The organism is Pseudomonas sp. S3E12 (assembly GCF_001702295.1).
GTDB classification, from domain to species: Bacteria; Pseudomonadota; Gammaproteobacteria; order Pseudomonadales; family Pseudomonadaceae; genus Aquipseudomonas; species Aquipseudomonas marginalis.
Genome location: NZ_MBDT01000005.1, coordinates 679506 through 792632 on the forward strand (window position 1 = coordinate 679506; position 113127 = coordinate 792632).

At 61.4% G+C, this 113127-nt stretch carries 105 protein-coding genes and 2 pseudogenes (2 of these 107 running past the window's edge); 48 read left to right on the top strand and 59 right to left on the bottom strand.

What is annotated here, in order from left to right; all coding sequences use genetic code 11:
* The 5 genes from truD to rpoS all read left to right on the top strand — a co-directional run.
* Positions 1 to 633: the 3' portion of a tRNA pseudouridine(13) synthase TruD gene (gene truD / locus BB029_RS07925; RefSeq protein WP_027604460.1), read on the top strand. Its footprint begins 426 nt before the window's first position; the window shows 633 of its 1059 coding nt (coding positions 427–1059); its start codon lies beyond the left edge, outside the window; its stop codon occupies positions 631 to 633.
* On the top strand, positions 621 to 1370 hold the full coding sequence (gene surE, locus BB029_RS07930) for a 5'/3'-nucleotidase SurE (protein WP_027604459.1): 750 nt from the start codon (positions 621 to 623) through the stop codon (positions 1368 to 1370). The genes truD and surE overlap by 13 nt, the downstream gene beginning before the upstream one ends.
* A 41-nt stretch (positions 1371 to 1411) precedes the next feature.
* The gene (locus BB029_RS07935; RefSeq protein ID WP_169899534.1) at positions 1412 to 2047 is read left to right on the top strand and encodes a protein-L-isoaspartate(D-aspartate) O-methyltransferase; all 636 of its coding nucleotides are present in this window, start codon (positions 1412 to 1414) and stop codon (positions 2045 to 2047) included.
* Between the two features lie 207 nt (positions 2048 to 2254).
* Positions 2255 to 3091, top strand: coding sequence for a peptidoglycan DD-metalloendopeptidase family protein (locus tag BB029_RS07940; RefSeq protein ID WP_065938784.1), 837 nt, complete (start codon positions 2255 to 2257; stop codon positions 3089 to 3091).
* Positions 3092 to 3196: 105 nt separating this feature from the next.
* Positions 3197 to 4201 carry an RNA polymerase sigma factor RpoS gene (gene rpoS, locus BB029_RS07945; protein WP_065938785.1) on the top strand — a complete coding sequence of 335 codons (1005 nt, stop codon included), beginning with the start codon at positions 3197 to 3199 and terminating at the stop codon, positions 4199 to 4201.
* 207 nt (positions 4202 to 4408) lie between these two features.
* On the opposite strand, the gene BB029_RS07950 is transcribed toward rpoS, so the two are convergent.
* Positions 4409 to 4618: a cold-shock protein gene (locus tag BB029_RS07950; protein WP_002554837.1), complete on the bottom strand. Its 210-nt coding sequence runs from the start codon at positions 4616 to 4618 to the stop codon at positions 4409 to 4411.
* 389 nt (positions 4619 to 5007) lie between these two features.
* On the opposite strand from BB029_RS07950, the gene dcd reads away from it, so the two are divergent.
* On the top strand, positions 5008 to 5574 hold the full coding sequence (gene dcd / locus BB029_RS07955; RefSeq protein ID WP_003172320.1) for a dCTP deaminase: 567 nt from the start codon (positions 5008 to 5010) through the stop codon (positions 5572 to 5574).
* Positions 5575 to 5681: 107 nt separating this feature from the next.
* A complete protein-coding gene (locus BB029_RS07960) occupies positions 5682 to 5882 on the top strand; it encodes a hypothetical protein (protein ID WP_027604457.1) in 201 nt (66 codons plus the stop codon).
* 15 nt (positions 5883 to 5897) lie between these two features.
* Here BB029_RS07960 and pdeM read toward each other — a convergent pair whose 3' ends face one another.
* From pdeM to BB029_RS08020, 13 genes are all read right to left on the bottom strand, one after another.
* Positions 5898 to 6548 (bottom strand): ligase-associated DNA damage response endonuclease PdeM, encoded by a 651-nt coding sequence (gene pdeM / locus BB029_RS07965; protein ID WP_065938786.1) that lies wholly within the window; start codon positions 6546 to 6548, stop codon positions 5898 to 5900.
* Positions 6548 to 9028 (bottom strand): ligase-associated DNA damage response DEXH box helicase, encoded by a 2481-nt coding sequence (locus tag BB029_RS07970; RefSeq protein ID WP_065938787.1) that lies wholly within the window; start codon positions 9026 to 9028, stop codon positions 6548 to 6550. The genes pdeM and BB029_RS07970 overlap by 1 nt, the downstream gene beginning before the upstream one ends.
* Positions 9029 to 9085: 57 nt before the next feature.
* Positions 9086 to 9850, bottom strand: a complete 765-nt coding sequence (locus BB029_RS07975) for an ABC transporter ATP-binding protein (RefSeq protein WP_016973168.1) — start codon at positions 9848 to 9850, stop codon at positions 9086 to 9088.
* A gap of 13 nt (positions 9851 to 9863) precedes the next feature.
* Positions 9864 to 10982: a succinylglutamate desuccinylase/aspartoacylase family protein gene (locus tag BB029_RS07980; protein WP_065938788.1), complete on the bottom strand. Its 1119-nt coding sequence runs from the start codon at positions 10980 to 10982 to the stop codon at positions 9864 to 9866.
* A gap of 9 nt (positions 10983 to 10991) precedes the next feature.
* Positions 10992 to 11702 (bottom strand): ABC transporter permease, encoded by a 711-nt coding sequence (locus BB029_RS07985; RefSeq protein WP_065938789.1) that lies wholly within the window; start codon positions 11700 to 11702, stop codon positions 10992 to 10994.
* Entirely contained in the window at positions 11699 to 12427 is a 729-nt protein-coding gene (locus BB029_RS07990; RefSeq protein ID WP_065926441.1) for an ABC transporter permease, read from the bottom strand. Before BB029_RS07990 ends, BB029_RS07985 begins: the two co-directional genes overlap by 4 nt.
* A 57-nt stretch (positions 12428 to 12484) precedes the next feature.
* The gene (locus BB029_RS07995; RefSeq protein ID WP_027604451.1) at positions 12485 to 13264 is read right to left on the bottom strand and encodes a transporter substrate-binding domain-containing protein; all 780 of its coding nucleotides are present in this window, start codon (positions 13262 to 13264) and stop codon (positions 12485 to 12487) included.
* Between the two features lie 233 nt (positions 13265 to 13497).
* A complete protein-coding gene (locus BB029_RS08000) occupies positions 13498 to 15132 on the bottom strand; it encodes an ATP-dependent DNA ligase (RefSeq protein WP_065938790.1) in 1635 nt (544 codons plus the stop codon).
* Entirely contained in the window at positions 15129 to 16133 is a 1005-nt protein-coding gene (locus BB029_RS08005; RefSeq protein ID WP_065938791.1) for a ligase-associated DNA damage response exonuclease, read from the bottom strand. The genes BB029_RS08000 and BB029_RS08005 overlap by 4 nt, the downstream gene beginning before the upstream one ends.
* A gap of 201 nt (positions 16134 to 16334) precedes the next feature.
* Entirely contained in the window at positions 16335 to 18776 is a 2442-nt protein-coding gene (locus BB029_RS08010; RefSeq protein WP_065938792.1) for a penicillin acylase family protein, read from the bottom strand.
* Positions 18777 to 18942: 166 nt separating this feature from the next.
* The gene (locus BB029_RS31880) at positions 18943 to 19143 is read right to left on the bottom strand and encodes an SEC-C metal-binding domain-containing protein (protein ID WP_003189235.1); all 201 of its coding nucleotides are present in this window, start codon (positions 19141 to 19143) and stop codon (positions 18943 to 18945) included.
* A complete protein-coding gene (locus BB029_RS08015; RefSeq protein ID WP_065938793.1) occupies positions 19140 to 19622 on the bottom strand; it encodes an LEA type 2 family protein in 483 nt (160 codons plus the stop codon). The genes BB029_RS31880 and BB029_RS08015 overlap by 4 nt, the downstream gene beginning before the upstream one ends.
* Before the next feature lie 19 nt (positions 19623 to 19641).
* Positions 19642 to 20112: a YchJ family protein gene (locus BB029_RS08020; RefSeq protein ID WP_027604445.1), complete on the bottom strand. Its 471-nt coding sequence runs from the start codon at positions 20110 to 20112 to the stop codon at positions 19642 to 19644.
* 277 nt (positions 20113 to 20389) lie between these two features.
* Here BB029_RS08020 and BB029_RS31885 point away from each other — a divergent pair.
* Positions 20390 to 20682: pseudogene (locus BB029_RS31885) on the top strand (type II toxin-antitoxin system MqsR family toxin).
* Between the two features lie 2 nt (positions 20683 to 20684).
* Positions 20685 to 21086, top strand: coding sequence for a type II toxin-antitoxin system MqsA family antitoxin (locus BB029_RS08025; protein WP_065938794.1), 402 nt, complete (start codon positions 20685 to 20687; stop codon positions 21084 to 21086).
* Positions 21087 to 21115: 29 nt separating this feature from the next.
* Here the strand turns inward: BB029_RS08025 and BB029_RS08030 are convergent, their stop codons facing one another.
* Positions 21116 to 21613 (bottom strand): DUF6231 family protein, encoded by a 498-nt coding sequence (locus tag BB029_RS08030; protein ID WP_065938795.1) that lies wholly within the window; start codon positions 21611 to 21613, stop codon positions 21116 to 21118.
* A 191-nt stretch (positions 21614 to 21804) separates the two neighbouring features.
* Here BB029_RS08030 and BB029_RS08035 point away from each other — a divergent pair, with 191 nt between their 5' ends.
* On the top strand, positions 21805 to 22500 hold the full coding sequence (locus tag BB029_RS08035; protein ID WP_065938796.1) for an OmpA family protein: 696 nt from the start codon (positions 21805 to 21807) through the stop codon (positions 22498 to 22500).
* A 155-nt stretch (positions 22501 to 22655) separates the two neighbouring features.
* A complete protein-coding gene (locus tag BB029_RS08040; protein ID WP_065938797.1) occupies positions 22656 to 23414 on the top strand; it encodes a collagen-like triple helix repeat-containing protein in 759 nt (252 codons plus the stop codon).
* A 45-nt stretch (positions 23415 to 23459) separates the two neighbouring features.
* On the opposite strand, the gene BB029_RS08045 is transcribed toward BB029_RS08040, so the two are convergent.
* Positions 23460 to 23924, bottom strand: a complete 465-nt coding sequence (locus BB029_RS08045) for a CopD family protein (RefSeq protein WP_065938798.1) — start codon at positions 23922 to 23924, stop codon at positions 23460 to 23462.
* A gap of 99 nt (positions 23925 to 24023) precedes the next feature.
* On the opposite strand from BB029_RS08045, the gene dinG reads away from it, so the two are divergent.
* From dinG to pdxH, 5 genes are all read left to right on the top strand, one after another.
* Positions 24024 to 26168: an ATP-dependent DNA helicase DinG gene (dinG, locus tag BB029_RS08050; protein WP_027604440.1), complete on the top strand. Its 2145-nt coding sequence runs from the start codon at positions 24024 to 24026 to the stop codon at positions 26166 to 26168.
* 98 nt (positions 26169 to 26266) lie between these two features.
* Positions 26267 to 28564: a beta-galactosidase gene (locus BB029_RS08055; protein ID WP_065938799.1), complete on the top strand. Its 2298-nt coding sequence runs from the start codon at positions 26267 to 26269 to the stop codon at positions 28562 to 28564.
* A gap of 82 nt (positions 28565 to 28646) precedes the next feature.
* Positions 28647 to 29792: a serine hydrolase domain-containing protein gene (locus BB029_RS08060; protein WP_065938800.1), complete on the top strand. Its 1146-nt coding sequence runs from the start codon at positions 28647 to 28649 to the stop codon at positions 29790 to 29792.
* A 143-nt stretch (positions 29793 to 29935) separates the two neighbouring features.
* Positions 29936 to 31096 (top strand): OmpA family protein, encoded by a 1161-nt coding sequence (locus BB029_RS08065; protein ID WP_083236351.1) that lies wholly within the window; start codon positions 29936 to 29938, stop codon positions 31094 to 31096.
* Positions 31097 to 31123: 27 nt separating this feature from the next.
* Positions 31124 to 31771, top strand: coding sequence for a pyridoxamine 5'-phosphate oxidase (gene pdxH, locus BB029_RS08070; RefSeq protein ID WP_065938802.1), 648 nt, complete (start codon positions 31124 to 31126; stop codon positions 31769 to 31771).
* 36 nt (positions 31772 to 31807) lie between these two features.
* Here pdxH and BB029_RS08075 read toward each other — a convergent pair whose 3' ends face one another.
* Positions 31808 to 32068: a hypothetical protein gene (locus BB029_RS08075; protein ID WP_065938803.1), complete on the bottom strand. Its 261-nt coding sequence runs from the start codon at positions 32066 to 32068 to the stop codon at positions 31808 to 31810.
* Between the two features lie 157 nt (positions 32069 to 32225).
* Here BB029_RS08075 and BB029_RS08080 point away from each other — a divergent pair, with 157 nt between their 5' ends.
* Positions 32226 to 32690 carry a glycine zipper 2TM domain-containing protein gene (locus tag BB029_RS08080; protein WP_003189251.1) on the top strand — a complete coding sequence of 155 codons (465 nt, stop codon included), beginning with the start codon at positions 32226 to 32228 and terminating at the stop codon, positions 32688 to 32690.
* A gap of 76 nt (positions 32691 to 32766) precedes the next feature.
* On the opposite strand, the gene nhaA is transcribed toward BB029_RS08080, so the two are convergent.
* Positions 32767 to 33942 carry a Na+/H+ antiporter NhaA gene (nhaA, locus tag BB029_RS08085; RefSeq protein ID WP_065938804.1) on the bottom strand — a complete coding sequence of 392 codons (1176 nt, stop codon included), beginning with the start codon at positions 33940 to 33942 and terminating at the stop codon, positions 32767 to 32769.
* A gap of 216 nt (positions 33943 to 34158) precedes the next feature.
* On the opposite strand from nhaA, the gene BB029_RS08090 reads away from it, so the two are divergent.
* A complete protein-coding gene (locus tag BB029_RS08090) occupies positions 34159 to 35253 on the top strand; it encodes a PLP-dependent cysteine synthase family protein (protein WP_065938805.1) in 1095 nt (364 codons plus the stop codon).
* A 61-nt stretch (positions 35254 to 35314) separates the two neighbouring features.
* Here the strand turns inward: BB029_RS08090 and BB029_RS08095 are convergent, their stop codons facing one another.
* The 3 genes from BB029_RS08095 to BB029_RS08105 form a co-directional block, all read right to left on the bottom strand.
* Positions 35315 to 36928 (bottom strand): NAD(P)/FAD-dependent oxidoreductase, encoded by a 1614-nt coding sequence (locus BB029_RS08095; RefSeq protein WP_065938806.1) that lies wholly within the window; start codon positions 36926 to 36928, stop codon positions 35315 to 35317.
* Positions 36929 to 37034: 106 nt separating this feature from the next.
* Entirely contained in the window at positions 37035 to 37706 is a 672-nt protein-coding gene (locus BB029_RS08100; protein WP_065938807.1) for a COG3650 family protein, read from the bottom strand.
* A 96-nt stretch (positions 37707 to 37802) separates the two neighbouring features.
* Positions 37803 to 38402 (bottom strand): short chain dehydrogenase, encoded by a 600-nt coding sequence (locus BB029_RS08105; RefSeq protein ID WP_065938808.1) that lies wholly within the window; start codon positions 38400 to 38402, stop codon positions 37803 to 37805.
* A gap of 212 nt (positions 38403 to 38614) precedes the next feature.
* Here BB029_RS08105 and BB029_RS08110 point away from each other — a divergent pair, with 212 nt between their 5' ends.
* Entirely contained in the window at positions 38615 to 39523 is a 909-nt protein-coding gene (locus BB029_RS08110) for a LysR family transcriptional regulator (protein WP_065938809.1), read from the top strand.
* Here BB029_RS08110 and BB029_RS08115 read toward each other — a convergent pair.
* The 9 genes from BB029_RS08115 to BB029_RS08155 form a co-directional block, all read right to left on the bottom strand.
* On the bottom strand, positions 39520 to 40005 hold the full coding sequence (locus BB029_RS08115; protein ID WP_065938810.1) for a DoxX family protein: 486 nt from the start codon (positions 40003 to 40005) through the stop codon (positions 39520 to 39522). The genes BB029_RS08110 and BB029_RS08115 overlap by 4 nt on opposite strands.
* Complete coding sequence (locus BB029_RS08120) at positions 40002 to 40778, bottom strand: DNA-binding domain-containing protein (RefSeq protein ID WP_065938811.1); 777 nt, start codon at positions 40776 to 40778, stop codon at positions 40002 to 40004. The genes BB029_RS08115 and BB029_RS08120 overlap by 4 nt, the downstream gene beginning before the upstream one ends.
* Entirely contained in the window at positions 40775 to 41653 is an 879-nt protein-coding gene (locus BB029_RS08125) for a DUF692 domain-containing protein (RefSeq protein ID WP_065938812.1), read from the bottom strand. The genes BB029_RS08120 and BB029_RS08125 overlap by 4 nt, the downstream gene beginning before the upstream one ends.
* A 22-nt stretch (positions 41654 to 41675) precedes the next feature.
* Positions 41676 to 41972 (bottom strand): DUF2282 domain-containing protein, encoded by a 297-nt coding sequence (locus tag BB029_RS08130; RefSeq protein WP_027604425.1) that lies wholly within the window; start codon positions 41970 to 41972, stop codon positions 41676 to 41678.
* Positions 41973 to 42147: 175 nt separating this feature from the next.
* Entirely contained in the window at positions 42148 to 42849 is a 702-nt protein-coding gene (locus BB029_RS34115) for an ABC transporter ATP-binding protein (protein ID WP_065938813.1), read from the bottom strand.
* Between the two features lies 1 nt (position 42850).
* Complete coding sequence (gene livG, locus BB029_RS08140) at positions 42851 to 43618, bottom strand: high-affinity branched-chain amino acid ABC transporter ATP-binding protein LivG (protein WP_027604424.1); 768 nt, start codon at positions 43616 to 43618, stop codon at positions 42851 to 42853.
* On the bottom strand, positions 43615 to 44868 hold the full coding sequence (locus BB029_RS08145; RefSeq protein WP_065938814.1) for a high-affinity branched-chain amino acid ABC transporter permease LivM: 1254 nt from the start codon (positions 44866 to 44868) through the stop codon (positions 43615 to 43617). The genes livG and BB029_RS08145 overlap by 4 nt, the downstream gene beginning before the upstream one ends.
* A complete protein-coding gene (gene livH, locus BB029_RS08150; protein ID WP_003172375.1) occupies positions 44865 to 45788 on the bottom strand; it encodes a high-affinity branched-chain amino acid ABC transporter permease LivH in 924 nt (307 codons plus the stop codon). Before livH ends, BB029_RS08145 begins: the two co-directional genes overlap by 4 nt.
* Before the next feature lie 229 nt (positions 45789 to 46017).
* Complete coding sequence (locus BB029_RS08155; RefSeq protein ID WP_065938815.1) at positions 46018 to 47145, bottom strand: branched-chain amino acid ABC transporter substrate-binding protein; 1128 nt, start codon at positions 47143 to 47145, stop codon at positions 46018 to 46020.
* A 340-nt stretch (positions 47146 to 47485) separates the two neighbouring features.
* Here BB029_RS08155 and BB029_RS08160 point away from each other — a divergent pair, with 340 nt between their 5' ends.
* Together BB029_RS08160 and BB029_RS08165 are read left to right on the top strand one after the other, a co-directional pair.
* Positions 47486 to 47788 carry a DUF2288 domain-containing protein gene (locus BB029_RS08160; RefSeq protein ID WP_065938816.1) on the top strand — a complete coding sequence of 101 codons (303 nt, stop codon included), beginning with the start codon at positions 47486 to 47488 and terminating at the stop codon, positions 47786 to 47788.
* Between the two features lie 260 nt (positions 47789 to 48048).
* A complete protein-coding gene (locus BB029_RS08165) occupies positions 48049 to 49140 on the top strand; it encodes a hypothetical protein (RefSeq protein ID WP_065938817.1) in 1092 nt (363 codons plus the stop codon).
* A gap of 36 nt (positions 49141 to 49176) precedes the next feature.
* Here BB029_RS08165 and BB029_RS08170 read toward each other — a convergent pair whose 3' ends face one another.
* From BB029_RS08170 to BB029_RS08180, 3 genes are all read right to left on the bottom strand, one after another.
* A complete protein-coding gene (locus BB029_RS08170) occupies positions 49177 to 51354 on the bottom strand; it encodes a hypothetical protein (RefSeq protein ID WP_065938818.1) in 2178 nt (725 codons plus the stop codon).
* A 201-nt stretch (positions 51355 to 51555) separates the two neighbouring features.
* Positions 51556 to 53820, bottom strand: a complete 2265-nt coding sequence (locus BB029_RS08175; protein WP_065938819.1) for a bifunctional diguanylate cyclase/phosphodiesterase — start codon at positions 53818 to 53820, stop codon at positions 51556 to 51558.
* A 138-nt stretch (positions 53821 to 53958) separates the two neighbouring features.
* Positions 53959 to 54324: a YkgJ family cysteine cluster protein gene (locus BB029_RS08180; RefSeq protein WP_027604417.1), complete on the bottom strand. Its 366-nt coding sequence runs from the start codon at positions 54322 to 54324 to the stop codon at positions 53959 to 53961.
* 251 nt (positions 54325 to 54575) lie between these two features.
* Between BB029_RS08180 and BB029_RS08185 the strand changes: the two genes are divergently transcribed.
* Entirely contained in the window at positions 54576 to 55922 is a 1347-nt protein-coding gene (locus BB029_RS08185; RefSeq protein WP_065938820.1) for an MFS transporter, read from the top strand.
* 179 nt (positions 55923 to 56101) lie between these two features.
* Here the strand turns inward: BB029_RS08185 and rapA are convergent, their stop codons facing one another.
* Entirely contained in the window at positions 56102 to 58948 is a 2847-nt protein-coding gene (gene rapA, locus BB029_RS08190; RefSeq protein WP_065938821.1) for an RNA polymerase-associated protein RapA, read from the bottom strand.
* 218 nt (positions 58949 to 59166) lie between these two features.
* On the opposite strand from rapA, the gene BB029_RS08195 reads away from it, so the two are divergent.
* The gene (locus tag BB029_RS08195) at positions 59167 to 59508 is read left to right on the top strand and encodes an aspartate-semialdehyde dehydrogenase (RefSeq protein ID WP_065926412.1); all 342 of its coding nucleotides are present in this window, start codon (positions 59167 to 59169) and stop codon (positions 59506 to 59508) included.
* On the opposite strand, the gene BB029_RS08200 is transcribed toward BB029_RS08195, so the two are convergent.
* From BB029_RS08200 to BB029_RS08210, 3 genes are all read right to left on the bottom strand, one after another.
* Entirely contained in the window at positions 59505 to 60686 is a 1182-nt protein-coding gene (locus tag BB029_RS08200) for an aminotransferase class V-fold PLP-dependent enzyme (protein WP_065938822.1), read from the bottom strand. The two genes, BB029_RS08195 and BB029_RS08200, sit on opposite strands and share 4 nt — an antisense overlap.
* Positions 60683 to 61153, bottom strand: coding sequence for a RidA family protein (locus BB029_RS08205; protein ID WP_065938823.1), 471 nt, complete (start codon positions 61151 to 61153; stop codon positions 60683 to 60685). The genes BB029_RS08200 and BB029_RS08205 overlap by 4 nt, the downstream gene beginning before the upstream one ends.
* 90 nt (positions 61154 to 61243) lie before the next feature.
* Positions 61244 to 62116 carry a LysR substrate-binding domain-containing protein gene (locus BB029_RS08210; protein WP_065938824.1) on the bottom strand — a complete coding sequence of 291 codons (873 nt, stop codon included), beginning with the start codon at positions 62114 to 62116 and terminating at the stop codon, positions 61244 to 61246.
* A 4-nt stretch (positions 62117 to 62120) separates the two neighbouring features.
* On the opposite strand from BB029_RS08210, the gene BB029_RS32775 reads away from it, so the two are divergent.
* On the top strand, positions 62121 to 62411 hold the full coding sequence (locus tag BB029_RS32775; protein WP_218188798.1) for a hypothetical protein: 291 nt from the start codon (positions 62121 to 62123) through the stop codon (positions 62409 to 62411).
* A gap of 143 nt (positions 62412 to 62554) precedes the next feature.
* A complete protein-coding gene (gene ccoM, locus BB029_RS34020; RefSeq protein ID WP_017530457.1) occupies positions 62555 to 62671 on the top strand; it encodes a cytochrome c oxidase subunit CcoM in 117 nt (38 codons plus the stop codon).
* A 135-nt stretch (positions 62672 to 62806) separates the two neighbouring features.
* Here ccoM and BB029_RS08215 read toward each other — a convergent pair whose 3' ends face one another.
* Both BB029_RS08215 and BB029_RS08220 read right to left on the bottom strand, forming a co-directional pair.
* A complete protein-coding gene (locus tag BB029_RS08215; protein ID WP_027604410.1) occupies positions 62807 to 64282 on the bottom strand; it encodes an inorganic phosphate transporter in 1476 nt (491 codons plus the stop codon).
* A 311-nt stretch (positions 64283 to 64593) separates the two neighbouring features.
* Positions 64594 to 64794, bottom strand: a complete 201-nt coding sequence (locus BB029_RS08220) for a hypothetical protein (protein ID WP_003172389.1) — start codon at positions 64792 to 64794, stop codon at positions 64594 to 64596.
* 559 nt (positions 64795 to 65353) lie between these two features.
* Between BB029_RS08220 and pcaR the strand changes: the two genes are divergently transcribed.
* The 11 genes from pcaR to pcaC all read left to right on the top strand — a co-directional run bounded on the left by pcaR (position 65354) and on the right by pcaC (position 76229).
* Positions 65354 to 66196 carry a pca regulon transcriptional regulator PcaR gene (gene pcaR / locus BB029_RS08225; RefSeq protein ID WP_025855315.1) on the top strand — a complete coding sequence of 281 codons (843 nt, stop codon included), beginning with the start codon at positions 65354 to 65356 and terminating at the stop codon, positions 66194 to 66196.
* 145 nt (positions 66197 to 66341) lie between these two features.
* Positions 66342 to 67682, top strand: coding sequence for an MFS transporter (locus BB029_RS08230; protein WP_065938825.1), 1341 nt, complete (start codon positions 66342 to 66344; stop codon positions 67680 to 67682).
* 146 nt (positions 67683 to 67828) lie between these two features.
* Positions 67829 to 68686: a CoA transferase subunit A gene (locus BB029_RS08235; RefSeq protein WP_027604408.1), complete on the top strand. Its 858-nt coding sequence runs from the start codon at positions 67829 to 67831 to the stop codon at positions 68684 to 68686.
* Positions 68686 to 69465, top strand: a complete 780-nt coding sequence (locus tag BB029_RS08240; RefSeq protein WP_027604407.1) for a CoA-transferase subunit beta — start codon at positions 68686 to 68688, stop codon at positions 69463 to 69465. The genes BB029_RS08235 and BB029_RS08240 overlap by 1 nt, the downstream gene beginning before the upstream one ends.
* Positions 69462 to 70664 (top strand): 3-oxoadipyl-CoA thiolase, encoded by a 1203-nt coding sequence (pcaF, locus tag BB029_RS08245; RefSeq protein WP_174556995.1) that lies wholly within the window; start codon positions 69462 to 69464, stop codon positions 70662 to 70664. The genes BB029_RS08240 and pcaF overlap by 4 nt, the downstream gene beginning before the upstream one ends.
* 17 nt (positions 70665 to 70681) lie before the next feature.
* Positions 70682 to 71386, top strand: coding sequence for a protocatechuate 3,4-dioxygenase subunit beta (gene pcaH, locus BB029_RS08250; RefSeq protein WP_027604405.1), 705 nt, complete (start codon positions 70682 to 70684; stop codon positions 71384 to 71386).
* A 1-nt stretch (position 71387) separates the two neighbouring features.
* Positions 71388 to 71954, top strand: coding sequence for a protocatechuate 3,4-dioxygenase subunit alpha (gene pcaG, locus BB029_RS08255; RefSeq protein ID WP_027604404.1), 567 nt, complete (start codon positions 71388 to 71390; stop codon positions 71952 to 71954).
* Positions 71955 to 72112: 158 nt separating this feature from the next.
* Positions 72113 to 73408, top strand: a complete 1296-nt coding sequence (locus BB029_RS08260) for an MFS family transporter (RefSeq protein WP_065938827.1) — start codon at positions 72113 to 72115, stop codon at positions 73406 to 73408.
* A gap of 10 nt (positions 73409 to 73418) precedes the next feature.
* Positions 73419 to 74783: a 3-carboxy-cis,cis-muconate cycloisomerase gene (locus BB029_RS08265; RefSeq protein WP_065938828.1), complete on the top strand. Its 1365-nt coding sequence runs from the start codon at positions 73419 to 73421 to the stop codon at positions 74781 to 74783.
* A 10-nt stretch (positions 74784 to 74793) separates the two neighbouring features.
* Positions 74794 to 75585, top strand: a complete 792-nt coding sequence (gene pcaD / locus BB029_RS08270; protein ID WP_065938829.1) for a 3-oxoadipate enol-lactonase — start codon at positions 74794 to 74796, stop codon at positions 75583 to 75585.
* Positions 75586 to 75836: 251 nt separating this feature from the next.
* Positions 75837 to 76229, top strand: coding sequence for a 4-carboxymuconolactone decarboxylase (pcaC, locus tag BB029_RS08275; protein ID WP_027604400.1), 393 nt, complete (start codon positions 75837 to 75839; stop codon positions 76227 to 76229).
* Here the strand turns inward: pcaC and BB029_RS08280 are convergent, their stop codons facing one another.
* From BB029_RS08280 to BB029_RS08310, 7 genes are all read right to left on the bottom strand, one after another.
* Positions 76230 to 77129, bottom strand: coding sequence for a polysaccharide deacetylase family protein (locus BB029_RS08280; protein WP_065938830.1), 900 nt, complete (start codon positions 77127 to 77129; stop codon positions 76230 to 76232).
* A gap of 84 nt (positions 77130 to 77213) precedes the next feature.
* A complete protein-coding gene (locus tag BB029_RS08285) occupies positions 77214 to 78464 on the bottom strand; it encodes an OprD family porin (protein ID WP_065938968.1) in 1251 nt (416 codons plus the stop codon).
* A gap of 142 nt (positions 78465 to 78606) precedes the next feature.
* Complete coding sequence (locus BB029_RS08290; RefSeq protein WP_065938831.1) at positions 78607 to 80220, bottom strand: J domain-containing protein; 1614 nt, start codon at positions 80218 to 80220, stop codon at positions 78607 to 78609.
* A 10-nt stretch (positions 80221 to 80230) separates the two neighbouring features.
* A complete protein-coding gene (locus BB029_RS08295; RefSeq protein WP_065938832.1) occupies positions 80231 to 81928 on the bottom strand; it encodes a molecular chaperone HscC in 1698 nt (565 codons plus the stop codon).
* A 188-nt stretch (positions 81929 to 82116) separates the two neighbouring features.
* Positions 82117 to 83574: an AdeC/AdeK/OprM family multidrug efflux complex outer membrane factor gene (gene adeC / locus BB029_RS08300; protein WP_027604394.1), complete on the bottom strand. Its 1458-nt coding sequence runs from the start codon at positions 83572 to 83574 to the stop codon at positions 82117 to 82119.
* Positions 83571 to 86732 carry an efflux RND transporter permease subunit gene (locus tag BB029_RS08305; protein ID WP_065928270.1) on the bottom strand — a complete coding sequence of 1054 codons (3162 nt, stop codon included), beginning with the start codon at positions 86730 to 86732 and terminating at the stop codon, positions 83571 to 83573. Before BB029_RS08305 ends, adeC begins: the two co-directional genes overlap by 4 nt.
* Positions 86733 to 86735: 3 nt before the next feature.
* Complete coding sequence (locus BB029_RS08310; RefSeq protein WP_065938833.1) at positions 86736 to 87884, bottom strand: efflux RND transporter periplasmic adaptor subunit; 1149 nt, start codon at positions 87882 to 87884, stop codon at positions 86736 to 86738.
* Positions 87885 to 88169: 285 nt separating this feature from the next.
* Between BB029_RS08310 and BB029_RS08315 the strand changes: the two genes are divergently transcribed.
* Complete coding sequence (locus BB029_RS08315; RefSeq protein WP_027604391.1) at positions 88170 to 88802, top strand: TetR family transcriptional regulator; 633 nt, start codon at positions 88170 to 88172, stop codon at positions 88800 to 88802.
* Positions 88803 to 89108: 306 nt separating this feature from the next.
* On the opposite strand, the gene BB029_RS08320 is transcribed toward BB029_RS08315, so the two are convergent.
* The 3 genes from BB029_RS08320 to BB029_RS08330 are packed head-to-tail and all read right to left on the bottom strand — an operon-like array spanning position 89109 to position 91700.
* The gene (locus BB029_RS08320; protein ID WP_065938834.1) at positions 89109 to 90164 is read right to left on the bottom strand and encodes an alkene reductase; all 1056 of its coding nucleotides are present in this window, start codon (positions 90162 to 90164) and stop codon (positions 89109 to 89111) included.
* A 29-nt stretch (positions 90165 to 90193) separates the two neighbouring features.
* Positions 90194 to 91360, bottom strand: a complete 1167-nt coding sequence (locus BB029_RS08325; RefSeq protein ID WP_065938835.1) for an MFS transporter — start codon at positions 91358 to 91360, stop codon at positions 90194 to 90196.
* A gap of 13 nt (positions 91361 to 91373) precedes the next feature.
* Positions 91374 to 91700 (bottom strand): helix-turn-helix transcriptional regulator, encoded by a 327-nt coding sequence (locus tag BB029_RS08330; protein ID WP_065938836.1) that lies wholly within the window; start codon positions 91698 to 91700, stop codon positions 91374 to 91376.
* 154 nt (positions 91701 to 91854) lie between these two features.
* On the opposite strand from BB029_RS08330, the gene BB029_RS08335 reads away from it, so the two are divergent.
* Entirely contained in the window at positions 91855 to 92439 is a 585-nt protein-coding gene (locus tag BB029_RS08335; protein ID WP_065938837.1) for an ACP phosphodiesterase, read from the top strand.
* 113 nt (positions 92440 to 92552) lie between these two features.
* Here the strand turns inward: BB029_RS08335 and BB029_RS08340 are convergent, their stop codons facing one another.
* Positions 92553 to 93344 (bottom strand): lysophospholipid acyltransferase family protein, encoded by a 792-nt coding sequence (locus BB029_RS08340; RefSeq protein WP_065938838.1) that lies wholly within the window; start codon positions 93342 to 93344, stop codon positions 92553 to 92555.
* Positions 93344 to 94099 carry an L-ornithine N(alpha)-acyltransferase gene (gene olsB, locus BB029_RS08345; RefSeq protein WP_027604385.1) on the bottom strand — a complete coding sequence of 252 codons (756 nt, stop codon included), beginning with the start codon at positions 94097 to 94099 and terminating at the stop codon, positions 93344 to 93346. The genes BB029_RS08340 and olsB overlap by 1 nt, the downstream gene beginning before the upstream one ends.
* Positions 94100 to 94398: 299 nt before the next feature.
* Between olsB and BB029_RS08350 the strand changes: the two genes are divergently transcribed.
* From BB029_RS08350 to BB029_RS08370, 5 genes are all read left to right on the top strand, one after another.
* A complete protein-coding gene (locus tag BB029_RS08350) occupies positions 94399 to 95208 on the top strand; it encodes a hypothetical protein (protein ID WP_065938839.1) in 810 nt (269 codons plus the stop codon).
* A 90-nt stretch (positions 95209 to 95298) separates the two neighbouring features.
* Positions 95299 to 96372 carry a serine hydrolase gene (locus BB029_RS08355; RefSeq protein ID WP_065938840.1) on the top strand — a complete coding sequence of 358 codons (1074 nt, stop codon included), beginning with the start codon at positions 95299 to 95301 and terminating at the stop codon, positions 96370 to 96372.
* The gene (locus BB029_RS08360; protein WP_065938841.1) at positions 96369 to 96683 is read left to right on the top strand and encodes an amidase; all 315 of its coding nucleotides are present in this window, start codon (positions 96369 to 96371) and stop codon (positions 96681 to 96683) included. Before BB029_RS08355 ends, BB029_RS08360 begins: the two co-directional genes overlap by 4 nt.
* 90 nt (positions 96684 to 96773) lie before the next feature.
* Positions 96774 to 97364 (top strand): YceI family protein, encoded by a 591-nt coding sequence (locus tag BB029_RS08365; RefSeq protein ID WP_065938842.1) that lies wholly within the window; start codon positions 96774 to 96776, stop codon positions 97362 to 97364.
* A 1-nt stretch (position 97365) separates the two neighbouring features.
* Positions 97366 to 98523 (top strand): phosphatidylserine/phosphatidylglycerophosphate/cardiolipin synthase family protein, encoded by a 1158-nt coding sequence (locus BB029_RS08370; protein WP_065938843.1) that lies wholly within the window; start codon positions 97366 to 97368, stop codon positions 98521 to 98523.
* Positions 98524 to 98589: 66 nt separating this feature from the next.
* On the opposite strand, the gene bglX is transcribed toward BB029_RS08370, so the two are convergent.
* The gene (gene bglX, locus BB029_RS08375) at positions 98590 to 100881 is read right to left on the bottom strand and encodes a beta-glucosidase BglX (protein ID WP_065938844.1); all 2292 of its coding nucleotides are present in this window, start codon (positions 100879 to 100881) and stop codon (positions 98590 to 98592) included.
* Positions 100882 to 101119: 238 nt separating this feature from the next.
* On the opposite strand from bglX, the pseudogene BB029_RS08380 reads away from it, so the two are divergent.
* The 4 genes and pseudogenes from BB029_RS08380 to BB029_RS08395 all read left to right on the top strand — a co-directional run bounded on the left by BB029_RS08380 (position 101120) and on the right by BB029_RS08395 (position 104462).
* Positions 101120 to 101730, top strand: a pseudogene (locus tag BB029_RS08380) (LemA family protein).
* 18 nt (positions 101731 to 101748) lie between these two features.
* A complete protein-coding gene (locus BB029_RS34025; RefSeq protein ID WP_065938845.1) occupies positions 101749 to 102477 on the top strand; it encodes a YgcG family protein in 729 nt (242 codons plus the stop codon).
* A gap of 28 nt (positions 102478 to 102505) precedes the next feature.
* Positions 102506 to 103123, top strand: coding sequence for a TPM domain-containing protein (locus BB029_RS08390; RefSeq protein WP_065938846.1), 618 nt, complete (start codon positions 102506 to 102508; stop codon positions 103121 to 103123).
* Positions 103124 to 103244: 121 nt separating this feature from the next.
* Positions 103245 to 104462: an SAM-dependent methyltransferase gene (locus tag BB029_RS08395; protein ID WP_065938847.1), complete on the top strand. Its 1218-nt coding sequence runs from the start codon at positions 103245 to 103247 to the stop codon at positions 104460 to 104462.
* Between the two features lie 78 nt (positions 104463 to 104540).
* Here the strand turns inward: BB029_RS08395 and BB029_RS08400 are convergent, their stop codons facing one another.
* From BB029_RS08400 to BB029_RS08425, 6 genes are all read right to left on the bottom strand, one after another.
* Positions 104541 to 105455, bottom strand: coding sequence for a DMT family transporter (locus BB029_RS08400; protein WP_065938848.1), 915 nt, complete (start codon positions 105453 to 105455; stop codon positions 104541 to 104543).
* 102 nt (positions 105456 to 105557) lie between these two features.
* Positions 105558 to 108116, bottom strand: coding sequence for a TonB-dependent receptor (locus BB029_RS08405; protein ID WP_065938849.1), 2559 nt, complete (start codon positions 108114 to 108116; stop codon positions 105558 to 105560).
* Positions 108117 to 108243: 127 nt separating this feature from the next.
* Positions 108244 to 109212, bottom strand: coding sequence for a FecR domain-containing protein (locus BB029_RS08410; RefSeq protein ID WP_065938850.1), 969 nt, complete (start codon positions 109210 to 109212; stop codon positions 108244 to 108246).
* Positions 109209 to 109748: an RNA polymerase sigma factor gene (locus tag BB029_RS08415; protein WP_065938851.1), complete on the bottom strand. Its 540-nt coding sequence runs from the start codon at positions 109746 to 109748 to the stop codon at positions 109209 to 109211. Before BB029_RS08415 ends, BB029_RS08410 begins: the two co-directional genes overlap by 4 nt.
* Positions 109749 to 109885: 137 nt before the next feature.
* Complete coding sequence (locus BB029_RS08420; RefSeq protein ID WP_065938852.1) at positions 109886 to 110758, bottom strand: dihydrodipicolinate synthase family protein; 873 nt, start codon at positions 110756 to 110758, stop codon at positions 109886 to 109888.
* 28 nt (positions 110759 to 110786) lie between these two features.
* A complete protein-coding gene (locus BB029_RS08425; protein ID WP_065928252.1) occupies positions 110787 to 111569 on the bottom strand; it encodes an aldolase in 783 nt (260 codons plus the stop codon).
* Positions 111570 to 111727: 158 nt separating this feature from the next.
* Here BB029_RS08425 and BB029_RS08430 point away from each other — a divergent pair, with 158 nt between their 5' ends.
* The gene (locus tag BB029_RS08430; RefSeq protein WP_027604369.1) at positions 111728 to 112255 is read left to right on the top strand and encodes a helix-turn-helix domain-containing protein; all 528 of its coding nucleotides are present in this window, start codon (positions 111728 to 111730) and stop codon (positions 112253 to 112255) included.
* 60 nt (positions 112256 to 112315) lie between these two features.
* On the opposite strand, the gene BB029_RS08435 is transcribed toward BB029_RS08430, so the two are convergent.
* A protein-coding gene (locus tag BB029_RS08435) for a DUF4917 family protein (RefSeq protein ID WP_065938853.1) crosses the window boundary here: on the bottom strand, positions 112316 to 113127 show its 3' portion. 205 nt of this gene lie beyond the right edge of the window; 812 of the gene's 1017 nt are visible here — the last part of the coding sequence; its start codon lies off the right edge, out of view; it ends in the stop codon at positions 112316 to 112318.

Below are 113127 nucleotides of genomic sequence, written 5' to 3' on the forward strand. Positions count from 1 at the left end.
ACCGCCGCCATCGACGCGCGACTGCAATTGATTGCCCAGTACGGCATCCCCAACTATTTCGGCACCCAGCGCTTTGGCCACAACGGTGGCAATGTCGTCGACGCCCGCGAATGGGCCGCGCGCAAGGCCTTGCCGGAGCAGCGCAATGTGCGTTCGCGGTTGTTGTCCACCGCGCGTAGCTTCCTCTTCAACAAAGTGTTGGCGGCACGTGTCGCCGACGGTTCCTGGCAGCGCGCGCAAGTGGGTGATCTGCTGGCGTTTACCGACAGCCGCAGCTTTTTTCCGGCGGGGGAGGCAGAGTGCAGCGACCCGCGCCTGGCTATCCTGGACCTGCACCCCACCGGCCCGCAGTGGGGCGAGGGTGATTCTCCGGCGACAGGCGCCACGTTTGAGTTGGAGCAGGCGGTTGCCGCCGGTGAAGCCGACCTGCGTGATTGGCTGGTGAGTGCCGGCATGAGCCAGGAACGTCGCATTCTGCGACTGCCCATTGGCGGGTTGACGTGGCATTATCCCGGGCCTGACATTCTGCAATTGGAATTCGTCCTGCCGGCCGGATGCTTCGCCACTGTCTTGGTGCGCGAGCTTGTTGATCTGGTGCCGGTGGGGCAGACGGACAGCCCATGCGTATTCTGATATCAAACGATGATGGTGCCACCGCACCCGGCCTTGCCGCGCTCTATGCTGCGCTGCAGGATTACGCCGAGTGCGTGGTGGTTGCCCCCGACCAGGACAAGAGCGGCGCCAGCAGTTCGCTGACGCTCGACCGTCCGCTGCACCCGCAGGTTCTGGCCAATGGCTTTATCAGTGTGAACGGCACCCCCACCGACTGCGTGCACCTGGCGATCAACAGTTTGTTGGACCAGGAGCCGGACCTGGTGGTGTCAGGCATCAACCTCGGCGCCAACCTGGGCGACGACGTGCTGTATTCCGGCACGGTGGCGGCGGCGCTTGAAGGACGCTTCCTCGGCCGCACCTCGTTTGCGTTTTCGTTGGCATCGCGTCAACTGGACAACCTGCCCACCGCGGCCTATTTCGCGCGCAAGCTGGTGGAGGCCCATGGCGCCCTGGACCTGCCGCCGCGCACGGTGCTCAACGTCAACATTCCCAATTTGCCCCTCGACCACATTCGCGGTATCCAGCTTACGCGTCTGGGCCATCGCGCCCGCGCGGCAGCGCCGTTGAAGGTCGTCGACCCGCGTGGCAAGGAAGGCTACTGGATCGCGGCAGCGGGCGATGCCGAAGACGGTGGCCCAGGCACGGACTTTCACGCGGTGATGCAAGGCTATGTGTCGATTACCCCGTTGCAACTTGATCGCACCTTCAGTGATGCCTTCAGTAGTCTCGATGGCTGGCTGGAGGGGCTGCGCTGATGGCTCGTGAACAAGACGACCTGCTGCGCCGGGGCATCGGGATGACCTCCCAGCGCACCCGTGAGCGTTTGATCCAGCGCCTGTACGAAGAGGGGCTTTCCAACGCCCAGGTGTTGGAAGTGATCCGGCGTACGCCTCGGCACCTCTTTGTCGATGAAGCCTTGGCCCATCGTGCCTACGAAGACACGGCATTGCCCATCGGCCATAACCAGACCATCTCCCAGCCTTATATGGTTGCGCGCATGAGCGAGCTGCTGCTGGCGGCGGGGCCGTTGGACAAGGTGCTGGAGATTGGCACCGGTTCCGGCTACCAGACGGCGGTGTTGTCGCAACTGGTGGAGCGGGTGTTCTCGGTGGAACGCATCAAGGTGCTGCAGGATCGCGCCAAGGAACGCCTGGTGGAGCTGAACCTGCGCAACGTGGTATTCCGCTGGGGCGATGGTTGGGAAGGCTGGCCGGCGCTGGCGCCCTACAACGGGATTATCGTCACTGCCGTGGCCACGGATGTGCCGCAGGCGCTGCTCGATCAACTGGCCCCGGGAGGGCGGCTGGTCATTCCGGTGGGTTCCGGTGAAGTGCAACAATTGATGCTTATTGTCCGTGAAGACGATGGTTTTTCCCGGCATGTACTCGGCGCCGTGCGTTTTGTGCCGTTGCTCAATGGCCCACTGGCCTGATCATTTTTCGCGGGCAGTGAATTCTGTTGGTGAGGATGTGTCTTACGGCGGGGTCTATCAAGTCAACATGATGGGCGGGGCGATTCAACGCGCTGAATGATTCGTTTCAGTCGCGTGACGGTAAAACTTCAATGCCCAGTTATACTTGCGTCATATTTCAAGCCTGATACAGGCATTCATGTTCAGCCACCACAAAGGGAGCGGCGGGTGAGTCTCACAGGTCTTGCGCAGCGTATGAGTAAAACAAGTTTTCAGCGACTGGTGCTTGGCCTTGTCTTTGGTTCCCTTCTGGTAGGGTGTTCCAGCTCGCCAAGCAGCGGTGCACGGGTCGTTGACCGCAATAACGCTGCACCACAAAAGCCGACGGTGACCACCGGGCAATATGTCGTGCGCAAGGGCGACACCTTGTTCTCGATTGCCTTCCGTTATGGCTGGGACTACAAGGCCCTCGCAGCCCGTAACAATATTCCTGTGCCCTACACGATACATCCGGGTCAGACGATTCGCTTTGACGGTCGCACCGGTTCTACCCCTACGGCAGTTGTGACAAACACCGGATCTTCGCCGTCGTCTTCGAGCAAAACCACCATCATTACGCGGCCTGCGGGTACCGCTTCGCCGAGTGCTGCGAACAAGCCGGCACCCGCGCCGTTGCCCCCCGCAGGGCCTGCGCCGACCGGTTGGGGATGGCCCTCAAATGGAGTGTTAATTGGAAAATTCTCTTCAAACGGCAGTTTGAATAAAGGCATTGATATTGCCGGGGATTTGGGACAGCCTGTTTTAGCTGCGTCTGATGGGACGGTGGTGTACGCCGGGAGTGGTTTGCGGGGCTACGGCGAGCTGGTCATCATCAAACACAGCGATACCTACGTCAGTGCTTACGGCCACAACCGTAGGCTGTTGGTTCGGGAGGGGCAGCAGGTCAAAGTCGGACAGACAATTGCCGAAATGGGATCAACTGGTACAGACCGGGTGAAACTGCACTTTGAGATTCGCCGTCAAGGGAAGCCTGTAGATCCACTGCAATTCCTACCCCGTCGTTGATATGTTGCACAGCCTGTTCCTCACGTAGAAGGAACAGGCTCCAGCGTTGCCAAGGATAAAGGCGTCGCTTGAGCTTGAGGTCGAACTCACCAAAGGACTATAACAATGGCTCTCAGTAAAGAAGCGCCGGAGTTTGACATCGACGATGAGGTTCTCCTTATGGAGACCGGCATCGCTACGGAATCGATGTCGAATGAGGGACCTGCTGTACCTTCAGTTCGCACCAAATCCAAGAACTCCACCGTGTTAAAGCAACACAAATACATTGATTACACGCGGGCGCTCGATGCAACCCAGCTGTACCTCAATGAAATCGGCTTTTCCCCTCTGCTGACTCCCGAAGAAGAAGTCCATTTTGCGCGCTTGTCGCAAAAGGGTGATCCGGCTGGGCGCAAGCGCATGATTGAAAGCAACCTGCGCCTGGTGGTGAAAATCGCCCGACGCTACGTCAATCGTGGGCTGTCCTTGTTGGACCTGATCGAGGAGGGCAACCTGGGCTTGATCCGGGCGGTGGAGAAGTTCGATCCTGAGCGGGGCTTCCGCTTCTCGACCTATGCCACCTGGTGGATTCGCCAGACCATCGAACGGGCGATCATGAATCAGACCCGCACGATCCGGTTGCCGATCCATGTGGTCAAGGAACTCAACGTCTACCTGCGGGCGGCACGTGAGCTCACTCAAAAACTCGATCATGAACCCTCGCCCGAAGAAATCGCCAACCTGCTGGAAAAACCGGTAGGAGAGGTCAAGCGCATGCTGGGTCTTAACGAGCGTGTGTCTTCGGTCGACGTCTCGCTGGGTCCGGATTCGGATAAAACCCTGCTGGACACCCTGACGGATGATCGTCCTACGGATCCCTGCGAGTTGCTGCAGGACGATGATCTTTCCCAAAGCATTGACCAGTGGCTGTCGGAGCTCACGGACAAGCAGCGTGAGGTGGTGATACGCCGCTTCGGCCTGCGTGGCCATGAGAGCAGCACGCTGGAGGACGTAGGCCTGGAGATTGGCCTGACCCGTGAGCGGGTGCGGCAGATCCAGGTGGAAGGGCTCAAGCGCTTGCGCGAGATCCTGGAGAAGAATGGCTTGTCGAGTGAGTCGTTGTTTCAATAACGACGCCGCTTGAGTGCTTGAATGTGGGAGGGGGCTTGCCCCGATAGTGGTCTGTCAGTCAATGCAAGTATCGACTGCTAAACCGCCATCGGGGGCAAGCCCCCTCCCACATTTTTTGCGCACGACATTTATTCATGTATGCCAAATCCCAGGCATAAAAAAACCCCGCTTTTAAGGGCGGGGTCTTTTCGACTGAGTCAGTACAAGTTAGATAACTTGAACTTCTTCAGCTTGCATGCCTTTCTGACCGCGGGTAGCGATGAAAGAAACCTGTTGGCCTTCTTTCAGGCTTTTGAAGCCGTCGGATTGGATAGCTTTGAAGTGAACGAACAGGTCGTCACCGGATTGTGGAGTGATGAAGCCGAAGCCTTTTTCATCGTTGAACCACTTAACGGTACCAGTTTGGCGATTAGACATGGTGTATCTCCTTGGACAAAGTTAACTGCGACTCAGGAAAAGCCCTGGCCGAGACTGAGTGCAAAGAGCAGGAAAAATTCTTGGAGATGGTTGGATCGAAATTCAACATATCGTGTAGAGATTCTCAGTGACACAAGCAGCACAGTGGCGCCACCTTAACCCTTTTTCCGGAACGTGCCAATGGTATTTCCGAAGGTTTCTCTATTTTCGTGACTGGCGGTGGTATTTACACACACCGGTTGCGGCAACGCGGGTCCCGGCCCCGCTGGCTGCGCCTTATAGCAGCGGGTGCGTTCATCAAGAAAAGCCCGACGCCCTTTGAACCCCAACGCCGGCCCCGGTAAGATGCCCCACAGAATTTTTCCACCTCGCTATTCAGGACACCCGCCATGAGCATCAAATCGGACAAGTGGATTCGCCGCATGGCGCAAGAGCACGGCATGATCGAACCGTTCGTCGAGCGCCAGATTCGTGGCGAAGGCGATGACCGTGTGATCTCGTACGGCGTTTCCAGCTACGGCTACGATGTGCGCTGCGCCGACGAGTTCAAGGTGTTCACCAACATCAACTCGGCGATCGTCGATCCGAAGAACTTCGACGAAAAGAGCTTCGTCGATGTGAAAAGCGACGTGTGCATTATCCCGCCGAACTCCTTTGCCCTGGCACGCACCGTGGAATTCTTCCGTATTCCCCGCGACGTGCTGACCATCTGCCTGGGTAAAAGCACCTACGCGCGCTGCGGCATTATCGTCAACGTGACCCCACTTGAGCCTGAGTGGGAAGGCCACGTGACCCTGGAGTTCTCCAACACCACCACTCTGCCGGCGAAGATCTACGCCAATGAAGGCGTGGCGCAGATGCTGTTCCTGCAGTCTGACGAGGCCTGTGAAGTGTCCTACAAAGACCGCGCCGGCAAGTACCAGGGCCAGCGTGGCGTCACCCTGCCACGCGCTTGATCGAAAGGTCCTACGCGTAAAGGGAATTAGTCCGCAGAAAGTGACTCTATTGGGTGTACTGCCTCGGTGCGTGCAAAACGCACCGAGCCACGCTTGAGGAGTGCCTTATGAAGATTGACCCGCGAATCAGCGCAGAACTTGCCCGGCTTGAACCCAACCAGATTGGCGTTCTGGCCTGGTCCCTGATGGCTGATCCCGCCTATGCAGGCGGCATCCCCGGCCAACCCGATGAAGATTGGCCACAGCAGCCCACCGAGCCCGGTGAGCCGACCCTTCCGGACGAGCCGCCTCCCGCACCGGTCGCCTGATACCCGCAAGGCCGGTCAGCGAACCTGCCACACCTGGTGATCGCCGATGACAAAGATTCGGCGGTCATTGTCCTGCTCCACCGTATGCCCCCCGGTAAACGCCCCAAACGCCGGCAGCAGGCTGACGCGTGTGCCGAATTGGAAACACGGCAGGCGCAGGCTCTGCCGGCCCTTGCCGCGCAAGCGATAGACCGGGTGCACATGCCCCGCCAGCACATGGTGGCTGGCATGGGCGTGCGGTTCGTGTTGCAGGGCGAAAGGGCCCATCAATAGGGGCTCCGGGACCACTTCGATGTTCAAGTCAGCCGGTGGGTCGCCTGCGCGTTTATCGTGATTACCGCGAATCAAGGTCATCGACAGTTCGCAATGACGTGCTCGCCAGGCTCTCAAGGCGCTGAGGGTGCCGCTGGCGTGGGAGCCGGGCCCGTGGAGGAAATCGCCGAGAAAGATCACCTGGGCGCACGGCACAGCCGCCAACAGCCGATCCAGGCGCTGCAGGTTCTCGGTGGTGGTGCCTTGCGGTACCGGCTGGCCCAGGCTGCGATAGGCCGATGCCTTGCCAAAGTGTGCATCGGCGATCAGCAGGCACTGGCGCGCTGGCCAGTAGAGCGCCTTATCCGCCAACAGCCACAGCTCTTCGCCCTCCAGCGTCACTGAGCACACCATCAGCGTTTGCCGTTATCGGCGACTTTTTCCAAGTCCTTGACCATCCGCGCAATGCGCTCCGAGAGTTTTTCCGAACTCATGCTTTCGCGCATCCGTTCTACCAGCAGTGGGAAGGCCAGGGGCGTAGGACGTTCGATCCTATGCACGTCCAGTGTCAGCGCCGAGAGGCGAAGCAAGGTCTCTTCCAACCGACGAATATCCAATTCGTCGCGCAGGACTTCTTCCCCCGCCTGGGCCAGCAACAGGTTTTGCGGGTCATATTGCTTGAACACTTCAAAGAACAACCCGCTGGATGCCTGCACCTGCCGCGTGCTTTTCGGCGCGCCGGGGTAACCGGCAAACACCAGCCCGGCGATACGCGCAATCTCGCGAAAGCGGCGCAGGGCGAGTTCCCCGGCGTTCAGGCTGGCTGCTACGTCTGCCAGCAACTGCTTCGGGCTCAGCAGCGCCCCATTCAGCAAGCGTGGCCAATCCACCTCGGTGGCGCTGAGCAACTCCAAACCATAATCGTTGACGGCAATCGAGAAGGTCACAGGCTGCTGCTGGCTGATCCGCCAGGCCAGCAGACTCGCCAGCCCCAGGTGCACCTGGCGGCCGGCAAACGGGTAGAGGAACAGGTGCCAGCCCTCCCGCGATTTCAATGCTTCGGCCAGCAAGTGTTCGCGTGTCGGCAAGCCGGACCAGCGCAACTGTGTCTGCAGCAGGGTTTGCACAGCCCGCATTTCCGGCCCCTCGTAGACCCCGTGCGCGGCCGCATCGAAGCGCTCCACCACGGCTTGGGCCAGCTCGTTGGAAAGGGGCATGCGCCCGCCATTCCAGCGGGGTACGGCAGCTTTTTTGGCGCTGCTGCGGCGCACATAGGCGGTCATGTTTTCCACCCGCACCAGTTCCAGCAGGCGACCGGCAAACAGGAAACCATCACCCGGCTTGAGGCGTGCGATAAAACCTTCCTCGACACTGCCCAGGTTCTTGCCACCGCCGCCTTTGCTCCAGAATTTCAGCTGGATGCTGGCGTCACTGACAATGGTGCCCACGCTCATGCGATGGCGGCGCGCAAGCCGGGCATCCGGGACGCGCCAGATGCCGTGCTCGTCCGGCTCAACGCGGCGGTAATCCGGGTAAGCGGTCAGCGATAAGCCGCCATGCCGTACAAAACCCAGGGCCCAGGCCCAATCGGCCTCGCTGAGGTCACGATAGGCCCAAGCGCCACGGACCTCCGCCAGCAGCGCCTGCGGCGTAAAGCCACCGCCGAGGGCCATGCTCACCAAATGTTGTACGAGCACATCCAACGGCTTGTGGGGCGATTCGCGGGCTTCGATGCGCCGCGCTGCAATGGCGTCCTGGGCCGCAGCGGCTTCCACCAGTTCCAGGCTGTGGGTCGGCACCAGGGTCACCCGCGACGGCCGTCCGGGTGCATGGCCGGAGCGCCCGGCGCGTTGCATCAGGCGCGCCACGCCTTTGGCCGAGCCGATTTGCAGCACGCGCTCCACCGGCAAAAAATCCACCCCCAGGTCCAGGCTGGATGTGCACACCACCGCCTTGAGCTGACCGTCTTTCAACGCCCGCTCCACCCAGTCGCGGGTCTCGCGGGCCAGCGAACCATGGTGCAGGGCAATCACCCCGGCCCAATCCGGGCGTGCATCGAGCAGCGCCTGATACCAGATTTCCGACTGCGCCCGCGTGTTGGTAAACACCAGGCAACTGCTGCTGGCGTCGACCTCGGCCACCACCTGCGGCAGCATCTTCAAGCCGATATGCCCAGCCCACGGAAACCGCTCGGCGATGGGCGGCAGCAAGGTGTCGACGTGCAACTGCTTGGCCGTTTGTCCCTGCACATTAATCCCGTCCCCTTGTGGGACCAGCACTTCCAGGGCGTGGGACTGGTTACCGAGGGTGGCCGAAATGCCCCACACCATCAGTTCGGGATGCCAACGCCGCAGCCGCGCCAACGCCAGCTGCAACTGCACGCCGCGTTTGTTGCCGATCAGCTCATGCCATTCATCCACCACCACCATGCGCAGGTGCGCCAGGCTCGTTTCGCTGTCGGCGCGGGCGAGCATCAGGGTCAGGCTTTCCGGGGTGGTGACCAGGGCGGTGGGCTGGCGTCGGGTTTGCCGGGCACGCTCGCTGCTGCTGGTATCGCCGGTGCGCAGGCCGACGCTCCAGGGAATCTGCAAGGCCTCGAGCGGCGCTTCGAGGGCGCGTGCGGTGTCGGCGGCCAACGCACGCATGGGCGTGATCCACAGCACGGTCAGTGGCTCAGCCAGCGGTTTGCGTTTACCGGTGGGAGGCGGCCGGGTGATCGCGAAACGGTTGAGGGCGGCAAACCACAGGGCGTAGGTTTTGCCGGCGCCGGTGCTGGCGTGCAGCAAGCCCGAGCGGCCGTCCTTGACCGCCGTCCATACGTCTTTCTGGAAAGCGAACGGCTTCCAGCCTTTGGCGGCAAACCACGTTTTGGCGAAGTCGAGGGGTTTTGCCATGGGGCCGCGAACGCTCTGGAGGGTCTATTCCACAGACCCTCCAGGCGTCGCAAAGGTTTACTTCAAATTGCCGCTCAGGAACTGTTGCAGGCGCTCGCTCTTCGGATTGCCCAGCACATCCTCCGGCGCGCCTTGCTCTTCCACCAGGCCCTTGTGCAGGAACAGCACCTGGCTGGATACCTTGCGCGCAAAGCTCATTTCGTGGGTCACCATGATCATGGTGCGGCCTTCCTCGGCCAGGCCCTGGATCACCTTCAACACTTCACCCACCAGCTCCGGGTCGAGGGCCGAGGTGGGTTCGTCGAACAGCATCACTTCCGGCTCCATGGCCAGGGCGCGGGCGATGGCCACCCGTTGTTGCTGGCCACCGGACAGGAACGCCGGGTATTGGTCCGCCACCCGTGCCGGTAAACCCACCTTGTCCAGGTAGCGACGGGCACGGTCTTCAGCGTCCTTTTTGCTGCAACCCAGCACCCGGCGCGGGGCCATGGTGATGTTTTCCAGCACGCTCATATGGCTCCACAGGTTGAAATGCTGGAACACCATCGCCAGTCGCGTGCGCAGGCGCTGCAGTTCGGCATCGTCGGCCACGCGCATGCCGTGGCGGTCGCTGACCATGCGGATCGGCTGGCCGTCGAGGGTCATGGCGCCGTCGTTGGGGGTTTCCAGGAAGTTGATGCAACGCAAAAAGGTGCTTTTGCCCGAGCCGCTGGCGCCGATCAGGCTGATCACATCACCGGTCCTGGCCTTGAGCGAGACACCTTTGAGCACCTCATTGTCGCCATAGCTTTTATGCAGGCCTTCAACGGTCAATTTGTACATGGGGCGTGCATCCTCAAGGCGAAAGTAGATAGCCGCTGCGGTAGGCCTCGGTGCCGGCGACATGGCCGATGACCATCCCGGCAGTGGCCATGCGGCGCAGCGAACGGGCGTAAAGCAGGCCGGCCTTCTGGCAGTGCACGGGCGTTACGCGATCGGTAATGGGGTCGATGATTTCGGCGATCAGTTGCCCGGCTTCCAGGTATTCGCCGGGAAGGGCGCTGAACACCAGCAGGCCGCCCACCGGCGTTGCCACGGGTTCGACGCCCGCCAGCGGCGTGGCGGGGTAGGGCAGCTCGGGCAGCGGTGCGGCGTCGCCGGCAATCGCGCCGAAGTGAATCAGGTAGTCGATGATTGCCTGGCAGTCGAGGGCGGCCAACCCATGGTTGACGTCGCCCTGGCCACGCAGTTCGACGGTCACCGAAAAGCTGCCCATGGGGATCGGGAAGCGCGCGCCAAAGCGTTGCTGCAACTGCCACCACACCAGGGTGAAACACTCATCGAAGGATTGTCCGCCGGAGTCCGTGGCCAGCAAGTTGGCCTCGGAGCCGATATAGCGCGCCAGCGGTTCCACCTGCGGCCAGGCCTCGGGCGTGGTGTAGAGGTGCGCCACGGCTTCGAAGTCGCAATGCAGGTCCAGCACCATGTCGGCATCGCAGGCCAGGCGTTGCAGCACCAGCCGCTGGGCGTGCAATTGGGTCGCGGCGGTTTGCCCGGCGAGGGCGGTGCTCAACGCGGCACGGATCAGCTCGACGTTGTGCCGGGGATCATCCCCGAGCAACGCTTCGACCTGGTCGCCCACTTCTTCGCTGAGGTCGACAAATAGGCGATTGAAGTTCTGTCCGCTTTCCAACTCGTAGCGGCCCAGCGGGGTGTCCATCAACACCTGCTCCAGGCCTGCCGGATTGGCGATGGGCACCAGCACGATCTCGCTCAGTAACCGCCCGGCTGCCGCCAACTCGGCCAGGCGCACTTTCAGGTGCCAGGCCACCAGCATGCCCGGCAGTTCATCGGCATGCAGCGATGACTGGATATAGACCTTGCCTTCGGCATGTTCGGGGCCGAAGTGGAAACTGTGAATCTGCCGCGCCGTGCCTGGCACCGGCGCGACCAGATCGTGTACCTGATGACGCATGAAGGCTCCTTAATGGCTGGGCCCGAGAAACGCCAGCCAGCGGCGCTCCGCCAGACGAAACAGACCGACCAGGGCGAAGGTCACGGTCAGGTAGATCAGCGCGGCGACGCCGAATGATTGGAACGTCATGAACGTGGCCGAGTTGGCGTCCCGCGCCACCTTGAGGATGTCCGGGATCGTCGCGGTAAACGCTACCGTGGTCGAGTGCAGCATCAAGATCACTTCGTTGCTGTAGTAGGGCAACGAACGGCGCAACGCCGAGGGCATGATGACGTAGGCGTACAACTTCCAGCCGCTTAAACCGTAGGCCTTGGCCGCCTCGACTTCGCCGTGGGCCATGCTGCGGATGGCCCCGGCGAAAATCTCCGTGGTGTAGGCGCAGGTGTTGAGGGCGAAGGCCAGGATCGTGCAGTTCATCGCATCGCGAAAGAACGCATCCAGCAGCGGTTGTTCGCGTACGGCGGCGATGCTGTAGATGCCGGTGTAGCAGATCAGCAACTGGATATAGAGCGGCGTGCCACGGAACAGGTAGGTGTAGAACTGCACCGGCCAGCGTACCAGCGGGTTGCGCGATACACGGGCGATGGACAGCGGGATCGACACCACAAAGCCGATGACCAGGGCGGCGCTGAGCAACCACAGGGTCATGGCCAGGCCGGTGATGTGCTGGCCGTCGCTATAGAGGAAGGGACGCCAGTATTCCTGCAAGAGTTCGATCATCGCACCGCCTCCCGTGAGCCTGCGGAGTAGCGACGTTCAAGACGACGCAGGACGAAGTTGGACGCGCTGGTGATCAACAGGTAGATCAGCGCGGCGAGCACCAGGAAGTAGAACAGTTGGTAGGTGCTTTTGCCCGCATCCTGGGCGGCCTTGACCAGGTCCGCCAGACCGATGATCGACACCAGGGCCGTGGCCTTGAGCATTACCATCCAGTTGTTGCCGATACCCGGCAGGGCAAAGCGCATCATCTGCGGGAAGGTCACGTAGCGAAAGCGTTGCCCGCGCTTGAGGCCATAGGCCGTGGCGGCTTCGAGCTGGCCACGGGGCACGGCGAGGATCGCGCCGCGAAACGTCTCGGTGAAATAAGCACCGTAGATAAAGCCCAGGGTAATCACCCCGGCGCTGAATGGGTCGATCTCGATGTATTCCCATTCCATGAAGTCAGTCAGGCCGGTGAGCCAGGTTTGCAGGCTGTAGAAAATCAGCAGCATCAGCACCAGGTCGGGGACACCGCGAATCAGGGTGGTGTAGAGCTGGGCGGGGATGCGCAGGAAGGGCAGGCTGGAAAGTTTGGCGCTGGCGCCGAGCAGGCCCAGCAATACGCTGACGACCAGGGACAGCACCGATAACTTGATGGTCATCCAGGTGCCTTGCAGCAACAACGGGCCGAAACCCTTCAGGCTGAGTGCGCTCAGCCCGAGGGTTTGCAACAGTTCTTCGAACATAAATCAGGACCTATGGCGATAAAAAAGCGCCCCTCCACAGGAGGGGCGCCCCAGGCATTATTTGCCGCTGTATAGGTTCAGATCGCCAAAGTGTTTCTTCTGGATGGTGGCGTAGGTGCCATCATCGTGTAACGCTTTGATACCTTTATCCAAAAGGGCCTTCAGTTCAGTGTTACCTTTTTTGATACCGATGGCGGTTTTCGATGGCAGCAATGGGTCATCGATGGCGGCGCTGACTTCATAGCCGGCACCGGCCGGAGACTTCAGGAAGCCCAGTTCGGCCTGCAGCATGTCCTGCACGGAAGCGTCGAGACGACCGGAGGTCAGGTCGGCGTAAACCTGGTCCTGGTTGGCGTAGGCCTTGGTGGTCACGCCGGCTTTATCCAGTACCGCCTTGGCGTAGGCTTCCTGGATGGTGCCTTGCTCGTAGCCTACGGATTTGCCCTTGAGGGACTCTGGTGTCGAGTACCCCGCGCCTTTCTTGAACACCAGCGAGGTCGGGCCGGAGAACAGTTCGCTGGAGAAATCGATGGCCTTCTCGCGCACCGGGGTCACGGTCATGGACGAGATCACACCGTCGAACTTGTTGGCTTTGAGGCCTGGAATCATGCCGTCAAAGTCACTTTCGACCCACTTGCACTTCACTTTCAGTTCGGCGCAGATCGCATTGCCCAGGTCGATATCGAAGCCCACGAGGCTGCCATCGGCCGCCTTGGATTCGAACGGTGCGTAGGACGGATCGACACCAAAACGCAGTTCCTTGTATTCCTTGGCCAGCGCGGTACCGGCGGCCATGCACAGAGCCAGTGCAGAAAGGGTCAGCAATGCTTTTTTCATTATTTAATCCCTGGAAACCAAGATAAGCGCTTGTGGCGCGTTTTAGGACTGTTACTGAACGGTATCAGACGGATCACGAGTAGCAATTTCTGCACCATAGTTCCGAATGAGCGTTTTAAAAGGTGGGACAAGGGAGTCATGAGTGTAGGAGATGCCCGAAAATGGGCATTGAAAATCGAGCGCACTATTTCGGAACATTTGGCGATCCAATTGTGGAGGGGCGGTGTTCTGGGTCAGGCCAGTAAGTCCTGCAGGGTGGCAAGGCTATCCGCCTCATCCACCGCCTTGTCCTGGCGCCAACGCAACATCCGCGGAAAGCGCACCGCAATCCCGCTCTTGTGCCGTTTGGACAGGGCAATGCCTTCAAACCCCAGCTCGAACACCATGCTGGGCGTCACGCTGCTGACCGGGCCGAACTTCTCCACGGTGGTCTTGCGCACGATGGCGTCGACCTTGCGCATTTCTTCGTCGGTCAGCCCTGAATAGGCCTTGGCGAAGGGCACCAGCGTGCGTTCACTGCCGGGCGGGCCATCCCATACGGCGAAGGTGTAGTCGCTGTAGAGGCTGGCGCGCCGGCCATGGCCGCGTTGGGCGTAGATCAACACCGCATCGACACTGAAGGGGTCGACTTTCCACTTCCACCACAGGCCCATGTCCTTGGTGCGGCCCACGCCGTACAGGCCGTCGCGAGCCTTGAGCATCATGCCTTCCACGCTGAGGCTACGGGAGGCTTCGCGTTGCAGTGCCAGGTCCTGCCATGTGGCGCCCGTCAGCAGGGGCGAGGGCTGCAACACGGGTTGGTTGCACTGGGCAATCACCTGTTCCAGCTGGGCGCGACGTTCGGCCTGGGGGTGGTTGCGCCAGTCGTCGCCCTGATGTTCCAGCAGGTCATAGGCGAGGAGCGCAACCGGGGCATCGTCGAGCACTTTTTTGCTCAGGGTCTTGCGACCAATGCGCTGCTGCAAAAGGGCAAAGGGTTGTACCGAGTCCTTCCACACCACGATCTCGCCATCAATCACCGTGCCATCGGGCAAACCACTGACCAGGCTGTGCAGTTCGGGGAAGCGCTCGGTCACCAGCTCTTCGCCCCGCGACCAGATCCACAGCCGGCCTTCGCGCTTGACCAGCTGCGCGCGAATGCCGTCCCACTTCCATTCCACCTGCCAGTCGGCGGGGGAACCGAGCAAGGCGTCGAATTGCTCCACCGGTTGCGCCAGCCCGTGAGCGAGAAAAAACGGATAAGGCTGTCCGCCCCGTTGCGCATGCTCGTCGGATGATTCGGCGGCGATCAGCTTGAGGTAGCCTTCGGCTGTCGGTCGGTTGGATAAATCGGTGTAGCCCACCAATCGCTGCGCGACGCGCTTGCTGTCGAGGTCGGCCATGGCCGCGAGCGCGCGGGTGACCAGCAATTTGGACACGCCGACGCGAAAGCTGCCGGTGATCAACTTGATACACACCATGAGACTCGGCTGGTCCAGTTGCGCCCATAACGCCGGTAACCGTTCGGCCAGGTCCAGGGGCGACAGGCCACGCAGCGGCAGGAGTTTTTCTTCCAGCCACACGGCGAGGCCGTCCTCCGAGGTGTAGGTGGATTCCGGCAGGAGCAGGGAAATCGTCTCGGCCAGGTCGCCTACCGATTGGTAGCTTTCTTCAAACAGCCACGGCTCGATGCCGGATGCTTCGGTGGCCATGTCCCGCAGCAGACGCGTCGGTACCAATTGTCGCGGTCGTCCGCCGGACAGGAAATACACCGCCCACGCAGCGTCTTCAGGCGGCGCTTGCAGGAAGTAGGCTTGCAGGGCCGTGAGCTTGGCATTGCTGGAGGTGGTGGCGTCGAGGTTGGCGTACAGCTCGGCGAAGGCTTTCATGCCGTGGCCTCCTCTTCGTCATCACCGTATTCGGTGGTGAAGCCCTGGGCATCCAGGCCTTTTTCCCGCAGGTGGCGTACCAATACCCCGACGGAGCCGTGGGTGACCATCACCCGTTCGGCCCCGGTTTGTTCGATCGCCCACAGCAGCCCGGGCCAGTCGGCGTGGTCCGACAGCACGAACCCCCGGTCCACCCCGCGCCGCCGCCGGGTACCGCGCAGGCGCATCCAGCCGCTGGCGAAGGCATCGCTGTAGTCGCCGAAGCGCTTGATCCAACTGCTGCCACCGGCGGAAGGCGGCGCGATGATCAGGGCCTGGCGCAGCAATGGGTCGGTCTTTTTGAATTCGCCGGCGTAGAGGGTTTCGGGAATATAAATGCCGGCCTCGCGATAAACCCGGTTCAGCGGCTCGACCGCGCCATGGCTGAGGATCGGGCCGATGCTGGCGTCGATGCCATGCAGGATGCGTTGGGCTTTGCCGAAGGAATAACAGAACAACACACTGGCTTTGCCGGCGGCAATATTGCCCTGCCACCAGTCGTTGATCCCGGCGAAGATCTGCGCCTGGGGCTGCCAGCGGTAGATCGGCAGGCCGAAGGTGGATTCGGTGATAAAGGTATGGCAACGCACCGGTTCGAAGGGCGCGCAGGTGCCGTCCGGCTCCACTTTGTAATCGCCGGACGCCACCCAGACTTCGCCCTGGTACTCGAGGCGCACCTGGGCCGAGCCAAGTACATGCCCGGCCGGATGGAAGCTCAGGGTCACGCCGTGGTGGACGAGTTTTTCGCCATAGGCCAGGGTTTGCAGGTTGATGTCCTGGCCCAGGCGCGAGCGCAGGATGCCTTCGCCAGGGGCGGCAGCCAAATAGTGTTGATTGCCCGTGCGGGCGTGGTCGCCGTGGGCGTGGGTGATGACGGAGCGTTCCACGGGGCGCCAGGGATCGATGTAGAAATCTCCGGCGGGGCAGTAGAGGCCTTCGGGCCGGGCGATGACAAGGTCCATGGGGTGACCGGGGCGATGGGCTTATCAGGTATGAGGCGGGGGCGAGCGCAGAAGTTCTATCGGAATGCATGCCGTCCAAATGTGGGAGGGGGCTTTCCCCCGATAGCAGTGGTTCAGTCAAAACATCGGTGACTGACACACCGCTATCGGGGGCAAGCCCCCTCCCACATTTGGATCAGGTTTTGTCAGGTAGAAGTCAGGTCACTTGCCTGGGGTCAGGGTCAACCTGGCCTTCCCATACACCTTCTCGAAGTTCTGCGGCTGCATCGGGAAGCTCAGGTATTGCGCCTTGAGCGACGGGTCGATGCCATTGGCGTAGTTCGGGCTGGCCGGGTTGCCGGACTGGCCGATGCCACCCTGGCCCATCATCGGCTCCACCTGGCCGAAGTCGACGATCATGCGCAGCGCCGGCACCTGGGTGGTGTTGAAGTCCTGGCCCCAGCTGTACGGTGCCGGGTTCAAGGTGTTGTGGTCGCCACCGGACGCCAGCGGGCCGCGAATCACTTGGCCACTGGTGTTTTTCCAGGTGGTGCTGTGCAGCTTGCCCCACTGCCAGGCCTTGTGGTCAGCACCCAGTTGGCTCTCGCCAGCGCTGATCGCGGCGGCCAGGCTGCGGGCGAGGATGGCGGGTTTGTCTTCTTTCTGCGCGGTGCGCACGTCGTCCCAGAACGGGCTGTCTTCGCGGCCCAGCAGGTGGTCGGCCTGGGCGGCATAGGACAGGTTGGCGTTGCTGACAAAGGCTTTCCAGCTGGCACTGTTTTCCGGCCCCAGTTCGTCGAGGAAGATCTGCCGGGTGCTTTCCTGCAGGAACAGTTCGTAGAGCGCCGCGTCGGCGGACGTCGACACCAGGCGACCGTCGAACGCCATCAGGCGCTTCAGTGCTTCCCGAGCCTTGGCCTGCTCGGGGGCTGGCAACGCATCAATCGCCTGCTTCAAGGGCTGGGCCATGCCCGGCGCCTGGAACATGGTCTTGAGCTTGGCGGCGAAGGTGGTGGTCTGGTCGTATTGCATGGCGATCATGCTGCGGCTGTCGTGCTTGCCTGCATTGGCCAGTTGCGCCAGGCGCTCGCTGCGCTCCGGCGCATCCCAGGAGTTGGATAACTGCATGCCGTAGCCGCGCGGCGCGGTGCGTTGGTTGGCGGTGCCGATCCAGCCTTGGGCCGGGTCCTGGTCATAGGGGTGCAGCATCGCGTCGGCGTAACCGTCCCAGTCAAAGCGCGTATCCCAACCGGGCGAGGGCAGCAGGCCTTCGCCTTCGCGGCGGTTGGGGAAACGGCCGGTGACCTGCCAGCCAATGCTGCCGGCGTCGGCGAAGACCATGTTCAAGGCAATGGCGCGGATGTTGCGGGTCGCGTCCGAGGCCTTGCCGGCGTTTTGCGCGCGGGACAGGTCGAAGAACGCGTCGAGGCTCTTGTCATCCTTGAAGTCGGCGGTTTGCAGGGCCAGGCCAAAACCGCTGGTCAGGGCCTGGCTGCTGTTGAGCAAGGCGCCGTGGCGGGTTTCGTACACCACTTCGCGAATCGAGCGTTGACCCTTGACGAAGAAGGTTTCATTACGCACCGCTGCCGGCAGCCATTTTCCGTTGTTCTCGTAGTACAACGCGCTGCCCTGGCGTTTGACCTTCTCCAGGAACAGGTCCTGGGTATCGCCCTTGACCGTGCTCATACTCCACGCCACATTGCCGTTGAAACCGGACAACAGGGTCGGCAGGCCGGCAATCGAGGCGCCGACGGCCTGGTATTTCGGTGCGCGAATCTGCACGTAGTTCCACGGTGACGGCGCCTGCGGCTGGGCGGCGAGGTCGCCTGCCAGCAGGCTCTTGCCGCTGCGACTGCGTTGCGGGCCGATGGCCCAGTTGCTCGACGTGGTAACCGCCAGCGAGTTGAGGCTGCTCAATTGCTGGCTGACCGCGTCCAGCCCGGCCAGGCCGGTGATCTGGCTGAGGTTCACGCCCTTGAGTTTTTCGGCTTCGGCCAGGGGGATCGGCTCATCCGGCGCGCTCGGTGTCAGCCAGGCGAGTTTGTCCACGCCGACCTTTTGCGCCAGCAGCAACGACGCCAGCTCTTCCTGCAGGTTGGCCGACTCGCTGAAATTCAGCAGGCAGAACAGCAGCGCCGAATCTTCCGGCTTCCAGTACTCAGGCTTGTAGCCCGTCTGGGCCAGGTCCGGCGGCAGCTTGTCGCGGTAGCGGAAAAGGTAGGCGTTGACGCCACGGGCATACACTTCGAAGAAGCGCTTGAGGCGCGGCGACGAGGCGTTATACAGCTCGCCCGCGCTTTTCTTCAGGTTGACCGCACGCATGAAGCGGTCAACATCCAGCACCTCAGGCCCGGACATTTCAGCCAGGCGGCCCTGGGCCAGCAGGCGCAGGGTGACCATCTGGGTGATACGGTCACTGGCGTGTACATAACCGAGGCTGAACAGCGCGTCGTGGAAAGTGTTGCTTTCGATCAGCGGCATGCCCTGGGCGTTGCGGCGTATCGAAACATTCTGTGCGAGGCCCTTGATCGGCTGCACGCCGGCCACTGGCGGCAGGGTGTCCTGGGTGCTCTGGAGCTGGCAACCGGCCAGGCTTAATGCACTGGCCACTGCCGCGGCAACGCCGAACCGGGGAAGAAAATGTGAGAGGGCTGGCGAGGCCATGGCAAAGCTCCTGCGGGGGGTAGCGTCAGTAAAGGCGCTACGTTAGTGAGCGCGGTGAAACGACGCAAGCAGGAGTTGTGTAAACACATGAGTGCTTGAACTTAAGCCTGGCGAAAATCAGTGTGGGAGGGGGCTTGTGCCCTCCCACCTTGCCCTTCTGCGCGCCTTACGCGCCGTGGCACTTCTTGAATTTTTTCTCACTGCCGCACGGGCAAGGATCGTTACGGCCAACGTCCTTCAACGCATTGCGCACCGGCTCCTGGTGAGCGTGGCCGCAGTTCGGGCCGTGGACATGGCCGTGGTCGTGATCATGGTGATCATGATCGTGGTTGCAGTCAGGACCATGGACATGGGGTTGCTGAGTCATCGATGTCGCTCCGGAATAAAATCGCCCGGGATTATCTCGCCATTGTGGTTCACCTGCACGTCATAACCGATGAATAATCCGGTTTTCAGTTCACCCTCCAGACGATACGGCACAGGCTGGTCGGGTTTTTTCAGCAGTTGCACCACGTCGCGTATCTGCGGCCAGAGGTTGGTGCGCACCGACACCTTGAAAAATGCATGGCCCTTGGGCGGTACCGTCAGCCATTCATTGGACTCGCCTTCGGTGAGCACAAAATCATTCAGGGTGACCTTGTAGATCAGCCCGCGCACGGTCAGGTCAGAGTCGTCGCGGTTATCCACGCGAAAGTACAGCTTGAATTTCTGCTCCAGCAGCTTGGCCCGCACCACTTCGACTTTCACCAGGGAAACGTGGGGCGGGGGCGAATCGTCTTCGAACCAGGAGGCGCAACCGCTCAGGCCGAAGGTTAACGCCAGCATCAAGCTGTAGATCCGAAGCATGGCGTGAATCCTGTGGTAGTTAGAGATAGCTGGAACAACACTTCTTGAATTTTTGCCCACTGCCGCACAGGCACGCATCGTTGCGTCCGGTTTTCACTTCCACCGTGGGGTCGATGAAGTACCAGCGCCCTTCATTCTGTACGAAAGAAGACTGCTCGCGGTGGCTATGTTCGCCGGTGCTGTCATGCCAGCGTGCGGTGAAGGTCACGAAGGCGTGTTCCGGCTGGCCGCCGAACACCTCGGAACTTTCAACCTCCAGGCCGAGCCAGGTGCTCTGGGCGCTCCAGGCACCGATGGCCTCACGGTCCAGGCCAGCCTGTTGCGCGGGCAAAGTGGTGGCGACCAGATAGTCCACCAGGCCCAGCACATAGGCACTGTAGCGTGAACGCATCAGGGCGCTGGCGCAGGGTGCCGGGTGCCCGGCGTGATAATGGCCGCAGCAGGCATCCAGCAGGTTGCCACTGCCGCAGGGGCAAATGGATGTACTCATCGGGTTACCACCAATACACGTTCTGTTAGACGTAACAATAGCTAAGCCTTGGTATTACCGCAGACACAGCCGTTGACAGCTTATGACCCGATACTACAGAGGATCGCAGGGGAACTCGACGGCCAGCGGGTGCGAGGGACGGCCGAGCGAGCATTCATTCGTTGAGACACTTCCTGGCTGGCTCGCGCAGAGCCGCTTGAGGTTCCATTGGGCTCTACTGCAAGAACAGGTGGATTAACCTACTTGCTAAATAAAAACCCATTAGGTTAATTTCTGCATGGAGAAGAACGCGCCTCACTGCAAGTTGACCAACGTCAAGGCCCTGATCAAATCTGGGAGGGTGCGTACCACGAATACTGCACGACTCGGCGCGGATGCTCTTAACCTCGACCTCTCCGAGATGCTGGCCGTGATACTGGCCCTTAAACCAACGGACTTTTACAAAAGACTACCTACGCCGACCACACGCTATGGCAAGACGTGTACCGGCCACACACGAAGGCGGGGAAGGTCTATCTGAAACTCACGGTTATCGAAGACGTACTGATCGTGTCCTTCAAGGAGCTATGAACATGAAATGCCCTGTTTGCGGCGCTGCGGACTTGGTCCATGACATCCGCGACAGACCCTATTCCTACAAAGGTGAAACCACTGTGGTTGCGAATGTGACGGGTGAGTTCTGCCCGTCCTGCTCCGAGTCGATCCTGGATTTGGTTGAATCGGATCGTGTCATGAAAGCGATGCGCGCCTTCTCAAAACGGGTCAATGCGGATTTGGTAGACCCTGGCTTCATCGCTAAGGTGCGTAAGAAACTTTCGTTGGACCAGCGGGAAGCCGCCGAGATATTCGGTGGCGGGGTCAACGCCTTTTCTCGCTATGAGAATGGAAAAACCAAGCCTCCGCTGGCACTCATAAAGCTTCTCAAGTTGCTCGATCGTCACCCTGAGTTACTTAACGAAGTCCGAACGGCGTAGGGGCGCCTGGAATCGATGTACTCATCCGGTTACCACCAATACTTTCCGAAGTTTTCCGGGTTAGCCCAGAAACGGGCGTTGAGCCAGTCCGGCACCTGTTTATAGTCAAGCAGATCGTAGGTAAACAGCGTCAGCACCTGCTCGTCGCGCTGGAAACGCTCGCCGGCCTGGAGGGCCAGGGAGAAGAAGTCGGTTTCCTTCCAGCCGCAGGCGCCCAGGTCCACCAGCACCGCAATGCGGCTGGCGTTGAGGTTGCGGATGCCGCCGAGCAAGGTCAGGCCCTGGGGTTTTGACAGGTGCTCGAGGCAATCGACCACCAGCGCCAGGTCAAACCGCTGGGCCGCCAGTGCTTGCGGCAATGGTCCTGGGTCGGCGCAAAACACCTGGGTCTCCGGGTGTGCGGCTTTAAATGCGTCCAGCGCCGGGAACTGGCTGGCACCCAACAGCAACAGGCGTTTGGGCTGGTGCAGATCGAGCAAGGCGGCCAGCGCTTGCTGGGGAGTACGGGCAGAAATACCAGCGGTCATCAGAGATCCTCACATCAGGACCCTAGAGACTAGCGCGGCTGAGCGTGCGGGCCTAGAGCGGGTGGCTGCGAAAAGTCCTGCGTGGGCGGCGATCCCCAATGAATACGGGGGCGTGGCGTAGTGGCGCAGTTGAAAAGAGCGGTCTTTACTCCACCCATCGGCCCCCGCCGATCCCCTCAGGAGAAAGTCAGATGAGCATCATGCGGACAGCTCTACCCTTGGTTCTGCTAACCGGAGTATTGACAGGTTGCGCAGGCTTGCAAAAAACCGATTGGCCTACCTGCGCCGCTGTCGGCGGTGTGACCGGTGCGGCGATCGGTGCGACTGAAAGCTCGGCCTACGCAGGCTATGGCGCGTTGCTGGTCGGCGGCATGGCCGGCGCCTATTGCTGGGTGCACGGCGATGGCGACGAAGATGGCGATGGCGTGCCGGACAGCCGCGACAAGTGCCCGGGCACCCCGAAAGGCGTGCAGGTCGACGCCAATGGTTGCCCACCGGCACCGCCGGCGGCGGTGGTCGAGGAGGTGGTCGTGGTCAAGGAAGAAACCATCGTGATCCGCGATGTGCACTTCCAGTTCGACTCGGCCAAATTGACGGCAGCGGATAAAACCAAACTCGACACCATTGCCACGCGCCTGAAACAGGAAGCCCCGAGCGCCCAGCTACGGGTCAGTGGTCACACCGACAGCGTCGGTAAAGACGCCTACAACCAGAAACTCTCGGAAAAACGTGCCCATTCGGTCACCGATTACCTGATCGGCGCCGGGGTGCCCCGCAGTGCCTTTGTATCTGTCACCGGGGCGGGCGAAAGCCGTCCGGTCGCCGACAACAAGACCGCTGAAGGCCGCGCCCTGAACCGCCGCACGGAAATCCAGATCAACCGCTGACAGCCCTTGCCCCTGTGGGATCCACAGGGGCATTGCCGGCCACCCTCGCTTGAACCGCTCCTGCTCAAGTTTTTTGAACCTTCACTGGCAAATCGCCTGTAGAAGTCGTTACTGTGCGTCCAAAGAAAAATTTGAAAACATTCAGGAGCCCCATGATGCGTAAGGTTTTTCTGTTGGCCCTGTTGGTCAGCCCCGTTGCCCTGGCCCAGAGCGTCAGTGTCGAAACCAACTCATTGATGCGCCTTCCCTCCAGCACCAGCGTGTTGCAACTGGAGCGCCTGGATGTGGCGGACTACGGCACGTTGCTGATTCCGGCCACCATCAGCCAGGTCACGGTGGATGAACTGCACCTGGGCCGCGACGCACGCATCGCAATTGTGCCTGGCAATACCGCGCTGCAATTGCAGGTGCGGCATGCACAACTTGAGCAGGGCAGCCAGATCACCTCGCGCGGTGCCCCCGGCACCCATGAAAAACCGGCCAAGGCCGGGCGTGACCTGACTTTGCGCATCAACTCGCTGACGGCTGAAGCGCTGTCGGTGGATGCCCGTGGCGGCGCCGGTGCCCAAGGGTATGCCGGGCTGGATGGCGCCAATGGCGTGGATCCTGGGTGCACCTGGGGCTCGGCGGGGCGAGGTTTTAATGGCGATAACGGCGGCGATGGCTTGCCGGGTGGGGCGGGTGCACAGGTGCGCGTGGAGTTGCCGAAGGACTTCCCGGCTGAACACATCAAGGTCTGGGTGGATGGCGGTGCTGGCGGTTTGGCCGGCACGGCCGGCAAGCCGGGCAAGGGCGGGGAGTCCAAAGGTTGCCTGGTGTACCGCGCCGACGGTGGCGAGAAGGGGCGCCCAGGGTTGGAAGGGCAGCCGGGGCCAGCTGGGCCTGCGGGTACCGTGACTATTCAGCGGCTCTAAGTTCTAAACAGCTGCAAGCTTCGAGCTTGCAGCTTGCGGCTGTACTCAGAACATCGGCCGAGCCGATGCAATCGCAACCACCGCGAACCCCACGATCAGGTTGATCCCCACCAGCTTGCGAATCTGCCCCAGTGCAGCCGCACCCGCCGGCCAATCCTCAGCCGCCACCGCCGCCTTCAGTTGCGGAAACTTCAGCGCCTGGATGCGGATAAACAACGCCGTCATCACCAGATACAAACCCATCATCACCTGCACATAGCGCGGTGCGCTTTCAAACCCGCTGAAGCGCAGGTGCAGCAGGCCGACGCCGCTGATCGGCAAAACCAGCACTGCCACCCATACCCACACGAAAAAACGTTGAAACACATTGGCCCACAGCTTGAGTCGGGCAGGGCCCTCAAGGGCCGCCACAGCGGCGGGGCGCAGGATCATCCAGGCGAAAAACATGCCGCCGACCCAGATCAGGGCGGCCAATACATGCAGGGTGTAAACGAGGCTAAACGCGGTCATTGTGGTACTCCGTTCTGCGCGGGATTAATTAGCGGGGTATGATAGCTGCCGATCCGAACCACTGAAAATTTATCCAGCGTTTTTTGCGCCCGACTATTCATGATCAGCACTGAACTCAAAACCACGATCCAGGGCGCCTATACGCGTTTTCTCGAAGCCAAGAGCTTGAAACCGCGCTACGGCCAACGCCTGATGATCGCCGAAGTGGCCAAGGTCCTCGGGGATATCGACACCGATGACGAAGGCCGCCGCGAAGGTGAGCCCGCCGTCGTGGCTGTCGAAGCCGGTACCGGTACCGGCAAGACCGTGGCCTACAGCCTGGCTGCGATCCCGACCGCCAAGGCCGCCGGCAAGCGTCTGGTGATCGCCACCGCCACCGTCGCCCTGCAGGAGCAGATCGTCTACAAAGACCTGCCCGACCTGATGCGCAACAGCGGCCTGAACTTCACCTTCGCCCTGGCCAAGGGCCGTGGCCGCTACATGTGCCTGTCCAAGCTCGACGTGCTGCTGCAGGAAGGCCATGCGCAAACCGCCACGGCGTCGCTGTTCGAGGAAGAAGGCTTCAAGATCGAAGTGGATGAGGTCAGCCAGAAGCTGTTTACCAGCATGATCGAGAAACTGGCCGGCAATAAATGGGACGGCGACCGCGACAGCTGGCCCACCGCCCTCGAAGATGCCGACTGGGCACGCCTGACCACCGACCACAGCCAGTGCACCAACCGCCATTGCCCCAACTTCGGCCAGTGCGCCTTCTACAAGGCTCGCGAAGGCATGGGCAAGGTCGACGTGATCGTTACCAACCACGATATGGTCCTGGCCGACCTGGCCCTGGGCGGCGGTGCCGTGCTGCCGGACCCGCGTGACACCCTTTACGTGTTCGACGAAGGCCATCACCTGCCTGACAAGGCTATCGGCCACTTCGCCCATTACACGCGCCTGCGCTCCACCGCCGACTGGCTGGAAACCACCGCGAAGAATCTGACCAAATTGCTCGCCCAGCACCCGCTGCCCGGCGATCTGGGCAAGTTGATCGAGCAGGTGCCGGAGCTGGCGCGGGAGATCAAGACCCAGCAACAGTTCATGTTCAGCGCCTGCGAACAGGTGGCCGACTTCAAGCCCGGTGAAGATGTGGAAGGCCGTGAGCGCCCGCGCCACCGCTTTGTCGGTGGGATGATCCCCGAGCATATGCGCGAAATGGGCATCGAGCTGAAGAAAGGCTTTTCCCGTCTTACCGACCTGTTCACCCGCCTGACTGACTTGCTCAAGGAAGGCATGGACGGTGAGGTCAACATCGGCATCGCCAGCAACCAGGCCGAGGAATGGTACCCTCTGTTCGGCAGCCTGTTGTCCCGTTCCCAGGGCAACTGGGAGCTGTGGACGGCCTTTACCGTCGAAGACCCCGAAGACAACCCGCCCATGGCCCGCTGGCTGACCCTGTCGGAAAGCGGTGCGTTGTTTGATATCGAGGTCAACGCCAGCCCGATCCTCGCCGCCGAAATGCTGCGCCGCAACCTGTGGAACGTGGCGTACGGCTGCCTGGTGACCTCCGCCACGCTGACCGCCCTGGGCACCTTCGACCGCTTCCGCATGCGCGCGGGCTTGCCGAAAAAAGCCGTCACGGCGGTGGTGCCAAGCCCGTTCCATCATGCCGACGCCGGCGTGCTGCGGGTACCCGATCTCAAGGCCGACCCACGGGATGCACCGGCGCACACCGCGGCGATCATCCGCGACCTGCCCTCCCTGGTGGAAGGTTCGCGCGGCACCCTGGTGTTGTTCTCGTCGCGCAAACAGATGCAGGACGTGTTCGACGGCCTCGACCGCGACTGGCGCAAGCAGGTGTTTATCCAGGGCAACCTGTCCAAACAGGAAACCCTGAACAAGCACAAGGCGCGGGTCGATGGCGGGGATTCCAGCGTGCTGTTCGGCCTGGCGAGTTTCGCCGAAGGCGTGGACTTGCCCGGTGCCTACTGCGAACACGTGGTGATCGCCAAGATCCCGTTCTCCGTGCCGGATGATCCGGTCGAGGCCGCGCTGGCCGAATGGATCGAAGCGCGGGGCGGTAACCCGTTCATGGAGATTTCGGTGCCGGATGCTTCCTTGAAGCTGGTGCAGGCCTGCGGTCGCTTGCTGCGTACCGAGGAAGACCGGGGCACCATCACCTTGCTCGACCGCCGCCTGGTGACCCAGCGCTACGGCAAGGCGATCCTGAATGCGTTGCCGCCGTTCCGGCGCGAAATTTCTTAAGCCATCGTGGGCGAATTCGCCCACTTCGTGGTCTATCTCACTGCTATCGATTTATGTCATCAGGCTATTTACCGGCCGTTTGGGAGAATTTTGTTCGTATGATTCGCACGCTGCCCGCCCTTTTTGCCCTGCTGTTCACTGCGCCCTTGATGGCCGCGCCCGCGGGGCAACAGACATTGTTCAACTTCGTCCGGCCTGCCGATGTGGTCAAGGTGGCGACCCAGGACGCCAGCCTGCCGCAATACAACGCCGAACAAACCCCCGAAGGCGAGGTGTTGCGTCGCATCACCTTCAACCCGGCCGCCGAGCCGAGCCTGGTGCTCAGCCCACAGGCCGGTGCCTGGGACTGGTCGCAGTCCGGCGCCATGAGCCTGCGTATCCAGAGTGCCATGGACTGGGCGCTGACCCTCTACGTCAAGGTGCAGAGCAGCGATGGCAAGACCCTGCTCAGCCGCATCGACCTGCCGGCCGGCCCGGCCCAGACCTTGCTGGTCCCGCTGCAAGCCAACTCGCCGTTGAGCCAGGGCATGAAGGCCGGCCCGCCGATGCCGATCACCGTGGATGGCCAGCGTGTGTTGCTGGCCAGCAGCGCCGGCGAGATCGACCGTAGCCAGGTGGTCTCGGTGACCCTGTCGATGATCAAGCCCAACGCCGCGCAAAGCATCCTGCTGGAACGCTTTGGTGTGCAGGACAGTGAGCCGGTGCTGAAGGCGGCCTACAGCGAACTGGTGGATACCTATGGTCAGTCCACCCGTGCGCGCTGGCCGGAAAAGGTCAGCAGCGACGAACAGCTCAAGGCGGCTGCGGCAAAGGAACACACCCAACTGCAGGGCTGGCTGGCCGCGCGTGATAAATCCGCATTGGACACGTTCGGCGGCTGGAACAAAGGGCCGGCGTTCAAGGCCAGTGGCTTTTTCCGCACCGAAAAGCGCGACGGTCGCTGGTACCTGGTGACTCCGGAAGGCCATCCGTTCTATTCCCTGGGTGTCAATACCGTGGCCCCGGACAACAGCCAGACCTACGTGGCCGGTCGTGAGTGGATGTTCGCGGCGCTGCCAAAGGCCGGTGAACCCTTCGACAAGTACTACGGCAGCGGCGATAACCGCACCGGCAATGGTGCGGGTGAAGGTCGTGGCTTCGCTGCCGGGCGTTGGTACGATTTCTACGGCGCCAACCTGCAGCGCACTTATGGCGGCGAAGGGTTTGACCAGAAACGCTGGGTGACCCATACCCTTGATCGCCTGCAAGCCTGGGGGTTCAACACCGTCGGCAACTGGAGCGACGACGCGTTGGCCACTGCCGACCGTGTGCCGTACACCTTGCCGTTGTCGATTGTCGGCGACTACGCCAGCATCAGCACCGGCACCGACTGGTGGGGCGGCATGCCCGATCCGTTCGATCCGCGTTTCGCCATGGCGACCGAGCGCGCGGTGGCCATTGCCGCCCGCGACCACCGCGACGACCCGTGGCTGATCGGCTTCTTTGCCGATAACGAACTGGCCTGGGCCGGCCCCGGCGATGATCCGAAATCCCGCTACGCCCTGGCCTACGGCACCTTGCGCATGACCACCGACGTACCGGCCAAGCGCGCGTTTCTCAAGCAATTGCGTGACAAGTACCGCAACGAACAAGGCCTGTCGAAAGCCTGGGGCATCGAGTTGGCGGGGTGGGAACTGATGGAAGACCCGGGCTTCGAGCCGCCGGTGCCCAACCCTGAGCACCCGGAAATCGAAGCTGACTTCAAATACTTCCAGAAGACCTTCGCCGATGCCTACTTCAAGACCATCTCCGACTCGCTGAAATGGCACGCCCCCAACCAACTGCTGCTGGGCGGGCGTTATGCGGTAAGTACGCCGGAGGCCGTGGCGTCGTGCGCGCAGTATTGCGATGTGCTGAGCTTCAACATGTACACGCTCAAACCCCAGGACGGCTATGACTTTGCCGCGCTTCGTGCACTGGACAAGCCGGTGTTGATCACTGAATTCAACTTCGGCTCCGCGGACCGTGGCCCGTTCTGGGGCGGCGTGACCCAGTTGGCCAGGGAAGAAGAGCGTGGCGCGGCATATGCCAACTTCCTCAAGCAAGCCATGGCTGAGCCGTCCATTGTCGGCGTGCATTGGTTCCAGTACCTGGACCAGCCGGTGACCGGCCGTTTGCTGGACGGTGAAAACGGCCACTTCGGCCTGGTGGGTATCACTGACGTACCATTCCAGGGGTTTGTCGACAGTGTGCGTAGAAGCAACCTGGCGGCGGTGGATCAACTGGGCAAGGAAGCGGAAAAGGCCAAGGCCGCCAGCACCGCGCGTGAAAGCGAAGGCAGCAAGCCTGGGCGCGAGGGCAAAGGCCCGGGGCAGGGCGCTGGACACGCCGGTGGGCATTCGGGAAATGGTCATTGATTCCTTGTTGACGGGTTCACAAATCCAACAATGGCTGGAACAATGTCGGCCACTTTTTACGGTGTTTTCCGAGGGGGCTTAGGTGCAGGTTCAGGGTCATTACGAGCTCCGGTTCGAAGCGGTACGTGAAGCGTTTGCCGCGTTGTTCGATGACCCGCAGGAGCGTGGCGCCGGGCTCTGCATCCAGGTCGGCGGCGAAACCGTCGTTGACCTGTGGGCCGGTACCGCCGACAAGGACGGTACCGAGGCCTGGCACAGCGACACCATCGTCAACCTGTTTTCCTGCACCAAAACCTTCACCGCTGTCACGGCCCTGCAACTGGTGGCCGAGGGCAAGTTGCAATTGGACGCGCCAGTGGCCAGGTACTGGCCTGAGTTCGCTGCTGCCGGCAAGGAAACCATTACGCTGCGCCAATTGCTCTGCCATCAGGCCGGGTTGCCGGCCATCCGCGAGATGCTGCCCACCGAAGCCTTGTATGACTGGCAATTGATGGTCGACACCCTGGCAGCCGAAGCCCCCTGGTGGACGCCGGGACAGGGCCATGGCTACGAGGCGATCACCTACGGTTGGCTGGTCGGCGAATTGCTGCGCCGCGCCGATGGGCGTGGGCCGGGTGAGTCCATTGTGGCGCGGGTGGCACGGCCGCTGGGGCTGGACTTCCACGTGGGCCTGGCCGACGAAGAGTTTTATCGTGTTGCACATATCGCGCGCAGCAAAGGCAATATGGGCGATGAAGCCGCGCAGCGTTTACTGCAAGTAATGATGCGCGAGCCCACCGCCATGACGACGCGGGCATTTGCCAACCCGCCGTCTATTCTCACCAGTACTAATAAACCTGAATGGCGACGCATGCAGCAGCCGGCGGCAAATGGTCACGGTAATGCGCGTAGTCTGGCGGGTTTTTATAGTGGTTTGTTGGACGGTAGTTTGTTGGAAGCCGACATGCTCGAAGAATTGACCCGTGAACACAGTATCGGGCCGGATAAAACATTATTGACACAAACCCGCTTCGGGCTGGGCTGCATGTTGGACCAGCCGCAATTGCCCAATGCCACGTTCGGCCTTGGCGCCCGTGCGTTCGGGCATCCAGGCGCGGGCGGCTCGGTAGGTTTTGCCGACCCAGAGCATGATGTAGCGTTTGGTTTCGTGACTAATACATTGGGGCCTTATGTACTTATGGACCCACGGGCACAGAAGTTGGTCGGAATATTGGCCGGTTGTCTGTAAACCCCTTGCTGTTTCACATTTTTTTGTTACAAAGGCAACTATAAGAAGACGCTGAACGAAATGATGTAACTTTAATGTTCTGTAAGCGTCTGTTTAACGGGTCATCGAGACCCCCGTTTCTTTTCTCATTTTGTGGATATCTCATGTTATCGAACAAGTCCTTGGCACTGGCGCTTTGCCTCACTATTACCGGTTGCGCACAAACTCCACAAAATGATGCCGAGGGTGGGCATTGGTGGTCATTTGGGTCGGATAAGGCCACGACCAAGGACGCAGTGACCCAAACCGACGCCAAGCCGGATGCCAAACCCGCTGCCGGCGCCAAGCCTGCCGCACCTGTAGCTGCTGCTGCGCCTGTCGCCTCCGCGCCAGCGCCGGCCGCCAAGGCTGAGACCGGTTCCAGCTGGTGGCCGTTCTCCTCCAAGAGCGCCGACGAGAAGGCCGCTGATGCCAAGGCTGACCTGAAAGCCGACCTCAAGGCCGCGACCCCGGCTCCAGACGCCGCGCCTGCCGTCGCCAAGACCGACAGCGAAACCCACTGGTGGTGGCCGTTCGAAAGCAAACCCAAGCCATTGGCCAAGGTCGACGTGACCAATGTGCCAATGCCTGACCCGAAAATCACCCAGGCCTGGTTGGACGACTACGAGCCGCGCCTGCGCGCCGCCATCAAGGACAGCAACCTGCAACTGGAACGTCGCGATAACGTACTCGTGGTGATTGCTCCGGTAGACGGCTCCTACAACCCGAAACGCCCGGCGATGCTGCTGCCGGTTACCCTGGGGCCGTTCACTCGTGTCGCCAAGGCGGTTGAAGCCGATCCAAAAACCGCTGTGCTGGTGCTGGGCCACGTGGATGCCACCGGTACCGCGCCTGCCAGCCAGGCGTTGACCAAGGAGCGCGCGCAGTCCATCGCCTCGATCTTCAGCCTCAGCGGCCTGAAACAGGACCGCCTGATGCTGCGTGGCATGGGTGACCTGATGCCACGTGCCGCCAACGACAGCACCCAGGGCCGCGCGCTGAACCGCCGCATGGAAATCATGTTCACCCAGCGCACTACCATGCTGGCGCTGTTGAGCAAGTATCAATCGGGCAAGACCCCGCCTGTAGCCGAAATGGTTGCGGTGCAGAACGTTCCAGCCCCGGCCCCGGCCGCCAAGACGCCGGCTAAAAAGGCACCCGCGGCTAAAAAGGCGGCTGCCAAGCCCGCGGCTAAAAAAGCCCCGGCCAAGCCCGCTGCGAAGAAACCGGCCCCGGCCAAAGCCAAGGCTGCTGCACCGGCTGCAAATGACCAGGCGAAAAACTGATCCGCTGAACCAGAAGGATAAAGCCGCATGACCCAGGCACTGGCCGATATGCGCCGTGACTACACACGGGACGGTTTGAGCGAGGCCCAGGCCCCGAATGAACCGTTTGCGTTGTTCCACCAGTGGTTTGCCGATGCGCTGAAAACCGAGCAACCACCGGTGGAAGCCAATGCCATGACCCTGGCTACGGTCGACCAGGACGGTCGCCCGCACTGCCGCATCCTGCTGCTCAAGGGCCTGGATGCGCAGGGCTTTACCTTCTTCACCAACTATCAGAGCGCCAAGGGCGAACAGCTCGCGGCGCGGCCGTTTGCGGCCATGACCTTCTTCTGGCCGACCCTGGAGCGCCAAGTGCGTATTGAAGGACGGGTGGTCAAGGTGACGCCTGAGGAATCCGACGCTTATTATCAGGTCCGCCCCCTGGGCAGTCGTTTAGGCGCCTGGGCTTCCCCGCAGAGCCAGGTCATTCGTGACCGTGAAGAACTGCAGGACCTGCTCAAGGCTACCGAACAGCGTTTCAGCGATACCCAGCCCGACTGCCCCGAGCATTGGGGTGGCTATCGCCTGCTGCCGGAGCGTATCGAGTTCTGGCAAGGCCGCGCCAGCCGCCTGCATGATCGCCTGAACTACCGTCTGCAAGGGGCCGAATGGACCCGCGAGCGCCTGGCGCCCTGAGCGGCACCTTTCGTCACCCCACTGGAATGATATCGATCACACCGAAGTCTCTGTTGAAGAGACTTCGGCTGTGTACTGTTGTGCGGCGTTCGTCAGCCACTGCGGCAACTCGTTTCGCTTGATCTTCGAGATCCGCGCCTGCTCCAGTTGTTGCAGCATAAAGGCACGCTTGTGCAGGTCGTCTCCCGCCAGGGACAGTGCCAGGTCGTGGTCTATCCAGCGTCTGATCCGCAGGTACAGCCAGCCATGGAAGTACAGGCCGGCGACTGTAGTGACTACAATGATGAAATAGTCCATGAAGTTCCTGGTTACGATGAGAGTGCTACCGTTGGTCGGTATTTTGGCTACGGGCAGTCTGTACTGAGGCTGAATGAAAGCAATTTCCTGCCGGGCTTGTCGTGACAGGCGTCAAGCTGCAGCGTCTAATGAATACCTGTCCTTTGGAGTTGATGCTATGCGTAAGTCCGTTTTACTGGTTGCCTGCTTTACCACGCTGTCGTTGCTGCTGGGTGGCTGCGCCTCGAGTCTGACCGGCGACTCGTACTCCCGTGACGAAGCGCGTCGTGTACAGACCGTTCGCATGGGCACCATTGAATCCCTGCGTCCGGTAAAAATCGAAGGCACCAAGACCCCAATCGGCGGCGCTGCCGGCGCGGTCATCGGTGGTGTTGGCGGCAGCGCTATCGGCGGTGGCCGTGGCAGTATCGTGACTGCCGTGATCGGCGCCGTTGCCGGCGGCCTGCTGGGTTCGGCCACCGAAGAAGGCCTGACCCGCACCCAGGGCGTGGAAATCACCGTTCGCGAAGACGACGGCAGCATGCGTGCCTACGTGCAAGCCGTGCAGGAAAATGAAATCTTCCGCATCGGTGATCGCGTCCGCATCATGACCGTTGATGGCACCAGCCGCGTTACTCGCTGACCGGTAAGCAGCAGGCAAAAGAAAACCCCAACCGGGTGACCGGTTGGGGTTTTTTATGGGCTGTGTTTCAGTCGGCTCAGGCTTTTTTGCGACTCGCCATCGCCGTCACCCCATACCCAATACACGCCGCGAGTATCGACCCGGTCAGGATCCCCATTCGATCCTCCCCGGCAAACTCACTGGCACCCGGCACAAACGCCAGGGAGCCGACGAACAGGCTCATGGTGAAGCCGATACCGCACAGGATCGCCACGCCGAAGACCTGGCCCCAGTTGGCGCCGCTGGGCAGCGCGGCAAGGCCGGTCTTGATGGCCAGCCAGGTGAGGCCGAACACGCCGACGGTCTTGCCGATCAGCAGGCCGGCGGCAATGCCCATGGGCACGTGGTGGGTGAAGCTTTCCAGGCTGACCCCGGTGAGTGACACCCCGGCGTTGGCGAAGGCGAACAGCGGCAGGATGCCGTAGGCCACCCACGGATGCAGGGCGTGTTCCAGTGTAAGCAGCGGCGAGGGCTCGGCATTCCTGGTGCGCATCGGGATGCAGAACGCCAGGGTCACGCCGGCCAGGGTGGCGTGCACGCCGCTCTTGAGTACGCACACCCACAGGATCAGGCCGATGATCAGGTAGGGACCGAGCTTGATCACGCCCAGGCGGTTCATTGCAATCAAGGCGACCAGGCAGGCGCCCGCGCCGGCCAGGGCTGCACCGGACAGGTCGGCGGAATAGAACACTGCAATAACAATGATCGCGCCCAGGTCGTCGATGATGGCCAGGGTCATCAGGAACAGCTTCAACGACACCGGCACCCGCTTGCCCAGCAGTGCCAGGACGCCCAACGCGAAGGCGATGTCGGTGGCCATCGGGATTGCCCAGCCGGAGAGGGCGGCGGGGTAGTCCTTGTTGATAGCCCAGTAGATCAGCGCCGGCACTACCATGCCGCCGATGGCGGCTGCGCCGGGCAGCACCACTTGCGAAGGCTTGGACAGGTGGCCGTCAAGCAGCTCGCGCTTGACCTCCAGGCCGATCAACAGGAAGAACAGGGCCATCAGGCCATCGTTGATCCACAGCAGCGCGGGCTTGGCGATTTGCAGCGCGCCAATCTGGGCCACCACCGGCACGTCGAGAAACGCGCCATACAGGTGCGACAACGGAGAGTTGTTGATGATCAGCGCCAAGGCGGCAGCGGCGATCAACAACAGGCCGCTGGCGGCTTCCAGCTGGAAAAAACGGGTGAAAGTGCTACGCAGAGGCAAGGGATGCTCTCCAATCCAGGTTCAATAGGTGGGTACCCTAACCCGTACCGTTAGTTGTTAAAACAAAAGTTATATTCTTATTTGTTATAAGAGATGGGGTAGGGTGGCGTAGCGCCAAAGCCTAGCAATTGTGTGTCCAATTGAGTCGTCACTGTATCTGTGTGCAGTGTAGGAAACATCCTAAGATTGGTACTGAAATCCTTAGAGTTCTTCCTTATGAGCGACCACCGTCCCTGGGCCCGCGAAGCCATTCGCATCATCGAAGCGGACTTCCAACGCAGTGCTGACACGCATCTGATTCCGTTACCGCTGCCGGGCCTGCCGGGCATCGAGTTGTACTTCAAGGATGAATCCAGCCACCCCACCGGCAGCCTGAAACATCGGCTGGCCCGTTCGCTGTTCCTGTACGCGCTGTGCAATGGCTGGCTCAAGCCAGGCGCGCCGGTCATTGAAGCATCCAGCGGCTCGACGGCGATTTCCGAAGCGTACTTTGCCCGGCTGCTCGGGGTGCCGTTCATTGCGGTGATGCCCGCCACGACATCCCAGGAAAAGATCGCGCAGATTGCCTTCTACGGCGGCAAAAGCCATCTGGTACAGGATCCCACGCAGATCTACGCCGAGTCCGAACGCCTGGCCCAGGAAAGCGGCGGTCATTTCATGGATCAGTTCACTTATGCCGAGCGTGCCACCGACTGGCGGGCGAACAACAACATCGCCGAGTCGATCTTCCAACAGATGCGCTTTGAGCGGCACCCGGAACCGAGCTGGTTGATTTCCAGCCCCGGTACCGGCGGCACCACCGCCACGCTGGGCCGTTATGTGCGTTATCGCCAGCACTGCACCCGCGTGTTGTGCGCCGACGCCGAGCGCTCGGTGTTTTTCGATTTCTACCAGAGCGGTGACGCCAGCCTGCGCCTGGACTGTGGTTCGCGGATCGAAGGCATTGGCCGGCCACGGGTCGAGGCATCGTTTCTGCCCAAGGTGATTGATGCGATGGTCAAGGTGCCGGATGCGCTGTCGCTGGCGGCCATGCATTACCTGGCTGAGCGCCTGGGGCGGCGAGTCGGCGGTTCCAGCGGGACCAACCTGATTGGCGCATTAATGGCGGCGCAGCAGATGAAAGCGGCAGGGGAGTCAGGTTCGATCGTGGCGATCTTGTGTGATGGGGGCGAGCGGTATGCAACGACCTATTACGATCAGGCGTGGTTGGCGGGGCAGGGCTATGCGCTCGAGGGGTTGATCGCGGCCGTTGCGGCCAGTGTGGAGCAGGGCGAGCCATTACCCTCCAGCATCCTGCGCGCAAATATCTGACCCGACGTAAACCAAATGTGGGAGTGGGCAAGCCGCCTCCCACATTTAATTTGCGCTGTTCTCAGGCCTCGATACCCAACATATCCCGCGCCAACGCCTCGGCAATCCGAATCCCGTCAACACCGGCCGACAGAATCCCGCCCGCATAGCCAGCGCCTTCACCGGCGGGGAACAGGCCTTTCACGTTCAAGCTCTGCATCGATTCGTCACGGGTAATTCGCAGCGGCGACGAGGTGCGCGTCTCGATACCGGTCAACACGGCATCGTGCAGCGAGTAGCCCTTGATCTGCTTCTCGAACGCCGGCAGTGCTTCGCGGATCGCTTCGATGGCGAAGTCCGGCAAGGCCAAGGCCAGGTCGCCCAGGGCCACACCTGGCTTGTAGGACGGTTCCACAGTGCCGATGGCCGTGGACGGCTTACCGGCGATAAAGTCGCCGACCAACTGTGCCGGGGCCTCGTAGTTGCTGCCGCCGAGGATGTAGGCGTGGGACTCCAGGCGCTCCTGCAACTCGATACCCGCCAGCGGGCCACCTGGGTAATCCACTTCCGGCGTGATGCCGACCACGATGCCGGAGTTGGCATTGCGCTCGTTACGCGAGTACTGGCTCATGCCGTTGGTCACCACACGGTTCGGCTCGGAGGTCGCTGCTACCACAGTGCCCCCCGGGCACATGCAGAAGCTGTAGACCGAACGGCCGTTCTTGGCGTGGTGCACCAGCTTGTAGTCGGCGGCGCCCAGCTTCGGGTGCCCGGCATATTTGCCCAGGCGCGCGGCGTCAATCAGCGATTGCGGGTGTTCGATCCGGAACCCCACCGAGAACGGTTTGGCTTCCATGTAGACGCCGCGGCCATGGAGCATGCGGAAGGTGTCGCGGGCGCTGTGGCCGAGGGCCAGGATCACATGTTTGGAGAGGATCTGTTCCCCACCGTCGATGATCACGCCATTCAACTGGCCGTCTTCGATCAGCACGTCGGTCACCCGTTGCTCGAAGCGCACTTCACCGCCCAGGGCGATGATCTGCTCGCGCATGTTTTCCACCACGCCGGTCAGGCGGAAGGTACCGATGTGGGGTTTGCTGACGTAGAGGATTTCTTCCGGCGCGCCGGCCTTGACGAACTCGTGCAGGACTTTGCGACCGTGGAATTTCGGGTCCTTGATCTGGCTGTAGAGCTTGCCGTCGGAGAAGGTCCCGGCGCCGCCTTCACCGAACTGCACGTTGGACTCGGGGTTGAGCACGCTTTTGCGCCACAGGCCCCAGGTGTCCTTGGTGCGCTGGCGTACTTCCTTGCCGCGTTCGAGGATGATCGGCCTGAAACCCATCTGCGCCAGCAACAGCCCGGCGAAGATACCGCACGGGCCAAAACCGACGACCACAGGCCGTTCGACCAAACCTTCCGGGGCCTGGCCCACGACCTTGTAGCTGACGTCCGGCGCCGGGTTGACGTTGCGGTCATCGGCGAACTTGAGCAGCAGGGCGGCCTCACCCTTCACATTGAGGTCGATGGTGTAGATGAAGCATAGCTCCGACGACTTCTTGCGCGCGTCGTAGCTGCGTTTGAACAGGGTGAAATCGAGCAGGTCATCACTGGCGATGCCCAGGCGCTGCACGATGGCAGGCCGCAGGTCTTCTTCGGGATGGTCGATGGGCAGCTTGAGTTCAGTGATTCGTAACATGACGGGATCCGGTAGGCGGCGGGCAAAGAGGCCGGCTGTTTTGCAAACCGGCGATTATAAGCCTCAATGGCGGTTTTCCGTCAGGTTAAAACAGCGCTGCGCTGAATCAGTCGTCCCGGGAACCACCAAACGCCGCGCAACCGCGCTGTACCTGGCCGTTGACGCGTAATTCCGCCGTCATGTGTTGCAGGCTGCCGCTGACGCTGTCGATGCAACGTTGCGGCGCGACCCACAGTTCGATGTGCTGGTTGTTGGCTTCGGTCATCAGGTTGAAGCGGCCGTCGCCGATCTGCTCTTCGACATAAGGCACCGCCAGTGGCGGCTGGCCTTCACGCTCAAGCACCATGCCCTTGGCGGTGACGTTCATGGCCCAGGCCGGTTTGTGGCCGTTGGCCCGCAGGGTCATGCGCTTGAAGTCCGGGTCGGTGCAGGCAGCGGTCGAGCGCTCTACGCGGTAGAGTTGTTGCAGGTCGACGCTGCCCTGGGTGCCGCTGGCGACACCCGAGAACTTGCCGCGCAAATCGGCAAATAATGCCCCTTGCTGGCCAGCCAGGGAGGCCGCTTCCTGCAGGATACTGGTGCCGCTGGTGTCGTTGACGACATAGTTGCGTTTATCGTCGCACGGCTGGAACAACAGCTTGCCACCTACTGCCGTGAGTTCGCCCTGCATGCGGGTCAACCCGGCGGTAGACGGCTTGGTCGGCTCGTTTTCGAACATCTGGCAAGCGGCGAATACAGGAAGCAAGGCAAACAGGGCGAGGGTACGGGCGGCACGCATGATCGGGTCTCCAGACAAGTGCCGCCACGTTACGCAGGCTGGCGTTGCATCACAACCCCGTCCGCCCGCTTCAGGCATTTCTTACCGACTTCAAATTCAGCCGACAGTAAAGGTTTGACCGGTCTGTAGGCCCTCTACACTTTTGGCGTAGGCCAGCGCTACGTCGGCGCCAGCAGCCGGCTTGTAGCCACGGAAGTACGGCGCGTAGCTGCCCATGGCTTCCAGTAGGACCGTGGGGCTCACGGAGTTGATGCGCAGCCCTCGTGGCAATTCAATTGCCGCAGCTTTGATAAAAGCGTCGAGTGCACCATTGACCAGCGCAGCCGACGCGCCTGTACGAATCGGGTCACGGTTGAGAATGCCGCTGGTGAAGGTGAAGGAGGCGCCGTCGTTGGCATACTCGCGGCCGATCAACAGCAGGTTGACCTGGCCCATCAGCTTGTCACGCAGGCCCAGCTCAAAATCGCTTTCGCTCATATCACCCAGCGCTACGAAGTTCACGTTGCCAGCAGCGCAGATGAGTGCGTCGAATTTGCCGGTCTGCTCGAACAGGTTGCGGATCGAAGTGCTGTCGCTGATATCCACTTGGAAGTCACCGCTGCTGCGGCCAATGCTGACCACCTCATGACGCTGGGCCAGTTCGGCCTTGACTGCCGAGCCGACGGTGCCGCTGGCGCCAATCAATAGGATTTTCATGGGGTTGTTCCTCTGGGTTTGTCAGGAACTGTAGGAGCGGGCTTGCCCGCGAAAAACTCGAGCGCGCCGCTGTGTACTCGCTGACCGCGTTATCGTTGACGATTTTCGCGAGCAAGCTCGCTCCTACAGTAGGAGACATCAAGTCTAGGGTGGCTTTTCAGACGGATAAACGTGCTAATAGGCAACCTTTGGTTTTCAATTGGAAACAATCCATGAGCGAGATGGATGACCTGGCGGCCTTTGCCGTACTGATCGAAGCCGGCAGTTTTACGGTGGCGGCCGAGCAACTGGGTTGCAGCAAGGGCCAGCTGTCCAAGCGCATCAGCCATTTGGAAGCACAGTTCAGCGTGGTCTTGCTGCACCGCACCACACGTAGGCTCAGCCTGACCGCCGCCGGTGCGGCGCTGTTGCCCCAGGCGCAAGCGCTGGTGGTGCAGGTGGATCGCGCCCGTCAGGCATTGGCGCGTCTCAAGGACGATTTGGCCGGGCCCGTTCGTATGACGGTTCCGGTTTCATTAGGGGAAACCTTCTTCGATGGTTTATTGCTGGAGTTTTCCAAGCAGTACCCTCAGGTGCAGATCGAGCTGGAGCTCAACAACAGTTACCGAGACCTGGCGCGGGACGGCTTTGACTTGGGGGTGCGTTCGGGGGCGATTGAAAACGAGCGTCTGGTGGCCAGGCCGCTGTTGGCCTGGCATGAGATGACTTGTGCCAGTCCGGCCTATCTGGAGCAACATGGCGAACCACTGACACCTGGGGATCTTGCGGCGCACACTTGTTTACTCAACAGCCACTACAGCGGTCGCGAAGAATGGCTTTATCACCAGCAACACGAGTTGTTGCGGGTGAGGGTGAGCGGCACCTTTGCCTCCAACCATTACAACTTGCTGAAGAAGGCTGCCCTGGTCGGTGCCGGTATCGCCCGCTTGCCGTCCTACGTGCTGCCGACGGAATTGGCTGACGGCCGATTGCGTTGGCTCCTGCGTGATTACCAGACGCGGAGTCTGCCGATGTACCTGGTCCATCCTTATCAAGGCGGCCTGCCGAGACGGACCCAGGTACTGGCCGACTACCTGGTGGACTGGTTCAAGCGCAGCGGTGAGGCACTGGATCGGCTTTAACGGTAGCGGCGCGCAATCAGGTGGTCGATGGACAGGCGGCCCGGCCCTTTGGCGAGCAACAGCAACAGCAGCGCAATCCAGGTGCCGTGGGTGGGGTAGGCGTCCGGGTAGACGAACAACTGAATGACCAGGGTCATGCCAATCAAGGCCAGGGCTGAGAAGCGCGTGGCCAGGCCCACCAGGATCAGCACCGGGAAAAAGTGCTCGGCAAACGCCGCCATGTGCGCGGCCACTTCCGGTGACAGCAATGGCACGTGGTATTCACTGCGAAACAGCGGCAATGTCGAGGCGGCGAGTTTGGGGGTACCGAGTTCGAACGTGCCGTTGATCAGGTCAATGGCAATGCCTTCGACCTTGGTTTGCCCGGATTTCCAGAACACTGCCGCAATGGAGAAGCGCGCGACAAACGCCAGCAGGCTGTAGGGGATTTTTTCGAAAAGTGCGATGGCCTGTCTGATCAGGCACGAAGAGGACGTGTTCATGGCGATACCTGTTGTTCTGGGAGCAGATGAGTGAGGGCGTCGTGGTTGATCAGCAGCGCGAGGCATTGGTGCAGGTCGAACTCGGCGCTGGCCTCAAGGGCATTGGCGACGGCCATTTCCAGCGCCGAGCCGCGTTTCAGACTATTGATAAAGGCGACCGAGCCGCCGTCGATGGCGAAGACCTTGACATTCAACCCTTCGCGCAGTACCAGCGCGCCTTGGGCATGCCAGGGATCCAGGGTGGCCAGGGCGCCCTCGGTCTGGTGTGCCGCCCACACCGCCACCACGGCGTAGGCGGAGTTCAATGTGCCAACGGATGGGTGCAGTTGCAGATGCAGCGCCCCCGGCTTCGTGTGGGCCTGCAGTTGCTGCAGAACGGCTTGCGGATCCACCACGGCTGTATCAGCTGCGTGATAAGCGCGAACCCGCAAGCGTTCCAACCGGGCGACATCGGCCAGGTAGGGCACGCTGGCGGCCGGTTCAAAACCTTGGATAAAGTCGGCGAATGTGCCGCCGTACTCGCTGATCAGCGGGCTGGCGGGCGGGTAGGCCTGGACGAAAATGCCGGCCATGGCGCGGAAAAATTCATCGCCGACCAATTGCGCGGTTACGGGGTATGCGGTTGCCAGCGCAGTGATCAACGAGCTATGAACATTGTTGCGATACACCGCAAAACGACTGGCCGGGTCGGCCCCGTTGCTGCTGAACAGGCCGTCGGGGCAAGGTAGGCCGGGCGCCAGCAAGGCGCTGGAAAAGGCGTCGTGAAGGCTCATGGGCGGACCTGCGATAAGCACCGTTCAGCGTGCTGGGCTTCCGCGCATAGCACGCTGAAGGCCGGCACTTGGTTGTCGCGCTCGATCAGGGTCGCGACCGGGCCCGTCAGCGCGAGCACGTGTTCATACAGCAGCCACACCGCGTTATCGATGGGCGCGCCGTGGTCATCGATCAGCAGGCGATCGCCCAGGCTGTCGGTGTCTTCGGCGAAGCCGGCCAGATGAATCTCACCCACGGCGCGCAACGGTAGGGCGTTGAGATAGGCCAGTGGGTCGCGCTGGTGGTTGATGCACGACACGTAGACGTTGTTCACATCCAACAGCAGGCCGCAGCCGGTGCGACGGATGATCTCGCCGATGAAGTCGGTCTCGTCCAGGGTCGAGCGCTGGAACTGCAGGTAGGTCGAGGGGTTCTCCAGCAGCATCGGCCGCTTGAGGGTGCACTGTACCTGGTCGACGTGCTCGCAAACTCGACTCAAGGTGGTGGTGTCATAAGCCAGGGGCAGCAGGTCGTTGAGAAACGCCGGGCCGTGGCTGGACCAGGCCAGGTGTTCGGAAAAGAAGTGGGGTTGGTAGCGTTCGATCAGTGCGGCCAAGCGCCCCAGGTGTTCACGGTTGAGCGGGCCTTCGCCGCCGATGGACAGGCCCACGCCGTGCAACGACAGGGGGTAACGTTCGCGTATCAACCCCAGGTAGTGATGAAACGGGCCGCCGGCCACCATGTAGTTTTCGGCGTGCACTTCAAAAAAACCGATATCGGGCGAAGTATCGAGCACTTCCTTGAAGTGCTCGTTCTTCAGGCCCAGCCCGGCCCGATAGGGGAGCCTTGGCACCTGAACCGGTGAGACTGTGGACAGGCGTGAAAGCGTCATCATCCGTACTCCGGCCGGGGAGGGGTCAGGACTTGGCGGTGAAGGCGGCTTCCTGGCCGAAACCGGTCGGCGAGGTGGAGCTTGGGGTTTGGGTGCAGGTGCCGGCCGGGACCAGTTTCCAGGCGTTGGCCTGATCCTTGGTTTTCGAGGTGCCGGCGCAGGATGTGCCGGCACCGGCGGCGCAATCGTTCTTGCCGGCTTCAGCGACGCCGAAGCACTTCTGCATGTCGTCGGCAGCGTGGGCGGTGGTGGTCAGGGCGGACAGGCTCAAGGCCGAACTCAGGGCGAGGACGAGGCTAGCAGCGGACAGTTTGGTGGTCATGATGGATCTCCAGCAGTAGGTTGAGGAGCGGGCTTGAATGCCTGCTTGCACCACTAGAGGCGGGAGGGGGATGTTCGTTACAAGGTCAGACTAAATAATTTCAAACAATGCACAAAAATGTGGGAGGGAACTTGCTCCCTCCCACATGAGATCCGGCTTATCCAGCCACCGTCTCTTAGCCTCCCAGGTACGCCTCACGCACCTTCGGATCGGTCAGCAACTGCTCGCCAGTGCCCTGCATCACCACCCGGCCGTTTTCCAGCACGTAGGCGCGGTCGGCGATTTTCAGCGCCTGGTTGGCGTTCTGCTCCACCAGGAACACCGTTACACCGTCCTTGCGCAGTTGTTCGATGATGTCGAAGATCTGCTGGATGATGATGGGGGCCAGGCCCAGTGAAGGTTCGTCCAACAGCAACAGCTTGGGCTTGCTCATCAGTGCACGGCCGATGGCGAGCATTTGCTGCTCGCCGCCGGACATGGTGCCGCCGCGCTGGCTGAAGCGCTCCTTGAGACGAGGGAACAGGTGCAGCACCTTGTCCATCTGCTCCTGGTAGTCGCCCTTGTCGGTGAAGAACCCACCCATGGCCAGGTTTTCTTCCACGGTCAGGCGTGAGAACACCCGTCGGCCTTCCGGCACCACGGCAATGCTCTTGCGCATGATGTGCGACGACTGCTGGCCCACCAGCTCTTCACCCATGTAGCGGATGCTGCCGCTGTGGGCCTGCGGCGAGCCGCACAAGGTCATCAGCAAGGTCGACTTGCCGGCGCCGTTGGCACCGATCAGCGTGACGATCTCACCCTGGCGCACTTCGACGTTGACGCCGTGCAAGGCCTGGATCTTGCCGTAGAAAGTGGAAACGTTTTCGAATTGCAGCATTTTACGCTTCCCCCAGATAGGCTTTGATCACTTCAGGATTGTCGCGGATCTGCTCCGGCGTCCCGTCCGCCAGCGGCGTGCCCTGGTTGATCACCACGATATGGTCGGAAATGCTCATGACCAGTTTCATGTCGTGTTCGATCAACAGCACCGTGGCGTTGTTTTCCTCACGCAACACGCCGATCAGCGCCTTGAGGTCTTCGGTTTCCTTGGGGTTCAGGCCGGCGGCCGGTTCGTCGAGCATCAGGATCCGCGGACGGGTCATCATGCAGCGAGCGATTTCCAGGCGACGTTGCTGACCGTAGGCCAGGGTGCCGGCGGGGCGGTTGGCGAACTCGGTGAGGTTGACCTTGTCCAGCCAGTACGCAGCGTATTCCATGGCCTCGCGCTCGCTCTTGCGGAACGCCGGGGTCTTGAACAGGCCCGCAAAGAAGTTGGTGTTCAGGTGACGGTGCTGGGCGATCAACAGGTTCTCGACCGCCGTCATGTCCTTGAACAGCCGTACGTTCTGGAAGGTGCGCACCACGCCCTTGCGGGCGATCTCGTGGCCGGCCAGGCCCTGGATCGGCTGGCCGTCCAGCAGGATACTGCCGCCACTCGGCTTGTAGAAACCGGTGAGGCAGTTGAACACCGTGGTCTTGCCGGCGCCGTTGGGGCCGATCAGCGCAACCACCTGTTTCTCTTTCACGGTCAGGGCGACGCCGTTGACCGCCAGCAAGCCGCCGAAGCGCATGCTCAAGTTTTCGACTTTCAGGATCTCGCGGCTCATTTGCGCAGCTCCATGTGTGGACGTTGCATGGGCAGCAGGCCTTGAGGTCGCCAGATCATCATCAGCACCATCATGGCGCCGAACATCAACATGCGGTATTCGCTGAACTCACGCATCATTTCCGGCAGCAGGATCATCACGATCGCCGCCAGGATCACACCCAGCTGCGAACCCATGCCACCCAACACGACGATGGCGAGGATGATCGCCGACTCGATGAAGGTGAACGACTCCGGGGTCACCAGGCCTTGGCGAGCGGCGAAGAAGCTGCCGGCAAAACCGGCGAACGCGGCACCCAGGGTGAAGGCGGAGAGCTTGATGATGGTCGGGTTCAGGCCCAGGGCACGGCAGGCGATTTCATCTTCGCGCAACGCTTCCCAGGCACGGCCGATCGGCATGCGCAGCAAGCGGTTGATCACGAACAGTGCTGCCAGCGCCAGCAACAGTGCCACCAGGTACAGGAACACCACTTTGCTCACCGGGTTGTAGTCGATCCCGAAGTACTCGTGGAACGTCTGCATGCCTTCGGCAGCGGTGCGGTCGAACGACAGCCCGAAGAACGTCGGCTTGGGGATGCTGCTGATGCCGTTGGGGCCACCGGTGATGTCGGTCAGGTTACGCAGGAACAGACGGATGATTTCCCCGAAGCCCAGGGTCACGATGGCCAGGTAGTCACCGCGCAGGCGCAATACCGGGAAGCCCAGCAGGAAGCCGAACGTGGCCGCCGCCATGCCGGCCAGCGGCAGGCAGATCCAGAAGCTCCAGCCCAGGTAGTGCGACAGCAGCGCGTAGGTGTAGGCACCCACGGCGTAGAAGCCCACATAACCCAGGTCGAGGAGGCCGGCCAGGCCCACTACGATGTTCAGGCCCAGGCCCAGCAACACGTAGATCAGGATCAGGGTGGCAATGTCGACCGCACCGCGCGAGCCGAAGAACGGCCAGATCAGCGCGGCCACGATCAGGCCGATGATGATGTAGCGCTGCGTGCGCGGCAGGGTCAGGAATTGGCTGACCTTGGGCGAGACCAACGGGCCACGGTTGCCCTTGAACAGTGCGCCGACCTGCTGGGTGAACAGCACGCGCAGGAACATCAGCACCGAACACAGGGCGATGATGGTCAGCGTCACGGGGCCGGTGCCATGCACTTCCAGGTTGATGCCGACAATGCTCAGCTTGAGGCCGAGTACCGGGAAGGCCACCGCCCACACCAGCAAAGCGCTGAAAAACGCCGATTTAAGATATCTGCTCATACTTTCTCAACCTCCGGACGGCCCAGGATGCCGGTCGGACGGAACAACAGCACCAGGACCAACAGGCCGAACGCGACGACGTCCTTGTATTGGTCGCCGAAAATATCGGCACCAAACGCCTCGGCCACCCCCAGCACCAGGCCGCCGAGCATCGCGCCCGGGATACTGCCGATGCCGCCCAATACCGCTGCGGTAAAAGCCTTGAGGCCTACCAGGAAACCGGCGTTGGGGTTGATCACGCCGTACTGCATGCTCAGCAGTACGGCCGCGACGGCTGCCAGTGCGGCACCGATCACGAAGGTCAGGGCGATGATGTTGTTGGTATTGATGCCCAACAGGTTGGCCATCTTGATGTCTTCGGCGCAGGCCCGGCAGGCGCGCCCCAGACGGGAGCGGGAGATGAACAGGGTCAGGCCCAGCATGGCCACCAGGGTGACGACGAAGACCAGGATCTGCATGTAGGAAATCAGCACTTCTTCCGCCCCGCCCGGACCGAAGGAGAAGCTCCCCGGGATCAGGTTGGGGATGGATTTATCCTTGGAATCCTGGGACAGCAATACGGTGTTCTGCAGGAAAATCGACATGCCGATGGCGGAAATCAGTGGGATCAAACGGTTGCTGCCACGCAAGGGACGGTAGGCAACGCGCTCGATACTGTAGCCATAGGCACTGGTTACGACGATCGACGCCAGGAACGCGGCGGTCATCAACAGCGGCAGGGAGTGGATACCCATCATGGCCAGCCCGGCAAGGGCAATGAAGGCCACGTAGGAACCAATCATGTATACCTCGCCATGGGCGAAGTTGATCATTCCAATGATGCCGTAAACCATTGTGTAGCCAATGGCTATCAAGGCATAGGTGCTGCCAATGGTCAGCCCATTAACCAGCTGTTGGAAAAAATGATAGATCTCAGGCATTACAGCGCTCCTAAAAACCCGATACGCATTTCACTGGTGGAGTCATGTTCCGGCCCCGTGCTGTGTTCTGTGAGCACATTTGCACAAAGCGTTTGCCAGCGAACCGCTGGTGACGGTTTTAAGATTTTCAGGTGAGCCAGCGCCCGGATCGCGGGTGACAGGCCCATAAACCTCGTAAAACAAAGCCCACTGCTCTCACAGTGGGCTTGTTGGACCAGTAACGCCTGGCTTACTGAGGGGAAACTTCGGTTTTTGGTTTGCCGAAGTGCCATTCGTAGACCACGAACTTGAAGTCCTTCAGGTCGCCCTTGGCGTCGAAGCTCAGGTCGCCGGTAGGGGTCTTGAAGGTGCCCGCGTGGATGGCTGCGGCCACTTTGGCGGTGTCTTCGCTCTTGGCAGTCTTGATGCCCTCGGCGATGACTTCAACGGCCGAGTAGGCCGGGAACACGAACGGACCGGTTGGGTCCTGCTTGTTCTTGGCGAACTCTTCAACGATGGCTTTGTTGGCCGGGTCGGTATCGAAGGATTTAGGCAAGGTCACCAGCAGGCCTTCGGAGGCGCCCTGGGCGATTTGCGAGATGGAGTCGTTGCCGACGCCTTCCGGGCCCATGAACTTGGCGTTCAGGCCTTTTTCCTTGGCTTGGCGCAGGATCAGGCCCAGCTCCGGGTGATAGCCGCCGTAGTAGACGAAGTCGACGTTGGCTTGCTTGAGCTTCTGGATGATCGAGGAGAAGTCTTTGTCGCCGGCGTTCAGGCCTTCGAAGACGGCAACCTTGGTGCCTTTCTTCTCGAGGGTCTGCTTGACGGCGGTGGCGATGCCTTCACCGTATTGCTGCTTGTCGTGCAGGACAGCAACGATTTTCGGCTTCACGTGGTCGGCGATGTAGTTGCCGGCCGCCGGGCCCTGGGCGCTGTCCAGGCCGATGGTGCGGAAGATCAGCTTGTAGCCACGGGCGGTGATTTCCGGGCTGGTGGCTGCCGGGGTAATCATGATCACGCCTTCGTCTTCATAAATGTCGGACGCTGGCTGAGTGGAGCTGGAGCAGAGGTGACCGACCACGAACTTGACGCCGTCGTTGACCACTTTGTTGGCTACGGCCACGGCTTGTTTAGGGTCGCAAGCGTCGTCGTATTCCTTGGCTTCGAGCATTTTGCCGTCGACGCCGCCCTTGGCGTTGATGTCGGCGATGGCCTGCTTGGCACCCATGAATTGCATGTCGCCGTATTGCGTTACAGGACCAGTCTTTGGACCGGCGATGCCGATCTTGATGGTGTCGGCTGCGAACGAATGGCCGGCAACCCCAGCCAGGACCATAGCGGCAAACAGTTTGGAAATCTGCTTAGTAGCCTTATTCATAGTGCTCCACTCTTACTGTTGTATTTTTTATAGTTCTAGCGGCCTTGTGAGCTGCAGAACCGGATCGGATATCTCGGATATCCCCCCGGCAGTGCCCTGGCAACTGTACCGGTACAGTGTAGAGCGCCGGTTGATCGCTTGAAAAGCTGGCTGCCGGGGGCAAAAGCCGAGTGTGTCGCTTAAATGAAAGAAAAAGACAGAATTGCGGCGGGGTGATGCCAGCGTTCCGGGCAATCCTTGGCTTTCCTGACACTTTCTATCGATGACTCATTTGCAACTGGGTTTTTCTGCCGGAGAGGGGGCGCTATGATTGCGCCGATTTTTTCCCAGGTGAATTCCCATGACTCAAGAACCTAGCACCCTCTATGCCAAGCTGCTCGGTGAAACCGCCGAAATCTCCTGGAAGGAGCTTGAGCCGTTCTTTGCCAAGGGTGCCCTATTGTGGGTCGATGCCGGCCTGGATTTGATCGAGGCCGCCGAGGGAATGGCTGAAGACAACCGCGATAAAGTCGCTGCCTGGTTGGCCGCTGGCAGCCTTTGCGAAGTGTCTGCGACGCGGGCATTGGACCTGGTTGAACGCGACCCGAGCTTGTGGGCGGTGGTGGTTTCGCCGTGGATACTGATCCAGGAAAGGGCGGCGTGATAAAGGGTCGCACTGAAAAGGTGCGTGATTTTCCGTTTTAAAAGTGTGTAGCTGAGTAACCGCTGGTGCCGTGATGGCATCTTGCCGTGAAGAAAGGTCACAGCGCTGGGTGACGCGCACGTCATGGGAACAGTTTTCTCGCCGGTGAATAGTCCGGAGAATTGTTTCTCAGTGTGAATAAAAGGGTGATGCCTGTCAGATCGCGGCGTAGGAAGCGGCGAATTCCGGTAAAGTTCGCCGCTTGTCACCCGGAGCTAGTCATGCCGTCAGCGCTGTCCCCCTTAGCGAAGCCTTCGCACCAACTGCTTTACCTTATCTACGGTCGCCAGGACGTTTATCGGCGCGAAGCCAAGTTCAGCATCCTCACCGCCCTGTCCCAACTCAAACCGGGCGAGTCGCTGTGCATCCGGGTCATGACCGATCGGCCCCAGGACTACATTGGTTGGCCGGTTGAAACCATCGCCCTGGACGAGCAGACCCTGGCCCAATGGCAGGGTGAAAACGGTTACCCCCATCGCCGCAAGGCCTGCGCGATCGCCCAAGGGCTTATGCTGGCGGACAAGACCCTGTTCGTTGACACCGACACGCTGTTCCTCAAGTCCCCCCATCGTGTGTTCGAACTGATAGAGCCGGGCCAGTATGTGATGGACGGCTTTGAATACGACTGGAGCTATGTCTGCAAGCGCCCTGACTATCTCAAGTTGGGCGAGCACCTGCAGGCCCATGGCATCTCTGCGGATAACAGCTTCAAGCTCTATAACAGTGGTCTGTGCGGCGTGCGTGCCAGCGATGCGCCGCTGCTCGAAGCCTCCATCCGCCTGATCGACGAGTGGACGCGGAACTCGTTCGATATTCACACCATCGAGCAAATCGCGATTTCCTTCGCGATGCGCGACCAGAAGGTGCGCGAGGCGCATAAATTCGTTCATCACTACTTCGCCGATAAGCGCTTCTTCCATGCCATGCAAGCGCACTTCTTCACCCTTCACGGTGAGGCATTCGGCCCTGAGCTGGTAGCGCGATGCAGGGATGTGCCGCGAGTCAAGCCGGTGCCCTCGCCCTGGCAGCGGCTGCGCATCAAGTGGAAGCTGCGCAATCAGCGCAAGCACCTGAAAAAGGTCGGTCGTGACTTGCTCTACGGCAGTTCGGCGCCTGCGCATCCGTACTACGATGTGTGCCGACACGGGTGGTGGGAATCGGCTTCGCGGGAGATTCGTGGCTGGGATGAGGCGGAGCAGAAGCGGTTCTTCGGCGCAAAAAATTCCGGCTGGCCGAAGCATTTGCCCCGGCCTGCAAGACGCGCCGACGAAAAGACCATCATCGCGTTCCTGCGTCAACGCATGACGCACTGAGGTTGCAACGGCGCCAGGCGGCGCCGTCACACTGGGCTAGGCGGTCTTGCCGGTGTGGTTATTCAACGAGATAACCTTGGTCTTGCCGATGCGGTGACGGTAGATCTCGCGCAAGTACTTGATCGCCTTCTTCACACAATCCCGTGACAGGCGAATGTCATTGATCGACACGAACTTCTCTTTGTCGTTGATCAACTCGCGGTACTTCTTCTCATACATCGGCTTGATCGCGTACCAGTTGGTATCGAGGATCTTCGCCGGGTTTTCAAACTCATTGAGCAACTCGTCGATGCGGTCTTCGTCGAAGTCCTCGTGGATGATGAAGTCCAGGATCGAATTGTCCAAGGTGTCATCGAAGCGGTACGGGTTGCGCGCAAAGCAACGCTTGATAAAGGCCACGATCAGTGTGAGGAAGTCATCCGACAGGCACGGGCTCTTGGCGATCAGGGTGGTCAGCGACAGGTTGGCGGACGCGCCGATCACCAGGGCATAGCGCTTGAGGGTGGTGTTGGGGAACAGGCTGTTGAGGTGCGTCTTGAGCCGGTTCAGGTCCATGTAGGACAGCTTGTAGTCCTTGGGCAGCGAGACGATCGACACCACCGACGAGCAGTTCTTGAAGAAGTGCAGGTCATGCAGCGCCGCCGCGTCGTAGCCGGAGTTCTTGTATTGCTCCAGGGACGCCTTGTAGCGCTTGGACTCGATCGGCAACAGGCTGATGCCTTCGATGGCCTGGGTGACCTTGTTGAAATGCGGCAGGTCGATGGAGCGGAAGAACAGGTCGTCGATGTTCAGGCGCTGAGGCTCTTTCTCGAAGACTTTGAACTTGTCATTGGACGGCGCCGGGGTTTCCGGTACGACGGATTCGGCGTAGGCAATCGCCACCGGCCCGGCCAGGCTCATGAACAGGTCATTGGCATCCAGGCGGATGGTCTCGCCGATGTCGATGCCGGCGCGACGGAAGTAGTTCTGGTCGTAGTCGGTGGTCACGGCCTGGGCGGTGAGGATGTTGAAGATCTGCTGGGAGATGTACTGGTTGGCGTGTTTCTCCATGGCATTGACGTCAATGTTCTGGATATTGCCGTCATCGCTTTCTTCGGCGTAGCGCATGATGTCGTTGGAGATCAGCATCATCGCGTTCCAAGGCCGGATGCGCCCCTTTACGCTGGCTTCGCTGCTGTCTTCATTGTCGAAGTTGTACGAGAAGTCCCATTCCTCCGAAAGGTACTTGCACAGCAAGCGTCCGGCGTTGATGTGCAGCGCCTCGGACATTTCGCTGCGGTGGTCGGAGATGTTCGGCAGCACGCAAATACCGCTGGTGAAGATCGGCTCGAATACGAAGGCGTGGCCGCTTTTGCTGTCGTGTTCGTCGGCGGGCTTGGTGTCGAACGTCTTGTTCATGTACGAGTGCTGCTGCGCCAGGCCGAACTCCGAGGCCATGCCCGAACCGGTGCCGCCGCCGGCGCTGAAGATCGAGAAGTACAGGCGCGACTGGTTGGCCTTGATGCCGCAGGAGTCGATCAGGTACGAGTGGATCATCTTCCAGTCGGGGCTGGAAAAGCGCTGGGTGTCTTTGTTGAGGATGATCTTGGCCAGGTACTGGCCGAGGATCGGCGCGTTACCGGCGCCACCGGCATGGACTTCGGAGAGGTCCATGATTTTCATCTTGCTATAGTCGCGCAGGAAGCCGCTTTTTTCGCCCTTGCGCGAGAAACGGATACGCCCGGCGATGTCCTTGTCCAGGTCACCGAGCATCACCAGCGGTTCCACCAGGAACACCGGCTTGCTGGCCTTGCCGCCGCCCAGGCGCAGGTTGTTGCGAATCCACTGGGCCGGGCTGTAGCCCTTATCCAAGGATTTGTCTTCGGTGCTGAATTCGTTGAGGTAGAACTTGCGCGCGTTGTACACCAGCTCCGCCACGTCCAGCGCGATGTTCGAACCGCAGCGGCCCAGGCCGATCAGGCAGACCGAGGGGAATTCCTGCTCGCTGTGCTGCTCGCTGTCGCCTTCCAGGTGAGGCGGGCGCGGGAACACCATGTCGCGCAGGCCGTCGAGGTTATCGAGGATGCGGTCGGTATTGGTTTCGGTGAAGTACAGGTATTGCTGGGTGGCCAGCGGGCGCGCGGTGCTCAATGACTTTGAACCTGAGGGTTTGCCCTCAGGCGCTGGGAGCAACACGTCGGATACCACGGTGCCAGAGTTATTTTTAGAGGTCATTGTGCGCCATGTGCCTGGACGGATGGCTGAAAAGTATCAAATAGCCATCACGGAATGGGAGATCGCGACTTTACAGTGCGTCCTTGTCCGAACCATCAGGCTTACCCAGTGAGCTCAGGAAAAACCTGGCCGGACTCTGATGAATCGGCCGTTCGTCGGCGATCTTTAGGTAAGTGATGGCGAAATGCCAAAGATTCGACGTCAGCGAATTGGCCTGACAACGGAGGTGGATCCGGGGCGGCCTGGGGACAGCTCTTTTGTCGCAGGGGTGTCCTTGGTGCCCGCCACGCTGGCTGGGGGGCTCGGATTGCGCCTGTCGATCCCCTGCATTGCGCCCATTATTTCACTGGCGGGCACCGCCGGGCTCAATAGGTAGCCCTGGACGAAATCACAGCCATGATTGAGCAGCAGATCGAATTGGGCCTCGGTTTCCACGCCTTCGGTCACCACCTGCAGGTGCAGGGTGTGAGCCATGCCGATAATTGCCTGGACGATCTCGATGTCGGCGGTCGACTTGGGAATGTCCTGGATAAACGAGCGATCGATCTTCAGGGTGTTGAGCGGCAGGCGCTTGAGGTAGGCGAGGGAGGAGTAGCCGGTGCCGAAGTCATCGATGGCCAGCGACACGCCCAGCGCGCGGATTTGCCGCAGCAGGGCCAGGGTGCTGCTGATATTGCCCATCAAGGCATTTTCGGTCACTTCCAGCTCCAGGCGGTTGGCGCCGATCCCGCTGAAGCGCAACGCGTCTTCGATTTCATCCGCCAGTTCGTCGCGGGCCAGGTTCAGGGCCGAGCAGTTCACCGACATGGTCAGTTCGGTATAGCCGCGGTCGGAGAGCAGGCTCAAGTCATGGCAGGCTTGGCGCAAGACCCAGTGATCGAGTTCGGCGATCAGCCCGTTGCTTTCGGCAATCCCGATAAACCGGGCTGGGGTCAGCAGCCCATGTTGCGGATGCTGCCAGCGCACCAGGGCCTCCAGGCGTGTCACTTTGCCCAGCTTCATGTCAAAGATCGGTTGGTAGAACAGTACCAACTGGTTCTGGGCGCGCAGGGCGCTGCGTAGCTCTTCTTCCAATTGCAGTTCGAGGGAGGCGCGTGTCTTCAGGTTGGAGTTGAAGAAGTTCAGGCTATTACGTCCCATGTCCTTGGACTGGTACAGCGCCAGGTCGGCGTTTTTGAGCAGCTCTTCGCAGGTCAGGCCATCCTCGGGAAACAGGCTGATGCCAATGCTGGTGGTCATCACCATACGGCGACCGGCCAGTTCGACGGGGTCCTTCATCTTTTGCATGATGCGTTGGGCCAGGTGTCGCGCTTCGTCGCGGTGGTGAATGCTGATCAGGATGCAGAACTCATCGCCGCCAAACCGTGCGACCACGTCCGCATGGCTGCGCACGGAGCCTTTGATATGGCTGGCGAGAACGCTGAGCAATTGATCCCCTGCGTCATGGCCGAGACTGTCGTTGATGCGCTTGAAGTGGTCAATATCCAGGAAAATAACCGCCATCATGCCGTTTGAAGCCGTTTTTTCGGCGATTTTTTCTGCAAAAATCTGATTGAAACCGCGTCGGTTAAGCAAGCTGGTCAGCGCGTCGTAATGCGCCACCTGTTGCAGGGAGGCGCGCGCCTGATCCAGTTCGCTGAGCAGTGCGTTGACCCGACGCAGGTCGCGCTCCTTGTGCTGCAGCTTTTTATCCGCCAGCGCAGCGCTGATGCTGCTGCCGATCACCAGCAGGGTGATCACGGCGACCGACAGGCCCAGTTGGGTAGGGTTATTGTCCAGTGGCAACGAGAGATCGGCGCCGGTGGGGACGATCAGTTGCATGGCGGCCATGCCGGTAAAGTGCATGCTGATAATGCCTGCGCCCAACATCAGGCTGGCAGCGTATTTGAGCAGTTGATGGAAGACGCCGGCACCGGTGCGCAGGTAGCTCGACAACAACAGGGCGGCCAGGCTGGCGCCAATGGCGATGCCCACCGAGGCGAGCAGCAGGCCCGACTCGAAATACGCCTGGGCCTGGGAACGCATGGCCGACATGCCGACGTAATGCATCAGGGCGATGCCGATGCCCATCCACAACGATGCCAGCAGGTATTGGTTAAATCGCAGTTTGGTGTGACTGAGGGTTTGCATGGCGAACAACGAGGCGATCAGGGCGATGACCAGCGAGGCGAACGTCATGAGCAGTTCGTAGTGAATCGCGATGGGTGCCTGGAAGGCCAGCATGCTGATGAAGTGAGTGGACCAGATACCCCCTGCCAAACAACCGGCACCCAGCCAACGCCAATGGCGGCGAGCGGTAGGGTCTTCGACATGGCCAACCCGTTCGGCCATGTCCAGGGTGCCGAACCCCGCCGCACAGGCGACCAGATAGGCCAGCAGCACCAGAAAAGGGTTATGACTGCAATTGAGTAATAAGTGCCCGTTCGCTGGGAGGTCGGTAAAAAAGTGCAGACCTAGCCATTCCATAGCATGTCCCGTCATAGCGTCACGTCACAGCCTACGGCGATGACCTATGAGGTCGAGTATAGAAGCCTCGCGGGATTTTCCAGCGATAATGGCACTTTGCTCTGAATGATTTTGGCATGCCGTGCATAGCAATTAGTGCTAAGCGCTGATGGGCAACTCCAACTCGAACGGTGCTTGTAACGGCGGCAGGCCGAACGCAGCACGGGCCGCATCGCAATCGACATTCTGCTCGCCCTGGCTCCATGAAGCCTCGAATTCTCTGCAGGGGCTTGAGCGTTGTTCATAAATCGAGCAACTCGTGCCTTTGCCGACTTCGCCTTCAAGGCTGCAGCAGCGCGCGGGTTTCTGGTCGGTACCGATCATCGCCACGCGGGTCGGGTTGATCTGCACCACCAGGTCATCAGGCACCGTCCCTCCCGAGGAGGCGCACTCACCCCAGAAAAAAGACACACGAAAGTGTGAACAGCAGGCACCGCAACTCAGACACGGACTGGCTTCGGACATGGGCGTCATCGATAAGAAAAGTAGAGTGGGGGACTACTGGAAGGCTCGCCATTCTAATCGGGTCATGGCCGTTGGGAAGGGGGGCAGGCACTTATATTTTTGTCGGCAAAGTCCCGTGTTGTCGGGTGAAATCATGCCCTATCAGCTTTACGAATCATTACAGACAACCACGGCTCGCCTGACTATGTTGCAGGTACCGGGCGGGATGCATCGGGCATCGCAGCTCTCATAACAATAAAAGAGACGGACCCATGCAGAACTCGACCCAAGCGGCGAATGCCTGGCGCATTCTGTTCCTGCTGTTCCTCGCCAACCTGTTCAACTTCTTCGACCGCACCATTCCGGCGATCATCATCGAGCCGATCCGCATGGAATGGCACCTGAGCGACTTCCAGCTCGGCATCATCGGCACCGCCTTCACCATTGTTTATGCCATTGCCGGCCTGCCGCTGGGGCGTCTGGCCGATACCGGCTCGCGCAGCAAACTGATGGGCTGGGGCCTGTTCGCGTGGAGCGGGTTGACGGCGATCAACGGCCTGGTCGGCAGTTTCTGGACGTTTTTGCTGGTGCGCATGGGCATCGGTATCGGTGAAGCCAGCTATGCGCCGGCCGCCAACTCGCTGATCGGCGACCTGTTCCCGGCGCACCGTCGTGCCCGGGCCATGGGGATTTTCATGCTGGGCCTGCCTTTGGGCCTGTTGCTGGCGTTCTTCACCATCGGTTGGATGGTCAAGGCGTTCGACAGCTGGCGCGCGCCGTTCTTCATCGCCGCCGTGCCGGGGCTGATCCTTGCGGTGTTCATGTTCTATATCAAGGAACCCAAGCGCGGCGCCGCCGAAGCCGTACAAGTCTCCCAGGAGCGTGTTGATCGCCCGATTCGCCGTGTGCTGGCCGTGCCGACCTTCCTGTGGTTGGTGCTGGCCGGGTTGTGCTTCAACTTCGCCACCTACGCGTGCAACTCGTTCCTGGTGCCGATGCTGCAGCGCTATTTCCTCATGCCCTTGCAGGACGCGGCGGTCGCCACCGGCGTCATCGTCGGGTTGACCGGCCTGGTGGGCCTGACCTTGGGGGGCTGGATTGCCGACAAGATCCATCAACGCGTTGCCAATGGCCGACTGCTGTTTGCGGCGTGCAGTCTGATCATCTCCACCGTCACTACAGCCTGGGCCCTGCATGCCGGGCGTATCGAGATCGGCGTGTTTGTGGCGCTGTTCAGTGTGGGCTGGTTGTTTGCGTATAACTTCTACACCTGTGTGTACACCGCGATCCAGGACGTGGTCGAGCCGCGCCTGCGGGCCACGGCGATGGCGCTGTTCTTTGCCGGTTTGTACTTGCTGGGCGGGGGCATGGGGCCGATTGTAGTGGGCGGGTTGTCCGATCACTTTGCCCATGCTGCGATGTATGCGGCGGGGGCCGAGCAGATGACCGAGGCTTACAAGGCGGTGGGCTTGCATGACGCCATGTACCTGATTCCGGTGGCGCTGTTCTTGACGATGCTGTTCCTGTTTCAGGCGTCACGCAGTTTTGTGCGTGATGCCAAGCGGATGAAGGAGGGATTGAAGGGGGTTGAGGTGCCGGCTGCGGCAGCGATGGCTTGATTCCGCGTTGACGCCATCGGGGGCAAGCCCCCTCCCACATTGATCGGTGACCTACATGACAACGCGGTCAACTGTGGGAGGGGGCTTGCCCCCGATGAGGCCCGCAACGCCAACGGTGTTCTCAAGTGAATAAAAAAGGCCCGCAGTGCGCGGGCCTTTTTAACAGGGCAGGGCGGTAATCAACCCGCTACCAACACCCGAATGGCTTCCAGTCGCAGCGCCGCCTTGTCGAGCATGGCCAGGCCTTGCTCACGTTGGTTGCGCAGGGCGACCAGCTCGCTGTCGCGTACGGTCGGGTTGACCGCTTGCAACGCGGTCAGGCGCGCCAGTTCTTCGTCGGTGTCTGCCGCCAGGCGACGCTTGGCTTCGGCCACACGTTCGGCGTGACGCGGTGTGATCTTCTCTTCACCGGCATTGATCCGCGGTGTGAGTTGATCGCGCTGGGCCTGCACGAACTTGTTGGCGCTGGCCCGTGGCACGCTTTCCAGCTGGTCGTTCAAGGTTTCGAACGAGACGCGGCCGGACAGGTCGTTGCCATTGGTGTCCAGCAGGCAGCGCAGTGCCGCCGGAGGCAGGTAGCGGCCCAGTTGCAGCGCGCGGGGCGCGACCACTTCACTGACGTAGAGCAGCTCCAGCAACACGGTGCCCGGCTTGAGCGCCTTGTTCTTGATCAGCGCCACGGCGGTGTTGCCCATGGAGCCGGACAGCACCAGGTCCATGCCGCCCTGCACCATCGGGTGTTCCCAGGTGATGAACTGCATGTCTTCACGGGACAGCGCCTGGTTACGGTCGTAGGTGATGGTCACACCTTCGTCGTCGCCCAGGGGGAAGCTGGCGTCGAGCATCTTCTCGCTGGGCTTGAGGATCAGCGCGTTTTCCGAATGGTCTTCGCTGTCGATGCCAAAGGCGTCGAACAGGGTTTCCATGTAGATCGGCAGGGCGAACTGGTCGTCTTGTTCGAGGATGTCCTCCACCAGCGCATCGCCTTCACCGGCGCCACCGGAGTTGAGCTCCAGCAGGCGGTCGCGGCCGGTGTGCAGTTCCTGTTCCAGGCGCTCGCGCTCGGCACGGGCCTCGTCGATCAGGGCTTGCCACTCGCTGTCGTCGGCGTTTTCCAGCAGCGGCAGCAGGCGCGGGCCGAACTGGTGCTGCAAGGCGTTGCCCGTCGGGCAGGTGTTAAGGAACGCGTTCAGGGCTTCGTGGTACCACTGGAACAGGCGCTGTTGCGGGCTGGTTTCCAGGTAGGGCACGTGCAGTTCGATCACATGTTTCTGGCCGATCCGGTCCAGACGGCCGATCCGCTGTTCCAGCAGGTCGGGGTGGGATGGCAGGTCGAACAGCACCAGGTGGTGGGAGAACTGGAAATTGCGGCCTTCACTGCCGATTTCCGAGCAGATCAGTACCTGGGCGCCGAATTCCTCATCGGCGAAGTAAGCGGCGGCGCGGTCACGCTCGAGGATGTTCATGCCCTCGTGGAACACCGTGGCCGGGATGCCGGAGCGTACGCGCAGGGCGTCTTCCAGGTCCATGGCGGTTTCGGCGTGGGCGCAGATCACCAAGACCTTGGTGCGCTTGAGCATTTTCAGCTGGTCGATCAGCCATTCGACGCGCGGGTCGAAGCGCCACCAGCGGTTTTCTTCGTCGATGTCCGGTTGCGACTGGAAGCTGACTTCCGGGTACAGCTCGGCGTGTTCGCCCAGGGGCAGTTCGAGGTATTCGTCCGGGTTCGGCAGCGGGTAGGCGTGCAGCTTACGCTCCGGGAAACCCTGCACCGCGGCACGGGTGTTACGGAACAGCACGCGGCCGGTGCCGTGGCGGTCGAGCAGTTCACGCACCAGGCGCGCACTGGCTTCGGCGTCGCCATCGTTGACGGCGGTCAGCAGCGCTTCGCCTTCGTTGCCGAGGAAACCTTGGATGGTCTTGTGCGCGGCGGGCGACAGGCGGCCCTTGTCGAGCAGCTCCTGCACGGCTTCGGCCACCGGGCGATAGTTCTCGCTTTCGGCACGGAAGGCGTGCAGGTCGTGGAAACGGTTCGGGTCCAGCAGGCGCAGGCGCGCGAAGTGGCTGTCCTGGCCCAGCTGTTCCGGGGTGGCGGTGAGCAGCAGCACGCCGGGAATCACTTCGGCAAGCTGCTCGACCAGCGAGTATTCCGGGCTGGCTTTGTCTTCATGCCAGACCAGGTGGTGGGCTTCGTCGACCACCATCAGGTCCCAGCCGGCGGCGAACAGTGCGTCCTGGGCCTTCTCATCGTCCACCAGCCACTCCAGCGCGACCAGGGCCAGCTGGGTGTCTTCGAACGGGTTGGCGGCATCGCTTTCGATAAAGCGTTCTTCATCGAACAGCGCCACTTGCAGGTTGAAGCGGCGGCGCATTTCCACCAGCCACTGGTGCTGCAGGTTTTCCGGTACCAGGATCAGTACGCGGTTGGCGCGGCCCGACAGCAGTTGGCGATGGATCACCAGGCCCGCTTCGATGGTCTTGCCCAGGCCCACTTCGTCCGCCAGCAAGACCCGTGGTGCGATACGGTCAGCGACTTCACGGGCGATGTGCAATTGGTGGGCAATAGGTTGCGCACGCACGCCACCCAGGCCCCACAGCGAGGATTGCAATTGGCGGCTGGTGTGTTCAAGGGTGTGATAGCGCAGCGAGAACCAGGCCAGCGGGTCGATCTGCCCGGCGAACAGACGGTCGCTGGCCAGGCGGAACTGGATAAAGTTGGAGAGCTGGGTTTCCGGCAGGGTGACCTGCTCGTTCTGCCCATTGAGGCCGTGGTAGACCAGCAGGCCATCGACGTCGTCGACTTCCTGCACGGTCATTTTCCAGCCTTCGAAATGGGTGATGGAGTCACCCGGCGAGAACCTCACACGGGTGAGGGGCGCATTCCGTAGCGCATACTGGCGGGTGTCGCCAGTGGCCGGATAGAGCACGGTCAACAAGCGGCCGTCCTGTGCCAGAACGGTGCCTAACCCCAGCTCTGCTTCGCTGTCACTAATCCAGCGTTGCCCCGGTTGATACTGCTGCGCCATGCTGCCTGACTCCCGCCGTGAAAAAGCCGACTATGTTAACGGAACAAGGCCCCACGCCCAAGGACTCTGACAAAAACTACTCCGTTTGGGCGGCCGGGTGAGCACGCAATCGACGGGTGGCGGGCACTTGTGAGTGTCGACTGGGTCACAGGTTGGCGAACCTGCGCTCAAGTCGTCGCGCGGCCCGCCGACAGCCTGCTGACAGGAGAACAACTATCATGCTTCCACCTATGCTGCCCGTCAGCGTCGTACCGGTTACGTCGCAACTCGACCCGGTCCGCCAGAAACCCGATATTCCGCCCGTGGTCCCTGTGCAAGCGGGCTCCAACGAAAGCACCATCGACCTGAAAAAGGGCGATGCCGAGCAGTCGACTTTTTTGCTGCGCGAGGAACAACGCCGCCAGCAGGAACAGCAGAAACGCCGGCGCGAAGCCGATGAAGACCCGGATCAGCACTTGGCGATCCCGGGCGACCTGCTCAATGCCGACAACACCGTACCGGTTGTGCCGCTGATCGAAGACGCGCCGCGCCAGGGCTTGTGGGTGGACGTCGAGGTTTAGCCACGCAGTTCCTCCAGGGCTGTTATCAACAACTCGATGTCGTGATCGTTGTTGAACGGGCTGACGGAGATCCGCGCAATGCTGGTCAGGCCGCGGGCCTGCATATCCAACGGGGTGTAGGCCACACCGTTGGCACCGATATTGATCCGCTTCAATCCCAATTGCCGTTTGAGTTCGAAGGCGTCCCAGCCGGCGAGGTTGAAGGCGATCAAGCCCGATTGAACCGTGCCCAGGTCATGCGGGGAAATACCCGGAATCTCACGCAATGCTTCGCGGATTCGCCTGCTGGTTTGCGTGATCTTTTCCCATACACGCTCGATCCCCAGCTGATTCATCTCCTGCAGTGCATTGCCCAGGCCCGCTAGCAGGGCAAAGGACACCTCGCTGGTCTCAAAGCGCCGGGCGTCGTTGCGCAGGTCGAAACCGTCGGCGCTCCAGGGGGCGGAAAATACGTCGCGCTGGGCGGGGTTCAAGTGCGGGAGGAAATCCGGCCGCACATACAGCAGCGCCGTCCCCCGTGGCCCGCGCAGGTGCTTGCGCCCGGCCGCCTTGAGCACATCGCACTGCAACGCCTGCACGTCCACCGGCACCTGGCCGACGGCTTGGCCGGCGTCGATAAAGTAGGCGATCCCGTGACGCCTGGCCACTTCACCGATGGCCTGGGCGGGGTTGATCAGGCCGCCGTTGGCGGGGAGCCAGGTGAGGTCGATGAGCTTTACCCTTGAATCGATCATCGCTTCCAATGCCACGGGGCACACCGCGCCGGTGGCATCGCAGGGGATGACGTCCACCCGCGCGCCGGCTTGCACCGCCAACTGCATGCTCGCCAGGTTGCCGCCCCATTCGTGGCGTCCTACCAGAATGCGGTCGCCCGGCTGCCACGGGCCCAAGGCCTGGAACGCCATGCTCCAGGCGGTCGAGCCGCTGCTGGCAAAGGCAATCGATGGGGTGGGCGCGTTGAGCAACTGCGCGGCCGCGCGGCGGGCTTTTTCTACCAGCAACGCGCCATGCTCGCCGGCTTCCATCGGGCCGTCGCGGGCTTCGCGTTGTAGTTGGTCGATGATGGCGTCAAGGGTCGCCTGGCTCGGCAAGGAGGCACCGGCAGAGTTGAAGTGCACGATGCCCGATTGGCAGCCGGGAGTGCTCTCGCGCAGATGTTGCACGTGCAGCGGGCTCACGGCTGCAACTCGAAAATCCCGTCAACCTCCACCGCCACGCCGGCCGGCAGGCTGCAAACACCCACTGCCGTGCGTACGTGACGGCCCTTTTCGCCGAGGGCATTCACCAGCAGGTTGGACGCCCCATTGGCCACGGCGCCCTGGCGCTGGAACTCGCCGCTGCTGGCGATAAACACCCCCAGGCGCAGGATGCGCACCAGGCGCGACAGGTCATCGCCCAGGGCATCGCTCAATTGCGCGAGCAAGCTCAGTGCAGCCAGTTCCGCGGCCTGCGCCCCTTCTTCCTCGCTGAGGGATTCGCCGAGGCGGCCGACATAGGCGGGCTTGCCGTCTATCAGCGGGATTTGCCCAGAGATAAACAGCTGGTTCTGGCTGACCACATGGTTGATGTAGTTGGCAATCGGCTGGCTGGGTGATGGCAGCGTCAGGCCGAGGGCTTGCACGCGGTGGCGGAGGGAGTCGCTCATGGTGAATCCTCTGGGGTCAGGAGGTTTCAGCATGTGGGGCAGGGGGAGTGTCGACAAACGGATAGATCTCATCCGACGTATCGAAATAACTCACGTGTCGCGGCAGATGTCCTTCAACCACTCGCTGAAACACCGCGCGGCGTCGCTGGCAGGGCCTTGCGCTGCAATCAACCAGTAGCCTATTTCACTGTGATAGGGCGGCCAATCGAAGGCTTCTACCAGGCTGCCATCATCCAGCCTGCGTTGGATCAAGCGATGACGGCCCATGGCAATGCCCTGGCCGGCCACCGCGGCTTCGACCACGATGTTGTAGTCGTGCAGCATGACGCGCGGATGGTGCTTGAGGTCGACTTGATAGTGCCCAGACCAGTCCGTCCACTCAAAAGGACGGTGCGAAGTGGCCATCAACAGCGCACCGTTGTGCACTTGGCTGGCCTTGAATGCCGGACTGCACACCGGAGAGATCACTTCGGGCATCAGTCGTGTGGCCTGTACATCGGGCCAGTCGCCCTTGCCGTAGCGAATGGCCAGGTCGACTTCGGCCGCCGCGACGTTTGCCAGTTGAATCGCCGGCAGCAACTCCACCTGGATATGCGGATAGCGGTTGAGAAAACCCGCCAGGCGCGGCGCCAACCACAGGGTGGCGAACGACGCCAGCAGGCCGACACGTAACACCGTGGCGCTGGGTACCAGCCGTTGGGCGCGGGTTGCGACGGCGATGGCGTCCAGGGCTGGGCGGATTTCGGCGTAGTACTGCTGGCCGTCTGCGGTCAGATCGATCGCGCGGGTGCGTCGGATAAACAGCGGTTTACCCAAGTGCTGTTCGAGCTTTTGTACCTGATGGCTCAGGGCACTCTGGGTCACCGACAATTCCTGCGCGGCCTTGATAAAGCTCAAGTGCCGGGCCACGGCTTCAAAGGCGCGCAGGGCCAGCAGCGGCGGAAGATCCTTATGCAGTGCCACCTGAATGGGCCTCCTTGAGTGGTTGGAAAGTGCCGATTTTGGGCGCCGCTCGGTTTTTTGTCGCCGGTTGATTTGCCGTCGGGCGCAGGAGTCCGCATTATTGAGCCTTACTCGCCACGACGTAAGCCAAGCCATGAGTGATGACGACAAGCTGATCGACCTGAACGCCGAACGGGCCAAGCGCGTGCATGACCTGAATGACAAGCGCCTGAATGAAGTGCGCCAGGCGTTTGAACAGGCGATGCCTTTAGGCAAAGCCAAGAAAAAATCAAAGAACAAACCCAAAAAGCGTTAAAACGGCCTGCATCTATTGATGCAGGTCAGTTATTACCCTTCTTTACGCCCCGTCGCGGGCGACATTGATCCCCGTCAATTTTCCAATCCGCCTTCTCCATTAACTTAGCCCTATCGCAACAAGGCAAGTGCAGGAGGCCGGTCATGTTTATCGATAATGTGGTATTCGCCGGAGTGCTGACTGTAAGCCTCATGGTGCTGTTTTTTGTAGGGTTTGGATTTTTTATCTGGAAAGACGCGAACAAGCGTAAAAAACCTTAGATCTTTCCGGGTTACATGAGCACGCAAGGCATTTTGGGCGACTTCGGTCGCCCTTTTTTTTGGGTGTTTAATTCTGGTCCATAAAAAAAGGTGCGGTCCTCACAGAGGCCGCACCTTTTTGTCAGCGCCTGGCGATCAGTTGCCCAGTGCCTTGGAGGCCAGCCAGAACAAGCCGGCCGAGAGGCCCACGGTCGCAGGCAGGGTCAACACCCAAGCCATCAGGATGGTCTTGACCGTGCCACCTTGCAGGCCGCTTTTGTTGGCGACCATGGTGCCCGCCACGCCGGAAGACAGGACGTGGGTGGTGGAGACCGGCAGGGCGAAGATATTGGCAAAGCCAATCATGGTGGCGGTGGTGATCTGTGCCGACATGCCCTGGGCATAGGTCATGCCCTGCTTGCCGATCTTCTCACCGATCGTCAGTACCACACGCTTCCAGCCCACCATGGTGCCCAGGCCCAGGGCCAGTGCGACCGCAAGGATCACCCAGAACGGAGCGTACTCGGTGGTGGCGGTGAGGTCCTTGCGCAGCTTGTCGAGGTCGGACTTCTCACGCGCTTCCAGGCCCGGCAGCTTGCCGACTTTTTTCGCGGTGTCATCCAGGCACAGCAGGTAGCGGCGCACTTCGATGCGGTGATCGGCGCTCAGGGAATGGTAATCGGAGACGCCTTTCAAGGTATCCAGCAACGCATTGATGGTGGGTTCGGTCTGCTGCGGGTTGCAGCGGAACTTGCCCGGCAGGTCGTCTTTCACGCTTTTGCCCAGGGCCAGGAACTCACCCAGGGTCTCGTGGTTGCGCTGGTAGAACTGGTTAAGGTGCAGCGTGGCGTCGCGAGTACGCTCGATCTGGTAGGTGGTGCTGCCCAGGTCGAGTACGAACTGCGCCGGCACGATACCGATCAGCACCAGCATGATCAGGCCGATGCCTTTCTGGCCATCGTTGGAGCCGTGCACGAAACTCACGGCCATTGCCGAAATCACCAGGACCAGGCGGTTCCAGAACGGCGGGTGCTTCTTGTCGTCGAGCTTGCGGCGCTGGTCCGGGGTCTTGTGCATCTTCGACAGCGGGCGCCACCATTTCAGGCCGATCAGCACCAGGGCTGCGACCAGGAAGCCAGCCATCGGCGAGAACACCAGGGACGCGCCGATATCGACGGCCTTCTGCCAGTTCACACCGTCAGCCAGGGGGATGTCGTTGATCAGGGCATTGGCCAGGCCGACACCGAGGATCGAACCGATCAGGGTGTGGGAGCTGGAGGCGGGTATACCGAAGTACCAGGTGCCCAGGTTCCAGGTGATCGCCGCGGCTAACAACGAGAAGACCATCGCCAAGCCATGGCCGGTGTTCACATTGATCAGCAACTCCACGGGCAGCAGGTGCACGATGGCGTAGGCGACACCGACACCACCGAGCAACACGCCGAGGAAGTTGAACACCCCGGAGAAGAACACGGCCAGATGCGGCGGCATGGCTTTGGTATAGATGACTGTGGCCACCGCGTTAGCGGTGTCATGAAAGCCATTGATGAACTCGAAGGCGAGGACAAAGGCCAGGGCGAGCAACAGGCTCACGAGAACCCAAGCATCCAGTCCGCTGAATAAATCGATCATGAAGGTTTTCTGACCCGGTCGTAAGGGGGCGCGATTATGCCAGAAAACCTCAGTAATCGATGCACTAGCTGCTCATCGGTATCAATCTTCATCGAATCGCCCTGGGCGAAAGCTGGCGATCCCAGGGTTTTCGGGGCTTTGGCAAGTCTTTGATTTATAAAGCGCAGCGCTGAAAAGACAGGGTTTTGTCACCAAATCGTCATGCCTGAAACATTTGTATGAAATTTTACAGGCGATCGCGGGATGAGGCCGACGGGACGCTGGCTAAATGGCAGCACTCCAGCCAGGACCCAAGACTCAAGCCGAAGCGCTTATGGCTCTTCGGCCTTGAGTTCCTGTTCAATCTTTTGGATTTCCTGGGCAAATGCCTGGTCGAGCAGGCTGGCTCGCTTGCGCCATGGTTTGCGTTCCGGTTCAGGCTGGGCGGCGTAGGTGGTGACTTCCCCGCCGTAAACGTCCTTGTAACGTTGCTCCTGGCGCTCAAGTTCCGCGCGCAGTTCATCTTTCGTCACATTGTTACCTAATTGAGTTGAGTGTAAATACGTAGCAGCGTTAATGCCTGAATGCCGCCTCGGGTTGTTCCAAATTGAACCCATGAAGTGTTCAAGTTTGAAATGGAAACGAGAGGCCACTGTTGTGGCAGTCATTGCAGGCAGGTAGTTGCGACCGTTCATGCACGGCCTGTGCATGATCTGGCGAGCTCCGGCCCCGATATCAAACCGGGCTGACCTCCGCACAGGGTGCATTATAGCGGCGCATTTGAATAACACTATCGGCATAAAGTTAAAAAGCGTCAACTTTATGTGAGTGTTTTGTTACGCGGACGCGTCGGTATTTGCTGAAAAACTGGCGTCATAAATACAACAAGGGATACCGTTATTAAATGACCGGCTTAACATTATCGGATGGCGAGATTGGGACATCTGCCAGGTGCGGTGCTGAATTGCGATAATCGCATGATTGTCCGATAATCGCCCAATGTTACGGGGCGTGCCTTGTGCGCTACGGCCGGCCCGGCTTGTAATAGCAGCCCAATCCCCTGCGGTTGACAATAAGAGAAAGGAACCTGGCATGAACGATCAATTGCGCAACTCTTTCGCGTCAGTGGCGCCGCCGATCGTTGCTTCGCCGGCCAAGCGTATCCAGGCGTTTACCGGTGATCCGGATTTCATGACCTCCCTGGCTCGCGGCCTGGCCGTGGTGCAGGCGTTCCAGGAGCGCAAGCGCCACCTGACCATCGCCCAGATCAGTCACCGCACCGAAATCCCCCGCGCCGCCGTACGCCGCTGCCTGCATACCCTGATCAAGCTCGGCTACGCCACCACCGATGGGCGCACCTATTCATTGCTGCCCAAAGTCCTGACCCTGGGGCATGCCTACCTGTCCTCCACGCCATTGGCGGTATCGGCCCAGCCTTACCTGGACCGCATGAGCGAGCAACTGCACGAAGCCTGCAACATGGCCACCCTCGAAGGCGACGACATCCTCTACATCGCCCGTTCGGCCACCACCCAGCGCCTGATTTCCGTGGACCTGTCGGTGGGCGGACGGTTGCCGGCCTATTGCACCTCCATGGGCCGCATCCTGCTCGCGGCATTGGATGACGCCTCGCTGCAGGACTACCTCGACCATGCCGACCTGCAAACCAAGACCAGCCGCACCCTGACCACCCCCGAGGCCTTGTTCGAATGCCTGCAACAAGTGCGGCAGCAGGGCTGGTGCATTGTCGACCAGGAACTGGAACAGGGCCTGCGCTCCATCGCCGTGCCGGTGTATGACGCGTCCGGCCAGGTGCTGGCGGCGCTCAATGTCAGTACTCACGCTGGGCGGGTCAGCCGCAGCGAACTGGAGCAGCGTTTCCTGCCGAGCATGCTCAGTGCCAGCCGTGAGTTGAGTGCGCAGCTGTTTGCCTAAGGTGTTCGGTGACCGCACAGATCCCCGCTTGATCAATTGACGATGTTTCCCCCGGCTTATTACTGTGCGGCAGCGCTCTTGAGGGCGCCCCAATAATAATGACGGCCCCAGGCCGTTGGCCCGCCATCGGTGTGGAATAAGAATAATGAATCAACCTTCTGTCGGCACGACCCTGGACGTCCAGTCCTTCATCAACACCCAGCCACTGTCCCGTTACCAGTGGCGCGTGGTGATCCTGTGTTTCCTCATCGTTTTCCTCGATGGCCTCGACACCGCCGCCATGGGCTTTATCGCGCCCGCGCTGTCCCAGGACTGGGGCATTGACCGCGCCAGTCTTGGCCCGGTGATGAGCGCTGCGTTGATCGGCATGGTGTTCGGCGCCCTGGGTTCCGGACCGCTGGCTGACCGTTTCGGGCGCAAGGTTGTGCTGGTGGGCGCGGTGCTGGTGTTTGGCGCCTTCAGCCTGGCCTCGGCCTACAGCAGCAACGTGGATCAATTGCTGGTGCTGCGTTTTCTCACCGGGCTGGGCCTGGGTGCCGGCATGCCGAACGCGACGACCTTGCTCTCCGAATACACCCCTGAGCGCCACAAGTCGCTATTAGTGACCAGCATGTTCTGTGGTTTCAACCTGGGCATGGCCGGTGGCGGGTTTATCTCGGCCAAGCTGATCCCGGCGTTCGGCTGGCACGCCTTGTTGATGATCGGCGGCATCCTGCCGTTGATCCTGGTGGTGGTGCTGATGCTGTGGCTGCCGGAGTCGGCGCGTTTCCTGGTGGTGCGCAACCGAGGCACCGACAAGGTGCGCAAAACGCTGTCGCCCATCGAACCCTCTATTGTTGCCCAGGCCACCGCCTTCAGCGTGCCCGAACAAAAAACCGTCAAGGCGCGCAATGTGTTCGCGGTGATTTTCTCGGGCACCTACAGCGCCGGCACCTTGTTGCTGTGGCTGACTTACTTCATGGGCCTGGTGATCGTGTACCTGCTGACCAGCTGGCTGCCGACCCTGATGCGCGACAGTGGCGCCAGCATGGAGCAGGCTGCGTTTATCGGCGCGTTGTTCCAGTTTGGTGGCGTATTGAGCGCCGTCGGCGTGGGATGGGCGATGGACCGGTTCAATCCCCACAAGGTCATCGGCACCTTCTACCTGCTGGCCGGGGTGTTTGCCTACGCGGTGGGGCAGAGCCTGGGCAATATCACCCTATTGGCCACCTTGGTGCTGGTCGCCGGGATGTGCGTCAACGGTGCGCAATCGGCGATGCCATCCCTGGCCGCACGCTTCTACCCGACCCAAGGCCGTGCCACCGGCGTGTCGTGGATGCTCGGCATCGGCCGTTTCGGCGCGATCCTCGGCGCATGGATGGGCGCCACCTTGCTCGGCCTGGGCTGGAACTTCGAGCAGGTGCTCACCGCCTTGGTGATTCCGGCCGCTTTGGCCACGGCAGCCGTGGTGATCAAAGGCATGGTCAGCCATGCGGATGCGACCTGAGATCAATCGATAGCCTGCCAACAATCCGTTCGATAATCGAACGCTGAGTCGATTATCGGATTGTTTGGCCGATTTCCCCGGCTTAATCTTCAAGCACTTCGGCGCCACCTCAGCGCCTTTTCGATCCACACCGGGAGCCCAACCCCATGGCTGAAATTCTTGCGCTGCGCGACGCGGTGAAGCAATTCGTGAACGACGGCGACACTGTCGCACTGGAAGGCTTCACCCATCTGATCCCAACGGCAGCGGGTCATGAAATCATTCGTCAGGGCAAGAAAGACCTGACGCTGGTGCGTATGACGCCTGACCTGATCTACGACCAGTTGATCGGGGCCGGGTGTGCGCGCAAGTTGATTTTTTCCTGGGGCGGAAACCCGGGTGTAGGTTCCCTGCATCGCCTGCGTGACGCGGTCGAGAAGCAATGGCCGCAACCGTTGGAAATCGAAGAACACAGCCACGCCGACCTGGCCAATGCCTACGTCGCCGGCGCATCGGGCCTGCCGTTCGCGGTGCTGCGCGCCTACGCGGGTTCCGACTTGCCCAAGGTCAACCCGCTGATCAAGAGCGTGACGTGCCCGTTTACCGGTGAAGTGCTGGCAGCGGTACCGTCGGTGCGTCCGGACGTCACCGTGATCCACGCGCAAAAGGCTGATCGCAAGGGCAACGTGTTGCTCTGGGGCATTCTTGGGGTGCAGAAGGAAGCGGCTCTGGCGGCCAAGCGCTGCATCGTCACCGTGGAAGAAATCGTCGATGACCTGAACGCGCCGATGAACAGCTGCGTGCTGCCGACCTGGGCCCTGACTGCGGTGTGCCATGTACCCGGTGGTGCACATCCGTCCTACGCCCACGGCTACAACGAGCGTGACAACCGCTTCTACCAGGCGTGGGACCCAATCGCTCGCGACCGTGGGACCTTTACCGCCTGGATGGATGAATACATCCACGGCACTGCAGACTTCAGTGAATTCCAGGCCAAGCTGACCACGCAGCAGGAGGCCAAGTAATGGCTTACTCGACCAATGAAATGATGACCGTCGCCGCCGCGCGTCGCCTCAAGAACGGCTCCGTATGCTTTGTGGGCATCGGCCTGCCGTCCAAGGCCGCCAACCTGGCACGCCTGACTTCGTCGCCGGATGTGGTGCTGATCTACGAGTCCGGGCCGATTGGCGCCAAGCCCAGCGTATTGCCACTGTCGATCGGTGATGGCGAGCTGGCGGAAACCGCCGACACCGTGGTGCCGACCGGCGAGATTTTTCGCTACTGGCTGCAGGGTGGGCGTATCGATGTGGGCTTCCTCGGTGCCGCGCAAGTTGACCGCTTCGGCAACATCAACACCACCGTGGTCGGTGATTATCACCAACCCAAGGTGCGCCTGCCGGGCGCCGGTGGCGCGCCGGAAATCGCCGGTTCGGCCAAGAGCGTATTGATCATCCTCAAGCAGTCGTCCCGTTCGTTTGTCGACAAGCTGGACTTCATCACTTCGGTCGGCCACGGCGAAGGTGGGGATTCGCGCAAACGCCTGGGTTTGCCGGGTGCCGGTCCTGTCGGAATCATTACCGACCTGTGCATCATGGAGCCGGAAGAGGGCACCCATGAGTTCGTGGTCACCGCCCTCCATCCGGGCGTGACCCGCGAGCAAGTCGTGGCCGCCACCGGTTGGGCGATTCGATTTGCCGAGCAGGTCAGCACCACCGCCGAACCGACCGAGGTGGAACTGACCGCCCTGCGTGACCTCGAAGCACGCACGGCCGCCGCCCATGGCCAAGCCCCGGGAGAAGCCTGATGCGCGAGGTCTTTATCTGCGATGCGATTCGCACCCCCATCGGCCGCTTTGGCGGTGGCCTGTCCAGTGTGCGCGCCGATGACCTGGCGGCCGTGCCGATCAAGGCACTGATCGAGCGCAACCCCTCGGTAGACTGGACGGCCGTCGACGAGGTGTTCCTCGGCTGCGCCAACCAGGCCGGTGAAGACAACCGCAACGTCGCCCGCATGGCGTTGCTGCTGGCCGGCCTGCCGGAAAGTATTCCCGGCGTCACCCTCAACCGTTTGTGCGCCTCGGGCATGGATGCGATCGGCACCGCGTTTCGCGCCATCGCCAGCGGCGAAATGGAGCTGGCGATTGCCGGTGGCGTCGAGTCGATGTCCCGTGCGCCGTTCGTGATGGGCAAGGCGGATGCGGCGTTTTCGCGCAACATGAAGCTGGAAGACACCACCATCGGCTGGCGTTTTATCAACCCGTTGATGAAGGCCCAGTACGGCGTGGACGCCATGCCGCAGACCGCCGATAACGTCGCCGACGACTACCAGGTCTCCCGCGCCGACCAGGACGCCTTTGCCCTGCGCAGCCAGCAACGCACCGCCGCCGCCCAGGCTGCCGGGTTCTTCGCTGAAGAAATCGTACCGGTACGGGTCGCCCAGAAAAAAGGCGAAACCGTGGTGGAGCACGATGAGCACCCCAGGGACACCACCCTTGAAGCCCTGGCCAAACTCAAACCGGTCAACGGCCCGGACAAGACCGTCACTGCGGGCAATGCCTCGGGGGTGAACGACGGTGCGGCCGCGCTGATCCTGGCGTCTGCCGAAGCGGTGAAAAAACACGGCCTGACTGCCCGCGCCCGCGTGCTGGGCATGGCCAGTGCCGGTGTTGCGCCACGGGTGATGGGCATCGGCCCGGTGCCGGCGGTGCGCAAGCTGGTGGAACGCCTGGGCCTGGCCGTGACTGACTTCGATGTGATCGAACTCAACGAAGCCTTCGCCAGCCAAGGCCTGGCGGTGCTGCGTGAACTGGGCATCGCCGACGATGCACCCCAGGTCAACCCGAACGGTGGCGCCATCGCACTGGGCCACCCCTTGGGCATGAGCGGTGCACGGCTGGTATTGACGGCCCTGCATCAGTTGGAAAAAACCGGCGGCCGTAAAGGCCTGGCGACCATGTGCGTGGGCGTCGGCCAAGGCCTGGCCCTGGCGATCGAACGCATCTAATAAGAGAGGACAGCTCCATGAGTGACAAGCCCGGTTACCGGCGCCCGCAAGCGGGCACTCAGCCTGATTACCTGCACCCGGCCTACCAGTCGACGAACCTGCGTTCGCCGTCCCAGCCGTTGGTGTTCCTGCCCCATTCCTTGTCGGAAATCACCGGCCCGACCATCGGTGCCGAGCGAGTCAGCGAGAAGGACAACGACCTCACCGCCCAACACGACGGCGAGCCGTTGGGCGAACGCATCATCATTCATGGCCGCGTGCTGGATGAAAACGGCCTGCCGGTGCCGGGCATCCTCGTGGAGATCTGGCAGGCCAACGCCGCCGGTCGCTACAACCACAAGCGTGACCTCCACGATGCGCCGCTGGACCCGAACTTCACCGGCACCGGGCGCACCGTCACCGACGCCGATGGCTGGTACCAGTTCCAGACCATCAAGCCTGGGGCCTACCCATGGGGCAACCACCACAACGCGTGGCGCCCGGCGCATATCCATTTTTCGCTGTTCGGCCCGAGCGTACTGACACGCCTGGTGACGCAGATGTATTTCCCTGGCGACCCGCTGCTGGAATACGACCCGATCTACAACTGTGTGCCGGATACCAGCGCCAAGGAACGCCTGATCGCCCGTTTCGACCTGGAAAAGACCATCCCTTCCTATGCCCTCGGCTACCGCTGGGACATCGTCCTGCGCGGCCGCGACGCCACGCCGATGGAGAAATGAGATGACACTCAACGCGACCACGTCCCACACCGTCGGGCCGTACTACCACATCGGCCTGACCTGGCTGAACCGCGAGGATTTGACCGTCGCCGCCACCCTCGGCGAGCGCGTGGCGATCAGCGGGCAAGTGGTGGACGGCAACGGTGATGTTGTCAACGACGCCATGCTCGAAGTCTGGCAGGCCAATGCCGCCGGCAAGTACGACCACCCTGAAGATGAGCAGGACAAGGCGCTGGACCCGAACTTCGAAGGCTTTGGCCGGGTGCCGGTGGATGCCGAAGGGCGCTTCCGCTTTACCACGATCAAGCCGGGCAGCGTGCCGGGCCTGCAAGGCACGACCCAGGCGCCGCACCTGGTGGTGCTGGTGTTTGCCCGTGGGCTGGTGAAACACCTGCTGACGCGGATTTATTTCGAGGGCGAGGCGTTGAACGGGGACGACCCGTTGCTGGCCTGTGTGCCTGCCGAGCGGCGCGGCACCTTGATTGCCAAGCCGGACGCGGCGGGTGTGCATCAGTGGAATGTGATTTTGCAGGGCACAGATAAGGAAACGGTGTTCTTCGATTATTGAGTCGCTTGTCAGGGCCCCATCGGGGGCAAGCCCCCTCCCACATTTTTTTGATGTGGGAGGGGGCCGGTTCAGGCACCGCCTACTCAAAAGTCTGCTTGCGGAACATGGTTGTTGCAAAGTATGTCTAGGCTATAACCGTTCCCACTGAGTGAAAAACCATGACAACAACCACCAGTCACTACACCGGAGAAGAGCGCAGCAAACGGATCTTTGCGATTGTCGGTGCCTCCTCCGGCAACCTGGTCGAATGGTTCGACTTCTACGTCTATGCCTTCTGCGCCATCTACTTCGCCCCGGCGTTTTTCCCGTCGGATGACCCCACGGTCCAACTGCTCAACACCGCTGGCGTGTTCGCCGCCGGCTTCCTGATGCGCCCCATCGGCGGCTGGCTGTTCGGCCGGGTCGCCGATAAGCACGGGCGCAAGAATTCGATGATGATCTCGGTGCTGATGATGTGCGCCGGTTCCCTGGTCATCGCCTTTTTGCCCACCTACAAAGACATCGGCGCCTGGGCCCCGGCCCTGCTGCTGGTGGCGCGGCTGTTCCAGGGCCTGTCGGTGGGGGGCGAATATGGCACCACTGCGACCTACATGAGTGAAGTCGCGCTCAAGGGCCAGCGTGGGTTTTTCGCCTCGTTCCAGTACGTGACCCTGATCGGTGGCCAACTGTTGGCGGTGCTGGTGGTGGTGATCCTGCAACAGATCCTCACTGAGGAAGAACTGCGGGCCTGGGGCTGGCGGATTCCGTTCGTGATCGGTGCGATTGCGGCGGTGATTTCCCTGCTGCTGCGTCGCACCCTCAAGGAAACCACCAGCAAGGAAACCCGCGAGGACAAGGACGCCGGCAGTATCGCCGCGCTGTTCCGTGACCATAAGGCGGCATTCATCACCGTGCTCGGCTACACCGCAGGCGGTTCGCTGATTTTCTACACCTTTACCACCTACATGCAGAAGTACCTGGTGAACACCGCCGGGATGCACGCCAAGACCGCCAGCTACATCATGACCGGCGCGCTGTTCCTGTACATGTGCATGCAGCCGCTGTTCGGCATGCTGGCCGACAAGATCGGCCGGCGTAACTCGATGCTGTGGTTCGGCGCGTTGGGCACACTGTGCACGGTGCCGATCCTGCTCAGCTTGAAAACCGTCAGCAGTCCGTTCCTGGCGTTTGTGCTGATCACCCTGGCCTTGGCGATTGTCAGCTTCTACACCTCGATCAGCGGCCTGGTGAAGGCGGAAATGTTCCCGCCACAAGTGCGCGCCCTGGGCGTGGGCCTGGCCTATGCGGTGGCCAACGCGATCTTTGGCGGTTCGGCGGAATACGTGGCCCTGGGCCTCAAATCCATGGGTATGGAAAACACCTTCTATTGGTATGTCACCGGCATGATGGCGGTGGCCTTCCTGTTCAGCTTGCGCCTGCCGAAACAGGCGGCGTACCTGCATCACGATTTGTAAGGGATGAGTTATGACACTGCGCACGAGCAATCAACTGTTCGACGCTTACTTCACCGCTGACAGCATGGCCGAGGTGTTCTGCGACCAGGGACGCTTGCAGGGCATGCTCGATTTCGAAGCCGCGCTCGCCCGGGCGCAGGCCCGGGTCGGGTTGATCCCCCAGGCCGCCGTGGCGCCGATTGCCCAGGCGTGCCTGGCGTCGCTGTACGACGTGGATGCCCTCGGCGTGGCGATTGCCACGGCGGGGAATTCGGCGATTCCGCTGGTGAAGGCGCTGGGCAAGTTGATTGCCAGCGGGGATGCCGGGGCCGAACGTTATGTGCACCTGGGCGCGACCAGCCAGGACGTGATGGACACCGGGCTGGTGCTGCAACTGCGCCGGGCCCTGGGGTTGATCGAAAGGGACCTGGCGCGTCTGGGCGACGTGCTGGCCGCCCAGGCCCAGCGTTATGCGACGACGCCGTTGGCCGGGCGTACCTGGTTACAGCACGCGACGCCGGTCACCCTGGGGATGAAGATTGCCGGTTGGCTGGGCGCGGTGACGCGCAGTCGCCAACGTTTGAAAGAACTGCAACCGCGTTTGCTGGTGCTGCAATTCGGCGGCGCGTCCGGGACGTTGGCGGCACTCGGTGAACACGCCATGCCGGTGGCCGAGGCGCTGGCGGCGGAGTTGCAACTGAGCTTGCCTGAACAACCCTGGCACACCCAACGGGATCGTCTGGTGGAGTTCGCCTGCGTCCTGGGCCTGATCGCCGGCAGCCTCGGCAAACTGGGCCGCGATATCAGCCTGCTGATGCAAACCGAAGCGGCCGAAGTGTTCGAGCCGTCGGCGCCCGGCAAGGGCGGTTCGTCGACCATGCCGCACAAACGCAACCCGGTGGGCGCCGCTGTGCTGATCAGCACCGCCACGCGCGTGCCCGGCCTGGTGGCGACGATGTTCAGCGCCATGCCCCAGGAACATGAACGCAGCCTGGGCCTGTGGCACGCCGAATGGGAAACCTTGCCGGAGATTTGCCGCCTGGTGTCCGGGGCCTTGAAACAAGCGCTGCTGGTGAGCGAAGGGTTGGAAGTCGACCCCGGACGCATGGCCCACAACCTCGACCTGACCCAAGGCCTGGTGCTGGCCGAAGCCGTCAGCATCGTGCTGGCTCAACGCCTGGGCCGGGAAACCGCGCACCACCTGCTGGAGCAATGCTGCAAACGCGCCGTCGCAGAAGGGCGCCACTTGCGCGCGGTGCTGGCGGACGAACCGCAGGTCACCGCCGAGTTGTCCGCCCCTGAGTTGGACCGCCTGCTCGACCCGGCCCACTACCTGGGCCAGGCGCCCACCTGGGTCACTCGCGCTGTCACCGAACACTTTGCATTGAACGCCTAAGGAGAACGCTGTGGCTTTCGTACAACTCGCCGAGGGCGAACTGCATTACCAACTCGATGGCCCCGTGGACGCACCGGTGCTGGTGCTGTCCAACTCGCTGGGTACCGACCTGCATATGTGGGACATCCAGATCCCGGCGTTGACCGAGCATTTCCGGGTGTTGCGTTTCGACACCCGTGGCCACGGCAAATCCCTGGTGACCGAGGGACCGTACAGCATCCAGCAGTTGGGCCACGACGTGATCGCACTGCTGGATGCGCTGGATATTCAGCGTGCGCATTTTTGCGGGCTGTCCATGGGCGGCTTGATCGGTCAATGGCTGGGGATTAATGCCGGTGAGCGCCTGCAGCGCCTGGTGGTGTGCAACACCGCCGCCAAAATCGGCACGCCGGAGATCTGGAACCCACGGATCGAGATGGTCCAGCGGGATGGCGCGGCGGCCATGGTGGCCTTGCGCGATGCGTCGATTGCGCGCTGGTTCACCGCCGATTTTGCGGCAGCCAACCCGCACCAGGCCAAGCAGATCACCGACATGCTTGCCGCGACTTCGCCCCCAGGTTACGCGGCCAACTGCGCCGCCGTGCGTGATGCGGATTTCCGTGAGCAGTTGCCGAAGATTAAGGCTCGCACCCTGGTGATTGCCGGCACTGAAGACGCCGTCACGCCACCGGCCGGTGGTCACTTTATCCAGCACCATGTGCAGGGCGCCGAGTACGCCGAGTTCTACGCCGCGCACCTGTCCAACGTACAGGCTGGCGCTGCATTCAGTGACCGGGTTATCAAATTCCTGCTGGCCCGCTGAGGCCGCTGTTGTGGCAACTGGCTCGTTGTGGCAAGTGGGCTTCCTGTGGCGAGCGCGCTTCTTGTGGTGAGCGGGCTTGCCCCGCGCTGGGCTGCGAAGCAGCCCCAATACGGACGCCGAATTATTTCAGACAGACCGTGGCGCCTGATTTGGGGCCGCTTCGCGCCCCAGCGCGGGGCAAGCCCGCTCACCACAGGAGCCCGCTCGCCACAGGTCATCGAGTTGAAGTTTTATTGAACCAGGAGTTTTTTGTGGACGAGAAACAACGTTATGCCGACGGCCTGCAGGTGCGCCGCGAAGTGCTGGGCGATGCCCATGTCGACCGCAGCCTCAATGCCTTGACCGAGTTCAACAGCGAGTTCCAGGACATGATCACCCGCCACGCCTGGGGTGACATCTGGACCCGCCCCGGGCTGCCTCGCCACACCCGCAGCCTGATCACCATTGCCATGCTGATCGGCATGAACCGCAGCGAAGAACTCAAGCTGCACCTGCGCGCCGCCGCCAGCAACGGCGTAACCCGTGCCGAGATCAAGGAAGTGCTGATGCAGAGTGCGATCTATTGCGGGATCCCGGCGGCGAATGCCACGTTTCACCTGGCGGAGTCTGTATGGGATGAGCTGGGTGTCGAGTCGCGTGAGTGATCAGTGGGAGTCGGCGTCCCACACCCAATTCCACACGCCCGGCAGATGCACTGCTTCATTCACGTTTTTGACCGTACGCGCCAATGCCGCGCGTTGCAGGGCGGCCGTATCGGTGTAGAACGGTTCGGCTGCGGTCTTCATGCCATTGACTCGTGCGCTGTCCAGCAGGATCTGCAGGTATTCCTGCATATGCCGCGCGGTATAGCGGTTGATATCGTGGAAGGTCACCACCACCGGTATCACGCCGTCCACCGTCGGTAACTCCCCCAATGCGATGCGCTCGCGCACCACGGACAGTTGTCGATACAGGTTGGCGCGGCGCCTTGGGCTGCCATTGAAGCCCCAGATCTTGCCGTCATTGGCGCTCAGGTCAGTCAGCAGGACCTGCATGCCGTGGCGCTGGTAGGCGGCGAAGGTGCGTCGGTCGTAGTTCCAGAACGGCGGGCGGACCAGCACGGGCGGCGCGCCGGTGATCGAGGCGATATCCGCCGCACCTTGGGTGAGGGTGCGTTCCAGCTCGGCATCATTCAGCCAGCGGTGGTTGGTATGAAAGGTCGTGGCAGTGTGAAAAGCCAGCACATGCCCGCCGGCGTATTCACGCGCCATCGTCTTGCGACCCCGCGAGCTGCCGCCGGAACGCGACGATTCGGTCTGTAGGAAGAACACCGCCTTGATCCCCGGCAGCACCGGGTTGTGCGCCAGGTCGGCGAGCACTGAACGGCTGGGGTTGTTGTAGCCCGAGGCGCTGGGGCCGTCATCGAAGGTCAGCAAAAAACGGATCGGCGCCTGGGCTTGCAGGCGTTGCTCGGTCTGCGCGGTCAGGGCGATGGGCGCGCCGATACAGCCGCTGAGGCTCAAGGCCAGGGCAAGCACGGCGGATGCGATGGCAAAGGATTTCATGGTGTGCGCAGGCTCGGATAAGAGGCCGCTGCTGGGCGGATCAGCAGCGGCAGGCGCGCACGATACAGTAAGTGCCGCGCCGGATTACAGCAGACTTATCGGGTAACTGACGATCAACCGGTTTTCATCGAACTCGTTGTTGCTGTAGTCGCGGCGCATGCTCGAATTGCGCCAGCGCACCGTGAGGTTCTTCACCACGCCGCTTTGCACGGTATAACCCAATTCGCTTTCGCGACCCCATTCCTTGCCATCGGTGATGGTGCCGGTGTGCACGTTGCTGCCGCTGATATAGCGGTTCATCAGGGTCAGGCCCGGTACGCCGAGGGCGGCGAAGTTGTAGTCGTGGCGCACTTGCCAGGATTTTTCCTCGGCGTTGTCGTAACTCGAGTTGTAGCTGTCGTTGGCCAGGGTGCCGCCGCTGGTGCCGTTGACGCGCATCCACGCGCTGTTGCCGGTGAGTTTTTGCAGGCCGACGTAAAAGGTGTTGCCGCCATACTTGGCCGAGAACAGACCGGACCAGGTTTTGTTGTCCAGGTCGCCGGCGCGGGCGCTGCCGTCGTCCTTGCCATAGAAGAACCCGAGGTTGGCGCCCAGGGTCCAGTCGCCCAGGGGCTGGCTGTGGATCAGGTTGACGAACTGCTGGCTGTAGATGTCCTTGAGCTGGGCGTTCCACAGTCCGATCTGGGTGCGTTTGTCATTGAAGGCGTACTCGCCGCCCTGGAAGTTGAAGCGGTCCGAGGTGAACGCGGTTTTGCCGACCATCGACATGTCCGACATGCTGCTGTCGTCGCGCGGGCTGTTGGCGCGGAACTGGCCGCCGTACAGGGTCAGGCCATCGATTTCCTTCGAGGTGATCTGCCCGCCGCGCAGGGTTTGTGGCAGGGAGCGGCCATCGTCGGCACGCAGGATCGGCAGCACCGGCATCCATTCGCCGACCTTCACTTCGGTCTTGGAAATACGCGCCTTGAACGCCACACCGAGACGCCCGAACTCATCCGCAGGGCGGCCATCATGGTCCAGCGGCAACAACTGGGTGCCGCCGGTACCGCGCCCGCCATCGAGCTTCAACGAGTACAGCCCCAGCACATCCACACCGAAACCGACGGTGCCTTGGGTAAAGCCGGACTTGGCGTCGAGGATGAAACTCTGTGTCCACTCCTGCGCGCCACCCTGGGTTTTGGTGGGGTTGGTGAAATTGCGGTTGAAGAAGAAATTACGCAGGTTGAGGTTGGCGCTGGCGTCCTCCAGAAAACCGTGTTCTTCGGCGACGACGGGCAGGGCAAGACTGGCGATAGCGGTGGCCAGCAGGAGCCGGCGCGGGTGAAAAGTGCTCATGGTGGTGGACCTGTTGTTATTGGGTTTATGCAGGTGGCGGCCATGGTGCGGGGCGGTGCAGGGGCGGTTCAATCGGGGCAGGGCGGGTTGTGGGCGATGATCGAACGCAAGTTGCCGGGCGCTGAGGCCCGGCATTGGCGGGTTATCGTTTGGGCAGGTCGAAGTGGGTCCAGGGCACCGCCGGCAAATAATGCTGGGCGGCAATGATCAGCACCACCATCACCACCAGGAACACCCCTTGCAGAGGGCTCCAGAAGGCCCAGTGCAGGCCGTTCAGCCAGGGGTAGCCTTCGGCGAACTTCTGGCTCATATGACCGATGCGTTTTTTGTGCAGCAGGTTGATCAGCAGCGCACCGGCATAGGTCACCGCACCCAGTACACCGAGCATCAAGCCGCAGGCCACCAGCATGATCGCCTGCGGTACGCCGTGGCGAATCACCAGCCAGTAGTCGTTGGGGTTGATTCGCTTGGGGATCAGGTACTGGCTCAGCCACACATCCAGCACCCGATAGGTTGAACTCATCCCGGCCCACACTTGGGTGACGCGAAAGCCAACCGCCGCCGGCACGAACGCCATCAGCATGAAAATGACCAGCGACATCCCGTCCATTCTGTCTGGCTTATCGTGGGCGATGCTCAGGCCAAGCCCCAAAGCGAAGACGGCCCATAGCCGGATAAACACCTGGGTGTAGATCGGCCGGGGCACGAATTTGCGCCAAAAGAACAGGTCTGTTTGAGGCAGGCGCTCGACCAGTTGCGGATAGCGCCAGGTCAGTGTTTGCGCCAGGTGCTGGCAGGCGTTCCACTCGTTCTCGCCAAACCCATCGGTCAGGCGTTTGTGTTGCGTGGCGGACATCGGCGTCAGCAGCAGGCGCGCGGCCAGGGCATCGGCTGATGTGCGCCGCGTGTCCTGGGCCTTGTCCTGCAGGTTGGCGTAGAAACTTTCCTGCTCGCAACGGGACACCAGTTCGCGCCACATCCACGCCGGTTCCGGGTACACGCCTTTCTGGTCGTCCCAGCCGAAGGCCTGGCACACCCGCTCGAACAGCGGCACGCTCCACTGGGTGTCATGCAGCAGGTGCAGGACGATGCGCTGCCACTGCTGTTGCAGGTCAAACACCCGCAGCCAGGGCTGGTTGTTGTATTGAGTGAGCTGGGTGATGAACTCGCGCTCGGCCTTTTGCTCCAGCAGTTCCTGCAGGGTGCGGCGGTAGTCTTGCAGCAGTTCGCCGGTCAGTGCTTCGTATTGCCAGGACGTCATCGCCACCTGCTGCCAGGGGGTCAGCCATTCCAGGTGTTGCGCGGCCCAAGCGGCGATGGCGCTGCGTTCGCCCGGTGCTTCGAAACAATGGCGCAACAGGCCGGCCTGGAACGCTTCGGTGCAACCCTGTTGCCGAGCCTGGGCCCAGCGTTCATCGAGGTTACCCGCGTTGAGGCCGTCGAGCAGGGCCTGGGCCGGGTCCGGTGTGGGGGCGTCGAAGGGCGCAGGGCTGACGGGGCTGATGTCCAGCAGTTCGGCCAGGTCATTCAGGTTGGCGTAGACCGCTTCGGCCACGGGCGCCTGGACGGGTTCTTCCTCTTCGTTATCCGCTCGCCAGCGTGCTTCATTCAGCGCGTGTTCATAGGCCTCGCGCAGGTGCTGGAAGCCTTGGGCGTCGTCGTCCGGGCGGCAGCTTTTCAGCAGCCGTGCATAGCTGCGCTTGATGCTGCGCTCGTCGGCGTCATCCGGCAGTTGCAGTACGGTCCAGCAATCCATCGGTGTGCCCTCAGCGCCAGAACCCGTTGTCGAGTTGCTCAAGTTGACGGCTCAGTTCGCTGCGCGCTTCGCGGATGCGGCGTTCGTCCTGGGTGTCGAGTACCTGCTGGAACTGCGCCGCCCAATGGCCGAGCTGTTCGCGCAGCTCGCCGAGGTTTTCCTGGTAGAGCCGTTCGAGGCGGGCGACGAGCACGGTATTGACCTGCTGGTCGCGGGGGTGGACCTTCAATTGCGCCAGGGCTTGCAGGCGTTGCTGGATCTCCTGCGGGTTGAGCACGCCGGGGTTATTCTCGATCACCAGTGAATGCTGCTCGCCGGTCAGCGGGATATTCACCTGAGCTTCCAGCAGGCCGTTGTTGTCGTAGGTGAAACGCACGTCCAGGGAGACTTCACCGGCCTTGCGCTTGGGCACGGGAATATCCAGTTGGCCCAGCTCGATGTTGTCTTTGACCAGGCGGCTTTCGCCCTGGTAGATCTTCAGCAGTACGTGGCTCTGGTCATCGTGCAGGGTGACCACGCTTTTGACCCGGCTGACCGGCACGCTGCTGTTGCGTTCGATCAACGGCAGGTAATGGCCGCTTTCGATATGGCCGCCGTACTGGTTGGAGGTTTCGATGCCCAGGGTGTAGGGGCAGACATCGGTCAGCACCACTTCTTCGAGGGCCGCGGAACGGGCCTTGAGGGCGGCCTGGATCGCCGCACCATGGGCGACCACCTGGTCGGGGTCGAGGCTGATGGACGGAAAGCGCCCGAACAGGCCTGCGGCAAGCTTACGTACCAGCGGCATGCGCGTGGTGCCGCCCACCAGCAGGATTTCATCCAGGTCGCCGACCCGAATTCGCGCATCGCGCAGGGCGCGTTCGATCGGCGTGCGCAGGCGTTCCAGCAGCGGCGTGTAGAGCTTGGCCAGTTCCTGTTGGGTGATGGTTTTTGTCCATTGCTGGCCGTCGACGCGCAGGGCGAACTCGGCGCTGTCGTCCTGGCCCAGGGCTTTGCGTACGCGCTCGGCTTCGCGGCGCAGGGCTTGCAGCACCGTGCTGGTGGGCGGGAAACCCGTGGCGTTGCGTTGGCTGTCGACAAAGTGTTCGAGCAACAGGGTGTCGAAGTCTTCGCCACCGAGGAAGTTGTCGCCGGCGCTGGCGCGGACTTCCATCACGCCGTCGAACAGCTCGATGATCGACACGTCAAAGGTGCCGCCGCCAAGGTCGAAGACCAGGAACGAGGTTTCTTTATCCCGCTGGTGCAGGCCGTAGGCCAAGGCCGCGGCGGTCGGTTCGTTGATCAGTTTTTCAACGCTGAGCCCGGCCAGTTCACCGGCGATGCGCGTGGCCTTGCGTTGGCCATCGCTGAAGTAGGCGGGCACGCTGATCACTGCGTCGGTAACGGTTTGGCCGTAGGTGCGCTCGATGTCCTCCTTGAGGCTCTTGAGCACCAGCGCCGAGAGCTCTTCGGGGCGGAACGAACGGTCGCCCAGGCGCACCTCGGTGGCGCTGCCCATGTAGCGCTTGAACAGCGAGGTGGTCAGGTGCGGGTGGGTGTGCAGGCGCTCCTTGGCGGCCTGGCCCACCAGGACACGGCCTTGGTCATCCAGCCCGACCACGCTGGGGGTCAGTAACTGGCCCAGGGCATTGGGCACCATTTCGGCGGCATCGCCGCGCCAGACGGCTGCGAGACTGTTGGTGGTCCCCAGGTCGATTCCTACGATCATTACGACAAGCTCCCTCTGTGGTCTGTAAGAATCTGTGACAGATTTTACCCTGAAAGGTTGAGCGCAAAGCAAGGCGGGAGCGCTTTGTGGCTCGCCACAAAAACATTCCGTCCATCGCAAGGCCCCGATGACCGGGCATAAAAAAACCGCTTCCAGTAAGGCAAGCGGTTTTGTTTACAACGGCGCTATCAGAACAACTTCAACGCCGGTGCTTCTTCTTTCAACGGCTCGTTCTTCGCGGTCTGCTCGTTCCAGCCACCGCCGAGGGCCTTGTACAGGTTGACCTCGCTGGTCAGCTGCGCCAGGCGGTCGGTGATCAGCGATTGCTGGGCACTGAACAGTTGGCGCTGGGCGTCGAGGAAGGTCAGGTTGCTGTCGACACCGATGCGGTAGCGACGCTCGGCCAGGCGGTAGTAATCCTGGTTGGCCGCGACGAAGCCACGCTGGGCCTCCAGCTGCTGCTTGTAGGTCTCACGCGCGGCGAGGCCGTCGGAGACTTCCTGGAAGCCGGTCTGGATCGCCTTCTCGTAGTTCGCCACGTTGATCTCTTTCTGGATCTTCGAGTAGTCCAGGCTGGCGCGCAGGCTGCCGGCGTTGAAGATCGGGATGTTGATCTGCGGGGCGAACGACCAGGTGCCCGAACCGCCTTTGAACAGTCCGCCCAGGGTAGGGCTGGCGGTACCGGCGCTGGCGGTCAGGCTGATGCTCGGGAAGAACGCTGCACGGGCCGCACCGATGTTGGCGTTGGCGGCCTTGAGGTTGTACTCGGCCTGCACGATGTCGGGACGACGTTGCAGCAAGTCCGAGGGCAAGCCGGCCGGCACGTCGCTGAGCAGGTCATCCGACAGCGGCTTGCTGGCGATATTCGCCGGCAGGCCGGTGCCCAGCAGCAGGGTCAGGTTGTTTTCGTCCTGGGCCACCTGGCGGGTGTAGCGTGCCAGTGCCACACGGGCATTTTCCACCGAGGTGCGCGCCTGGCTGAGGTCGAGGGCCGAAGCCACGCCGACTTCATTGCTGCGCGAGGTCAGCTTGAAGCTCTGCTCGTACGCGCCGAGGGTGTCCTGGGTCAGCTTGAGCAGTTCCTTGTCGGCCTGCCAGGTCAGGTAGGCATTCGCCACGCTGGCCACCAGGCTGATCTGGGTGCTGCGCCGTGCTTCTTCAGTGGCGAAGTACTTTTGCAGCGCTTCTTCACTCAGACTGCGCACACGACCGAACAGGTCCAGCTCATAAGAACTGATCCCGAGGCCGGCCGAGTACTGGCTGGTGATGGTCGATTCGCCGGTCTGCGACAGCTTGGCCGGGGTGCGCGAACGGCTGCCGCTGCCCGTGGCCGATACGGCCGGGAACAGGTCGGCACGCTGGATCTGGTACTGCGCCGCATACGCGTCGATGTTCAGGGCCGCGACACGCAGGTCACGGTTGTTCACCAGCGCGGTCTGGATCAGCTGTTGCAGGGCAGGGTCATGGAAAAACTGCTTCCAGCCCTGCTCTGCAGCGGCCTGGCCCGGCGCCTGGGCCGACGAATACGCCGGCCCCTGTGGGAACTGAGCTGCCACCGGCGCTTCAGGGCGCTGGTAGTCAGGGATCAGCGAGCAGCCACTGAGCACGAATGCGGTGACGGCTAAGGAGAGTAGCGACTTGCTCATTGGCCAGCCTCTTGAGGAGTTTGCTTAGGTTCAGTCTTGTTACGTTCGCCCATGGCGGACACGCTCGCGAAGAACAGGGGTACCCAGAAGATCGCCAGCACCGTGGCCGTGATCATACCGCCAATTACACCGGTACCGATTGCGTGCTGGCTGCCTGAGCCGGCGCCCGAGGAGATCGCCAGCGGCAACACGCCAAGGACGAACGCCATGGAGGTCATGATGATCGGCCGCAGGCGCATCCGCGAGGCTTCGATGGCCGCCTCGACGATGCCTTTGCCTTGCTCGTGGAGTTCCTTGGCGAACTCCACGATCAGGATGGCGTTCTTCGCTGCCAGGCCCACCGTCACCAGCAAGCCCACCTGGAAGAACACGTCGTTGGACAAGCCGCGCATGCTGGTGGCGATCAACGCACCCACCACGCCCAATGGAACCACCAGGATTACTGCGATCGGGATCGACCAGCTTTCGTACAGCGCCGCGAGGCACAGGAACACCACCAGCAGCGACAGCGCATACAGTGCCGGCGCCTGGGAGCCGGACAGGCGTTCTTCATACGACAGGCCCGTCCAGGCGTAGCCCACGCCCGCCGGCAGCTCCTTGGCGATGCGTTCGACTTCGGCCATGGCGTCACCGGTACTGTAGCCCGGTGCCGGGGTACCGAGGATTTCCATCGCCGCTACACCGTTATAACGCGAGAGCTTCGGCGAGCCGTAGATCCACTTGCCCGAGGCGATGGCCGACAACGGCACCATCTTCCCGGAGTCGCTGCGCACGTACCATTTGTTCAGGTCTTCCGGGGACATCCGGCTGGCGGCTTCACCTTGCACGTAAACTTTCTTCACCCGACCACGGTCGATGAAGTCGTTGACGTAGCTGCCACCCAAGGCAATCGCCAGGGTCTGGTTGATGTTGGACAGCGTGATGCCCTGGGCACTGGCCTTCTCGTCGTCGACGGTGAGCTCGTATTGCGGCTCATCGTTCACGCCGTTGGGGCGCACACCGGCCAGGATCTTGCTCTGGGCAGCCATGCCCAGGAACTGGTTACGCGCAGCCATCAGCTTTTCATGGCCGACACCGCCCTGGTCTTGCAGGAACACGTCGAAACCGGTGGCGTTACCGAGTTCCAGTACAGACGGCGGCACAATGGCAAACACCATGGCGTCCTGGAAGGTCTGCATGAAGTAACCCTGGGCACGCTTGGCAATCTCGAACACCGAGGTGGACGAGTCGCGCTCATCCCACGGCTTGAGCATCACAAAGGCCAGGCCCGAACTCTGGCCACGACCGGCGAAGTTGAAGCCGTTCACGGTAAACACCGATTTCACGCCTTTGCCTTCGCCCGGCTCGCCTTCCTTGTCATTAAGCAGGTAGGCGCGCATGTCGTCGATGACTTTTTGCGTGCGTTCAGCCGACGAACCTACCGGGGTCTGCACCTGGGCAAAGATCACACCCTGGTCTTCATCGGGCAGGAACGCAGCCGGGATGCGCATGAACAGCCAGATCATGCCGGCGATGATCAGGGCGTACACCAGGAACGCCGGGATCTTGTGCTTGATCATGTTACCCACGCCGCGCTCGTAGCTCAGTACGCCACGGTCGAAGGTGCGGTTGAACCAGCCGAAGAAACCACGCTTGGGTTGGCCGTGTTTTTCCGGGTCGATCGGCTTGAGCATGGTGGCGCACAGGGCCGGGGTGAAGATCAGGGCAACCAGTACCGACAACGCCATGGCCGAAACGATGGTGATGGAGAACTGTTTGTAGATCACACCGGTGGAGCCGCCGAAGAACGCCATCGGCAACAGTACCGCCGACAGTACCAGGGCAATACCCACCAGGGCGCCCTGGATCTGGCCCATGGACTTGACTGTCGCCTCTTTCGGCGACAGGTGCTCCTCGGCCATTACCCGCTCGACGTTTTCCACCACGACGATGGCGTCGTCCACCAGCAGGCCGATGGCGAGGATCATGCCGAACATGGTCAATGTGTTGATGGTGAAACCGAACGCCGCGAGGATCCCGAAGGTACCCAGCAATACCACCGGTACGGTCATGGTGGTGATGATGGTGGCGCGGAAGTTCTGCAGGAACAGGAACATCACCAGGAACACCAGCACGATCGCTTCGATCAGGGTGTGCACTACACCGGAGATCGATTCGGTCACGACCGGGGTGGTGTCATACGGCACCACCGCCTTCATGCCAGGCGGGAAGAACGGTTCCAGGGACGCCACGGTGGCACGGATGGCCTTGGCGGTGTCCAGGGCGTTGGCGCCCGACGCGAGTTTGATCGCCATGCCGGAAGCCGGGTTGCCGTTGAACTGCGCGCTGATGCTGTAGTTCTGGCCGCCGAGTTCGATACGCGCCACGTCACGCAGGCGAACCTGGGAACCGTCGGCATTGACCTTCATGAGGATATTGCCGAACTGCTCCGCCGTCTGCAGCCGGGTCTTGCCGATGATGGTGGCGTTCAGCTGGTTGCCGGGCAGGGCAGGCAGGCCGCCCAATTGACCGGTGGCCACCTGGACGTTCTGTGCCGAGATGGCCGTGCTGACATCCACCGGCGTGAGCTGGAAGTTGTTCAGCTTGGCCGGGTCCAGCCAGATACGCATGGCGTACTGCGAACCGAACACCTGGAAGTCACCCACACCTGCGGTCCGGGAAATCGGGTCCTGGATGTTGGAAACGATGTAGTTGGACAAGTCATCCTTGGTCATGCTGCCGTCTTCCGACACCAGACCGATCACCATCAGGAAGTTCTTTACCGACTTGGTTACGCGGATACCCTGTTGCTGCACTTCCTGCGGCAGCAATGGGGTCGCCAGGTTCAGCTTGTTCTGTACCTGAACCTGGGCGATGTCCGGGTTGGTACCCTGGTTGAACGTCGCGGTGATGGTCATGCTGCCGTCGGAGTTACTGTCCGAGGCCACATAACGCAGGTTGTCGATACCGTTGAGCTGCTGCTCGATGACCTGCACCACGGTGTCCTGCACGGTTTGTGCGGACGCGCCTGGGTAGGTCACCTGGATGTCGATGGCGGTTGGCGCGATGGCCGGGTATTGGTTGATGGGCAACTTCAGGATCGACAGTGCCCCGACCAGCATGATCACCAGGGCAATTACCCAGGCGAAAATGGGACGGTCGATAAAAAATTTCGACATGGATTACTCCCCCTGGCCAGGCGCGGCAGCAGGAGCAGCGGCGGAACCGGCGGGCTTGGCGTTGTCAGCCTCCTTGACCTTGACCTCCACACCCGGCTTGACGTACTGCAGGCCTTCGGTGATCACGCGGTCACCGGCGTTCAGGCCTTTCTCCACCAGCCAATAAGCGCCGGCGGTGCGGTTGGCCACCAGCACACGCTGCTCGACCTTGTTGTCGGCGTTGACCACCAGCGCCGTCGGGATGCCCTTGAGGTCGCGGGTCACGCCTTGCTGTGGCGCGAGGATCGCCTTGCTGTTCACGCCGGCTTGCAGCTGGGCGTGGACGAACATGCCCGGCAGCAGGGTGTGGTCAGGGTTGGGGAACACGGCGCGCAGGGTCACGGAGCCGGTGGTCTGGTCGACCGAGACTTCGGAGAATTCCAGCTTGCCGTCATGGCCGTAGTCGCTGCCGTCTTCCAGGGTCAGCTTGACCTTGGCGGCGTTGGCGCCGGCTTTTTCCAGTTGGCCGCTTTCCAGGTCGCGGCGCAGTTTCAGCATTTCAGCCGAAGACTGCGTGACGTCGACGTAGATCGGGTCCAGTTGCTGGATTACCGCCATGGCATCGGTCTGGCCATTGCTGACCAGCGCGCCTTCAGTCACCGAAGAACGACCGATACGCCCGGAGATCGGCGCGAACACTTTGGTGTAGCGCACGTTGATCTGGGCGGTTTGCACGTTTGCTTCCGCGGTCATGCGGTTGGCCACGGCGGTGTCGTATTCCTGGCGGCTGACGGCTTGCTCATCGACCAACTGCTTGTAGCGGTCGGAGATGGACTTGGTCTGGGTCAGGCTGGCTTGTGCGCTTTTCAGCGTGGCGTCATAGACCGACGGATCGATCTGATAGAGCTGCTGGCCTTCCTTCACATCCGCGCCTTCCTTGAACAGGCGCTTGAGGATGATGCCGTTGACCTGCGGGCGAACTTCCGCGATGCGGTAGGCGGTGGTGCGGCCGGGCAGCTCGGACGTCAGGGTGTAGGCTTGCGGTTGAATGGTGACCACGCCGACCTGAGGGATTTGAGCGGGCGGAGCCGCTTCTTCCTTTTTACATCCGCTGAGCAGCGATGCCAGGGCGACGGCAGTGACCAGAGCGGTAACAGCTGGCTTAAGTTGCATGAAGATCCTCGGGTCAGGCGCGCAGGGTGCGCACAAGAAGTGTGGAAGGGTAAAAAACAAGCTGTGAGTGGATAAGTAGCTTGCTACGCAATATACTTACGTTCATGGTTGTTTGTAAACTCTTGACAGGCTTCGCGGATTGTTGACAAAGCAGGCCAAAAGTCTCGATTCCATTACGTTCGGCGCCCATGACGGTGTCGTCCCACAAATATTCGGATGATCGTTAACATCTATTAACACTGCGTTAACGATAGTCTTATGTGTCCTGATTGAGGTTGTACTGCCATGGTTCGTCGCACTAAAGAGGAAGCTCAGGAAACGCGCAGCCAAATTCTCGAAGCCGCCGAGCAAGCCTTTTATGAACGCGGCGTTGCACGGACGACGCTGGCGGATATCGCTGCGCTGGCCGGCGTCACGCGGGGCGCTATTTATTGGCACTTCAGTAATAAATCCGATCTGTTGCAGGCCCTGCTGGACACGCTGCATGAGCCACTGGACGAATTGGCCAGGGCCAGTGAAAGCGAGGACGAAGTCGATCCGTTGGGGTGCATGCGCAAGCTGCTGATTCATTTGTTTCATCAGGTGGCCCTGGACCCGAAAACCCGGCGCATCAATGAGATTTTGTTTCATAAGTGCGAATTCACCGATGAAATGTGCGACATGCGCCGTCAGCGCCAGACCCACAGCCTGGAATGCAACCTGCGCATCGGCCTGACACTGCGCAACGCGGTCCATCGCGGGCAACTTCCGGAAAACCTCGACACCACCCGTGGCGCAGTGTGCATCCATGCCTACATCAACGGGCTGATTGGCCAGTGGCTGCTGGTACCCGACAGCTTCCAGCTACATCAGGAGGCCGAACGCTGGGTGGATGCAGGGCTCGATATGCTGCGCCTGAGCCCCAGCCTGCGCAATTGAGACAAAATGCGTAATTGCATCAGGTTGTGTCAACAGTAAAGCCTAAGGACCGTCAATCGTCCTTCTGCCTGATAGGTGGGGTGACTTTATATACGGGCTGGCGGGCGGTTGATACATAGCCGCCTAAGTATTTTGTAGGGATTTTGTTGCAAGGCTGTTAAGGAGTGTTTCCCAGGGCAACATCGTGTCAACAATGTGGGAGGGGGCTTGCCCCCGATGGCCGTGGTTCAGTCAACACATACAGTGACTGACGCACCGCCATCGGGAGCAAGCCCCCTCCCTCATTTGGTTTCGCGTTTCGGGCGATTACAGCGGCAGCGTCGGGTAATCGATGTAGCCCACCGGGCCCTGGCCGTAGAAGGTTTCCGGATGCGCTTCGTTCAACGGCGCATCGGCTTTCAGGCGTGCTGGCAGGTCCGGGTTGGCAATGAACGGCACCCCCCAGGCCACGGCGTCCGCTTTGCCTTCGGCCAGCCAGGCATTGGCGCTGTCCTTGGTGAAACGTTCGTTGGCGATGTACACGCCGCCAAAGGCTTTTTTCAATTGAGGACCGAGGCTGTCCGCACCTGCCTTTTCACGGGAGCAGATGAAGGCGATACCACGCTTGCCCAGCTCGCTGGCGACGTAGGTGAAGGTCTCCTTCAGGTTGTCGTCGCCCATGTCGTGGGCATCGGCGCGCGGTGCCAAATGCACACCCACACGGCCAGGGCCCCAGACCTCGATGGCCGCATCGGTCACTTCCAACAGCAGGCGTGCACGGTTTTCCAGGGAGCCACCATAGTTGTCGGTGCGCTTATTGGTGCTGCTTTGCAGGAACTGGTCGAGCAGGTAGCCGTTTGCGCCGTGGATCTCCACGCCATCAAAGCCTGCGGCCTTGGCGTTCTCGGCACCGGTGCGGTAAGCGTCGACGATGTCGACGATTTCAGCGGTTTCCAGGGCGCGCGGTGTCGGGTAGTCGGCCAATGGGCGCACCAGGCTGACATGACCTTTAGCCTGGATCGCGCTCGGCGCCACCGGGGTTTCGCCGTTCAGGTAGGACGCGTGGGAAATGCGGCCCACGTGCCACAGTTGCAGGAAGATCTTGCCCCCTGCGCCATGCACGGCCTTGGTGACATTGGCCCAGCCGCGCACCTGGTCGTTGGACCAGATGCCCGGCGTGTCCGGGTAGCCGACACCCAGCGGTGTCACCGAAGTGGCTTCGCTGAGGATCAGCCCGGCGGAAGCACGTTGCACGTAGTACTCGGCCATCAGCGCGTTGGGTACGCGGCCGGCATCGGCGCGGCAGCGGGTCAGCGGTGCCATGATGATGCGGTTCGACAGTTCCAGGTCGCCCAGTTTGATCGGATCGAAAATAGTCGTCATGGGAAAAACACCCTTCTCTTTGAAGTTGATCAGTGGGTCGCAGGGGCCAGGTCGGCATCGCCGCCCTGACGGAAAGTAATCAGGGTCACCAGCAGCGCCAGGATCGCCAGGGCCGCTGCCGCCAGAGGCACGCTGCTCAGGCCGAAACCGTGGGCAATCACGCTGCCGCCCACCCAGGCGCCGAGGGCGTTGCCGATGTTGAAGGCGCCGATGTTCAGGGTGGATACCAGGTTCGGCGCGGCCTTGCCGAAGGTCACCACGTTGATCTGCAGCGCAGGTACGGCGGCAAACGAAGCGGTGGCCCAGAGGAACAGGGTGATCTCGGTCGGGATCACGGCGATGCTGGTCCAGGTCAGCGCGGTGGACACCACCGCCATACTGATAAACACGCCGATCAGGGTGGCTGCCAGGCGTTTGTCCGCCAGCTTGCCGCCGATGATATTGCCCACGGTGAGGCCCAGGCCGATCAGCAGCAGGGTCCAGGTCACGCCTTTGGGCGACACGCCAGTGACATCGCCGAGCAGCGGCGCAACATAGGTGAAGAGGGTGAACATGGACGCGGCGAACAGCGCGGTCATGCTCAGCGACAACCAGATGCCGGCACCCTTGAGCGCGGCCAGTTCGGCGCGCATGTCGAGTTTTTCTTCGTCACGCTTGGCCGGCAGGAAGCGGATCAGGCCGATCAGCGCCACCACGCCAATCACCGTCACTGCCCAGAAGGTCGAGCGCCAGCCGGCTTCCTGGCCCAGCGCAGTGCCCAGTGGTACACCAAGCACGTTGGCCAGGGTCAAACCGGTGAACATCAGGGCCACGGCCGAAGCACGCTTGTTGGCCGGCACCAGGTTGGCGGCGACCACCGAACCGATGCCGAAGAACGCACCGTGGCACAGCGCGGTGATCACACGGGCAACCATCAGCACGTTGTAGTCACTGGCCAGGGCGCAGAGCAGGTTGCCGATAATGAAGATGCCCATCAACGCTACCAGGGCTGCCTTGCGGGGCAACCTGGCGGTGGCCAGTGCCATAAATGGCGCACCGATGGCCACGCCCAGGGCATAGCCGGTGACCAGCCAGCCGGCGCCGGGAATCGACACGCCGAGGTCCGCCGCCACATCGGGCAGCAGGCCCATGATCACGAACTCGGTGGTGCCGATGGCGAAGGCGCTCAGGGCCAGGATGAGTAGCGAGAGGGGCATTATCGTTTCCTTGTTACAACGTCGCGCTGATTTCAGCGCTGAGTTCAGTGGTAAGCGCCGCGAGGAAGGCTTGGATCACTTCCTCATTGCGCTTGAAAAAGTGCCACTGTCCGGCCTTCTGACTGCTGATCAATCCCGCCCGTTGCAAGGTGGCCAGGTGGGCCGACACGGTCGACTGGGACAAGCCGCAGCGCTGGTCGATCTGCCCGGCACAGATGCCGTATTCGTGGTTGTGCAATTGCTCGGGGAACTGCACTTTCGGGTCTTTCAGCCAGGTGAGGATGTCTCGTCGTACTGGGTGCGCCAGGGCTTTTATTATTTCGTCGAGGTCGATGGACATGGCAGGTGCTCGGTGTCGTAAAGCGTTATATCGCGATGAGGCGAACTTTAAATCGTTATATCCCGATATACCAATATGATTTTGCTCTGAGCTCAGGCTGAATCGGTATATCGGGTTATAACGATACGTTGGCGCCAGTGCTAGACTGCGCGGCATGAATTATCTCGCACATCTGCACCTGGGCGGCCAACTTCCTGCGCAACTGCTGGGCAGCCTGTACGGCGACTTTGTCAAAGGCCGCCTGCAGGGCCAGTTCAGCCCGCCAATCGAAGCGGCGATCCAGTTGCATCGCTCGATCGACCGCTTCACCGACAGCCACCCGTTGGTGGGCGAGGCGTTGTCGCGCTTCAGCCTGACCCGCCGGCGCTATGCCGGGATTGTCCTTGATGTGTTTTTCGATCACTGCCTGGCGCGGGATTGGGCGCTGTACGCCGACCAGCCCCTGGAGCACTTCACCTCGCAGGTGTACCGCGTGCTGGCGGCCGAACCGCAGTTGCCGGGGCGGCTGGCGCAGATAGCGCCGTATATGGCCGCGGATGACTGGTTGGGGTCGTACCGCGAGTTTGCGGTGATGGAGCCGGTGTTGCGCGGGATTTCGCGGCGGCTCACACAACCTCAGGAATTAGGGTTTGCGATGCAGGAATTGCGTGAGTTGTATGAGCCGTTGAGTGAAGACTTCCGGATCTTCTACCCCGAACTGCAAGCCTTCGCGCATAACCACCTGACAACACGAAGCTAAATGCGGGAGGGGGCTTGCCCCCGATAGCAGACTTCCAGTCAGCTTATCTATAGCTGACCCACCGCTATCGGGGGCAAGCCCCCTCCCACATTTGGAGCAGTGTCTAGCTCATATCACGCGGCAAAGGCTGGTCGCGCCGCTACTTGTTCAGTCTCCGGCACCGGCCCAAACAACGCCTTCTGCACCGCCTGCTGCGCCTGGAACGCCAGCGCCGCACGTTCCTGCCCGGCGCAGGCAATCGGTTTGAGCACATGGATTTCCACATCGCCCTGGTCATTGCCGAACAAGCGCATCAGGTGCGAGAGCAAATCGTCATCGCCAATGAACGGTGCCAGCGGGTCGACCTGCCCATCGCGCAGATAACGGATGGCCACCGGTTGCAACGACACGTCCGCGTCAATCGCACTGGCCAGCAAGCGCCCGTGGAAGGTGCGCAGGCTGCGGCCGTCGGTGGTGGTGCCTTCGGGGAACATCAGCAGCGGGTGCTGTTGTTCCAGATGGCGGGTCATCTGCTTGCGGATCAACTGGCTGTCACCCGAACCGCGACGGATAAACAAGCTACCGGCCTTCGCCGCCAACCAGCCGGCCACCGGCCAGGTGCGCACTTCGGCCTTGGACAAAAACGACATCGGCGCCACTGCGCCCAGCAACGGAATATCGGTCCAGGACACGTGGTTGCTCACCCACAGCATGGGCTGGGTCGGCAACTCGCCGAGCACTGTCACGCGAAAGGGCAGGGCGTTGGTCAGCCGCGCCATGAAGAACCGCGACCAGCGTTGGCGCCGCACCATCGAGTTGGCCACGCCCAAGCGTTCGAACACGCCAAACACACTGGCCATGCTCAAGCCCAGCGCCACTACCACCAGCACCCGGGCAATGCGTCCGTACACGCGCAGGCGGCTCATCACATGGCCGCCTTGAAGTGGCGCGCATAGCGCGGGCATAGCTCATCGCGCTTAAGCAGGATGAACACGTCGGCGACCTGGAAATCCTCATCCCAGCACGGTTCGCCGCAGATCTTCGCACCCAGGCGCATATAGGCCTTGAGCAGTGGCGGCATCTCGGCGATTACGTTGGTCGGCAGGTCCAGCGCCGGCAGCGGTTTTTTCGGTTCGGCGCGCAGGTGTTCGTTGCACAGGTAACGTTCGCGCAGGCGCTGCATGATCGCGTGGGCCTGGATGCCGCCGTCGTGCATCGGGATGCTCGCGCAGCCCATCAGGTAGCTGTAGCCGCCCTGGTTGAGCACTTCGGCCAACTCGCCCCACAACACGGCGATGGTGCCACCGTTGCGGTAGGCAGGGTCGACGCAGGTGCGGCCGATTTCCAGGATCGGGCCCTGCAGATGCAGCAGGCCATGCAGGCTGAATTCTTCTTCGCTGTAGAACCGGCCCAGGGTGCTGGCGGCCTGGTGGTCGAGCAAGCGGGTGGTGGCGACGAGTCGACCGCTGTTCAAGTCCCGCACGCCGATGTGGCTGCAGTGAACATCATAGTCATCCATGTCCAGGCCGTGTTCCGCGCCTTTGAGCTTGGCGTTGAACTCGCCGCTGAAGACGTTGAAACGCAGGGCCTGGGCTTCCTGCAAAGCCTTGGCGCCAACCAGGCGTTCGGCTTGCAGACGGCGTTCATTGCCGGTGTCGCTGATGCGGGCGATCTGAGTCATGGCGAATCTCCGAGTGCCAGCCACGTTTCGGCCGGTCGACTTTGTTGTCCAAAGTCAGGCTATGTAGCCCCGGTGTCATCTCCATGAAGTTATGGTGACGCTTGGATGACAGGCGTTTTGATAGAGCTGCACAGGAGCGGTCGTTCGACATTTTTCCTACTTTTGATTTGGAGAAAGGATGACCGATCAGAGGGAACCGGATTACCCGTGCCGCCACATAGGCTCTGGATGTGAGGGCAGATGGGCTCCTTATGCCGTTGGACGTTTGTTAAGCCTTGCGCTCTGGAGGTAGGGGCACTATGCCGATTTCGCCCGTTTCGAATAACGCGCCCGCCTGGTGGGAAATTGATAATCATGAAAAAAGTCTGGGTTCTGAGCCGCCGCAGGTGCAAGTCATTAGCGAACGGTACAGCGGCATCCGCAGGCAGGATGGCCGGTCTTACGGCGAACCCGTCAACAACAAGGTCGTGGCGTCGGGCATGCACCTGTTTGTATACAAGCCAGATAATCGTGATCCCGGGAAAAAGCCCGAGGACATCTGGAGCGCTTTCAGCCAGTGGAATCAGGACAACTGTGTGTCCGTTGCGGCGATAAAGATGGCGATGATGCAGTTTGGCGAGCAGCCAACCGACGTATTCAAAGAGGTACGAGAAGTACCGGGTGGTTTCCAGGTTACGTTAAGAAATAACGAAACGGCTTACGTGACCCAGGCTGAGCTGGAAATGACGGCGATGGCCATGAAGTTGAAGGGGACGGATCCACGGGCAATCACCTCGGCGAACGTGATAAGTACGGTTATGGCCAAGGTTGAGCAACAGAAATTATCCAAAGAACAGAACAGAAATGTGGGATTTGGCGAAGCGCTGCAGGTCTTGAATCGCCCTGACGCCCTTCCTTTGGCGCTTGCGCGGCTTGGCTTGGGGAGCATGATTGAAATGGTACCGCCCGAGGACTTGCTTAATGGGCGTCTAGGGGCTTTTTCCAGTGGTGTTAAAAACGGCAGTCATAGCTCTGTGAGCGTGGGGGGTAAAGAGGAGCGTTGGGGGCTGCGCGGCGGTCCATCCCCGACTGGGGAGGATATTTACGCCTATGCATTCAAGAAATCATAAGCGTGCGACGCTTGTCAGGGCGGGTTGTCACAAAACCATCATTAGCCTCGGCTAGCCTCGCGGGCTTGAATGCCCCTTGAGTCTGCGTCCATGGTCAGAGGCCTGCTGTGCGTTGCCCTGCTGTTCGTCACCGTTACCGCCTGCGCTGAAACCTGGCCTGACAAGGAGTGGGCCAAGGGCACGCCGCTCGCAGGGCCCGCCGTCGAAGCCCTTGACGCCTACGCATTCCCGCCCCGTGACGACATTGCCCGCCAAGGCATTCGCACCGACGCGCTGCTGGTGATCCGCGACGGTGTGGTCATCTATGAACGCTACGCCGCGCCGACCACGGCCAGCACGCCGCATCTGACCTGGTCCATCAGCAAAAGCCTGATGGCTACCGTGCTCGGCGTGGCCTACGGCGAAAACCGTTTCAAACTGACCGACCCTGCGGCACGCTTTTACCCGCCGATGAAACAGCACCCCAAGGTGACCATGGCCGACCTGCTGCACTGGGCCTCGGGCCTGGACTGGCAGGAAGACTATGAATACGCGCCGCTGAAGTCCTCGGTGGTGGCGATGCTTTACACCCGTGGCCGCGCCGATATGGCCGAGTTCGCTGCCAGCACTGAGTCCTTCAGCGCACCGGGCCAGGCCTTTCGTTATTCCAGCGGCGACAGCAATATCCTGTCCGCCGCGCTCAAGGGCATGCTCGGGCACAAGGCGTACATGAGTTACCCCTGGGACGCGCTGTTCAAGCCGCTGGGCATTCACAACGCCACCTGGGAAACCGATGCCGACGAAACCTTTGTCGCCTCGTCCTATGCGTTCCTCACCGCGCGTGACCTGGCGCGTGTCGGCCTGCTGATGGCCCGCGACGGGCGCTGGGGGGATCAACAATTGCTGCCCAAGGACTGGGTGGCGTTCAACCGCCAACCCTTCGACAAATACACCGCCGGCCAGGACGAAGCCGTCCCCGGTGGCCAATGGTGGCTCAACCAAGGCGCCCCGAGGCCCTGGCCCGACGCCCCCGCCGACACCTTCGCCGCCCTCGGTCATTGGGGCCAGGCGCTGTACGTGATGCCCGACGAACACCTGGTGATCGTGCGCTATGGCGATGATCGCGACGTCAGCTACCGCCACAACGAACTGCTCAAGCGTGTGCTCGCGGCGGTGCAACCATGATCCGTCGTCGGCCGTTCACCAGCCTGTTTCTCGTGCTGCTGCTTGCCCTGTCTGGTTGGGTTTGGCACGAGCGCGTCAACCTGCAAGCCTTCCCCGATATCATCGCGGCGTATACCGCCAAGGAGTACTGCTCGTGCCGCTATGTGGCGAACAATCCAGCCGACTACTGCCGGGGTTATGTGAAGCAGTACGTGCCCACCAGTGCGTTCAGCGATAACCCGGAACGCAGTGAAGTGACGGCGAGTGGCTTGGGGCGTACGCACAGCGCGCGGTGGTTGGGGGATCGGCAGGGCTGTCGTCTGAATCCCTGACACAGCGCAAGCCACCCCCCACATTGGATTTGCGCCGTTCGTGACATTGCGCTTAAGGTTCGTGCAGGTTTTTCGCCCCACGAGTCCTTAATGTTCAACGCGTCTGTTATCAAACCCCTGGCCTTCGCCCTGCTGGCCGCTGCCGCGGTGCCCGCCCATGCCGACTGGTACCTGGACAACGAGTCCTCGCGCCTGTCGTTCGTCACCACCAAAAACACCGAGATCGCTGAAGTCCATCGCTTCCTGGTGCTGCACGGCAAGGTCGACAGCAAGGGCGCGGCGCAATTGGAAGTAGAGCTGGAGTCGGTCAACAGCGGCATCCCGCTGCGCGACGAGCGCATGCGCAATCAGCTGTTCGAAATCAAGACTTTCCCCGAAGCGCTGATCAGCGCACAGATCAATCTGCAACCCATCAATGACCTGGCGCCTGGCGCGCAACTGGAACTGCGCTTGCCCCTGAGCGTCACCCTGCATGGCAAGACCCAGACCTACAGCGCTGAGTTGTTGGCCACGCGCCTGGATGACCGGCGTTTCCAGGTGGTGACCCTGGAACCGGTGGTGTTGCATGCGGAGGATTTCGACCTGGCGCCGGGTGTGGCGATGTTGCGTAAAGCGGCCGGTCTCAAGTCGATCAGTTTGTCGGTGCCGGTGGGTGCGGTGCTGATCTTTACGGCGCGCTGACATGAGCGGCGCAGTGTTCCCGTGGCGCAGCGCCAACCGTTTCGAGTTGTTGATCGACGGCCCGCAATTTTTTCCGCAGATGCTGGTGGGCATTGCCCGGGCCGAGCGGCAAGTGGAGTTGGAATTGTATCTGGTGGAGGCTGGCGCCTGCGCCGAAGCGATGGTGCAGGCGCTGGTGCTGGCCGCCGAGCGCGGCGTGCGGGTGCGTTGCCTGTTTGATGACTACGGTAGCCTGGCATTTACCCTGGGGCTGCGTAAGCGCCTGACCGACGCCGGTGTGGAGCTGCGTTTCTACAATCGCCTGAGCTGGCGCCGTTGGATGCGCAACCTGTACCGCGACCACCGCAAGCTGTTGCTGATCGACCAGGAAACTGCCGTGGTCGGTGGCACGGGCGTCACCGATGAGTTCTGGACGCCGGGGCAAGACACCGCCGACTGGCATGAGGTGATGGTGCAGGTCCACGGCCCGCTGGTGCTGGACTGGCAGGCGCTGTTCGAGCGGCAATGGCATGCCAATGTCGCGCGCCGTGCGTGGAAGCCCGCCACCCATTTCGGTTTGCCGCGCTTGCCCAAGGTGCCGGCGACGGGGCCAGGCCTGGGCCGAGTGGCCTATGCAGACGCCCGACAGCACCGCGATATCCTGCAATCGCTGATCCGCGCGCTGAACAGCAGCCAGCAACGTATCTGGTTTGCCACGCCATATTTTTTGCCCACCTGGGGCGTGCGCCGCGCATTGCGTCGGGCCGCAGGGCGTGGGGTGGATGTGCGTTTGCTGCTCACCGGCCCGCGCACCGATCACCCCTCCGTGCGCTACGCCGGGCACCGTTATTACCCGCGTTTGTTGCGTGCAGGCGTGCAGATCTTTGAATACCAGCCGTGCTTTTTGCACCTGAAGATGGCGCTGGTGGACGATTGGGTGAGTATCGGCTCGTGCAACTTCGATCACTGGAATCTGCGCTTCAACCTGGAAGCCAACCTGGAAGCGTTGGACCCTGGGCTGACGCAGGCGGTATCGGCGAGCTTTACCGCGGATTTTGCCCAGAGCCTGGTGGTCAGCCTGGAAGCGTGGAAGGCGCGGCCGTTGTGGCGGCGGGTGAAGCAGCGGGTGTGGGGGTGGATTGATCGGTTGGTGGTGAACCTGCTGGATCGACGCGGCTAGCAAGAACACTGAGGTCAAATGTGGGAGGGAGCAAGCCCCTCCCACATTTTTTGACCGCGTCAGGCGTTAGAGCAGTTCGAAGGTCTGCTGCTGTACGTCCTGGGAATCCAGCCCGATCTGCACATTGAACTCCCCCGGCTCGGCGGCGAACTTGAGCTGGGTGTTGTAGAACTTCAAGTCGTCCTCGGTGATGGTGAAGTGCAGCGTGCGCTCTTCGCCAGCCTTGAGCATGACCTTCTGGAAGTTCTTCAGCTCCTTGATCGGACGGATCATCGAACCCGCCACGTCCTGGATATACAGCTGCACCACGGTTTCGCCATCGACCTTGCCGGTGTTTTTCAGCGTGACGCTGGCGTCGAGCTTGCCGGTCTTGTTCAGGGTGGTGGACGACAGCGCCATGTCCGACAGGCTGAAGGTGGTGTAGCTCAGGCCATAGCCAAACGGGAACAGCGGCCCGGTGGTGTCATCGAAGTACTGTGAGGTGTAGTTGCCCGGCTTACCCGGGGTGAATGGCCGGCCGATGGTCAGGTGGTTGTAGTAGGTCGGAATCTGCCCCACGGAGCGTGGGAAGGTAATCGGCAGCTTGCCCGATGGGTTGTAGTCACCGAACAGCACGTCGGCGATGGCGTTGCCGCCTTCGGTACCGGCGAACCAGGTCTCCAGGATCGCGTCGGCTTGTTGTTTCTCTTCCAGGATCGACAGCGGGCGGCCGTTCATCAGTACCAGCACCAGCGGTTTGCCGGTGGCTTTCAGGGCCTTGATCAGGTCGCGCTGACTCTGCGGGATATTCAGGTCGGTACGGCTCGACGATTCGTGGGACATGCCACGGGATTCACCCACGGCGGCGACCACCACGTCGGCATCCTTGGCGGCCTTGACCGCTTCATCGATCATCACCTGGGCCGGGCGGGTGTCATCCACCACTTCCGGGGCATCGAAGTTGAGGAAGTTGAGGTAGTCGACCACCGCCTTGTCGTTGGTGATGTTGGCGCCACGGGCGTAGATGATCTTGCCTTTTTCGCCGATGACCGCGTTCATGCCGTCAAGCAGCGTGACCGATTGCTCCGGCTTGCCGGCCGCCGCCCAACTGCCCATCATGTCGATCGGCGCCTTGGCCAGTGGGCCCACGAGCGCGATGGTCGCGGACTTTTTCAGCGGCAGGGCGTCGTTCTGGTTCTTCAGCAGCACCAGGCTGCGGCGCGCCACATCACGGGCCTCGGCACGGTGCAGGCGGCTCTCTGCGTAAGTGTCGGCCGGGTCATCCTCGGCCTTGCCGATGCGCAGGTACGGGTCTTTGAACAGGCCCATGTCGTACTTGGCAGCGAGCACTTCACGCACGGCGTTGTCGATGTCGCTCTGTTCGATCTCGCCGGACTTGAGCAGCCCCGGCAGTTCCTTGCCGTACAGCGAGTCGTTCATGCTCATGTCGATGCCGGCCTTGATCGCCAGCTTGGCGGCTTCACGCCCGTCCTTGGCCACGCCGTGCTTGATCAGCTCGAAGATCGCCCCGTGGTCGCTGACGGCCAGGCCCTTGAAGCCCCAGTCCTTGCGCAGCAGGTCGTTCATCAGCCAGGTGTTGGCGGTGGCGGGCACGCCATTGATCGAGTTCAGCGCCACCATCACGCCGCCGGAACCGGCCTTGATCGCCGCGTGGTACGGCGGCAGGTAGTCCTGGTACATCTTGACCGGGCTCATGTCGACCACGTTGTAGTCACGTCCGCCTTCCACTGCGCCGTAGAGGGCGAAGTGCTTGACGCTGGCCATGATGCTGTCGGCATTCGCGGGGCTGGCGCCTTGGAAGGCCTTGACCATCACTTCGGCAATCCGCGAGACCAGATAGGTGTCCTCACCGAAACCTTCGGACGTGCGACCCCAGCGCGGGTCGCGGGAGATATCGACCATCGGTGCAAAGGTGATGTCGAGGCTGTCGGCGGCGGCTTCCCGGGCGGCGACGCGCCCGGAGCGGCCGATGGCGTCCATGTCCCAGCTGGAGGCCAGGGCCAGGCTGATCGGGAAGATCGTGCGGTGGCCGTGGATCACGTCATAGGCGAAGAACATCGGGATCTTCAAGCGGCTGCGCATGGCCGCGTCCTGCATCGGACGGTTTTCCGGGCGGGTGATGGAGTTGAACGTGCCACCGATGCGGCCGGCGGCGATTTCCTTGCGGATCAGCTCGCGGGGCATTTCCGGGCCGATGCTGATCAGGCGCAATTGGCCGATCTTTTCATCCAGGGTCATCTGCTTGAGCAGGTCGCTGACGAAAGCGTCCTTGTCCTTAAGCGCAGCAGGCTTTGTTTCTGCCCAGACGGGGTGGGTGGCCAGCGTGGCAACAAGGCCGAGCAAACACAGCTTCTTCATGAATATCCTTTTTCGGCTCACTGCACAGCGCTTGGGCTGATCGGCCAAAATGTGGGGAGCGTCTATTGTTGTTCGGGTGTTGTTCAGATAAATGCAGCACACTCTGAACTCTTTATCGCGCTGGGCATCTTTGTAGCTGATTGGCTCGATGCATTCCAGTGGTGGCGGATTATGCCCCAAGCGTGTGGTTTTTAGGGTTAGTCGTCACATTCCATCCAGTTTGGGCAGGAGAAACACCATGCAAGCAGCACAACATTCCCGCTGGGGCCTCAAGGCCGCGGCTTTGCTATTGATCAGCACAGTATTGAGCGGCTGCGGCATCAATAACATCCCGACCCTGGACGAACAGGCCAAGGCGGCCTGGGGCCAGGTGCAGAACCAGTACCAACGCCGCGCCGACCTGATCCCCAACCTGGTGGAAGTGGTCAAGGGTTACGCGGCCCATGAGCAGGACACCCTGACCGCCGTGATCGAGGCGCGGGCCAAGGCCACCTCGATCCAGGTGGATGCCAGCACCCTGGACAACCCGGAAAAACTCAAGCAGTTCCAACAGGCCCAGGACGGTTTGAGCGGTGCCCTCAGCCGCTTGATGGTGGTCTCCGAGCGCTACCCGGACCTGAAGGCCAACCAGAACTTCCTGGCCCTGCAATCTCAGCTCGAGGGCACCGAAAACCGCATCGCCTGGCCCGTCGCGATTTCATCCAGGCCGTGCAGGCGTACAACACCGAGATCCGCACCTTCCCAGGTCGCCTGTGGCACAGCGTGATGTACAGCGACCTGCCGATCCGCGCCACCTTTGAAGCCACCAGTGCCGATGCCGATAAAGCGCCGCAAGTGAAGTTCAAATAAGGCTGCACTGAGGTGTCGATGCGTTTATTACGGATAGGCCTGGCGCTATGGATGCTGGCCTGCGTGGGGGTGGCCCAGGCAGCGCTGACGTTCCCGGCGTTGAGCGGACGGGTGGTGGACACCGCCCAGATGATCGACCCGGCCACGCGCGAGCACATCACCCAGCAGTTGCAGACGCTGGAGCAGACCCGTGGCGACCAGATCGTGGTGGTCACGGTGCCCGACCTGCAGGGCGTGCCCATCGAGGACTACGGTTACCAGTTGGGTCGCCAGTGGGGCATCGGCCAGAAGGGCAAGGACAATGGCGCGTTGCTGATCGTCGCCCGTGACGAGCGCACGTTGCGCATCGAAGTCGGCTATGGCCTTGAAGGCGTGCTCACCGATGCGCAGGCCTGGGTGATCATCAACCAGGTGATTGCGCCCAAGTTCAAGGCCGGCAATTTCAGCCAGGGCATCAGCGACGGCGTGGCGGCGATGGTGCAGGTGGTCGGTGGCGAACCGCTGGCGGTGCCGGCGCATGTGGCGGATGCCAACTTTGCCAAGGATAATCCCGGCTTTTCCATCGGCCTGTTCATCCTGCTGATCGGTGTGTTGTGGCTATGCAATCGCATGGGCCTGCCGGTGGGCGCGATCCTTTTGGCGATCCTCAGCAGCAGTGGACGCGGCGGCGGTGGCGGGGGAGGTGGCGGCGGTTTCCGAGGCGGCGGTGGTGGCTTCGGCGGCGGCGGCGCGTCGGGCGGCTGGTAATGACAATAACTAGAGAGCAACTACAACCATGGCATTACTGACTGAACACGAGCAGCGCCAAGTCGCCGAAGCGATTGCCCGGGTCGAAAAAAACACCGACGCCGAACTGGTCACCGTGCTGGCGGCCCGCGCCGACGATTACGCCTACATCCCCCTGCTGTGGGCCAGCCTGATCGCCTTGGTGGTACCGGGCGTGGTGCATTACCTGTCGGGCTACCTGACCATGTACACCTTGCTGCTGGCGCAATGGGCGACGTTCATTGTGTTGTGCCTGCTGTTTCGCCTGCCCAAGGTGACCACTCGCCTGATCCCACGCTCGGTACGCCATTGGCGCGCATCCAACCTGGCGCGCCGGCAGTTCCTGGAGCAGAACCTGCACCACACCCTGGGCAGCACCGGGGTGCTGATTTTTGTCAGTGAAGCGGAACGTTATGTGGAGATACTGGTGGACGAAGGTATTTCCAAGCGCCTGGATAACAGCAGTTGGGATGCCATCGTCAAGGCGTTTACCCAGCAGGTGAAACAGGGGCAGACGCTGGCTGGGTTTATTGCCTGTATCGAGGCATGTGGCGAGTTGTTGAAGGTGCATGTACCGGTGACACACGCCCGGAATGAACTGCCAAATCGCCTGGTCGTACTCGAATAGAACATCCAACACTGGAGATCAAATGTGGGAGGGGGCAGTACCGTTGATCAAATAACCCCGTGCCCTGAACCCCCATCCCCCCTAAAATGCCCGGCATTCCCTGCCCGAGGCGTTTTTGTTCATGTCCGTTACCGCTCAACCTGCCAGCCCCGCGCCGGATCATCACGCCCAGTTCATCGAACTGTTGAGCACAAGCCTTGCGCAGAACGCCTTCATCAAGCTGGTGCTGGCCAAATACGTCGGTGACGAAGCCGAGTTGCAGCGGCTGATCATCAAGGCAGTGACCGTCAAGGAGCAGCCGTGCCTGTCCTTCGTCTACCGCTACAAGACCCGCGACATCACCAAGAACTTGGCGCTGGCCGACGGCGTGGCGGCGATTGCCGCGTTGCTGCCGGGCTCGTTCAAGAACGCGCACCTGCTGTCGCTGACCGACGAAGCCCAGTTGGAATACAGCAAGAAGAACAAAAGCTCGCTGTTCAGGAGCAAGCCTCAGCAACTGCGCGAGGCACCATCGGCCGAGCATAACCGTGAGAAGCATCGCTTCCTCGACCTGAGCCGGCCGTTCCTCGCCGACCTGGGCGTGACCGACGCCAAGCAGGCGCTGATCCCGTCGATGTCGCGCAAGTGGAAGCAGATCAACAAGTTCATCGAAGTGTTCAGCCATGCGCTGACCTCCTCACCGCTGAAGCTGGACCAACCAGTGCGCGTCGCCGATTTCGGTTCGGGCAAGGGCTACCTCACGTTTGCGATCCACGACTACCTGCGCAACACCCTCAAGGCCGAAGGCGAAGTCACCGGCGTCGAGTTGCGCGAAGACATGGTGACCCTGTGCAACACCGCCGCCGCTCGCCTCGAGCACCCGGGGCTGATGTTCAAATGTGGTGATGTGCGCAGCGTGGCGCCCAGCCAACTGGACGTGATGATCGCCCTGCATGCCTGTGACGTCGCCACCGATTACGCGATCCACACCGGCCTTCGTTCCGGCGCATCGATCATCATGTGCTCACCTTGCTGCCACAAGCAGATTCGCCTGCAGATCCAGAGCCCGGCGCTGCTCAAGCCGATGCTGCAATACGGCCTGCACCTGGGCCAGCAGGCGGAAATGGTCACCGACAGCTTGCGTGCGTTGTTCCTCGAAGCGTGCGGCTACGAGACCAAGGTGTTCGAGTTCATCTCCCTGGAACACACCAACAAGAACAAGATGATCCTGGCGGTCAAGCGTGCGGAGCCGGTGGACAACGCGCAGTTGCTGGAGAGAATCCAGGAGTTGAAGGCGTTCTATCACATCTCCGAGCACTGCCTGGAAACCCTGCTGCGCGCGGATGGCTACCTGATCTGACCGCCGCCCCCTGTAGGAGCGAGCTTGCTCGCGAAAAGCCTGAGAGCACCGCAGGCTTTCAGGTTTCCCGCGTTATCGTTAGCGACCTTCGCGAGCAAGCTCGCTCCTACAGGGGGCTGGCGCAGCCTGCACCGCGGTCTTGCGCCCGAGCATCACCGTGACGATGACCCCACAGGCAAACACCCAGGTAATCGGCTCGATATGTTCACCAAAGAACAGCGCCGAAAACGCGATGGTGAAGAAGATCTGCAACAGCTGAATCTGGCTGACCCGCGCAATGCCGCCCATGGCCAGGCCGGCGTACCAGGCGAAGAAGCCCAGGAACTGCGAGAACAGCGACACATAGCCGAACGCCCACCAGGCGCGCATCGAGACCGCGCCTTGGTGCTGCGCCGCCAGGTACCACACCGGGCCGATCAACACCGGCGTGGACAGCACCAGCGCCCAGCAGATCACCTGCCAGCCGCCCATCTCCTTGGCCAACCGGCCGCCTTCGGCATAGCCCAGGCCACCCACGGCTATTGCGCCGAGCATCAATAAATCGCCGGCCTGGATACTGCCGGCGCCGGTGATCAATGCATAACTCAACACCAACCCGCTGCCCAGCGCCGCGCAGGCCCAGAAGGCTTTCGACGGCCGCTCATGGGACAGCCACGCCGCATACAGCGCTACGCACAGCGGTTGCAGGCCGTTGACCAGTGCGCCATGGGACGCCGGCAAGGTTTGCATGGCCCACGCCGACAGCACCGGGAAGCCCAGAATCACCCCCGCAATGACCAGGCACAAACCCCGTACCTGGCGCCAGGTCGGCCAGCGCTCGCGGCGCCACAGCAACAGCGCCGCCGCCGGGATCGCCGCAAACAAGGCACGGCCCAGGCCGTTGAGCAGCGGGTGGATTTCCTGCACCACGATACGGGTGAAGGGCAGGGTCAGGCTGAAGATGATGACACCCAGCAGGCCGAGGGCCATGCCGGTGTTTTCGCGCGAGCTCATGGGCGGGATCCGAAATCCAGAGGGCTTCAAGGGAAGCCCATCTAGCCACAACCCCCGCCGATTCCGGGCCTACAGCTGGGTGCGGATTTATCCGTACAGTTTTCAGAAGAAGCGCGTGATGCTGATCTTGGCGTCGCGCCCCTTGGTGTAGGCACGGTCGCCGCTCAGGGCCGGACGGAAGTTGTTGTTGAACATATTGTCCAGGGTGAAGTTGACCTCAGTGCCCTTGAGGTACGCCTGCTGCGGCTTCCATTTGGCGAACAGGCCCTGGGTGTTGTAGCGCTTGTTGCCATACTGGTCGTAGAACAAGTCGCCGACGCTGGAGCCCGGGCCGCCCGAATATTTGTCGCTGGGCAGGCGGTCGGTGGCGCCGACGAATTGCCCCGTCCAACCGACCTGGGCATCCCAGGCCGGGATGTTGGTCCCTAACACCAGTACCCATTTGGTCGGCGGAATATCGCGTGCCGACACATCCGGCCCCCATGGGTTGGTGTAGGCCCCTTCGTGTTGGCCGGTGGCATAGGCGTACGATACCGAGCCGAACAGGTAGGTGGAGTTATAGAACGACTCGACCTCGAAGCCCTTGATGGTCAGGCCGCCGATATTGCGATAGTTGGACATCGCCCCCGGCGGGCAGGCCGTGGAAATACTGCCGCCGTTGATGGCCTGGTTCTGGCAGCCCACACCGGTAGCCTTGAAGATCTCGTCCTCGACTTTGTTGTGGAACAGGGTCGTGCGTATTTGCAGGTTGTCATCCTGGGCGATCAGGTTATCGAAGCTGGTGATGTTACCCACGGTGATCGAGGTGATGCGCTCCGGGTCGAGGTCGACGCTGGTGGCGGTGCGGCTGCCCAGGCCTTGCACTTCGTACTGCTCGTCGATCACCGGTGCGCGCCAGGTCTGGCTCCAGTTGGCAAACAGCCCGACATGGGGGGTTACCGTCCAGAACAGCGCCAGGCGCGGCGACCAGCCGGTGTAGGTCCGGTCGCTGTAGTCGTGGCCGACGGCCGGGTCGGGGTTGCTGTAGTACGGCGCATCGTTGGCCTCGCCGCGGTTGCGCACGTGGTCGTAGCGCAGCGATGGGGTAACGGTCACATCCCCCAGGGTCACCGCGTCCTGGATGAAGAAGCTGTTGGTATCGACCTTGCCATGCGGCATGAAGCCCGGTTGGAAATGCCCGTAGTTGTAGCGTGGGGTGTTGTAGGTGGCGCCGGGCATCCACATCTCGGTTTCGCGGGTGTGCTTGCGAATTTGGCCGCCGAGGGTCACTGCGTGCTGCAAGGGGCCCGTGTCAAACAGGCTGACGTTACGGATGTCGAGGTTCTTGTCGGTGTAGGCCGTGTCCATCTTGCGCCCGCCGGTGGCCAGCTGGAAAAACGCCGTGGCATCGCGCTCGTCGGTCTGGTCGGTGTTGGACTGGGAGTATTTGACGGTCAGGTCCACCAGCGGGTTGTCCAGGGGCTGGTACTCATACTTGCCCGACCACGTGGTGTCGACGGTATCGCGGTGGGCTAAAAAACGCTTGAGTGCTCCTTCATAGCCGTAGCGATCAATGTTGGCCTGAGTCGGTGGCGTGGGGTAGCTGGCGGCGGAAAACGGTGTCCAGCGGTTGCTGTGGGACCGTGAGTAGGACAGGCCGACGCTGTGTTCATCGGTGAAGTGCGCATTGACCTTGAACAGCTTGCCGTCCACATCTTGGGCCGTATTGGGCAGGCGTTGGGGGTTGATCGGGTACTGGTTGTTTTCGTTGGGCAGCTTGGCGGCCACCTTCATGTCGTCACCGTCGCGTTTTGTCAGGTAGGCCAGCGCATCGAAACGACCATCGTCGGTGCGGCCATACACGGCGCTGCTGTAGACCTGTTCGTGGTCGTTGCTGGAATAACCGTACTTGAGCATCGCACCGCTGTTGCGACCGTCCTTGAGCAGGTCCGGGGCATCCTTGGTGGTCATGTTCACCGTACCGCCAAAGCCGCCGTTCCCGCTGAACGGCGAGTTGGGGCCTTTTTCCACTTCGATGCTCTTGATCAACTCCGGCTCGATAAACACGGTGCCTTGCTGGTAGCGCTCGAAACCGCTTTTGGTCGCGCCATCGACGGTCAGCGGCACGTCTTCGGCATCGCCGAAGCCACGGATGTTGATGGTCTGACCGCCGGGTTTCAGTGAGCCACCCTGGCTCACGCCGGGCAGGGTCTGCAACAGGCTGGGGATGTTATTGGCCTGGTAGCGATCGATATCCGCCTGGCTCAGGGTGGAGCGGCCGACGGTGCTGGAGTCGACCTGATTGCCGGTGCCGATCACGCTCAGGGTGTCCAGCTGGATCGCGCCGCTCTGGGTGGTCTTGGCCTCTTCGGGCTTTACCACGTATGTGCTGCCGACCTTGATCAGGGTGAACTCACCGTTTTTCAGCAGGCTGCGAATCGCAACTTCCGGTGTGAAGTCACCGTTGAGCGCCGGCGCCTGCACGTTCTTGAGCAGCTCCTCATCGAACAACAGCTGGATCTTCGCCTGCTGCGCTACTTGGCTCAGGGACGTGGCCAGCGCCTGGGCGGGCAGTTGCACGGTGAATGACTCAGCCTGGGCGCCGAGGCTGAACGCCAGGCAGGTGGCGATAAGGGTGGGTCGAAGATACAGGTGCGAAGCGTGGCAAGGCGCGCGAAACATGGAATCCCCCGGAGCGGCCAAATGGCCAAAAAGGTGTGCTGATCAGATACAGACCGGAGGAAGACGGGGCAGGCAAAAAAATCCACACCTGCGAATGCAAAATATTCTCAAATAAGAATTTCGCAGATTACTTGCTCGGTTCAATCCGCACGATGCCATCGGCCGAGACCACGGTTTTCACCGGCAACAGGGCGGGCAGGGCGTTAAGCAGGGCATCCGGATCATTCACGTCCAGATTGCCCGAGACTTTCAGGTGCGCTACCGCGTTGCTGACCTGCAACGGTGCCTGCGGGCGATACAGGCTCAGTTCATCGATCAGGCTGGCCAGTTCACGGTTGCGGAACGACAAGTGCCCGCTGCGCCAATCGGCGACTTCTTCGGCCGCGAGGGTTTGCTGTTGCAAGGTGCCCTTGGCGTAGCTGTAGATGGCGCGTTGCTGGGCGCCGAGCAGAGAGACGGGGCTTGTGGCGGACGGCTCGAAAGCAACCTGGCCGTGGGCGACGCTGACCACCAGTTGCTGCTGGCTGCGGCGCACATCGAAGCCGGTGCCGACCACCCGCACACTGGCCTCGCCGGCTTGAACGAACAGCGGCCGCTCTTTGTCGGCTGCCACTTCGATATACACCTGGCCCTTGTCCAGGTGCACGATGCGCTGGTGGGCGCTGAAGTCCACGCGCAGGCGGGTGTTGGCATTCACCGACAGGGTGCTGCCATCGGGCAGGTTCAGGGTGCGCATGCCCTTGGCATGGGCCGCCACCTGGCTGTGATACAACTCGCGGGGCGCACCGATGTGGGGGGCCAATACGGCGCACAGCACGGCGGCGGCTACGGCCAGGGCCGGGCGCAATACCGATGCTTTGCGCTTGGGCAGCGCCACGGGTTTGTTCAGTTGCTGCAACTGGGCCAGGTCGGCCCACAACTGCTCGAATTCGGCATAGGCGCGGGCATGGGCCGGCGTGGCCTGCCAGGCGGCAAAGGCCTTGCGATCGGCACGGCCTGTGTCGTTACGGTTGCGCGCAAACCAACTGGCGGCTTGGGCATCGATGGCGTCACAGGCTTCGATATCCAGGCCGTCGGTGTCGCTCAGGCGGTTCATTCTGGCTGCTCCGTGCCGGGGTCGTTTTGAAGGCGTCGCTTGCAATGCAGCAGGGCAAAAGCGATGTGCTTTTCCACCATGCTCGTCGAAATGCCCATGCGCTCGGCGATCTGCACCTGGCTCAGGCCTTCGAAGCGGTGCAGCATAAGGGCTTCTCGCCGGCGGGGCGAGAGTTCGGCGAGGACTTCTTTCAACTGTTCCAGGCGTTGCAGGCGCTGGGCGGCGGCCATGGGGTCGTTTTGCTCGTCGGTGATCGGTTCCGCGTCCCTGTCGGCCTGATCTGGGTGGACGGTTTGCCGTACCTTCTGTTTGCGCCAGTGATCACGCAGCAGGTTGCGTGCCATCTGGAACAAAAATGCTCGTGGCTGCTCGACCTTGGCCCGGTCGCGGTAGTCCAGCCACTGGGTAAAGACGTCCTGGGTCATGTCCGCCGCGTCGCTGGCGTTGTCCGTGCGTCTGCGCAGGAAATACAGAATATCTGCATAGAACCCGCGAAAGGCATCGGCCGACACCGGGTCGGGCTTGGGACGAGACATGGATATCCTTCTTGACGAAGCACGACGTGGAAAAGTCGTGAATGATATCGAGAACTATTGTCATTTGTCTCTATTTTAGACGGGCCCTGATTAAAATATGGGGAGGAGGCAAACCCCTCCCACATAAGGTCGCAGTTTTACCGCAGCAAGGTCTTCAGTTGTTCGATCCCTGCTTCACCCAATGGAAACACCGGCAAACGAGGATCGCCCGCCTCCAACCCGGTCAGGCGCAGCCCGGCCTTGATCGTCGCCGGCAACCCGCCCTTGAGGATGAACTCCAGCAACGGCAACTGCCGATAAAACAGCTCGCGCGCCTTGTCCAGGTCATTGGCCAGCACCGCCGCATACAACGCCAGGTTCAGGTGCGGGATCAGGTTGGGTGCCGCCGTGCACCAACCCTTGGCTCCGGCCGCAAAGGCTTCCAGGGCCAGCGGGTTGCAGCCGTTGTAGAACGGCACGTCGCTGTGGCGCCGCAGTTGATGCATGCGTTGAACGTCCCCGGTGCTCTCCTTGACCATCGTCACGTTTGCCACCTGCTTGACGATACGCAGGATCAGCTCCACCGACATGTCCGTACCGCTGGTGGCCGGGTTGTTGTAGAGCATGATCGGCACGCCGATGCTGTCGCCGATCGCAGCGTAGTGGGCGAGGATTTCCGCCTCGCTGAGCTTCCAATACGAGGCCGGCAGCACCATCACCACATCCGCGCCATTGGCTTCGGCGTAGCGGGCGCGGCGTACGGCCTTGGCGGTGGTCAGGTCGGAAACGCTGACCACCGTGGGCACGCGCCGGGCGATTTTTGCCAGGCTGTAGGCGCTGACTTCGTCCCACTCGGCATCGCTCAAATACGCACCTTCACCGGTGCTGCCCAGAGGCGCGATGGCGTGCACGCCGCTGTCGATCAAACGGTCGATGGAACGACCGAGGGCGTCGAGGTCGATGCGCTGGCCGTCAGCGCTGAACGGGGTGATGGTGTAGCCGATGATGCCGTGAATCGTTGGGCTGGACATGGAAAGTCTCCGGTGGAAAAAGGGCGGGTCAGTTCAGGCAATCGGCGTGCTGGCGCAGGTTCTGCCGCACGTAGTAATTGAACGCGGCGCCGTGGCGCTTGGGTCGGGAAATCCAGGCATGGGCTTCGCGCCCCAGTTGCGGCAGGATCGGCTTGATCGCACCGGCTGCCATGGCGAGCAACTGCAACTTGGCCGCGCGTTCGATCAACTGCGCGATCACGCAGGCTTCCTCGACACTCGCTCCGGTCGACAACTGGCCGTGGTGCGACAGCAGGATCGCGCGCTTGTCGCCCAGGGCCTCGGTGATGATTTCCCCCTCTTCATTGCCCACCGGCACACCCGGCCAGGCCTCCAGGAACGCGCAGTCTTCGTACAATGGGCAAAGGTCCATGTGGGACACCTGCAACGGCACTTCCAACATCGACAGTGCAGCGATATGGGTCGGGTGCGTATGAATAATGCAATTCACATCCGCTCGCCCGCGGTACACCCAGCTGTGAAAGCGGTTGGCCGGGTTGGGGATGCCGTGACCTTCCAGCACCTCAAGATCCTCGTTTACCAGCAACAGGTTGCTGGCCGTGATTTCATCAAAACCCAGGCCCAGTTGCTGGGTGTAGTAGGTGCCCTGTTCAGGCCCGCGCGCGGTGATTTGGCCGGCGAGACCGGAGTCGTGACCGTGTTCGAACAGGATTCGGCAAGTGAGCGCCAGCTTTTGCCGGACGGTCCACGTATTATCCGCCAGGGTGTTTTGCATCTGGACCAGCGCTTGCTTGACCAGTTGGTCTTTGGGGAGTGCTAATGTCTTGGCCATATCGGTGTCCTTTGGGTGCTTCAATGGACGTCGGATTTGCTGGTCTCCCGCTGCTCGCAAGGTCGTTGGGTGAGGCAAATGACACTAATGATGCTATATGACACAAAGTGTCATTGGCAAGCGCAGCTTATCGCTTCTGCATGGATTAACCGCAGCACATGTCTATCCGTTTGAAATTATTGAGGAAAAAACTTGGCGTAACCTTGGAGGCCCTGGCTGAAAAATCCGGGATGACCAAGAGTTACCTGTCCAAGGTCGAGCGCGGGCTCAACACGCCGTCGATTGCCGCTGCGCTGAAACTGGCCAAGGCGTTGAACGTGAAGGTCGAAGAACTGTTCAGCGAAGACCGCGTCAGCCTCGACAGCTACAGCCTGGTGCGCAGCCATGAGCGGCCCGACACCGCGCCGGGTTACGCAGTGCTGGCCCATCAGGTCAGTGAGCGCAGCTTGTTGCCGTTCATCATCTACCCGCCGGCGCAATTCTCCGACAAGACCTTCAAGGAGCACCTTGGAGAGGAGTTCCTGTTCGTGCATGAAGGGGCGGTAGAAGTGGATTTCATGAACGAACGGGTGATTCTGGAGCGCGGCGATGCGCTGCATTTCAATGCCCAGAAGCCGCATCGGCTGCGTTCGGTAGGGCCTGTGCAGGCGCAGCTATTGGTGGTTGTACACAGCTCGCAAGAATGACCGCGCTGACGGTTTGAATGCGATCGGTATGGGCGGGAGCAAGCCCCTCCCACCGGTGGCTCAACGTTCGACAGGTACCGACAGGGCCGGATCTCCCAACGGATGCGTGCGCGCGGCAAAAAACTTCAAATCCGCGCCACTGCCATCAAACAACTGCGAATACCGCCGCTTCTGCTGGCGAATAAACCCGTCGCTGCGGCCCGATACCGAGATCGCCAGGGTCGCGGGCCGGGCCTGGCGAATTGCATCCACCACGTGTTGATCCTGCGTTCCCAGGTCATGGCCAAAGATGCACAGCGCGCCCTCATGGCTCAGCAACTGTTCATAGCAGAACGACAGGTAATCCGAGCTGCGGATGGTCTTGAGCTTCTCTTGCACCGTGCCTTCGTTGATAAACAGCGGTACATCGTCCAGGGTCTTGATCGTGTTGTTGATCGCAAAGCTGCTGAGCAAGGTGCTGTCGGTGCTCGGCAATTTGCGTGCGGTGCCGTCAAGGTTGCGCACCAGGTGCAGGCCGCCGTGCAGGTAGAGGACGCGCGTGGTATCGGTGTGGGTGTTGCGCAGGTCGAAGCTCGAGTCGGCGCTGCGGAACAGGTCGTCGATGCCCGGCGTGTGCAGGATCGCCCAATAGTTGAGCAGATCGTAATTGGTGGTGAATACGCTGGCGTAGTTCGCCAGTTCGCGGTTGATCGTCGCCAGCGTCGACGGCTGCACCAGCCGCCACGGAATGTGCACGGCGTGGATGGTATTGATCAGCGCTTCCTTGATCGCGTAGTAGCGATTACGCGGTGCCGCCGAGCTGACCGCCAGGGCCTTGTTGACTCGGCTGGTGGTTTTCAATGCCCCCAGGGTCTGCTCGAAGCTGCGGGTCT

Excerpts from the sequence above, each read along its gene's own strand:
- surE (WP_027604459.1), top strand. The coding sequence starts at position 621 with ATGCGTATTCTGATATCAAACGATGATGGTGCCACCGCACCCGGCCTT.
- BB029_RS07935 (WP_169899534.1), top strand. The coding sequence starts at position 1,412 with ATGACCTCCCAGCGCACCCGTGAGCGTTTGATCCAGCGCCTGTACGAA.
- rpoS (WP_065938785.1), top strand. The coding sequence starts at position 3,197 with ATGGCTCTCAGTAAAGAAGCGCCGGAGTTTGACATCGACGATGAGGTT.
- BB029_RS07950 (WP_002554837.1), bottom strand. The coding sequence starts at position 4,618 with ATGTCTAATCGCCAAACTGGTACCGTTAAGTGGTTCAACGATGAAAAA.
- dcd (WP_003172320.1), top strand. The coding sequence starts at position 5,008 with ATGAGCATCAAATCGGACAAGTGGATTCGCCGCATGGCGCAAGAGCAC.
- BB029_RS07960 (WP_027604457.1), top strand. The coding sequence starts at position 5,682 with ATGAAGATTGACCCGCGAATCAGCGCAGAACTTGCCCGGCTTGAACCC.
- pdeM (WP_065938786.1), bottom strand. The coding sequence starts at position 6,548 with ATGGTGTGCTCAGTGACGCTGGAGGGCGAAGAGCTGTGGCTGTTGGCG.
- BB029_RS07970 (WP_065938787.1), bottom strand. The coding sequence starts at position 9,028 with ATGGCAAAACCCCTCGACTTCGCCAAAACGTGGTTTGCCGCCAAAGGC.
- BB029_RS07975 (WP_016973168.1), bottom strand. The coding sequence starts at position 9,850 with ATGTACAAATTGACCGTTGAAGGCCTGCATAAAAGCTATGGCGACAAT.
- BB029_RS07980 (WP_065938788.1), bottom strand. The coding sequence starts at position 10,982 with ATGCGTCATCAGGTACACGATCTGGTCGCGCCGGTGCCAGGCACGGCG.
- BB029_RS07985 (WP_065938789.1), bottom strand. The coding sequence starts at position 11,702 with ATGATCGAACTCTTGCAGGAATACTGGCGTCCCTTCCTCTATAGCGAC.
- BB029_RS07990 (WP_065926441.1), bottom strand. The coding sequence starts at position 12,427 with ATGTTCGAAGAACTGTTGCAAACCCTCGGGCTGAGCGCACTCAGCCTG.
- BB029_RS07995 (WP_027604451.1), bottom strand. The coding sequence starts at position 13,264 with ATGAAAAAAGCATTGCTGACCCTTTCTGCACTGGCTCTGTGCATGGCC.
- BB029_RS08000 (WP_065938790.1), bottom strand. The coding sequence starts at position 15,132 with ATGAAAGCCTTCGCCGAGCTGTACGCCAACCTCGACGCCACCACCTCC.
- BB029_RS08005 (WP_065938791.1), bottom strand. The coding sequence starts at position 16,133 with ATGGACCTTGTCATCGCCCGGCCCGAAGGCCTCTACTGCCCCGCCGGA.
- BB029_RS08010 (WP_065938792.1), bottom strand. The coding sequence starts at position 18,776 with ATGGCCTCGCCAGCCCTCTCACATTTTCTTCCCCGGTTCGGCGTTGCC.
- BB029_RS31880 (WP_003189235.1), bottom strand. The coding sequence starts at position 19,143 with ATGACTCAGCAACCCCATGTCCATGGTCCTGACTGCAACCACGATCAT.
- BB029_RS08015 (WP_065938793.1), bottom strand. The coding sequence starts at position 19,622 with ATGCTTCGGATCTACAGCTTGATGCTGGCGTTAACCTTCGGCCTGAGC.
- BB029_RS08020 (WP_027604445.1), bottom strand. The coding sequence starts at position 20,112 with ATGAGTACATCCATTTGCCCCTGCGGCAGTGGCAACCTGCTGGATGCC.
- BB029_RS08025 (WP_065938794.1), top strand. The coding sequence starts at position 20,685 with ATGAAATGCCCTGTTTGCGGCGCTGCGGACTTGGTCCATGACATCCGC.
- BB029_RS08030 (WP_065938795.1), bottom strand. The coding sequence starts at position 21,613 with ATGACCGCTGGTATTTCTGCCCGTACTCCCCAGCAAGCGCTGGCCGCC.
- BB029_RS08035 (WP_065938796.1), top strand. The coding sequence starts at position 21,805 with ATGAGCATCATGCGGACAGCTCTACCCTTGGTTCTGCTAACCGGAGTA.
- BB029_RS08040 (WP_065938797.1), top strand. The coding sequence starts at position 22,656 with ATGCGTAAGGTTTTTCTGTTGGCCCTGTTGGTCAGCCCCGTTGCCCTG.
- BB029_RS08045 (WP_065938798.1), bottom strand. The coding sequence starts at position 23,924 with ATGACCGCGTTTAGCCTCGTTTACACCCTGCATGTATTGGCCGCCCTG.
- dinG (WP_027604440.1), top strand. The coding sequence starts at position 24,024 with ATGATCAGCACTGAACTCAAAACCACGATCCAGGGCGCCTATACGCGT.
- BB029_RS08055 (WP_065938799.1), top strand. The coding sequence starts at position 26,267 with ATGATTCGCACGCTGCCCGCCCTTTTTGCCCTGCTGTTCACTGCGCCC.
- BB029_RS08065 (WP_083236351.1), top strand. The coding sequence starts at position 29,936 with ATGTTATCGAACAAGTCCTTGGCACTGGCGCTTTGCCTCACTATTACC.
- pdxH (WP_065938802.1), top strand. The coding sequence starts at position 31,124 with ATGACCCAGGCACTGGCCGATATGCGCCGTGACTACACACGGGACGGT.
- BB029_RS08075 (WP_065938803.1), bottom strand. The coding sequence starts at position 32,068 with ATGGACTATTTCATCATTGTAGTCACTACAGTCGCCGGCCTGTACTTC.
- BB029_RS08080 (WP_003189251.1), top strand. The coding sequence starts at position 32,226 with ATGCGTAAGTCCGTTTTACTGGTTGCCTGCTTTACCACGCTGTCGTTG.
- BB029_RS08090 (WP_065938805.1), top strand. The coding sequence starts at position 34,159 with ATGAGCGACCACCGTCCCTGGGCCCGCGAAGCCATTCGCATCATCGAA.
- BB029_RS08095 (WP_065938806.1), bottom strand. The coding sequence starts at position 36,928 with ATGTTACGAATCACTGAACTCAAGCTGCCCATCGACCATCCCGAAGAA.
- BB029_RS08100 (WP_065938807.1), bottom strand. The coding sequence starts at position 37,706 with ATGCGTGCCGCCCGTACCCTCGCCCTGTTTGCCTTGCTTCCTGTATTC.
- BB029_RS08105 (WP_065938808.1), bottom strand. The coding sequence starts at position 38,402 with ATGAAAATCCTATTGATTGGCGCCAGCGGCACCGTCGGCTCGGCAGTC.
- BB029_RS08110 (WP_065938809.1), top strand. The coding sequence starts at position 38,615 with ATGAGCGAGATGGATGACCTGGCGGCCTTTGCCGTACTGATCGAAGCC.
- BB029_RS08115 (WP_065938810.1), bottom strand. The coding sequence starts at position 40,005 with ATGAACACGTCCTCTTCGTGCCTGATCAGACAGGCCATCGCACTTTTC.
- BB029_RS08120 (WP_065938811.1), bottom strand. The coding sequence starts at position 40,778 with ATGAGCCTTCACGACGCCTTTTCCAGCGCCTTGCTGGCGCCCGGCCTA.
- BB029_RS08125 (WP_065938812.1), bottom strand. The coding sequence starts at position 41,653 with ATGATGACGCTTTCACGCCTGTCCACAGTCTCACCGGTTCAGGTGCCA.
- BB029_RS08130 (WP_027604425.1), bottom strand. The coding sequence starts at position 41,972 with ATGACCACCAAACTGTCCGCTGCTAGCCTCGTCCTCGCCCTGAGTTCG.
- BB029_RS34115 (WP_065938813.1), bottom strand. The coding sequence starts at position 42,849 with ATGCTGCAATTCGAAAACGTTTCCACTTTCTACGGCAAGATCCAGGCC.
- livG (WP_027604424.1), bottom strand. The coding sequence starts at position 43,618 with ATGAGCCGCGAGATCCTGAAAGTCGAAAACTTGAGCATGCGCTTCGGC.
- BB029_RS08145 (WP_065938814.1), bottom strand. The coding sequence starts at position 44,868 with ATGAGCAGATATCTTAAATCGGCGTTTTTCAGCGCTTTGCTGGTGTGG.
- livH (WP_003172375.1), bottom strand. The coding sequence starts at position 45,788 with ATGCCTGAGATCTATCATTTTTTCCAACAGCTGGTTAATGGGCTGACC.
- BB029_RS08155 (WP_065938815.1), bottom strand. The coding sequence starts at position 47,145 with ATGAATAAGGCTACTAAGCAGATTTCCAAACTGTTTGCCGCTATGGTC.
- BB029_RS08160 (WP_065938816.1), top strand. The coding sequence starts at position 47,486 with ATGACTCAAGAACCTAGCACCCTCTATGCCAAGCTGCTCGGTGAAACC.
- BB029_RS08165 (WP_065938817.1), top strand. The coding sequence starts at position 48,049 with ATGCCGTCAGCGCTGTCCCCCTTAGCGAAGCCTTCGCACCAACTGCTT.
- BB029_RS08170 (WP_065938818.1), bottom strand. The coding sequence starts at position 51,354 with ATGACCTCTAAAAATAACTCTGGCACCGTGGTATCCGACGTGTTGCTC.
- BB029_RS08175 (WP_065938819.1), bottom strand. The coding sequence starts at position 53,820 with ATGGAATGGCTAGGTCTGCACTTTTTTACCGACCTCCCAGCGAACGGG.
- BB029_RS08180 (WP_027604417.1), bottom strand. The coding sequence starts at position 54,324 with ATGTCCGAAGCCAGTCCGTGTCTGAGTTGCGGTGCCTGCTGTTCACAC.
- BB029_RS08185 (WP_065938820.1), top strand. The coding sequence starts at position 54,576 with ATGCAGAACTCGACCCAAGCGGCGAATGCCTGGCGCATTCTGTTCCTG.
- rapA (WP_065938821.1), bottom strand. The coding sequence starts at position 58,948 with ATGGCGCAGCAGTATCAACCGGGGCAACGCTGGATTAGTGACAGCGAA.
- BB029_RS08195 (WP_065926412.1), top strand. The coding sequence starts at position 59,167 with ATGCTTCCACCTATGCTGCCCGTCAGCGTCGTACCGGTTACGTCGCAA.
- BB029_RS08205 (WP_065938823.1), bottom strand. The coding sequence starts at position 61,153 with ATGAGCGACTCCCTCCGCCACCGCGTGCAAGCCCTCGGCCTGACGCTG.
- BB029_RS32775 (WP_218188798.1), top strand. The coding sequence starts at position 62,121 with ATGGGCCTCCTTGAGTGGTTGGAAAGTGCCGATTTTGGGCGCCGCTCG.
- ccoM (WP_017530457.1), top strand. The coding sequence starts at position 62,555 with ATGTTTATCGATAATGTGGTATTCGCCGGAGTGCTGACTGTAAGCCTC.
- BB029_RS08215 (WP_027604410.1), bottom strand. The coding sequence starts at position 64,282 with ATGATCGATTTATTCAGCGGACTGGATGCTTGGGTTCTCGTGAGCCTG.
- pcaR (WP_025855315.1), top strand. The coding sequence starts at position 65,354 with ATGAACGATCAATTGCGCAACTCTTTCGCGTCAGTGGCGCCGCCGATC.
- BB029_RS08230 (WP_065938825.1), top strand. The coding sequence starts at position 66,342 with ATGAATCAACCTTCTGTCGGCACGACCCTGGACGTCCAGTCCTTCATC.
- BB029_RS08235 (WP_027604408.1), top strand. The coding sequence starts at position 67,829 with ATGGCTGAAATTCTTGCGCTGCGCGACGCGGTGAAGCAATTCGTGAAC.
- BB029_RS08240 (WP_027604407.1), top strand. The coding sequence starts at position 68,686 with ATGGCTTACTCGACCAATGAAATGATGACCGTCGCCGCCGCGCGTCGC.
- pcaH (WP_027604405.1), top strand. The coding sequence starts at position 70,682 with ATGAGTGACAAGCCCGGTTACCGGCGCCCGCAAGCGGGCACTCAGCCT.
- pcaG (WP_027604404.1), top strand. The coding sequence starts at position 71,388 with ATGACACTCAACGCGACCACGTCCCACACCGTCGGGCCGTACTACCAC.
- BB029_RS08260 (WP_065938827.1), top strand. The coding sequence starts at position 72,113 with ATGACAACAACCACCAGTCACTACACCGGAGAAGAGCGCAGCAAACGG.
- BB029_RS08265 (WP_065938828.1), top strand. The coding sequence starts at position 73,419 with ATGACACTGCGCACGAGCAATCAACTGTTCGACGCTTACTTCACCGCT.
- BB029_RS08280 (WP_065938830.1), bottom strand. The coding sequence starts at position 77,129 with ATGAAATCCTTTGCCATCGCATCCGCCGTGCTTGCCCTGGCCTTGAGC.
- BB029_RS08285 (WP_065938968.1), bottom strand. The coding sequence starts at position 78,464 with ATGAGCACTTTTCACCCGCGCCGGCTCCTGCTGGCCACCGCTATCGCC.
- BB029_RS08290 (WP_065938831.1), bottom strand. The coding sequence starts at position 80,220 with ATGGATTGCTGGACCGTACTGCAACTGCCGGATGACGCCGACGAGCGC.
- BB029_RS08295 (WP_065938832.1), bottom strand. The coding sequence starts at position 81,928 with ATGATCGTAGGAATCGACCTGGGGACCACCAACAGTCTCGCAGCCGTC.
- adeC (WP_027604394.1), bottom strand. The coding sequence starts at position 83,574 with ATGAGCAAGTCGCTACTCTCCTTAGCCGTCACCGCATTCGTGCTCAGT.
- BB029_RS08305 (WP_065928270.1), bottom strand. The coding sequence starts at position 86,732 with ATGTCGAAATTTTTTATCGACCGTCCCATTTTCGCCTGGGTAATTGCC.
- BB029_RS08310 (WP_065938833.1), bottom strand. The coding sequence starts at position 87,884 with ATGCAACTTAAGCCAGCTGTTACCGCTCTGGTCACTGCCGTCGCCCTG.
- BB029_RS08315 (WP_027604391.1), top strand. The coding sequence starts at position 88,170 with ATGGTTCGTCGCACTAAAGAGGAAGCTCAGGAAACGCGCAGCCAAATT.
- BB029_RS08320 (WP_065938834.1), bottom strand. The coding sequence starts at position 90,164 with ATGACGACTATTTTCGATCCGATCAAACTGGGCGACCTGGAACTGTCG.
- BB029_RS08325 (WP_065938835.1), bottom strand. The coding sequence starts at position 91,360 with ATGCCCCTCTCGCTACTCATCCTGGCCCTGAGCGCCTTCGCCATCGGC.
- BB029_RS08330 (WP_065938836.1), bottom strand. The coding sequence starts at position 91,700 with ATGTCCATCGACCTCGACGAAATAATAAAAGCCCTGGCGCACCCAGTA.
- BB029_RS08335 (WP_065938837.1), top strand. The coding sequence starts at position 91,855 with ATGAATTATCTCGCACATCTGCACCTGGGCGGCCAACTTCCTGCGCAA.
- BB029_RS08340 (WP_065938838.1), bottom strand. The coding sequence starts at position 93,344 with ATGAGCCGCCTGCGCGTGTACGGACGCATTGCCCGGGTGCTGGTGGTA.
- olsB (WP_027604385.1), bottom strand. The coding sequence starts at position 94,099 with ATGACTCAGATCGCCCGCATCAGCGACACCGGCAATGAACGCCGTCTG.
- BB029_RS08350 (WP_065938839.1), top strand. The coding sequence starts at position 94,399 with ATGCCGATTTCGCCCGTTTCGAATAACGCGCCCGCCTGGTGGGAAATT.
- BB029_RS08355 (WP_065938840.1), top strand. The coding sequence starts at position 95,299 with ATGGTCAGAGGCCTGCTGTGCGTTGCCCTGCTGTTCGTCACCGTTACC.
- BB029_RS08360 (WP_065938841.1), top strand. The coding sequence starts at position 96,369 with ATGATCCGTCGTCGGCCGTTCACCAGCCTGTTTCTCGTGCTGCTGCTT.
- BB029_RS08365 (WP_065938842.1), top strand. The coding sequence starts at position 96,774 with ATGTTCAACGCGTCTGTTATCAAACCCCTGGCCTTCGCCCTGCTGGCC.
- BB029_RS08370 (WP_065938843.1), top strand. The coding sequence starts at position 97,366 with ATGAGCGGCGCAGTGTTCCCGTGGCGCAGCGCCAACCGTTTCGAGTTG.
- bglX (WP_065938844.1), bottom strand. The coding sequence starts at position 100,881 with ATGAAGAAGCTGTGTTTGCTCGGCCTTGTTGCCACGCTGGCCACCCAC.
- BB029_RS34025 (WP_065938845.1), top strand. The coding sequence starts at position 101,749 with ATGCGTTTATTACGGATAGGCCTGGCGCTATGGATGCTGGCCTGCGTG.
- BB029_RS08390 (WP_065938846.1), top strand. The coding sequence starts at position 102,506 with ATGGCATTACTGACTGAACACGAGCAGCGCCAAGTCGCCGAAGCGATT.
- BB029_RS08395 (WP_065938847.1), top strand. The coding sequence starts at position 103,245 with ATGTCCGTTACCGCTCAACCTGCCAGCCCCGCGCCGGATCATCACGCC.
- BB029_RS08400 (WP_065938848.1), bottom strand. The coding sequence starts at position 105,455 with ATGAGCTCGCGCGAAAACACCGGCATGGCCCTCGGCCTGCTGGGTGTC.
- BB029_RS08405 (WP_065938849.1), bottom strand. The coding sequence starts at position 108,116 with ATGTTTCGCGCGCCTTGCCACGCTTCGCACCTGTATCTTCGACCCACC.
- BB029_RS08410 (WP_065938850.1), bottom strand. The coding sequence starts at position 109,212 with ATGAACCGCCTGAGCGACACCGACGGCCTGGATATCGAAGCCTGTGAC.
- BB029_RS08415 (WP_065938851.1), bottom strand. The coding sequence starts at position 109,748 with ATGTCTCGTCCCAAGCCCGACCCGGTGTCGGCCGATGCCTTTCGCGGG.
- BB029_RS08420 (WP_065938852.1), bottom strand. The coding sequence starts at position 110,758 with ATGTCCAGCCCAACGATTCACGGCATCATCGGCTACACCATCACCCCG.
- BB029_RS08425 (WP_065928252.1), bottom strand. The coding sequence starts at position 111,569 with ATGGCCAAGACATTAGCACTCCCCAAAGACCAACTGGTCAAGCAAGCG.
- BB029_RS08430 (WP_027604369.1), top strand. The coding sequence starts at position 111,728 with ATGTCTATCCGTTTGAAATTATTGAGGAAAAAACTTGGCGTAACCTTG.